Annotated in this window: 113 protein-coding genes and 4 pseudogenes (2 of these 117 cut by a window edge); 65 read left to right on the forward strand and 52 right to left on the reverse strand. The window is 63.9% G+C overall.

All coding sequences use genetic code 11. From position 1 onward, the window contains the following. Positions 1 to 115 carry the final stretch of a CBS domain-containing protein gene (locus ABIG06_RS00995; protein ID WP_124163704.1) on the forward strand. It extends 614 nt beyond the left edge of the window, so the window shows 115 of its 729 coding nt (coding positions 615-729); its start codon lies off the left edge, out of view; the stop codon is at positions 113 to 115. A gap of 40 nt (positions 116 to 155) precedes the next feature. Here ABIG06_RS00995 and ABIG06_RS01000 read toward each other — a convergent pair whose 3' ends face one another. From ABIG06_RS01000 to ABIG06_RS01010, 3 genes are all read right to left on the reverse strand, one after another. Continuing rightward, positions 156 to 620: a RidA family protein gene (locus ABIG06_RS01000; protein WP_370140700.1), complete on the reverse strand. Its 465-nt coding sequence runs from the start codon at positions 618 to 620 to the stop codon at positions 156 to 158. 15 nt (positions 621 to 635) lie between these two features. Continuing rightward, complete coding sequence (locus ABIG06_RS01005) at positions 636 to 2,327, reverse strand: benzoate-CoA ligase family protein (RefSeq protein ID WP_370140701.1); 1,692 nt, start codon at positions 2,325 to 2,327, stop codon at positions 636 to 638. Positions 2,328 to 2,472: 145 nt separating this feature from the next. Further along, positions 2,473 to 2,991 (reverse strand): MarR family winged helix-turn-helix transcriptional regulator, encoded by a 519-nt coding sequence (locus tag ABIG06_RS01010; RefSeq protein ID WP_008568331.1) that lies wholly within the window; start codon positions 2,989 to 2,991, stop codon positions 2,473 to 2,475. Between the two features lie 250 nt (positions 2,992 to 3,241). Here ABIG06_RS01010 and ABIG06_RS01015 point away from each other — a divergent pair, with 250 nt between their 5' ends. Further along, positions 3,242 to 4,417, forward strand: a complete 1,176-nt coding sequence (locus tag ABIG06_RS01015; protein ID WP_370140702.1) for an ABC transporter substrate-binding protein — start codon at positions 3,242 to 3,244, stop codon at positions 4,415 to 4,417. A 30-nt stretch (positions 4,418 to 4,447) separates the two neighbouring features. After that, positions 4,448 to 4,903: a cupin domain-containing protein gene (locus ABIG06_RS01020; RefSeq protein WP_124163707.1), complete on the forward strand. Its 456-nt coding sequence runs from the start codon at positions 4,448 to 4,450 to the stop codon at positions 4,901 to 4,903. 9 nt (positions 4,904 to 4,912) lie between these two features. On the opposite strand, the gene ABIG06_RS01025 is transcribed toward ABIG06_RS01020, so the two are convergent. From ABIG06_RS01025 to ABIG06_RS01040, 4 genes are all read right to left on the reverse strand, one after another. Beyond that, complete coding sequence (locus ABIG06_RS01025; RefSeq protein ID WP_370140703.1) at positions 4,913 to 6,163, reverse strand: flavin-dependent oxidoreductase; 1,251 nt, start codon at positions 6,161 to 6,163, stop codon at positions 4,913 to 4,915. A 51-nt stretch (positions 6,164 to 6,214) separates the two neighbouring features. Beyond that, a complete protein-coding gene (locus ABIG06_RS01030; protein WP_370140704.1) occupies positions 6,215 to 8,566 on the reverse strand; it encodes a bifunctional salicylyl-CoA 5-hydroxylase/oxidoreductase in 2,352 nt (783 codons plus the stop codon). Positions 8,567 to 8,663: 97 nt separating this feature from the next. After that, a complete protein-coding gene (locus ABIG06_RS01035; RefSeq protein ID WP_370140705.1) occupies positions 8,664 to 9,500 on the reverse strand; it encodes an enoyl-CoA hydratase family protein in 837 nt (278 codons plus the stop codon). A gap of 43 nt (positions 9,501 to 9,543) precedes the next feature. After that, positions 9,544 to 10,305, reverse strand: coding sequence for an SDR family NAD(P)-dependent oxidoreductase (locus ABIG06_RS01040; protein WP_424578059.1), 762 nt, complete (start codon positions 10,303 to 10,305; stop codon positions 9,544 to 9,546). A 195-nt stretch (positions 10,306 to 10,500) separates the two neighbouring features. Here ABIG06_RS01040 and ABIG06_RS01045 point away from each other — a divergent pair, with 195 nt between their 5' ends. Genes ABIG06_RS01045 through ABIG06_RS01065 form a run of 5 tightly spaced genes read left to right on the forward strand, consistent with a single transcriptional unit; the run spans position 10,501 to position 16,237 of the window. Continuing rightward, the gene (locus ABIG06_RS01045) at positions 10,501 to 11,316 is read left to right on the forward strand and encodes an alpha/beta fold hydrolase (protein ID WP_370140706.1); all 816 of its coding nucleotides are present in this window, start codon (positions 10,501 to 10,503) and stop codon (positions 11,314 to 11,316) included. Positions 11,317 to 11,328: 12 nt separating this feature from the next. Then, positions 11,329 to 12,618 carry an acyl-CoA dehydrogenase family protein gene (locus ABIG06_RS01050; RefSeq protein WP_124163713.1) on the forward strand — a complete coding sequence of 430 codons (1,290 nt, stop codon included), beginning with the start codon at positions 11,329 to 11,331 and terminating at the stop codon, positions 12,616 to 12,618. Between the two features lie 2 nt (positions 12,619 to 12,620). Further along, entirely contained in the window at positions 12,621 to 14,156 is a 1,536-nt protein-coding gene (locus ABIG06_RS01055; protein WP_370140707.1) for a class I adenylate-forming enzyme family protein, read from the forward strand. Beyond that, positions 14,153 to 15,241, forward strand: a complete 1,089-nt coding sequence (locus ABIG06_RS01060; protein ID WP_370140708.1) for an NAD/NADP-dependent octopine/nopaline dehydrogenase family protein — start codon at positions 14,153 to 14,155, stop codon at positions 15,239 to 15,241. The genes ABIG06_RS01055 and ABIG06_RS01060 overlap by 4 nt, the downstream gene beginning before the upstream one ends. Before the next feature lie 3 nt (positions 15,242 to 15,244). Beyond that, positions 15,245 to 16,237: a 3-hydroxybutyryl-CoA dehydrogenase gene (locus ABIG06_RS01065; RefSeq protein WP_370140709.1), complete on the forward strand. Its 993-nt coding sequence runs from the start codon at positions 15,245 to 15,247 to the stop codon at positions 16,235 to 16,237. Here the strand turns inward: ABIG06_RS01065 and ABIG06_RS01070 are convergent. The 6 genes from ABIG06_RS01070 to ABIG06_RS01095 all read right to left on the reverse strand — a co-directional run bounded on the left by ABIG06_RS01070 (position 16,234) and on the right by ABIG06_RS01095 (position 22,552). Beyond that, a complete protein-coding gene (locus ABIG06_RS01070) occupies positions 16,234 to 17,280 on the reverse strand; it encodes a peptidase M29 (protein WP_370140710.1) in 1,047 nt (348 codons plus the stop codon). The genes ABIG06_RS01065 and ABIG06_RS01070 overlap by 4 nt on opposite strands. A 33-nt stretch (positions 17,281 to 17,313) precedes the next feature. After that, positions 17,314 to 18,081: an ABC transporter permease gene (locus ABIG06_RS01075; RefSeq protein ID WP_370140711.1), complete on the reverse strand. Its 768-nt coding sequence runs from the start codon at positions 18,079 to 18,081 to the stop codon at positions 17,314 to 17,316. After that, on the reverse strand, positions 18,078 to 18,863 hold the full coding sequence (locus ABIG06_RS01080) for an ABC transporter permease (RefSeq protein ID WP_370140712.1): 786 nt from the start codon (positions 18,861 to 18,863) through the stop codon (positions 18,078 to 18,080). The genes ABIG06_RS01075 and ABIG06_RS01080 overlap by 4 nt, the downstream gene beginning before the upstream one ends. Further along, positions 18,860 to 19,705, reverse strand: coding sequence for an ABC transporter ATP-binding protein (locus ABIG06_RS01085; protein WP_424578060.1), 846 nt, complete (start codon positions 19,703 to 19,705; stop codon positions 18,860 to 18,862). The genes ABIG06_RS01080 and ABIG06_RS01085 overlap by 4 nt, the downstream gene beginning before the upstream one ends. A 94-nt stretch (positions 19,706 to 19,799) precedes the next feature. Next, the gene (ilvD, locus tag ABIG06_RS01090) at positions 19,800 to 21,494 is read right to left on the reverse strand and encodes a dihydroxy-acid dehydratase (protein WP_370140714.1); all 1,695 of its coding nucleotides are present in this window, start codon (positions 21,492 to 21,494) and stop codon (positions 19,800 to 19,802) included. 74 nt (positions 21,495 to 21,568) lie between these two features. After that, the gene (locus tag ABIG06_RS01095) at positions 21,569 to 22,552 is read right to left on the reverse strand and encodes an ABC transporter substrate-binding protein (RefSeq protein WP_370140715.1); all 984 of its coding nucleotides are present in this window, start codon (positions 22,550 to 22,552) and stop codon (positions 21,569 to 21,571) included. 165 nt (positions 22,553 to 22,717) lie between these two features. Here ABIG06_RS01095 and ABIG06_RS01100 point away from each other — a divergent pair, with 165 nt between their 5' ends. After that, entirely contained in the window at positions 22,718 to 23,635 is a 918-nt protein-coding gene (locus tag ABIG06_RS01100; protein WP_370140716.1) for an NAD(P)-dependent oxidoreductase, read from the forward strand. 16 nt (positions 23,636 to 23,651) lie between these two features. Here ABIG06_RS01100 and ABIG06_RS01105 read toward each other — a convergent pair whose 3' ends face one another. From ABIG06_RS01105 to ABIG06_RS01120, 4 genes are all read right to left on the reverse strand, one after another. Continuing rightward, on the reverse strand, positions 23,652 to 24,215 hold the full coding sequence (locus ABIG06_RS01105) for a flavin reductase family protein (RefSeq protein WP_370140717.1): 564 nt from the start codon (positions 24,213 to 24,215) through the stop codon (positions 23,652 to 23,654). A 9-nt stretch (positions 24,216 to 24,224) separates the two neighbouring features. Then, the gene (locus ABIG06_RS01110) at positions 24,225 to 25,454 is read right to left on the reverse strand and encodes an acyl-CoA dehydrogenase family protein (RefSeq protein ID WP_370140718.1); all 1,230 of its coding nucleotides are present in this window, start codon (positions 25,452 to 25,454) and stop codon (positions 24,225 to 24,227) included. 66 nt (positions 25,455 to 25,520) lie between these two features. Continuing rightward, a complete protein-coding gene (locus ABIG06_RS01115) occupies positions 25,521 to 26,789 on the reverse strand; it encodes a CaiB/BaiF CoA transferase family protein (protein WP_370140719.1) in 1,269 nt (422 codons plus the stop codon). A gap of 731 nt (positions 26,790 to 27,520) precedes the next feature. Next, positions 27,521 to 27,688, reverse strand: coding sequence for a hypothetical protein (locus ABIG06_RS01120; protein WP_158626759.1), 168 nt, complete (start codon positions 27,686 to 27,688; stop codon positions 27,521 to 27,523). A gap of 334 nt (positions 27,689 to 28,022) precedes the next feature. Here ABIG06_RS01120 and ABIG06_RS01125 point away from each other — a divergent pair, with 334 nt between their 5' ends. Both ABIG06_RS01125 and ABIG06_RS01130 read left to right on the forward strand, forming a co-directional pair. Then, positions 28,023 to 28,223 carry a hypothetical protein gene (locus ABIG06_RS01125; RefSeq protein ID WP_124161752.1) on the forward strand — a complete coding sequence of 67 codons (201 nt, stop codon included), beginning with the start codon at positions 28,023 to 28,025 and terminating at the stop codon, positions 28,221 to 28,223. Continuing rightward, entirely contained in the window at positions 28,220 to 28,447 is a 228-nt protein-coding gene (locus ABIG06_RS01130; protein WP_124161753.1) for a hypothetical protein, read from the forward strand. Before ABIG06_RS01125 ends, ABIG06_RS01130 begins: the two co-directional genes overlap by 4 nt. Here the strand turns inward: ABIG06_RS01130 and ABIG06_RS01135 are convergent. From ABIG06_RS01135 to ABIG06_RS01145, 3 genes are all read right to left on the reverse strand, one after another. Then, the gene (locus ABIG06_RS01135; protein ID WP_424578061.1) at positions 28,441 to 28,785 is read right to left on the reverse strand and encodes a DUF6894 family protein; all 345 of its coding nucleotides are present in this window, start codon (positions 28,783 to 28,785) and stop codon (positions 28,441 to 28,443) included. The genes ABIG06_RS01130 and ABIG06_RS01135 overlap by 7 nt on opposite strands. 50 nt (positions 28,786 to 28,835) lie before the next feature. Continuing rightward, positions 28,836 to 29,084 (reverse strand): hypothetical protein, encoded by a 249-nt coding sequence (locus tag ABIG06_RS01140; RefSeq protein ID WP_370140731.1) that lies wholly within the window; start codon positions 29,082 to 29,084, stop codon positions 28,836 to 28,838. 455 nt (positions 29,085 to 29,539) lie between these two features. Next, positions 29,540 to 29,767 (reverse strand): hypothetical protein, encoded by a 228-nt coding sequence (locus ABIG06_RS01145; RefSeq protein ID WP_199751815.1) that lies wholly within the window; start codon positions 29,765 to 29,767, stop codon positions 29,540 to 29,542. A 135-nt stretch (positions 29,768 to 29,902) separates the two neighbouring features. On the opposite strand from ABIG06_RS01145, the gene ABIG06_RS01150 reads away from it, so the two are divergent. The 6 genes from ABIG06_RS01150 to ABIG06_RS01175 all read left to right on the forward strand — a co-directional run bounded on the left by ABIG06_RS01150 (position 29,903) and on the right by ABIG06_RS01175 (position 34,593). Then, entirely contained in the window at positions 29,903 to 30,100 is a 198-nt protein-coding gene (locus tag ABIG06_RS01150; protein WP_124161756.1) for a hypothetical protein, read from the forward strand. A 160-nt stretch (positions 30,101 to 30,260) separates the two neighbouring features. Continuing rightward, entirely contained in the window at positions 30,261 to 30,581 is a 321-nt protein-coding gene (locus tag ABIG06_RS01155) for a hypothetical protein (protein ID WP_370140732.1), read from the forward strand. 12 nt (positions 30,582 to 30,593) lie between these two features. Beyond that, complete coding sequence (locus ABIG06_RS01160; protein WP_370140733.1) at positions 30,594 to 31,232, forward strand: general stress protein; 639 nt, start codon at positions 30,594 to 30,596, stop codon at positions 31,230 to 31,232. Positions 31,233 to 31,529: 297 nt separating this feature from the next. Beyond that, the gene (locus tag ABIG06_RS01165) at positions 31,530 to 31,715 is read left to right on the forward strand and encodes a hypothetical protein (RefSeq protein ID WP_124161759.1); all 186 of its coding nucleotides are present in this window, start codon (positions 31,530 to 31,532) and stop codon (positions 31,713 to 31,715) included. A 233-nt stretch (positions 31,716 to 31,948) separates the two neighbouring features. After that, positions 31,949 to 33,232 (forward strand): NRAMP family divalent metal transporter, encoded by a 1,284-nt coding sequence (locus ABIG06_RS01170; RefSeq protein ID WP_370140734.1) that lies wholly within the window; start codon positions 31,949 to 31,951, stop codon positions 33,230 to 33,232. Between the two features lie 146 nt (positions 33,233 to 33,378). Next, positions 33,379 to 34,593 carry a mandelate racemase/muconate lactonizing enzyme family protein gene (locus tag ABIG06_RS01175; RefSeq protein WP_370140735.1) on the forward strand — a complete coding sequence of 405 codons (1,215 nt, stop codon included), beginning with the start codon at positions 33,379 to 33,381 and terminating at the stop codon, positions 34,591 to 34,593. A gap of 2 nt (positions 34,594 to 34,595) precedes the next feature. Here the strand turns inward: ABIG06_RS01175 and ABIG06_RS01180 are convergent, their stop codons facing one another. Together ABIG06_RS01180 and rocF are read right to left on the reverse strand one after the other, a co-directional pair. After that, a complete protein-coding gene (locus ABIG06_RS01180) occupies positions 34,596 to 34,880 on the reverse strand; it encodes a hypothetical protein (protein ID WP_124161762.1) in 285 nt (94 codons plus the stop codon). A 154-nt stretch (positions 34,881 to 35,034) separates the two neighbouring features. Continuing rightward, positions 35,035 to 36,012 carry an arginase gene (gene rocF / locus ABIG06_RS01185; RefSeq protein WP_124161763.1) on the reverse strand — a complete coding sequence of 326 codons (978 nt, stop codon included), beginning with the start codon at positions 36,010 to 36,012 and terminating at the stop codon, positions 35,035 to 35,037. 259 nt (positions 36,013 to 36,271) lie between these two features. Here rocF and ABIG06_RS01190 point away from each other — a divergent pair, with 259 nt between their 5' ends. Next, entirely contained in the window at positions 36,272 to 36,532 is a 261-nt protein-coding gene (locus ABIG06_RS01190; RefSeq protein WP_199751818.1) for a hypothetical protein, read from the forward strand. A 17-nt stretch (positions 36,533 to 36,549) separates the two neighbouring features. On the opposite strand, the gene ABIG06_RS01195 is transcribed toward ABIG06_RS01190, so the two are convergent. Next, positions 36,550 to 39,291 carry an EAL domain-containing protein gene (locus ABIG06_RS01195; RefSeq protein WP_370140736.1) on the reverse strand — a complete coding sequence of 914 codons (2,742 nt, stop codon included), beginning with the start codon at positions 39,289 to 39,291 and terminating at the stop codon, positions 36,550 to 36,552. A 59-nt stretch (positions 39,292 to 39,350) separates the two neighbouring features. Continuing rightward, the gene (locus ABIG06_RS01200; RefSeq protein ID WP_370140737.1) at positions 39,351 to 40,601 is read right to left on the reverse strand and encodes a FecR domain-containing protein; all 1,251 of its coding nucleotides are present in this window, start codon (positions 40,599 to 40,601) and stop codon (positions 39,351 to 39,353) included. A gap of 131 nt (positions 40,602 to 40,732) precedes the next feature. Between ABIG06_RS01200 and ABIG06_RS01205 the strand changes: the two genes are divergently transcribed. From ABIG06_RS01205 to ABIG06_RS01220, 4 genes are all read left to right on the forward strand, one after another. After that, a complete protein-coding gene (locus ABIG06_RS01205) occupies positions 40,733 to 42,529 on the forward strand; it encodes a ShlB/FhaC/HecB family hemolysin secretion/activation protein (protein WP_370140739.1) in 1,797 nt (598 codons plus the stop codon). A 153-nt stretch (positions 42,530 to 42,682) separates the two neighbouring features. Further along, positions 42,683 to 43,513: an alpha/beta fold hydrolase gene (locus tag ABIG06_RS01210; RefSeq protein ID WP_370140740.1), complete on the forward strand. Its 831-nt coding sequence runs from the start codon at positions 42,683 to 42,685 to the stop codon at positions 43,511 to 43,513. Positions 43,514 to 43,589: 76 nt separating this feature from the next. After that, entirely contained in the window at positions 43,590 to 43,766 is a 177-nt protein-coding gene (locus ABIG06_RS01215) for a hypothetical protein (protein ID WP_370140741.1), read from the forward strand. Between the two features lie 37 nt (positions 43,767 to 43,803). After that, positions 43,804 to 44,121 (forward strand): c-type cytochrome, encoded by a 318-nt coding sequence (locus ABIG06_RS01220; RefSeq protein ID WP_370140990.1) that lies wholly within the window; start codon positions 43,804 to 43,806, stop codon positions 44,119 to 44,121. Between the two features lie 190 nt (positions 44,122 to 44,311). On the opposite strand, the gene ABIG06_RS01225 is transcribed toward ABIG06_RS01220, so the two are convergent. Both ABIG06_RS01225 and ABIG06_RS01230 read right to left on the reverse strand, forming a co-directional pair. After that, entirely contained in the window at positions 44,312 to 44,653 is a 342-nt protein-coding gene (locus ABIG06_RS01225) for a phasin (RefSeq protein WP_124161769.1), read from the reverse strand. 143 nt (positions 44,654 to 44,796) lie between these two features. After that, positions 44,797 to 44,982: a hypothetical protein gene (locus ABIG06_RS01230; protein WP_370140991.1), complete on the reverse strand. Its 186-nt coding sequence runs from the start codon at positions 44,980 to 44,982 to the stop codon at positions 44,797 to 44,799. A 619-nt stretch (positions 44,983 to 45,601) separates the two neighbouring features. Between ABIG06_RS01230 and ABIG06_RS01235 the strand changes: the two genes are divergently transcribed. Beyond that, positions 45,602 to 45,958 (forward strand): hypothetical protein, encoded by a 357-nt coding sequence (locus ABIG06_RS01235; RefSeq protein ID WP_370140742.1) that lies wholly within the window; start codon positions 45,602 to 45,604, stop codon positions 45,956 to 45,958. A 43-nt stretch (positions 45,959 to 46,001) separates the two neighbouring features. Here the strand turns inward: ABIG06_RS01235 and ABIG06_RS01240 are convergent, their stop codons facing one another. Together ABIG06_RS01240 and ABIG06_RS01245 are read right to left on the reverse strand one after the other, a co-directional pair. Next, positions 46,002 to 46,571 (reverse strand): hypothetical protein, encoded by a 570-nt coding sequence (locus ABIG06_RS01240; RefSeq protein ID WP_370140743.1) that lies wholly within the window; start codon positions 46,569 to 46,571, stop codon positions 46,002 to 46,004. 46 nt (positions 46,572 to 46,617) lie between these two features. Next, entirely contained in the window at positions 46,618 to 47,151 is a 534-nt protein-coding gene (locus ABIG06_RS01245) for a GcrA family cell cycle regulator (RefSeq protein WP_124161772.1), read from the reverse strand. A gap of 165 nt (positions 47,152 to 47,316) precedes the next feature. Between ABIG06_RS01245 and ABIG06_RS01250 the strand changes: the two are divergent. Continuing rightward, positions 47,317 to 47,926 (forward strand): annotated as a pseudogene (locus ABIG06_RS01250) (S24 family peptidase). A gap of 114 nt (positions 47,927 to 48,040) precedes the next feature. Beyond that, positions 48,041 to 48,316 (forward strand): hypothetical protein, encoded by a 276-nt coding sequence (locus tag ABIG06_RS01255; protein WP_124161773.1) that lies wholly within the window; start codon positions 48,041 to 48,043, stop codon positions 48,314 to 48,316. A gap of 40 nt (positions 48,317 to 48,356) precedes the next feature. On the opposite strand, the gene ABIG06_RS01260 is transcribed toward ABIG06_RS01255, so the two are convergent. After that, entirely contained in the window at positions 48,357 to 49,331 is a 975-nt protein-coding gene (locus tag ABIG06_RS01260) for a quinone oxidoreductase family protein (protein ID WP_370140744.1), read from the reverse strand. Positions 49,332 to 49,556: 225 nt separating this feature from the next. Here ABIG06_RS01260 and ABIG06_RS01265 point away from each other — a divergent pair, with 225 nt between their 5' ends. From ABIG06_RS01265 to ABIG06_RS01275, 3 genes are all read left to right on the forward strand, one after another. Beyond that, positions 49,557 to 49,757 (forward strand): hypothetical protein, encoded by a 201-nt coding sequence (locus ABIG06_RS01265; protein ID WP_027545881.1) that lies wholly within the window; start codon positions 49,557 to 49,559, stop codon positions 49,755 to 49,757. Between the two features lie 147 nt (positions 49,758 to 49,904). Then, complete coding sequence (locus tag ABIG06_RS01270; protein ID WP_199751827.1) at positions 49,905 to 50,852, forward strand: AAA family ATPase; 948 nt, start codon at positions 49,905 to 49,907, stop codon at positions 50,850 to 50,852. Positions 50,853 to 50,857: 5 nt separating this feature from the next. Then, positions 50,858 to 52,234, forward strand: coding sequence for a vWA domain-containing protein (locus ABIG06_RS01275; protein WP_370140745.1), 1,377 nt, complete (start codon positions 50,858 to 50,860; stop codon positions 52,232 to 52,234). 19 nt (positions 52,235 to 52,253) lie between these two features. On the opposite strand, the gene ABIG06_RS01280 is transcribed toward ABIG06_RS01275, so the two are convergent. Next, positions 52,254 to 52,436: a hypothetical protein gene (locus tag ABIG06_RS01280; protein ID WP_124161777.1), complete on the reverse strand. Its 183-nt coding sequence runs from the start codon at positions 52,434 to 52,436 to the stop codon at positions 52,254 to 52,256. 351 nt (positions 52,437 to 52,787) lie between these two features. On the opposite strand from ABIG06_RS01280, the gene ABIG06_RS01285 reads away from it, so the two are divergent. Beyond that, positions 52,788 to 53,006, forward strand: coding sequence for a hypothetical protein (locus tag ABIG06_RS01285; RefSeq protein WP_370140746.1), 219 nt, complete (start codon positions 52,788 to 52,790; stop codon positions 53,004 to 53,006). Between the two features lie 8 nt (positions 53,007 to 53,014). Here ABIG06_RS01285 and ABIG06_RS01290 read toward each other — a convergent pair whose 3' ends face one another. The 3 genes from ABIG06_RS01290 to ABIG06_RS01300 form a co-directional block, all read right to left on the reverse strand. Next, the gene (locus tag ABIG06_RS01290) at positions 53,015 to 54,403 is read right to left on the reverse strand and encodes a hypothetical protein (protein ID WP_370140992.1); all 1,389 of its coding nucleotides are present in this window, start codon (positions 54,401 to 54,403) and stop codon (positions 53,015 to 53,017) included. 97 nt (positions 54,404 to 54,500) lie between these two features. Then, positions 54,501 to 55,775 carry an allantoate amidohydrolase gene (locus ABIG06_RS01295; RefSeq protein ID WP_370140747.1) on the reverse strand — a complete coding sequence of 425 codons (1,275 nt, stop codon included), beginning with the start codon at positions 55,773 to 55,775 and terminating at the stop codon, positions 54,501 to 54,503. Positions 55,776 to 56,116: 341 nt separating this feature from the next. Then, the gene (locus tag ABIG06_RS01300; protein WP_424578593.1) at positions 56,117 to 56,239 is read right to left on the reverse strand and encodes a hypothetical protein; all 123 of its coding nucleotides are present in this window, start codon (positions 56,237 to 56,239) and stop codon (positions 56,117 to 56,119) included. Between ABIG06_RS01300 and ABIG06_RS01305 the strand changes: the two are divergent. The 5 genes and pseudogenes from ABIG06_RS01305 to ABIG06_RS01325 all read left to right on the forward strand — a co-directional run bounded on the left by ABIG06_RS01305 (position 56,204) and on the right by ABIG06_RS01325 (position 61,574). Then, positions 56,204 to 56,651: pseudogene (locus ABIG06_RS01305) on the forward strand (nucleoside deaminase). The gene ABIG06_RS01300 and the pseudogene ABIG06_RS01305 sit on opposite strands and share 36 nt — an antisense overlap. 220 nt (positions 56,652 to 56,871) lie before the next feature. Beyond that, a pseudogene (locus ABIG06_RS01310) lies at positions 56,872 to 58,448 on the forward strand (ABC transporter ATP-binding protein). Beyond that, complete coding sequence (locus ABIG06_RS01315) at positions 58,432 to 59,523, forward strand: ABC transporter permease (RefSeq protein ID WP_370140749.1); 1,092 nt, start codon at positions 58,432 to 58,434, stop codon at positions 59,521 to 59,523. Before ABIG06_RS01310 ends, ABIG06_RS01315 begins: the two are co-directional and overlap by 17 nt. Beyond that, positions 59,510 to 60,427 carry an ABC transporter permease gene (locus ABIG06_RS01320; protein ID WP_370140750.1) on the forward strand — a complete coding sequence of 306 codons (918 nt, stop codon included), beginning with the start codon at positions 59,510 to 59,512 and terminating at the stop codon, positions 60,425 to 60,427. The genes ABIG06_RS01315 and ABIG06_RS01320 overlap by 14 nt, the downstream gene beginning before the upstream one ends. Before the next feature lie 70 nt (positions 60,428 to 60,497). Continuing rightward, the gene (locus tag ABIG06_RS01325) at positions 60,498 to 61,574 is read left to right on the forward strand and encodes a BMP family ABC transporter substrate-binding protein (protein ID WP_370140751.1); all 1,077 of its coding nucleotides are present in this window, start codon (positions 60,498 to 60,500) and stop codon (positions 61,572 to 61,574) included. Between the two features lie 109 nt (positions 61,575 to 61,683). Here ABIG06_RS01325 and ABIG06_RS01330 read toward each other — a convergent pair whose 3' ends face one another. Next, on the reverse strand, positions 61,684 to 63,033 hold the full coding sequence (locus tag ABIG06_RS01330) for an 8-oxoguanine deaminase (RefSeq protein WP_370140752.1): 1,350 nt from the start codon (positions 63,031 to 63,033) through the stop codon (positions 61,684 to 61,686). 146 nt (positions 63,034 to 63,179) lie between these two features. Here ABIG06_RS01330 and ABIG06_RS01335 point away from each other — a divergent pair, with 146 nt between their 5' ends. After that, positions 63,180 to 64,007, forward strand: a complete 828-nt coding sequence (locus ABIG06_RS01335; protein WP_370140753.1) for an FAD binding domain-containing protein — start codon at positions 63,180 to 63,182, stop codon at positions 64,005 to 64,007. Beyond that, a complete protein-coding gene (locus tag ABIG06_RS01340) occupies positions 64,004 to 66,730 on the forward strand; it encodes a molybdopterin-dependent oxidoreductase (protein ID WP_370140754.1) in 2,727 nt (908 codons plus the stop codon). The genes ABIG06_RS01335 and ABIG06_RS01340 overlap by 4 nt, the downstream gene beginning before the upstream one ends. A gap of 1 nt (position 66,731) precedes the next feature. Here the strand turns inward: ABIG06_RS01340 and uraD are convergent, their stop codons facing one another. The 4 genes from uraD to ABIG06_RS01360 form a co-directional block, all read right to left on the reverse strand. Beyond that, positions 66,732 to 67,619 (reverse strand): 2-oxo-4-hydroxy-4-carboxy-5-ureidoimidazoline decarboxylase, encoded by an 888-nt coding sequence (gene uraD, locus ABIG06_RS01345; protein ID WP_370140755.1) that lies wholly within the window; start codon positions 67,617 to 67,619, stop codon positions 66,732 to 66,734. Between the two features lie 7 nt (positions 67,620 to 67,626). Beyond that, positions 67,627 to 68,562 carry an allantoinase PuuE gene (puuE, locus tag ABIG06_RS01350; RefSeq protein ID WP_370140756.1) on the reverse strand — a complete coding sequence of 312 codons (936 nt, stop codon included), beginning with the start codon at positions 68,560 to 68,562 and terminating at the stop codon, positions 67,627 to 67,629. Then, positions 68,563 to 68,976: a DUF3830 family protein gene (locus ABIG06_RS01355; protein WP_131870951.1), complete on the reverse strand. Its 414-nt coding sequence runs from the start codon at positions 68,974 to 68,976 to the stop codon at positions 68,563 to 68,565. Positions 68,977 to 70,176: 1,200 nt separating this feature from the next. Continuing rightward, positions 70,177 to 70,581 (reverse strand): hypothetical protein, encoded by a 405-nt coding sequence (locus tag ABIG06_RS01360; RefSeq protein WP_370133551.1) that lies wholly within the window; start codon positions 70,579 to 70,581, stop codon positions 70,177 to 70,179. A gap of 304 nt (positions 70,582 to 70,885) precedes the next feature. Between ABIG06_RS01360 and ABIG06_RS01365 the strand changes: the two genes are divergently transcribed. Next, positions 70,886 to 71,137, forward strand: coding sequence for a DUF2798 domain-containing protein (locus ABIG06_RS01365; RefSeq protein ID WP_008565736.1), 252 nt, complete (start codon positions 70,886 to 70,888; stop codon positions 71,135 to 71,137). Between the two features lie 7 nt (positions 71,138 to 71,144). Here ABIG06_RS01365 and ABIG06_RS01370 read toward each other — a convergent pair whose 3' ends face one another. Continuing rightward, positions 71,145 to 72,932: a chloride channel protein gene (locus ABIG06_RS01370; protein WP_370133554.1), complete on the reverse strand. Its 1,788-nt coding sequence runs from the start codon at positions 72,930 to 72,932 to the stop codon at positions 71,145 to 71,147. Between the two features lie 13 nt (positions 72,933 to 72,945). Beyond that, entirely contained in the window at positions 72,946 to 73,599 is a 654-nt protein-coding gene (locus tag ABIG06_RS01375) for an L-fuculose-phosphate aldolase (protein ID WP_199751835.1), read from the reverse strand. Positions 73,600 to 73,864: 265 nt separating this feature from the next. Between ABIG06_RS01375 and ABIG06_RS01380 the strand changes: the two are divergent. The 8 genes and pseudogenes from ABIG06_RS01380 to ABIG06_RS01415 all read left to right on the forward strand — a co-directional run. Continuing rightward, positions 73,865 to 74,065: pseudogene (locus ABIG06_RS01380) on the forward strand (DUF3606 domain-containing protein); the annotation flags it as partial. Between the two features lie 6 nt (positions 74,066 to 74,071). Continuing rightward, positions 74,072 to 74,890: a gamma-glutamyl-gamma-aminobutyrate hydrolase family protein gene (locus tag ABIG06_RS01385; RefSeq protein WP_370140757.1), complete on the forward strand. Its 819-nt coding sequence runs from the start codon at positions 74,072 to 74,074 to the stop codon at positions 74,888 to 74,890. 3 nt (positions 74,891 to 74,893) lie between these two features. Continuing rightward, positions 74,894 to 76,081 carry a carboxylate-amine ligase gene (locus tag ABIG06_RS01390; RefSeq protein WP_370133556.1) on the forward strand — a complete coding sequence of 396 codons (1,188 nt, stop codon included), beginning with the start codon at positions 74,894 to 74,896 and terminating at the stop codon, positions 76,079 to 76,081. A gap of 78 nt (positions 76,082 to 76,159) precedes the next feature. Next, positions 76,160 to 76,366: a hypothetical protein gene (locus ABIG06_RS01395; RefSeq protein ID WP_024342523.1), complete on the forward strand. Its 207-nt coding sequence runs from the start codon at positions 76,160 to 76,162 to the stop codon at positions 76,364 to 76,366. Positions 76,367 to 76,478: 112 nt separating this feature from the next. After that, on the forward strand, positions 76,479 to 77,045 hold the full coding sequence (locus ABIG06_RS01400; protein ID WP_124161792.1) for a ferritin-like domain-containing protein: 567 nt from the start codon (positions 76,479 to 76,481) through the stop codon (positions 77,043 to 77,045). 153 nt (positions 77,046 to 77,198) lie between these two features. After that, positions 77,199 to 77,582 (forward strand): Hsp20/alpha crystallin family protein, encoded by a 384-nt coding sequence (locus ABIG06_RS01405; RefSeq protein WP_124161793.1) that lies wholly within the window; start codon positions 77,199 to 77,201, stop codon positions 77,580 to 77,582. A gap of 8 nt (positions 77,583 to 77,590) precedes the next feature. Continuing rightward, entirely contained in the window at positions 77,591 to 79,972 is a 2,382-nt protein-coding gene (lon, locus tag ABIG06_RS01410; protein ID WP_370133559.1) for an endopeptidase La, read from the forward strand. 5 nt (positions 79,973 to 79,977) lie between these two features. After that, a complete protein-coding gene (locus tag ABIG06_RS01415; RefSeq protein WP_199751837.1) occupies positions 79,978 to 80,133 on the forward strand; it encodes a hypothetical protein in 156 nt (51 codons plus the stop codon). 72 nt (positions 80,134 to 80,205) lie between these two features. Here ABIG06_RS01415 and ABIG06_RS01420 read toward each other — a convergent pair whose 3' ends face one another. The 5 genes from ABIG06_RS01420 to ABIG06_RS01440 all read right to left on the reverse strand — a co-directional run bounded on the left by ABIG06_RS01420 (position 80,206) and on the right by ABIG06_RS01440 (position 84,576). Then, positions 80,206 to 80,508: an HU family DNA-binding protein gene (locus ABIG06_RS01420; protein WP_018320691.1), complete on the reverse strand. Its 303-nt coding sequence runs from the start codon at positions 80,506 to 80,508 to the stop codon at positions 80,206 to 80,208. Positions 80,509 to 80,853: 345 nt separating this feature from the next. Continuing rightward, positions 80,854 to 82,086 (reverse strand): acetyl-CoA C-acetyltransferase, encoded by a 1,233-nt coding sequence (locus ABIG06_RS01425; RefSeq protein WP_370133562.1) that lies wholly within the window; start codon positions 82,084 to 82,086, stop codon positions 80,854 to 80,856. Positions 82,087 to 82,326: 240 nt separating this feature from the next. Further along, positions 82,327 to 83,790 carry a GH1 family beta-glucosidase gene (locus ABIG06_RS01430; RefSeq protein ID WP_370133565.1) on the reverse strand — a complete coding sequence of 488 codons (1,464 nt, stop codon included), beginning with the start codon at positions 83,788 to 83,790 and terminating at the stop codon, positions 82,327 to 82,329. A gap of 148 nt (positions 83,791 to 83,938) precedes the next feature. Continuing rightward, a complete protein-coding gene (locus ABIG06_RS01435; RefSeq protein ID WP_370133567.1) occupies positions 83,939 to 84,346 on the reverse strand; it encodes a hypothetical protein in 408 nt (135 codons plus the stop codon). A 62-nt stretch (positions 84,347 to 84,408) separates the two neighbouring features. Continuing rightward, the gene (locus ABIG06_RS01440) at positions 84,409 to 84,576 is read right to left on the reverse strand and encodes a hypothetical protein (protein WP_199751842.1); all 168 of its coding nucleotides are present in this window, start codon (positions 84,574 to 84,576) and stop codon (positions 84,409 to 84,411) included. Between the two features lie 294 nt (positions 84,577 to 84,870). Between ABIG06_RS01440 and ABIG06_RS01445 the strand changes: the two genes are divergently transcribed. The 4 genes from ABIG06_RS01445 to ABIG06_RS01460 all read left to right on the forward strand — a co-directional run bounded on the left by ABIG06_RS01445 (position 84,871) and on the right by ABIG06_RS01460 (position 88,537). Beyond that, the gene (locus tag ABIG06_RS01445) at positions 84,871 to 85,830 is read left to right on the forward strand and encodes a helix-turn-helix transcriptional regulator (protein WP_370133570.1); all 960 of its coding nucleotides are present in this window, start codon (positions 84,871 to 84,873) and stop codon (positions 85,828 to 85,830) included. Between the two features lie 94 nt (positions 85,831 to 85,924). Beyond that, positions 85,925 to 86,197, forward strand: a complete 273-nt coding sequence (locus ABIG06_RS01450; RefSeq protein ID WP_124161798.1) for a hypothetical protein — start codon at positions 85,925 to 85,927, stop codon at positions 86,195 to 86,197. Positions 86,198 to 86,318: 121 nt separating this feature from the next. Continuing rightward, positions 86,319 to 87,524, forward strand: a complete 1,206-nt coding sequence (locus tag ABIG06_RS01455; protein ID WP_370133573.1) for an NAD(P)/FAD-dependent oxidoreductase — start codon at positions 86,319 to 86,321, stop codon at positions 87,522 to 87,524. A gap of 95 nt (positions 87,525 to 87,619) precedes the next feature. Next, complete coding sequence (locus tag ABIG06_RS01460) at positions 87,620 to 88,537, forward strand: MBL fold metallo-hydrolase (RefSeq protein ID WP_124161800.1); 918 nt, start codon at positions 87,620 to 87,622, stop codon at positions 88,535 to 88,537. Between the two features lie 62 nt (positions 88,538 to 88,599). On the opposite strand, the gene ABIG06_RS01465 is transcribed toward ABIG06_RS01460, so the two are convergent. Continuing rightward, the gene (locus tag ABIG06_RS01465; protein WP_370133576.1) at positions 88,600 to 91,047 is read right to left on the reverse strand and encodes a TonB-dependent receptor; all 2,448 of its coding nucleotides are present in this window, start codon (positions 91,045 to 91,047) and stop codon (positions 88,600 to 88,602) included. 355 nt (positions 91,048 to 91,402) lie between these two features. Between ABIG06_RS01465 and ABIG06_RS01470 the strand changes: the two genes are divergently transcribed. Both ABIG06_RS01470 and ABIG06_RS01475 read left to right on the forward strand, forming a co-directional pair. After that, positions 91,403 to 93,562 carry a PQQ-dependent dehydrogenase, methanol/ethanol family gene (locus ABIG06_RS01470; RefSeq protein WP_370133579.1) on the forward strand — a complete coding sequence of 720 codons (2,160 nt, stop codon included), beginning with the start codon at positions 91,403 to 91,405 and terminating at the stop codon, positions 93,560 to 93,562. A gap of 101 nt (positions 93,563 to 93,663) precedes the next feature. Further along, positions 93,664 to 94,302 carry a response regulator transcription factor gene (locus tag ABIG06_RS01475; protein ID WP_370133582.1) on the forward strand — a complete coding sequence of 213 codons (639 nt, stop codon included), beginning with the start codon at positions 93,664 to 93,666 and terminating at the stop codon, positions 94,300 to 94,302. Between the two features lie 16 nt (positions 94,303 to 94,318). Here the strand turns inward: ABIG06_RS01475 and ABIG06_RS01480 are convergent, their stop codons facing one another. Together ABIG06_RS01480 and ABIG06_RS01485 are read right to left on the reverse strand one after the other, a co-directional pair. Continuing rightward, positions 94,319 to 94,717, reverse strand: a complete 399-nt coding sequence (locus ABIG06_RS01480) for a calcium-binding protein (RefSeq protein ID WP_370133585.1) — start codon at positions 94,715 to 94,717, stop codon at positions 94,319 to 94,321. Between the two features lie 38 nt (positions 94,718 to 94,755). Beyond that, positions 94,756 to 96,114 (reverse strand): histidine kinase, encoded by a 1,359-nt coding sequence (locus tag ABIG06_RS01485; protein WP_124161804.1) that lies wholly within the window; start codon positions 96,112 to 96,114, stop codon positions 94,756 to 94,758. Positions 96,115 to 96,320: 206 nt separating this feature from the next. Here ABIG06_RS01485 and ABIG06_RS01490 point away from each other — a divergent pair, with 206 nt between their 5' ends. Further along, entirely contained in the window at positions 96,321 to 96,941 is a 621-nt protein-coding gene (locus ABIG06_RS01490) for a response regulator (RefSeq protein ID WP_124161805.1), read from the forward strand. A gap of 69 nt (positions 96,942 to 97,010) precedes the next feature. Further along, the gene (gene fghA, locus ABIG06_RS01495; protein WP_319335511.1) at positions 97,011 to 97,856 is read left to right on the forward strand and encodes an S-formylglutathione hydrolase; all 846 of its coding nucleotides are present in this window, start codon (positions 97,011 to 97,013) and stop codon (positions 97,854 to 97,856) included. A 199-nt stretch (positions 97,857 to 98,055) separates the two neighbouring features. Here fghA and ABIG06_RS01500 read toward each other — a convergent pair whose 3' ends face one another. Next, complete coding sequence (locus ABIG06_RS01500) at positions 98,056 to 98,628, reverse strand: DUF3280 domain-containing protein (RefSeq protein ID WP_370133588.1); 573 nt, start codon at positions 98,626 to 98,628, stop codon at positions 98,056 to 98,058. A gap of 60 nt (positions 98,629 to 98,688) precedes the next feature. Here ABIG06_RS01500 and ABIG06_RS01505 point away from each other — a divergent pair, with 60 nt between their 5' ends. From ABIG06_RS01505 to ABIG06_RS01530, 6 genes are all read left to right on the forward strand, one after another. Continuing rightward, on the forward strand, positions 98,689 to 99,870 hold the full coding sequence (locus tag ABIG06_RS01505; protein ID WP_370133591.1) for an ABC transporter substrate-binding protein: 1,182 nt from the start codon (positions 98,689 to 98,691) through the stop codon (positions 99,868 to 99,870). Between the two features lie 223 nt (positions 99,871 to 100,093). After that, positions 100,094 to 101,032 (forward strand): YVTN family beta-propeller repeat protein, encoded by a 939-nt coding sequence (locus tag ABIG06_RS01510; RefSeq protein WP_370133593.1) that lies wholly within the window; start codon positions 100,094 to 100,096, stop codon positions 101,030 to 101,032. Continuing rightward, positions 101,029 to 101,838 (forward strand): ABC transporter ATP-binding protein, encoded by an 810-nt coding sequence (locus ABIG06_RS01515; RefSeq protein ID WP_370133595.1) that lies wholly within the window; start codon positions 101,029 to 101,031, stop codon positions 101,836 to 101,838. The genes ABIG06_RS01510 and ABIG06_RS01515 overlap by 4 nt, the downstream gene beginning before the upstream one ends. Beyond that, complete coding sequence (locus tag ABIG06_RS01520) at positions 101,835 to 102,683, forward strand: ABC transporter permease (protein WP_370133598.1); 849 nt, start codon at positions 101,835 to 101,837, stop codon at positions 102,681 to 102,683. Before ABIG06_RS01515 ends, ABIG06_RS01520 begins: the two co-directional genes overlap by 4 nt. After that, a complete protein-coding gene (locus tag ABIG06_RS01525) occupies positions 102,680 to 103,288 on the forward strand; it encodes a hypothetical protein (RefSeq protein WP_370133600.1) in 609 nt (202 codons plus the stop codon). The genes ABIG06_RS01520 and ABIG06_RS01525 overlap by 4 nt, the downstream gene beginning before the upstream one ends. A gap of 126 nt (positions 103,289 to 103,414) precedes the next feature. Beyond that, entirely contained in the window at positions 103,415 to 103,717 is a 303-nt protein-coding gene (locus ABIG06_RS01530; RefSeq protein WP_124161813.1) for a copper-binding protein, read from the forward strand. Positions 103,718 to 103,773: 56 nt separating this feature from the next. Here ABIG06_RS01530 and ABIG06_RS01535 read toward each other — a convergent pair whose 3' ends face one another. Next, positions 103,774 to 104,334 carry a PQQ-dependent catabolism-associated CXXCW motif protein gene (locus tag ABIG06_RS01535; RefSeq protein ID WP_370133602.1) on the reverse strand — a complete coding sequence of 187 codons (561 nt, stop codon included), beginning with the start codon at positions 104,332 to 104,334 and terminating at the stop codon, positions 103,774 to 103,776. Next, entirely contained in the window at positions 104,331 to 105,215 is an 885-nt protein-coding gene (locus ABIG06_RS01540; protein WP_370133605.1) for a substrate-binding domain-containing protein, read from the reverse strand. The genes ABIG06_RS01535 and ABIG06_RS01540 overlap by 4 nt, the downstream gene beginning before the upstream one ends. Positions 105,216 to 105,344: 129 nt before the next feature. On the opposite strand from ABIG06_RS01540, the gene ABIG06_RS01545 reads away from it, so the two are divergent. Both ABIG06_RS01545 and ABIG06_RS01550 read left to right on the forward strand, forming a co-directional pair. Beyond that, positions 105,345 to 106,268 (forward strand): quinoprotein relay system zinc metallohydrolase 2, encoded by a 924-nt coding sequence (locus ABIG06_RS01545; protein ID WP_370133607.1) that lies wholly within the window; start codon positions 105,345 to 105,347, stop codon positions 106,266 to 106,268. A gap of 53 nt (positions 106,269 to 106,321) precedes the next feature. Next, complete coding sequence (locus ABIG06_RS01550) at positions 106,322 to 107,140, forward strand: quinoprotein dehydrogenase-associated SoxYZ-like carrier (RefSeq protein ID WP_199751848.1); 819 nt, start codon at positions 106,322 to 106,324, stop codon at positions 107,138 to 107,140. A 117-nt stretch (positions 107,141 to 107,257) separates the two neighbouring features. Here the strand turns inward: ABIG06_RS01550 and ABIG06_RS01555 are convergent, their stop codons facing one another. Beyond that, on the reverse strand, positions 107,258 to 107,617 hold the full coding sequence (locus ABIG06_RS01555) for a hypothetical protein (RefSeq protein WP_124161818.1): 360 nt from the start codon (positions 107,615 to 107,617) through the stop codon (positions 107,258 to 107,260). Positions 107,618 to 107,704: 87 nt separating this feature from the next. On the opposite strand from ABIG06_RS01555, the gene ABIG06_RS01560 reads away from it, so the two are divergent. The 4 genes in view from ABIG06_RS01560 to ABIG06_RS01575 are tightly spaced (at most 48 nt apart) and all read left to right on the forward strand, a layout consistent with a single transcriptional unit that may run on beyond the window. Then, positions 107,705 to 108,703 carry an ABC transporter substrate-binding protein gene (locus tag ABIG06_RS01560; RefSeq protein WP_424578566.1) on the forward strand — a complete coding sequence of 333 codons (999 nt, stop codon included), beginning with the start codon at positions 107,705 to 107,707 and terminating at the stop codon, positions 108,701 to 108,703. Between the two features lies 1 nt (position 108,704). Continuing rightward, on the forward strand, positions 108,705 to 109,442 hold the full coding sequence (locus ABIG06_RS01565) for an ABC transporter permease (protein ID WP_370133612.1): 738 nt from the start codon (positions 108,705 to 108,707) through the stop codon (positions 109,440 to 109,442). Beyond that, positions 109,432 to 110,172: an ABC transporter ATP-binding protein gene (locus tag ABIG06_RS01570; protein ID WP_370133614.1), complete on the forward strand. Its 741-nt coding sequence runs from the start codon at positions 109,432 to 109,434 to the stop codon at positions 110,170 to 110,172. Before ABIG06_RS01565 ends, ABIG06_RS01570 begins: the two co-directional genes overlap by 11 nt. Positions 110,173 to 110,220: 48 nt before the next feature. Continuing rightward, on the forward strand, positions 110,221 to 110,553 hold the start of the coding sequence (locus tag ABIG06_RS01575) for a pentapeptide repeat-containing protein (protein WP_370133616.1). 462 nt of this gene lie beyond the right edge of the window; the window shows 333 of its 795 coding nt (coding positions 1-333); it begins with the start codon at positions 110,221 to 110,223; the stop codon falls past the right edge of the window.

Genomic DNA, 110,553 nt, shown 5'->3' on the forward strand with positions numbered 1-110,553 from the left:
CGCAGAGAACGTCGAGGGCGTGAAGAAAGTGCACGACCATCTGTGCTGGGTCGACACCATGTCGGGGGTCTATCTGAACTCGCCCGAGGACGACGAGCTCGCCAAGGCGAGTTGACCAAGGCGAGCTGACCGAGGCGAGCCGCTCGCGGCGGAGCTCAGCGAGGAATGACGGCGGTGGCTTCGATCTCGACGCGCGCCGCCTTCTCCACGAGGCGTACCACTTGAACCAGCGCCATCGCAGGATAGTGCGTTCCGAAGACGTCGCGATAGACTCTGCCCAGTTCTTTCAGATTGGCCAGGTACTCGTCCATGTCGACGACGTACCAGGTCAGGCGCACGAGGTGCTCGGGCCGGGCACCGGCCTCGGCCAGGATCGCGGCGATGTTGCTCAAGGTCTGACGCACCTGCGCGACGAAGCCTTCCGCGAGGCGCTCTTCCGCGTCCCAGCCGATCACCCCGCCGGTGACGACGATGCGCCCTTCGGCAGCCATGCCGTTGGCATAGCCTTTCGGCACCGGCCAGCCTGACGGCTGGAGGATCTGCGACTTGGTGGGCGCTCCGTCCTCGGCTGCTGTCGGCAGTACCGCGAGTTGCGGGCCATTCGGCGTCGTCACAGACAATTCTCTATCCTTCTCTCATTCCGCAGCGACGCCTGAGGACGTCGCCGCGGCCTGCGCCAGTTGCCGCAGGGCAAAGCGCTTCAACTTGCCGGTTTCGGTCTTCGGCAATTGCGTCACGAACTCGATGGCGCGCGGATACTTGTAAGGCGCGATCTCGCGTTTGACATGCTCCTGCAGCTCCGCCACGAGCTGAGCATCAGGCGTCACGCCAGGTGCGGCGATGACATAGGCCTTCACGATCATGCCGCGCGCCTCGTCCGGAGCGCCGACCACACCGCACTCGGCGACCGCCGGATGCGTGAGCAGCGCCGCTTCGACATCCGTGCCCGCGATGTTGTAACCGGCAGACACGATCATGTCGTCGGACCGCGACTGGTACCAGAAATAGCCGTCGCTATCCATCAGATAGGTGTCGCCGGTGATGTTCCAGCCGTTCTGGACGTATTTCCGCTGCCGCTCGTCGGCCAGATAGCGGCAACCGGTCGGCCCGCGCACGGCGAGACGGCCCATCGTTCCAGGCGGCACGTCGCGGCCCTCATCGTCGACGATCTTGGCTTCATAGCCCGGCACGGGCTTTCCGGTGGCGCCGGGGCGGATCTCGTCCTCGGTCGCGCTGATGAAGATGTGCAGCATCTCGGTCGAACCGATGCCATCCATCAGCTTGATGCCGGTGGCCTTGAGCCAGGCATCGAATGTCGGCTTGGGCAGTGTCTCGCCCGCGGAGACGCATTTGCGTAGCGAAGAAATGTCCCGGCCCGAAAGCTTACCGATCATGGCACGGTATGCGGTCGGCGCCGTGAAGCAGACTGTGGTCTTGTATTGCTCGATCGCCGACAGCAAATCGTCCGGCGTCGTCTTCTCAAGCACGACGAAGGAGGCGCCGATATGCATCGGAAACAGCACGCCGCCGAAGCCGAAGGTGAAGGCGAGCGGGGCCGAGCCGATGAAACGATCCTTCTGGTCGGCGCGCAAGATGTTGCGCGCATAGCCGTCGCAGACCGCGAGCATGTCGCGGTGGAAATGCATGGTGCCCTTGGGATCGCCTGTTGTGCCCGACGTGAATGCGATCAGGCAGACGTCGTCAGCGGCGGTATCGACGGCCTTGAACTCCGGACTGACGTCGGCGATGAGCGCCTCGAGCGAGTCGGTCGCGCCGTTGCCCCAATACACGACTCGGCCGAGATTGGGTGCCCCAGCTTTCGCCTTTTCCATCTCCTCGGAAAGCTTTCCGTCGCACAGCGCCAGCGTGATCTCCGCCTTCTGAATCGGATAGGATAGCTCCTTCGCGCGCAACAGCGGCATCGTGGCGACGCAAATTCCGCCCGCCTTGATCACGGCCAGATAGGTCGCAACCATCATCGGGTTGTTGGCCGACCGCAACAGCACGCGCCCGCCGGTGACGAGACCCAGCTTGCCGACCAGCACATTGGCGATGCGGTTCACGAGTGCTTGCAGCTCGCGATAAGTGTAGCTGACGGCGGGACTGATGACGCAAGGGGCATCGCCATGGCCCTGCTCCACCCAGCGGTCGAGGAAGTAGCTGACGCAATTCAGTCGCGACGGATAGCGCAACTCCGGCCGCGCGAAAACGAATTCGGGCCAGAGCTCGCGCGGCGGCAGATTCTGCTGCGCGAACGTATCGACATGGGCTGTTGCGGCGTTGCCGTCATGCGAGCCCGTCACTTGAATCTTGGCGGCGTTGGCCATCGCACGCTCCTTTCAGCATGGATTGCACCCGGCAGCACGATCTGGGAATCATTTTATGCTTAAAACAATTCGGCGCAATAGCGGATTTTGGGCATGCCGTGCTTTTTCGTGCGGCAAAGGAGATTGGCGGCCTGTTCAGGCGGCCTTATGGCCGGCGGCGCGCGGCCGATTTCTGCGCCGAGGCCTTGGTCTTGGCCAGCAGCCGCATCAATTCGCGTACATCCTTCGGCGTCAGGTCGGCGAAGAGATCGGCGATCCAGGTTTCATGCTCCGCAGCCATCCTGCGAAACTCGGCACGTCCGAGCTTGGTGAGGCGGATCACCTGGACGCGGCGGTCCGTCTCCGAGGTCCTCCGGTCGAGATGGCCGGATTCCACCAGACGCTCGACCAGGCCGGTCACGTTGCCGTTCGACACCATCATGCGCTTGGAGACATCGGACAGCGTCATGCCGTCCGGGGCCTTGTCGAGCTGAGCCATCAGGTCGAAACGCGGCAAGGTGACGTCGAACCGCTGCCGCAGCCGACCGCGAACCTCGCCCTCGATCAACGTCGTACAGGTCAGGAGACGCAGCCACAGCCGAAGCTCTTCGGCGTGGTCCTCCGGTGTTTCGACGGCCTTGGTCTCGGAATCGAGCATGTTGATGCAGTCACTCACGGCTGGCATAGCCGCCGGCACGGATTCCCAACGTTTTGAGCTTCAAGTAAATCGGAGCCGGCTGCAAGTCCAAAGCTGCAACAATCGACCGCACCACCAATTTCTTTAGGCTTCAAACAATTGGCGCGCCGCTTGCATGCACAGCTGCCCGCAGGATGCGACGCCTCGAGCTCGGCTTGCCGCGGCGGTCATCATCGGCATAAGCTTGGATTGAAGTACGAGGCTTGCAGCGCAAGCCGATCGTTACGAGGGACAGATCATGAAGACGCAAATGAGCTTGGCCGCAGCCGCCGTGCTGCTCGGTACCGTGGCGACCCCTGCCCTCGCCCAGGAAAAAATCAAGCTGGGTGTGATCGTGACCCTGTCGGGACCTGCCGCCGCGCTTGGCCAACAGGTTCGCGACGGTTTCACGCTCGCAGTGAAGGATCTCGGCAACAAGATGGGCGGCCGCGATGTCGATGTCGTCGTCGTCGACGACGAGTTGAAGCCGGATGCAGCCGTGACCAAGGTCAAGGGCCTTCTTGAGCGCGAGAAGGTCGACTTCGTGGTCGGACCGATCTTCTCCAACATCCTCCAGGCGATCCACCGGCCCATCACGGAATCGAAGACCTTCCTGATCAGCCCCAATGCCGGGCCGTCTACCTTTGCCGGCAAGGACTGCAACCCATTCTTCTACGTGACGTCGTATCAGAACGATCAGGTTCACGAGATCCTCGGCAAGGTCGCGCAGGATCGCGGCTACAAGCGCATGTACCTGATGGTCCCGAACTATCAGGCCGGCAAGGATTCGGTGGCGGGCTTCAAGCTCGACTACAAGGGCGAGATCGTCGAGGAATCCTACATGCCGCTGAACACGCTGGACTTCCAGCCGGAGCTGTCCAAGATCTCCTCGCAAAAGCCCGATGCTCTCTTCACGTTCATGCCGGGCGGCCTCGGCGTTAATCTCGTCAAGCAATACCGGCAGGCCGGCCTTGCCGACACCATCCCGGTGCTCTCGGCGTTCACCGTGGATGAATCGACCTTGCCGGCGCAGCAGGACGCCGCGGTCGGCATGTTCGGCGGTGCGAACTGGGCGCCCAATCTCGATAATCCCCAGAACAAGAAGTTCGTGGCTGCCTATGAGGCGGCTTACAACATCGTGCCCGGCACCTATGCCTTCCAGGCCTATGACGCAGCGATGCTGATCGACAGTGCGGTCAAGGCGGTGAAGGGCGATCTGTCGAACAAGGACGCCGTTCGCGCAGCGCTCAAGAAAGCCGACTTCACCTCGCTGCGCGGCGCCTTCAAGTTCAACACCAACGGCTATCCGATCCAAGATTTCTACCTGACCAAGGTCGCCAAGCGTCCGGACGGCAAGTTCCAGACCGAGATCGTGCAGAAGGTGTTCGAGAATTACGGCGACCGCTATGCCAAGGACTGCAAGGCGGCGAACTGAGGCCGTGTATTGCGTTACGGGAGGACTGCAATGAAGAGCGAAATCACCGGCATCACCCGGGCCAATGAGGGCATCCAGGGCATTTCCTGGAACATACTCGGCCAGACCTATGTGCCGAAGAGCTACGCCGAGCACAGCTTCTCCTGGCACGCGACATTGCCGCCGGGCACGTTCGTGCCGCCGCATATTCACCCCGACCAGGATGAGTATCTCTACATGCTGGAGGGCAAGCTCGATTTCATGCTCGGCAATTCGGAAGCGCAGGCAACCGCCGGCGACCTAATCCGCCTCGGCATGGGCGTGCCGCACGGCATCTTCAACAAGTCGGAGCAGACCGCAAAAGTGCTGTTCTGGGTCTCGCCAAGCCGCAAGCTGTTCGATCTGTTCTGGGGCCTTCACAACATGAAGGAGCAGAAGCCGGAGGACGTGGTGGCGATGGCCGCGGAGTTCAACATCCACTTCCTGCCGCCGCCGCCCGGCGGCTAGCGCCCAGCTTCAGGCGCGCACCGCCGCAAGACCCGGCACCGCGGCGAAGCCTGCCTTGCTGGCATAGCCGCGCACGATGGCTTCGCGCTGGGAATAGCTCAGCACGTTGTCGACATTGTCGAAACCATCGGGCGCAAGCTGCTCGACGGCGTCGATGACGCCTTCGGGGCCGCCGCGCCGGTTGGAGCGGACGATCTCGGCCGTCATCGGCAGGCGCTTCTTCTCGTATTCGAGCAGCGCCTGGCGCGGATGCTCGGCACGCACCAATGCATCGGCGAGGCAGCGCGCATCGAGAATCGCCTGCGAGGCGCCGTTGGAGCCGACGGGATACATGGGGTGCGCGGCGTCGCCAAGCAATGTCACGCGCCCCGACGACCAATAGGGCAAGGGATCGCGGTCGCAGGTCGGATATTCGTAGAACTCCGGCGTCGCCGAGATCAGGCTCTTCACGTCGATATAGGGGACCGAGAAGCGCGCGACATGCGGCATCAGCTCCTCGCGGCGGCCCGGGCGCGACCAGTCTTCTTTCCGCGGCGGCGGCGCATTGCCTTCGCCCACCTTCACCAGCACCGCCCAATTGGTTAGACGGCTCGCAGGGCTCGATCCTTCCGCGATCGGATAGATCACGACCTTGGCATTGAGACCGCCGGCCACGATCATGGATTTGCCGGTGAGGAACAGCGGCCAGTCGCGGGCGCCGCGCCACAGCATCAGGCCGTTCCAGCACGGCGGCCCCTCGCTCGGGAACAACGTCTCGCGGACGCGCGAATGGATGCCGTCGGCGCCGATGAGGATATCGCCGCGCGCGGTGTGGACGTGCGCGCCGGCGCGATCGAAGAAATAAGCGGACACGCCGCCCTCGTCCTGTGTGAAAGCACCGAGCCGGCAGCCGGTGTGAATTGCGTCCGGCCCGAGCCGTTCCTCGACCGCACGATGAATGACGCCCTGAAGGCGGCCACGGTGGATCGAGAATTGCGGCACGTCGTGGCCGGCGTCGATGCCGCGGGCTTCGCGCCAGACCTCCTGGCCGTGGCGGTTGAGATAATAGAGCTGGTCGGTGCGAACAGCGATGTCGTCGAGCCTCTGAAGCAGGCCGAGGCCGGCCAGCTCGCGCATCGCATGCGGCAGCGTGTTGATGCCGACGCCGAGCTCGCGAATGGTGTCGGCCTGCTCGAAGATCTCACAATCCAGGCCGCGCGAGCGCAGCATCAATGCCGTGGTGAGACCACCAATACCGCCACCGACGATAATCGCCTTCATCGCCCTAACTCCACTCGAAACACAGGCAATGGGTCAACGTTGCACGGGCTGTCACTCCGCCGCAAGCGGCTTTGTCGCCTCCGCCTTGAGCTCGGCCCGGGTCTTGGGCTTAGCCTTAATTCTCAGCTCCTCGAGATCCTGCCGGTCGCGCACGCTATTGCGGAAAATCTGCTCTTTTCCGGGCAGATATTGCGGCGGACAGAAGGCGTCGTTCGCCCCGTACCAGGCCGCCGCCTTCATGGTGAAGAAGGGGTCGACGAGATGCGGACGTCCCAGTGCGACGAGATCCGCCCGGCCGGCCGCCAGAATGGTGTTGGCCTGGTCCGCCGTCGTGATGTTGCCGACGCACATGGTGGCGACGCGCGCCTCGTTGCGAACCTGGTCCGAGAAGGGCGTCTGGAACATGCGCCCGTAGACCGGCTGCGCGTCGCGCACGGTCTGGCCGGTCGAGACGTCGACGAGATCGACACCCGCCTCGGCAAAGGCCCGCGCGATGGCGACCGCATCATCGCCGGTGATGCCGCCATCCGCCCAGTCGGTGGCGGAGATGCGCACCGACATCGGCTTGTGCGACGGCCACACCGCGCGCAGCGCCTCGAAGATCTCGAGCGGGAACCGCAGACGGTTTTTGAGCGAACCGCCATACTCGTCGGTCCGAGTATTGGTCAGCGGCGAGATGAAGCTCGCGAGCAGATAGCCGTGGGCGCAGTGCAATTCGAGCATGTCGAAGCCGCAGCGCTCGCCGCGCTCGGCCGCGGCGACGAAAGCGTCTCTCACCGCATTCATGCCGGCGCGATCGAGCTCGCGCGGCACCTGGCTGTCGGGGAAATAGGGTAGCGGCGATGCCGAAAAGATATCCCAGCCGCCCTGCTCCAAGGGACGGTCCATGCCGTCCCACATCAACTTGGTTGCGCCCTTGCGACCGGCGTGGCCCAGTTGGAGGCAGATCTTCGCGGCCGAATTGCCGTGGACGAAATCCACGATGCGCCGCCATACGGCCTCCTGCTCGTCGTTCCAAAGGCCGGTGCAGCCGGGCGTGATCCGGGCGTCCCGGCTGACACAGGTCATCTCGGTGAAGATCAGCCCGGCGCCGCCGATCGCGCGCGAGCCGTAATGCACGAGGTGGAAGTCCGTCGGCACGCCTTCCTTGGCCGAATACATGCACATCGGCGACATCACCGCGCGATTGGCGAGCTCCATCTCTCGCAAGCGGAACGGCTGGAACAGCGGCACCATCGGCCGGTCGGTATCGACATCGAACCCACTGTTGCGCACCTGCCGCGCGAACGTCTTCTCGACCTCGGCCACGAAATCCGGCGCACGAAGCTTCAGATTGTCATAGGTGATCGCCTTCGAGCGTGTCATGACGCCGAAGGCGAACTGCACCGGGTCAAAATCCCAGAAGCGGTCGACGTGCTCAAACCAGACCAGCGAGACGTCGGCGGCATGCTGCGTCTTCTCAACCTCCTCACGGCGGCCGTGCTCATAAACCTCGAGCGCCGCCTTGATGCTGGGCGTCTTCTCCATTGCCTCGGCCAGCGCGATCGCATCCTCCATCGCGAGCTTGGTGCCCGAGCCGATCGAGAAATGCGCGCTCGCCTTGGCGTCGCCGAGCAGGACCATGTTGTCCTTGACCCAGCGCTTGCTGCGGATCATGGGGAAATTGCGCCACATCGAGCGGTTGGTCAGCAGCCGATGCTCACCGAGGAACCAGCCGAAGATGTCTGCCATCCGCGCGGCGGACTGAACCTCGTCCAGCCCCGTCAACCCCGCTCGCTCGAACGTCTCTGGATCGGTCTCGAATATCCAGGTCGAATGCCCGGCCTCGTATTGATAGGCATGGGCGATGAACGGGCCCCACTCGGTTTCCTGGAAGATGAAGGTGAAAGCATCGAGCGGCTTGGTCGACCCCATCCAGGCGAACTTGTTCGAGCGGACGTCGACCTCGGGCTGGAAATGATCGACATACTTCTCGCGGAAGCGGCTGTTGATGCCGTCCGCCAGCAGAATGAGGTCAGCATCAGAGATGCGGGATTCGTCGTCGATATCCACTTCGAAATGCAGGGTAACGCCCAGCTCGCGAGCGCGCTCCTGAAGGATCAGCAGCAGCTTTTGCCGTGAGCAGCCGCAGAAGCCGTTGCCGCCCACCCGGTGCACCGTGCCGCGGAAATGCACTGCGATGTCATCCCAGTAGGCGAACTCCTGGGTGATGCGGCGATAACTCGGAAGATCGTGCTTCTCGAAATTATCGAGCGTCGCATCCGAGAACACCACGCCGAAGCCGAACGTGTCGTCGGCCCGATTACGCTCATACACAGTGATGTCGGCAGCCGGGCGCTGCTTCTTGAGCAGGATCGCAGCATAGAGACCCGCAGGTCCGCCACCGATGATCGCGACTTTCATGGGAGCCTCGCCAATTCACCCGGCCATGGAAACTATTTTAAGCCTAAAATAATTTGGCGCAAGTCCTCGTTGCCGGCCTGGCGTCAAGGCGATCAGCCTAGTCGCCCCGGAAGACCGGCTTGACCTTGTTGGCGAAAGCCTCGAAGGCGCGCTCGAAGTCCGCCGTGGTCATGCACAACGCTTGGGCAACAGCCTCTGCCTCGATCGCCTCCTCCACCGACATGGCCCATTCCATGGCCAGCATCCGCTTGGTCATGGTATTGGCGAAGGTCGGTCCTTCCGCAACCTGCTTCGCCAGAATTTGCGCCTGGGTCAGCACCTGCTCCGGCGTGACGATGCGGCTGAAGAAGCCCCAGCGCTCGCCCTCTTCCGCGGTCATGAACCGGCCGGTGTAGAGCAACTCCGAGGCGCGCGACTGCCCGATGATCCGCGGCAGGATCGCGCAGGCGCCCATGTCGCAGCCGGCCAGCCCCACCTTGTTGAACAGGAACGCCACCTTGGCCCCGCTCGCCGCAAGGCGCATGTCAGATGCCATGGCGACGATCGCCCCGGCCCCGGCACAAATACCCTCGACAGCGGCCACGATCGGCTGCGGGCAGGCCCGCATGGCCTTGACGAGATCGCCGGTCATCCGCGTGAAGGCAATCAACCCCTTGGTATCCATCTTCACGAGCGGACCGATGATCTCGAACACGTCGCCGCCCGACGAGAAATTGCCGCCGGCACCAGTAACGACGATGGATTTGACGGCGTCGTCAAAGGCACAGGCACGGAAGAAATCGGTCAGCTCCCGGTAGCTTTCAAACGTCAGCGGATTCTTTCGTTCGGGGCGGTTGAGCGTGACCGTCGCAACGCCGTCGACCACAGCCAGCAGGAAGTGCTGCGGCGAGTAATCTGCAAGCGGCACGGTGACGGGATTGGCTGGTCTGCTCATGCGATCTCCTTGGCTTCTTATTTCCGCGACTGCACCAGGTACGCTAGACCTCGCCTCCAGCCACGGCAATCGCCTGCCCAGTGATTGCGCTCGCGCCGTCACCGCACAGCCAAAGAACCGCGTCTGCTACCTCCTGGGGCGTGATCAAGCGTCCTTGCGGATTGTGCTTCGCGAGCTCTGCGACCGCCTGCTCCCGGGTCCGGCCTGTTTTCTTGATGATGTTCTCGATGCTTCCGGCAACGAGATCCGTGTCGGTGAAGCCGGGACACACCGCATTCACGGTCACATTGCTTCCAGCCATCTCGAGGGCAAGCGAACGCACGAGACCGACTACGGCGTGCTTTGCAGCGGCGTACGCACTGACATAGGCATAACCCTTGAGCCCGGCCGTCGACGCGACCGCGACGATACGGCCATAGGGGCGATCCTTCATGCCCGGCAGCACAGCCTGGACGGCATGCACGACGCCCATGAAATTGACATCCATCATGCGCGCAAAAAGGGCGGCGTCCGATCTGGCAAACGGCGCCGATTCGGCGCTGCCCGCGTTGGCAATCAGGATGTCGATCGGCTTGCGCGCACTCGCTCCGGCAATGGCGGCTTTCAGCGACGCTTCGTTCGAGACATCAGCGACAGCCGCAAAGTGCGCGGAACCTGCATTGACCGCCTCTTCGAGAACCGCCGGATTCCGGCCAAGCACGGTTACCGTCGCACCAGCGCCGACGAGAGAAGCAGCTATCGCACGGCCGATGCCGCGGCCGCCGCCGGTCACCAGCGCGTGCGGCGAGTGCGTCAATCCGGACATGCGCTAACTCCCTCGGATCTTGTGATCGTCCATCCGATATATTTTAACCTTCAAATTTTTGCAACGAAAGCGGCGCTTGCCCGCGCGAACGACGCCGTACGAGAGGCGGCCCGAAAATTGCTTTAAGTATAAAATTATCGCTTCCCATCCCCCACGGGCCTGTTAGCATCGAAGGGCCTAGCAAAAGGATGTCACGTGTCGCAGCCTGCGCCGATGATAACAAAGGACGGTCGCTTCGCCTATGAAGCCGCGGGCGATCCGGGCGCGATACCCCTGATTTTCCTGCATGGCATTGGCGGCGCGGCGCGAAGCTGGAGGCGGCAGCTTGCCGCATTCGGCGACCGCTTCCGCGCAATCGCATGGGACATGCCGGGCTATGGCGGATCGGCGCCACTCGCCAGCGTCAGCATCGCTGCCCTGGCCGATGCGCTTCAGCGATTCATCGAGCAGCTTGGTGCGGCTAAGCCTATTCTGGTCGGCCATTCCATCGGCGGCATGATCGTCCAGAAGTGGCTGGTGCAGTCCCCCAAACTGGCACGTGCGGTCGTGCTGGCGCAGACCAGCCCTGCCTTCGGCAAGACCGATGGCGACTGGCAAAAAGCATTCATCGCGGCGCGGCTCGGGCCGCTCGATCGCGGGGAGACGATGAAGTCGCTGGCCCCTTCCCTGGTGAAGGAGCTCGTCGGCGACGATCCCGATCCGGACGGGATGGAGCTTGCCCGCGAATGCATGGGAAGCGTGCCTGAGGCAAGCTATCGCGCCATGATGCTGGCCCTCATCGGCTTCGATCAGCGCAGCACACTCGCGGATATTTCCGTCCCGACGCTGCTGCTATCCGGCTCCAAGGACAACAACGCGCCTGCGCCGATGATAGCAAAGACGGCGACCTATATCCCTGGGGCTGAATATGTCGAACTCGCCGGCGTCGGCCATCTCGCCAACCTGGAACGTCCTGATGCCTTCGACGATGCTCTCGGCCGTTTCCTGAACTCCGTTACGACCAAAGCGTAAGGTGATTGCGCAATGACCATGCAAGTGAGTAAGACTATCAGCGCAACCGACAAGGTCGCGCTGGATGCACCGATCTTCGATCCCATCGCGTTCCGCTTGAGCGACGAACAGGCCGGCATCATCGCCCGCGCAAGAGAGATCGGCCAGACCGTGTTTGCCGGTCGCGCCGCTACCTACGATCGCGAGGCGATCTTCCCGACCGAAAACTATCGCGACCTCCATCGCGTCGGGCTGCTCGGCATCGCCGTTCCCAAGAAGCACGGCGGACTCGGCGCGAACTACCAGACCTATGCCTTGGCGGCCGCCGAGATCGGCCGCTATTGCGGCGCGACCGCGCTGACCTGGAACATGCATGTCTGCTCGACCCTGTGGTCGGGTCCCCTCGCCGACGATCTCGACATGGACGCAGACACCCGTGCCGAGCACGAGCGGCGGCGCGCGGTCCACTACACGCGCATCGTCGAGGAGGGCGCGATCTATTCGCAACCCTTCTCCGAAGGCGGAGCTGCCGCTGCGGGTGGTGTTGCGTTCGGTACAGAAGCGCGGCCGGTCGCGGGCGGCTGGATCGTCAACGGCAAGAAAATCTTTGCCTCGCTCTCCGGCCACGCCGACTATTACGGCGTGCTTTGCACCGAGATCGAGGAAGGCGAGAAGGCATCGCGCCGAAACACCCTTTACCTTGCGATCTCCGCCAAATCGGAAGGCGTCTCGGTCGTCGGCGACTGGGATCCGCTGGGCATGCGCGGCACGGTCTCGCGGACGCTGCTGTTCAAGGACGTGTTCGTGCCAGAGGATTCCGCGCTGATGCCGCGTGGCGTCTATTTCCAGGCCGCGATGCGCTGGCCGCACATGTTCCTGACGCTGTCGCCGACCTATATGGGCCTGGCGCAAGCTGCCTATGATTTCACCGTACGGTACCTCCGTGGCGAGGTACCGGGCATGCCGCCGGTCAAGCGCCGCATGTACCCGACCAAGCAGATCGCGGTGGCGCAGATGCAGATCAAGCTGGAGCAGATCAAGGGGATCTGGTTCCAGGCGGTGACCGAGGCCCGCGCCAATCCGAGCAAGGAGCAGGTGCTGCGCGCCTACGCAGCGCAATATTCGGTGATGGAAGGCGCCAATGAGCTCGCCGCGCTCGCGATCCGCACCTGCGGCGGTCAGGCCATGCTGAGGTCGCTGCCGCTGGAGCGGATCTATCGCGACAGCCGTTGCGGCTCGCTGATGCTGCCCTGGACCGCCGAGCTCTGCCTCGACCGGATCGGGCGCGAAGCGCTGTATGAGGCCGGCGAAACGGACGACTGACCGTGGACCTCTGTAGCCTGATCGACCGTAACGCGGCGTTCGCGCCAGACAAGACGGCTATTTCCTTCGAAGGAAAGCGGCTGAGCTATGCGGCGTTCGCCGCACGCATCGAACGGACCGCAACTGCCTTGAAGCAGGAGCTTGGCGTCGGCCGTGGCGACCGTGTCGCGATCCTGAGCCTGAACCGGCCCGATTATCTGGTTCTGCTCTACGCGTGCGCGCGGCTCGGGGCTATCCTGGTGCCGCTGAACTGGCGGCTGGCTGTCGCCGAGCAGCTGTTCATTCTCAGCGATGCCGGCGCCAAGGTCCTGGTGCTGGAGCAGACTTTTGGGGGAGTTCTTCCAGAACTGGCGCAGACCGCGCCGGGAACATCTGTCGTTGGCCTTGATTTCGAGCCGCCCCGCGGGGTGACATTCGAACGGCTGCTGTACCGCAGCCAGGGGAGCGAGCGCAACCCGCATACCGACCTCTCCTGCCCGCTCCTGATCGTCTACACGTCAGGAACGACTGGACGACCAAAAGGCGCAGTGCTGCGTCAGGAGGCATTGTTCTGGAACGGCGTCATGAGCCAGCACATGCACAACATGACATCCGACGACCACGTTCTGACTGTGCTGCCATTCTTCCACGTCGGCGGCCTCAACATCCAGACCACGCCTGCGCTCCAGCTCGGCGCAACCGTCACGATCCACGCCCGCTTCGCGCCGGATACCGCGCTTGCCGCTATCGAACGGGAGCGGCCGACGCTGACCGTGATGGTGCCGGCGATCATTCAGGCCGTGAGCGAGCATCCCGCCTGGGCGACGACCGATCTCTCCTCGCTGAAAGCGATCGCCACCGGCTCGACGATCGTGCCACCGCACCTGATTGAGCATTTCGTTGCCCGGGATGTCCCGGTGCTTCAGGTCTACGGCTCGACCGAGACCTGTCCCATCGCCGTCTACACGCGGCTTGGTGGCGACCTTTCGCGCGCGGGATCGACCGGCCTTGCCGGCTTGTGCTGTGAGGCACAGGTGATCGATCAGGCCGGCAACGAACTGCCCGTGGGCACACCGGGGGAGATCGCGGTGCGCGGGCCCAACGTGTTCTTCGAATATTGGGGCAACGAGGCCGCAACGCGCGATGCGTTGCACGACGGCTGGTATCGCACCGGTGATATCGGCCTGTGCGATGCAGACGGCTATTTCTGGGTCCGCGACCGCAAGAAGAACATGATCATATCCGGCGGGGAAAACGTCTACCCGGCCGAGGTTGAGCGCGTCCTGCTCGAACATCCTGATGTCAGCGAATGCGCGGTGATCGGCCGGCCGGACCCGCGCTGGGACGAGGTGCCGATTGCCTATGTCATTGCGAGATCCGGCTGCCGGCTCGAGGCGGACGAATTGAGGACGCATCTTCAAGCGCAACTCGCGCGCTACAAGGTTCCGCGCGAGATCGTTTTCGTCACCGATCTGCCGCGGACTGCGCTGGGCAAGGTCCAGCATTTCCTGCTGAAGGAGCTTGATGCGCAGTGCCGCACGGAAGGAGAGGCATCTTGAAGATTGCGGTTCTGGGTGGGGGGAACGGCTCTTTCGCGGCCGCGGGCGATTTTGCGCTGTCGGGGCATGAGGTGCGGCTCTGGCGCCGCGATGCCGATCAGGTCGCGGCGCATCGTGCCGCTGGCTCGCGCATTTTGATCAAGGATCACAACGGCCGCCACAATGTAAAGCTGGCGCTGGTCACGACCGACATGGCGGACGCCGTCGATGGCACGGAGTTGATCCTGTGCCCGGCTCCTGCGTTCGCGCAAGCAGATATCGCCCGCCTGCTCGCCCCGCATCTGCGAGACGGCCAGGTCGTGTTTCTGCCGCCGGCGACGTTCGGCTCGATGGTCTTCGCCCAAGCGGCGCGGGATGCCAGTAACCATGCCAAGGCAAGCTTTGCCGAAACCGGCACGCTGCCCTGGCTCACCCGCAAGCACGGACCGTTCGAAGTCGCGATCACCATCCGCGCCAAGCGACTTCCGGTGGGCGTGTTCCCACTCGACCAAGCACCGCACGCGCTCGAAGTCATTGGGCGCGCTTTCCCGGGCGTGATCGAGCCGTGCGGGGATGCGCTGTCCGGCGCGCTGATGAATGCAGGACCCATTATCCATCCGCCACTGATCGTGATGAACGCAGGGCCGATCGAACATTTCGAGCGCTGGGACATTCACAAGGAAGGCACGCAAGCTGCGATCCGGCGGGTCACCGACGCGCTCGATGCCGAGCGGATCGCGGTGCGCGAGGCACTCGGCTATGATGCACCGCATTTCCCGCTTGCTCACCATTATGCGAAGGAAGGCGAGATCTGGATGTATGGCCGCGGCTCGCACGATCGGCTGACGGATTCCGGCGACTGGCGCGAGCGGATCGTGCTGACAGAGCACCGCTACATGCGCGAGGACCTGCGGCTTGGGCTATCGCTGCTGGTGTCCGTTGCCGGGTTGGCTGGCGTCGCTACGCCGCTGGCCAAAGCCTTCCTGTCGATCGGCGGCGCGATCTGCGGCGAGGATTTTGCGCGAGGCGGCCGAACGCTCGGAACACTCGGACTCGACAACCTCGGCAAGGCCGAATTGCTGACGCTGCTTCGCAATGGATTCTGATTGATGACCCATCGCGTCAATATCGTCTGTCTGGGGGCCGGCCGCATGGGGCGCGGCATCGCCGTCGCGTTCGCCTATGCCGGCCACAGGACCACGATGATCGACGTCAAGGTGCGCTCCGCCAAGGATTTCACCAAGCTGGAGGCGGACGCGCTCGACGAAGTCAGGAAGACCTTTGCCAGCCTGTCGAAGCTTGGGCTACTGAGCGAAGCAGATATCGAGCCGCTCATCGCGCGGGTCTCGGTGGTCTCGGCAGGCGAAAGCGGTCCAGCGCTCTCTGAGGCCGGCATGGTCTTCGAGGGCGTTCCTGAGGTCGTCGAACTCAAGCGGGAGGTGCTGGCGGCCGCCTCAAGTCAAGTCGGCCCGGACACGATCATTGCATCGACGACATCGACCATTCTCGTGGACGATCTCTCGGGCGCAATCGTGAACCCTCATCGCTTTCTCAATGTGCATTGGCTCAATCCGGCCTATCTGATCCCGTTGGTCGAAATTTCCCCGGGCAAGGCGACCGACCCCGCCATCATCGAGGACGTCAAGGCTCTGCTCGAAGGCATCGGCAAGGTGCCCGTGGTCTGCGCGGCCACACCCGGTTTCATCGTCCCGCGCATCCAGGCGCTGGCAATGAACGAAGCCGCTCGTATGGTCGAAGAAGGTGTCGCCAGCGCGGAAGAGATCGACAAGGCAATCCGCTACGGCTTCGGCTTCCGCTACGCCGTGCTCGGGCTGCTCGAATTCATCGATTGGGGCGGAGGCGACATCCTGTACTACGCGAGCAGGTATCTGGAAGGCGCGCTCGGCAGCGAGCGCTACCGGGCGCCGGAGGTCATTTCACGCAACATGAATGAAGGCCGGATCGGCCTGCGCACGGGCGCAGGCTTTCTCGATTATTCCGGGCTGGACGTCGACGCGTATCGCGCCAAGCGGCTTCAGGCCATGGTCGACCTGCTCCGGCACTTCGGACTAGCGCGCCCGCCGGTGCTGGATCGCAACTAGCCGAAGACGTCCTGGAGCACGCCCTCCCGGACCACCGCAACGCCGTCGAGCTCGATGGTCGTTCCCATCATCGGCAGGTCGAAATGTCCTGCCGTGTAGCGCCCTGCGAATTCATTCGCTCCCGTCGAGAACAGGAAATTGCCGGAGACGGCGCGAATTTCCGTGCCATTGGTGTCACGCTGATCGTACATCGAGAGCGCCTCGTAGCGGGCGCCGGGGTTCATGCCGAAGCCGACATGCGAGACCGCGTAGGCCTCGCGGTCGTCCCAGGCCGCGAGATAGGCGCGCATCATCGCGGCATCCATGCCCTCGCCTTCCAGCTCGACGACATAGTCGTCCTTCAACGTCATCTTCACAGGCGACGTCAGATAGCGCTTGAAAGTGAGATTGATGTCGCCGGGCGCCATCACCAGCGTGCCGTTGATGGTGCCGTTCTTGGGGAAACTGACGACAATTCCACCGGGCCAATGCGCCAGCGTGCCGGGTTTGTCGGTCCAGCCCCACACGCCGACCGTGGACGCGCCGACCATGTCGACGTCCAGCGCCGTGCCGGCCTTCGAGGTGACCCGCATCCGCTTGGTCGCGCGCAACATCTTGGCCGCCGCGCGAACGCGCTTCTCGAGCGCGGGATCCGGCACCATGCGCTCGAGCGCTTCGGGATGCTCGTTGGAAATCACCAAAATCCGCGCCCCGGCCTTTAATATCTCGGGCGTCTCAACGGCATGCATCAAGCCCTCGATGGTGCAATCCACCACGAAACCGGCTTGCTGCAGCGCGCTGATCACCGGTCCAAGGCGCTGGATCGCCTCGCTCGCCCCGGTCGAGCGTACCGGGACGATATTGCGGTTACGCGGGGTCGGCATCACCACGTGAAACGGGCGCGCGCCCATCCGCAGCAGGGCCAGCTCCGCAAGATGGACGTTCAGCGCGCGCGACTGGGTTTCCGAGAGGATCGCGGCGGTATCACCAGCCTTGACGGCGCAACGTTCGAAAATCTCGCAAAACGCGTCGATCCATTTTGCTTCGATGCGATCAGCCAGCATGGTCTACTCCCCGGTCTTCTAGGTTCTTGTTTGTTACGCTTCGGGGAAGCCCCGGAGCAGGTAAGAGCGCACCACTCCCAGCAGCCCGTTCAGGATCAATCCCAGCAACGAGATCGTGATCAGCGGCACGAACATGTCTACGGCCTGAAAGGTTCTGGCGGCCGTCACCAGCTCGTGCCCGAGTCCATCCGTCGACGTGATCATTTCGGCGAGAAACACCACGATGCAGGAGATGACAAGGCCGATCCGGCACCCAGTCAGGATCGATGGCATGGCTGCCGGCAGCACCACTTTGAAGAGGATTTCACGGCGCGGCGTTCCCGCCGCCATGGCCGACCAGATCAGCTTCTGCTCGACAGTCGATGCACCGTAATAGGTCGACAGCAGGATGGGGAAAAGAGCATCGGCAGCCACCAGGGTGATCTTCGATCCGTGGCCAAATCCAAGCAGGAGCAGCAATGCCGGATAGAGCGCGACCTTGGGCAAAGGGGCCAAGACCCGCACGATCGGCCGGACAACGGCGTTGATCGCTGGACTGGCGGCAGCGGCGATGCCGACACTGACACCGACCACGACAGCAATCGCGAAACCGGCAAACAGCCTGATCAGGGTTGCCGCGATCTCCTGCTGGAATGTTGAAGTCACAAGCTGCTGGAGCAGCCGGCCGAAGACGAAGGCCGGCGGCGGCAGCAGAACTGCCGGCACGAAGCCGAAAGACACCAAGCCTTGCCACAGCGCGATCACCAGTGCGATCGGGGCGATCCCAAGAGCGACATTTGGGGAGAGAAACCGTGACATCATGAGAAACTCAGCGGCATGTCGAACTGAGGTTCGGACCAGCGCACCAGCCTTGCGCGGACCCGCTCGAAGATCGCATCGAGGCAGATTCCCATCGCTCCCACGATGATGATCATCGCAAAGACCGTGTCGTATTGGCCCATGTCGAGCGCGTTGAACAGGATGTTCCCGGCGCCCGACTGACGGGCAATCATCTCGCTGGTGATCATCGTGATCAGCGCCAGCACCAATCCAGTGCGGCACCCTGTCAGAATCTCCGGCAGCGCGGACGGCAGCACGATGCGCACCAGGCGTTGCAGCGGCGAGAGCCCCATCGCAGCACCCGACCACAGCATCTTCTCCTGGACCGCCTTGGCGCCTTGGAAGCTGTGGTAGATCACGGGCAGGCTGACCCCGAGGAAGATCACGAGTGTCTTCGTGAGATCGCCGACCCCCAGCCACAGCATGATGATCGGCATCAACGCTGCCTTGGGTACCGGGTAGATCACCATCAGGAGCGGATTGAAAAAGGCTGCCACCGCAGCACTACGTCCCATCAACAGCCCAAGTGGGATCGACACGAGCATGGCCGCGCCAAATCCCGTCGCCATGCGCCGGAGCGAAGCAAAAATGTTGATCAGGGATTCCTTGTCGCCGAGGATGCTCGGGACTGCCCTGATCGCTTCGATCGCCGTCGGAAAGCTGTCGTTCTTCAGCACCAGTGACGCGACCTGCCACATCGCCAGCAATCCGATGCAGGCGAACACCGGGGCCGCGCGCTTGGCCATGGCAGCCGACGACATCATAGGGCGGGCCCGGCTTCATCGCTGTCGTCGAACATGCGCTCGATATCGACCACGTACTTCTGATAACGCGGATCGAGCAACAGCTCGTTGCGGCGGCGCGGCCGCGGCATATCGATGTCGATGACCTGCCGGATCCGACCAGGCGATTTCGACATCATCACGACCTTATCGGAGAGGAAGACAGCTTCGTCGACAGAATGGGTGACGAACAGCACTGTCTTGCGGTCGCGCTCCCAGATGTTCAGAAGATCGTTCTGCAGACGAGTCCGGGTATGCGCGTCGAGCGCTCCGAACGGCTCGTCCATCAGCAGCACTTCGGGATGATAAGCAAGCGTCCGCGCCAGCGCCACGCGTTGCTTCATGCCGCCCGACAATTCCTTGGGGTAGAAATTCTCGTACCCCTTGAGGCCGACCATCTCAATCAAGGCCCGGCTCCGCGCTTCGGCCTCGGCGGCGCGCACACCTTGCTGGCGTGGCCCATACATCACATTTCCCAGCACGGTCTTCCAGGGAAACAAGGCGAACTCCTGGAACACCGGTCCGCGATCCGGACCGGGCTCGGTGATCGCATGTCCCTTGATCTTCGCCATGCCGCTGGTCGGGCTGACAAAGCCGCCGACGATATAGAGCAGTGTCGACTTGCCGCAGCCGGACGGACCGAGAATTGAGACGAAGGCGCCCTCCTCGATCGTCAGCGAGATGTCCGACAGCGCCAAATGATCATTGCGCGCCGAGGTCTGAAAGACCTGCGAGACGCGATCGATCTCGATGATTGCGGAAGCCGGCTCTTGTGATGTCGCCGGTCTCATCCATTCGCTCGATCTCGCAGCCACTACCGTCATCCCGTATCTCGTCTCACTCGCGCGAACATTCAGCAGTACGAGCTTAGCAAGAAACCTGCCAGACAGGCCGTCGCCTTCGCACACGTGCGGCGCGTCATTCGAACCACGGCCATTCTGCCGGGCCTTCATGCGTAACGGCTCCGCCCGGCGCTTGACCGACCAGCCGCGCATATTTTGCGAGCGCACCTGCACGGTGACGCGGCGGGCGTTGCTTCCAATCGCGCCGCCGTGCAGTGAACTCCTGCTCGTCGAGCAGCACGTCCATCCGCCGGTTCGCCGCATCGATCCTGATCCTGTCACCGTCGCGAACAAGCGCCAGCGGACCGCCGACAAAAGCCTCGGGAGACACGTAGCCGATGCACATGCCGCGGGTTGCGCCGGAGAACCGGCCATCGGTGATCAGCGCCACTTTCTCGCCCATGCCCTGTCCGTAGATCAGCGCCGTGACGCCGAGCATCTCACGCATGCCGGGGCCGCCGACCGGCCCTTCGTTGCGGATCACGAGAACCTCGCCCGCCTTGTAGCTGCGGTCACGAACCGCGATGACGCAGGCTTCTTCATCCTCGAAAACACGCGCGACGCCCTCGAAGAACTGGCTCTTCAAACCGGCAACCTTGATCACCGCACCGTCCGGACAGAGGTTGCCCTTCAGAACTGCAACGCCCCCATCTGGCATGATAGGCGCACGAGACGCGTAAACGACCTCGCCATCGGGAGCATTGGCCGCACCATATTCTTCGGCAAGCGTTCGGCCCGTGATGGTGATGCAGCTGCCATCGATATGCCCGCTCTGGATGAGCTCGCGGATCAGCACCGCCGCTCCGCCGATGTCGTAGACATCTTTCGCAGTGTATTTGCCCCCAGGCCGTAGATTTCCGATCAGCGGCGTCCTGGCAAATACCTCGCCCACATCGTCGATCGTGAATGCAATGCCGGCCTCGTTCGCGATGGCAGGAAGGTGCAGCGCGGCGTTTGTCGAGCCGCCCGTCGCGGCCACGATCGCCGCGCCGTTTTCAAGGGATTTGCGCGTCACGATGTCGCGCGGCAGCGGTCCACCACGCTCCAGCATCTCCATGATCAGCCGTCCGGCGCGACGCGATATCTGCGAACGCTCGGCGTAGACACCGGGCACCATCGAGACGTTGGGAATGGTCAGCCCCATCGCCTCCGATACCATGCCCATGGTATTCGCGGTGAACTGGCCGGCGCACGCACCGATCGTCGGCAAGCAGGCGCGCTCGATCCGCTCGAGCGTGGCGCCGTCGATCTCGCCTGTCATGAAGCTGCCGACAGCCTCGTAGGAGTCGAGCACCGTGAGCGTCCGCCCATCGACGCGGCCCGGCAGCGAGCTGCCGCCATAGATGAAGATGGACGGCACGTTGCAGCGAACCATGCCCATCATCACGCCGGGAAGCGTCTTGTCGCATCCGCCGTATCCGATCAACGCATCATAGGCCAGGCCATGAACGACGGCCTCGATCGAGTCGGCGATCAGCTCCCGCGAGAACAGCGAGAACTTCATCCCCTCATGATTCATGCTGATGCCATCGGACACCGAGACGGTCGAGAACTCACGCGGTGTGCCGCCGGCCTCCTCGATCCCGGTCTTGGCTGCAGCCACCTGGAAGTCATGGGTCATGTTGCAGGGCGTCTGCTCGCCCTTCATGCTGACGATGCCCACCATCGGCTTGGCAATCGCAGCGTCGTCGAGCCCCATGGCGCGCATGAATGCACGATGCGGAGCTCGGTCGAGTCCGTCCGTGGTGACGCGTGATCGCAACTTCTTCATATGTGCATCTTCTTCATGCAGCGTTCCGGACGGTCCGGAACGCTACGATCTTACGCTCGATAGTTCGCCCGCTTCTATTGCAGCGGAGCGACGATCGTCTGATGCTTGAACTGCGCGACATCCAACTTAGGCAGCATTCCTGTCTCTGCATAGATATCCAGCATCTTCTGGATCGCGGGGAAGTTTGGAGCTGCGCCTGGATCGCGACCGAAATCATTGTCCTTGAGTAGATAGGTCTCGAGCACCGGAACAGGCGCCTTGAGCACCTCTGATACGACCTTCAAAGTCTCTTCGCGGTTCGCCAGCGCCTTCTTCATGCCTGACGTGATGTCGCGGACATAGGCTTTCACCAGCTCCGGGTTCTTGTCGACGAAATCGGCACGGCAGGCTTCCAGGATGTGCACGATGTTCGGCATGGCCTGGGACAGCGAGAACAGCTTCCTTGTGCCGCCCTTGGCCTCGGCGCGTGCGGCAAACGGCTGGTTCATGTTGACCGCATCGACGCGGCCTTGGCGCAGCGCGTCCTCGGAGACGGCAAAGCCGACCTCGACCAGCTTGATGTCCTTGGCCGGATCGACGCCATTCTGCTTCAGGAGCAGGTTGAATGGCCCTTGCGTGCCGCCGCCGATCACGGAAATGCCGACCGTTTTGCCCTTGAGATCGGCGATTGTCTTGATGGGCGAGTCATCCTTGACCGCCCAATAGACCGAGAAACCGCCGGGCTTCTCGAAGACGTGTTGCGCGACGATATAGGCCTTGAGATTGCCGCCGACCACTCCATTGGAGAGCGACAGCGGCGCCTGCGTTGCGCAGTCCAGCGCGCCGGCCGCCAATGCTTGCGTCATCGGAGCGGTGCCCTGGAATTGGGTCCATTCGATGTTGTAGGTCTTGCCGATACTCGGAAATTCGGCTGGCCTGCGCATCATCCAGTACTTGGATTCCTCGGCCGGGATCGTCCAGCCGACCCGGATCGTCTGCTGTCCCCATGACGGGCTCGCCGCCCCGCTCACGGCTGCTGCCGCCCCCAACGCCAGGATCCATTTCGAAACGGTTCGCATCGTGCCCACTCCGCTGCTCCGGCGCCGACCGGCGCCCCCAACCCGACCGCCTCAAATGTTTCATGGTTCAAACAATCAGGCAAGCCATGCAAGCCGGGCGGTTTTGCCGTCAGATGCGCAATGTATGGTAAAGCGGCGCCACAATGCGACCGAAGGAGGCAACCTATGGCTGACGAGAGCAAGGCAAACCCGCAAGGCACCGAAAGGCTCGGTTATCTCGGCCTTGGACTCATGGGTACGCCGATGACCCTACGCCTGCTCAAGGCCGGCTATCAGGTCGCTGTCTGGAACCGCTCGGAGACCAAGGTGGCGCCGCTCGCCGAGGCCGGCGCCAAGCGCGCGGTCACGCCTCGTGATCTCCTGGTGAACTCGGATATCGTCTTCATGTGCGTGACCGATGCGGCGGCGGTCGAGGAAGTGATCTTCGGTCCCGAAGGTCTGGCAGCGGCGCCCGGCGCAGGCAAGCTTGTCGTCGACTTCTCGTCGATACATCCCGACGCGGCGCGCGATCTCGCAACGCGACTGAAAGACGCGAACGGTGCAGGCTGGATCGATGCGCCGGTGTCTGGCGGCACGAAGGGCGCCGAGGAAGGCACGCTCGCCATCATGGCGGGCGGAGAAGCTGGCGACATCGAGAGGGTGCGGCCCTATGTGCTGGCCATGGCGCGCAGGTTCACGCATATGGGCCCGGTCGGCGCCGGCCAGACCACAAAGCTGTGTAACCAGGTGATCGTCGGATGCGCGATGGCCGTCCTCGCGGAAGCAACGCGCCTTGCCGTGAACGCCGGAATTGACGCCAACCGGTTGCCCGAAGCGCTCGCCGGCGGCTTTGCGGATTCCATTCCGCTTCAGCTGTTCGTGCCGCGGATGGTCCAGGGCATTCACAGCCCGCCGCTCGGTCACATCGCCACGATGCTCAAGGACCTCGATACGGTCGCCGATGTGGCGCAGGCGACGTCGACGCCGGTGCCAATGGCCTCGCTTGCCGGACAACTTTTCAGGCTGGCGAAGGCCGCGCGAGGTGCGGAAGCGGACGCGCTGGAGATCTACAAGCTTTCAGCTCCAGAGCGCCAGACCGTCTAGGGCGACCTGACGCGCGCTACGGCGTCTTCTTGCGTCCATCGTCGGTCATGAAGCGGCCGAACGCCCCCCGCGCGAAGAGCAGCGGCTCCTTCGCATTGTAGGTGTAGGCCTCGACCGCACCGAGAAAGATCACGTGGTCGCCGCCATAGTAGCGATTGACGGAGCGGCACTGAAAGTTGGCGACGCTCTCGGCGAGCACCGGCGCATTGCCGAGGCCGGGGGTCCAGTCCACGCCCGCGAACTTGTCGTCCGACGATTTTGCGAATTTGTTCGCAAGCGCCTGCTGCGAAGCGCCAAGGACGTTGACGGTGAAATGGCTGGCGTTCTGAAAGATGGTCAGACTCGAGGAATAGACGACCAGGCTCCATAGAACCAGCGGTGGATTCAGCGAGACCGACGCAAACGAATTGCATGTCAGTCCGTAGGGCTTGCCGTCAGGCGCTGCCGCCGTGATGATCGTCACGCCCGTAGCATAGGTACCGAGCGCGTTGCGAAAGTCGCGAGGATCGATCTGCGAGTTGTCGCTCGCGAACTCGTTGGCGGGATCGGGAGCGCGGGGCTGCTTCGGCAGATCATTCATCGGCCGACCTCACAGCGTGAGATTCTCGGACGGCAGGCCGAGCGCCACCCGTCCATAGTTGGTCCCGGCTGCATCGAAGTTGAACGCGAGATGCGAGTTGATCGCGTGCGCATCGCGGAACTGCCGCTGCAACACGCCGCTCGTGAACAGACCGCGCGCACCGCTTGCGGCAAACAGCATCGAGACCGCGTCCGTGCACAAGTTTACTGAAAAAGATCCGTCGCGCCGATATCTGGTCTTGGTCGCCATGTCAGGAACCCGGCCGCACCGTGCGTCCTCCATGGCATCGAGGCAGGCCGAACGCATGATCAGGCGGGCGGCGTCGATCTTCGCCGAGGCCTCCGCAATCTTGATCTGAGTGCTTTGAAAATCGCTCAGCTTGGCGCGGTTGTAGGTTGAAATACGATGACGCGCGACCTCTGTGTAATCATCGAGGCACGCTTGCGCATTCCCCAGCGCGACACCGGAGAGGACGTAAGGGAACAGCGAGAACACGGGGAGCGCATACAACGGATTCGGATTGACCTCGCTTCCGGGTGTCGGGCCACCAGCAAGCTCACCGACGGCGACCGTCATATGGTCAGCCACGAAGGCGTCCCTGACTTCCACGTCGCACGAGCCGGTCCCGCGCAATCCTGCGACATTCCAGGTGTCCAGCACCTTGTAGTCGCCTTTCGGCAGCAAAAAGATTCGATACTCGATGCCGTCCGCCTCGTCGTCGGAGTAGACCACGCTTGCAAGCATATTCCATTCGCAGGAAGCAACGCCCGAGGAGAATGGCCAGCTGCCGTGCAGCCGGTATCCGCCCTCGACCCGCGTGGCGCGTCCGGCGGGAAAAATGAACGAGGATGCGATCAGCGCGTCCGGATCATGGCCCCAGACCAGATCCTGTGCCCTTTGCTCGAACATGCCGAGCATCCAGTGATGGCTCGCCAGATTGGCAAGATTCCAGGCTACCGACGCATCCGCCTGCCCGAGCAGCTCGGCGCAATCGACCAGGGCGACATAGTCGAGCTCAGCGCCGCCGATCCGGGCGGGTTGGAGCATCCGGAACAGGCCGGCGTCATGGAGATCCTTTTCGGTCTCCGGCGGAAGACGCCGCAGTTCCTCCGTCCGCGCGGCGCGCTCGCGTAGTCGCGGCAGGAGCGTCCGAGCCTTCGCAATCATGGCCGCATAGACCTCTCCGCCGTCTTGCTGTCCGGCGGACTGAGTCATGCGCGGCTCCTGACCGAACGCCATTCGTGTCCCTCGCTTTCACGCATTTATGCGGCGAGACCTTCGCTAAATCAAGCCAAGGCAATGTCCTCAAGCCGGTGTCGGAGGCTTGGCCGAGCCAAAGGCACCCTTCTCGGCAAATTGGGTGATGCGACGTTCGTCGTAACCGAGCGTATCACGCAGGACTTGCTTCGTATGCTGGCCCAATAGAGGCGCCGCAACGGGATCGATCGCGCCGGTCAGGCTCATGGTAATCGGTGGCTCGATGTTGGGCACCCATTCCGCCGTCGGATGCGGAATCCGGTTCAAGCGACGGCGCTCGCGAGCCTCGGGGGCATTGAACCCCTCCTCGACCGTGCGGAGATAGCCGACGGGTATATTGGCCAGCTTCATCTTCGCCATCCAGTTCTCGAGAGTATCGCTGGCAAAGACCTCTGCAATCGCTGCCCGCAACAGCTCCTTGTTCTCCGAACGGGCTTTGCGCGTGGCAAACTGCGGATCGGTGATGAGATCGGGCCGATTCAGCACCTCGACCACGAGCCGGCGGTAGAGCCGGTCGTTGGCGCAGGCCATGTAGAGCGGTCCGTCAGAGGCCTCATAGACCCCGACCGTGGGTGACCCGCTGGGCGAATTGCCGAACCGGCCGGGGTTTTCGCCGTTGATAAGATAGGCCATGCCGTAGAAACCGGTCATCCCCATCGCAATGTCGAACAGGGCGACTTCGACATGTTGCCCGCGGCCGAGCCGGTCGCGCGCCAGCAGCGCCAGCAGGATGGCATTGCAGGCGGACATCCCCGTCGCCATGTCCACGATGGGCGGGCCGGTACGGACCGCCGGGCCGTCGGCAAATCCGTTGAGCGACATGAAACCGCTTTCCGCCTGCGTGATGGGGTCGAAGCCGGGACGCGAGGCAAACGGTCCGCTGCGTCCGTAAGCGGAGATCGAGCAATAGACCAGCCGCGGATTGAGCGGCGCGACCGACTCATAGTCGAGCCGGAACTTCTTCATCACCCCGCTCGAAAAATTCTCCACGACCACATCCGCCTTGCGGATCAGATCCAGCGCGATCTCTCGAGCCTCCGGCACGGTAAGGTCGAGCGCAATGCCGCGCTTGTTGCGGTTCAGGCTGAGATAGGCGGCGCTTTCGCCGCCAATCTCGGCATGCTCATAGGCCCGCGTATCGTCGCCGCCGTCGGGATTCTCGATCTTGATGACGTGCGCTCCATAATCGGCGAGCGTCTGGGTGCAGGCCGGGCCGGCGACCACGCGCGTGAAATCGACGACCAGCAGACCATCGAGCGCAGCCGGCCCTCTCGTCCCTCGCGACGAACGCACCGGCAATTGAGGCTTGGTGGGCATCGATAGCGCTCCCCTTACATCGGCTTATGGCCGCCGAATTTCCAGCAAGAGCAAACTTAAAGCCCGGCGCCGCCGACTTCGCAAGTGCCTCACCCGCATTGCCTGAATACGCAAAAGGGCCCGGCAGCCATCAGGCTGTCGGGCCCTTCGACATTCCAGGCATTGGGCTGCGCGAGGTCTCGCGCCGCTTGTTCGACGCTGCCATGTTCCGCATCACGGGAAACCCCGTTCCATTTTCTCAGCGGAGCCACTTTCGCCAGTAAAGCGTATGCGACCAAGCCCAGGGCAATTCGGGTTCATAGAGCCGATAGCCCGCCTGGATGAAATTATTGGCAGATATCGGATTGTCCGTCGTATCGGAAACGATGCTCTGCCAGTGCGCCAACACCTTCGGCGCGAGGCCAGCAGCAGCACGACGCAGACGCCGAGTAGCACGATGTCCTTGAACAGAAACTCGCCGGTAGATTCCAAGCCGTCGGGTCGGTCGAGAGGCTCCATGTCACCACGCCGGGGCGCGTGACTCATCGACTGCCCCGCAGAAAATTCCAGGACGAGACCGATGCTTCAGTACTTTGCCCACAGGTCAAACCAAAAGCTACTTAGAGCAAACAGAACATTATCAATCGACGTCCTGCGCTCGCGTCGAGCGAGCGCAGGAGGGATCTCGGTGTCAGGTCAATGCGGGAAGCCGAGGCGAGTGGCCGGACGGCGCAGACATTACACAGCACTCTTCACCCGCGATCGCCATCCGTCTCCTCCTTCCGCGGCACCTCCTGCGTCTTGCGCCCAAGAAACGTATCGGGTGGTGGTTGCTTCAACAACTCGCGGCATTCGCGCACGATCCGCAGCATGTGTTCAGCCTGCTCGTGCTCGGCAGGCAACGGCCGATAGACCCGCATCTCGGGCTCCCTTCGCTTTGGCAGGCGGGAGCGCGATCGGTCTCTCAGCCACCGACGCCCACGGACGAAAGCCTTGGCCGGTGATGCAACGCCAACGACCTGAGGTCGCTTTGGTTCAACAATGAACCTGGATATCGCGACGCACGCAAAATGAGTAAGTGGCTCAAACGGCTGAACTTGCACCCGAAAATTTAATCTGCGGGACATACCAAATGATACAGACTCTCCGCCGCAAGCAGCGTAGGGTCGATCCATCACCGCAAGGTACTTGGCATTCATCGGTGATGAGAACGCCAGTTGCGCTCCCGCCCAACTCGAACGAGGGAGTAGCGCCATGCTGAAGCGGCGTCGTTTCAAACAGACCACGACCCTGAACGAAAGACTAGCGGACGAAGCCGCCCGCTGCCGCGCGGAAGCGCGCAGGCTGGCGCCGGGGCATCGCCGCGAGATGCTGCTGCGCCAGGCGCGGCAGGACGAGACCGCCATGCAGATCGAGGCCTGGCTGCGCTCGCCAGGCCTGAGGGCGCCGACATGATGCAGCAATATCGCGCTTATCTCGTCGGCGAGAACGGCGTCTTCCGCTCCGCCGAGGCGTTCGAAGCCCCGTCCGATTCCTCCGCCCTGGTGTTTGCGAAGCAGTTCACCCGGCTCGGCAAGGTCGAGGTCTGGCAGCTCGGCCGAAAGGTCGCCGTGCTGGAGTCCGAGCAGTCCCGGCCGCCGCTGGCCGAGCCGTCCCGCCCCATGCTGACGCGTCAATGATCGTGTGAGTGGGATCGCGACGTGAAGCTCTCGATCTCGAAGCAGAAGGTCACCTGCATGACGGGACCGCCGGCGTCGCGAACGTCGATCGCCATCTCCTGCCGGCCGCCGGTGAGCGGCGCGGCGAGCACCGCATCGCGCGCCATGTCGGCAACCGACTTGGCCGCCTCGGCCTGAACCGCGCGCGGGCCGGACAATTCCAGCCCCTCCTCGTCCAGCGCAACTCCCGTGTCGTCTCGAAGGTCGAAGTAGTATCGGGCATGTCCGCATCCTTTGCCGTAATAGGTCGAGGCGCGAGCAAAGGTTTCAAACGGACGAACAAATTCCCTCGGGATCAAGGGGGGGGTGGGGAACGCACGCGCTCTGACTGCGCCTGGCCGCTCACCCCTTACTCCTCCGCGAGCTTGCGCTCGATATAGGCGTCCACCGTCTCGGCGAACGAGCGCTGCACGCCCACCGCGGCATCGTGCTGGTGGAGGGCGTCGCGCTGGAGCACGCGCAGGCCGCGCCCGCGGGCGCTTGCCGGCGCCGTATTCAGGAACTCATCGATGGCGCCCTTGGCCAGCGGAATGGCCTTGGGATCGCCCCTGGCGATCAGGAGCCGCAACAGGCTCCGGCATTCGGCCAGGCCGGGCATGGTTCTCTCACCTTTGCTGCGATTTCGGCTTCGGCCGCTTGACCGGCTGGGTATGGGTGCCGAACAGCGCCAGCAGGAACGCAACTTCTTCCTTCGAACCGATCTGGATCATGATTGTCTCTCCTGTTCGCTCAATTGGTCGGAGCCCGGAGCCGAGCAGTTCAGGACAATCGGGTTTCCGGAATGTTTCAGGGTTTCAGGCGTGTTTCGTGAGGTCATCCGCACGGCCCCGCCTGCTTCCATCGCGGCCTTGCGTGGCTGTCCGGTCGCAGCCCGAGAATACAGCGGTTTGCGCCCTCGGAATGAAAGCCCGCGACGGATTGCTCCGCGCGGGCTTTCATCGATCGATTGCCTGAACCGGGCCCGTGCCGGAAGGCGCCGGAGCCCGCGGCGCTCCACAGCGCCTTCCTGCCTCAGCCGGAACGGCCCGAGGCAAAAGAACAGGTCTCGTTCTCTTAGTGCGTGGTGCAGACCTTGACGGTCTTCATTCCAGCCTCGGCTTCCGCCCTGGTCTTGTAGACGGTATCACCACTCACCACCGTCGTTTCCGTGGTCGTCGGCTTCGACTCCGTGATGGTGCACTTCTTGGTCTTGACGTCCTGCACCACGTAGAACGATTGCGCGAACGCCGGAGCCGCAACCGACGTCAGCACGGCAGCGGCAACAATTGCTTTGATGTTCATCGTGTCCTCCTCCAGCGGCCGGGTTATCCAGGCCTGTCTTCTACAAACATCACAAATTACCACTTGTTCCCGGTCATGCATCCGAACCAACTCCCACGGGCTGCGTTGGTGGGCAACGCAAAACAGGAGGCTTCGATGCTGGACGTGCGGCTTGCGACGACTTCTCTGGCGATGCTGGTTGCACTGGTGGCCGTTGCACAGGCCGAGCCGGTCAGGGATCAAGCTGCGCCCGCCGTTCAGAGCTCCGCCGAAGCTCGCCCCATTCGCGTGGTCCTTCCAGCGCCCTGGGAGCCCGCCAACGGTCAACGCGAAGCTGTGCAGCCTTCGAAGTAGCAGGCGTCGGAACGAATGCCCCTGCGGCCGACGAGCGACCTGCGCAGCTCGCCCAACGCTGCCGCGACAAAAGAGCCGCAGCAAACTCGTTCACAACGAAAGCAACCAATTCGAATCTGACTTGTTGTCGCCGGCACATTCACTTGCTGGAGGACAAAGCATGTCACGTCTAACTCTGCTGGCCGCAACCTTGTTGCTGCTGGGCTCGGCGCCTGCAGGCGCCCAATCGCAGCCGGCGCAAAGCGGGCCGGGAAACAGCGCCGTCAACAGCTCCGACCAAAACAACTCCAACGCACCGGTCGCCGGCCGCAACAGCTTCACCGAGGGCCAGGCGAAATCGCGGATCGAGGACGCGGGCTATTCCAACGTCTCCGGCCTGCAGAAGGACAACGAGGGCGTCTGGCGCGGCAAGGCCGACAAGGCCGGCAGCAAGACCGACGTCAGCGTCGACTTCCAGGGCAACGTCAACCCCGCCAAGTAAGGAGATCCAGACATGACGACCACCATTTCTCGCCTGTACGACAACTATGCCGACGCCGAGCGGGCCGTGACGCGGCTGGAGAGCGCCGGCGTGCCGCACTCCGACATCAGCATCGTCGCCAACAATTCGGACAATTGGTACGGCACCTCGCGCGGCAAGGCCGGCGGCAAGGTCGACCGTGACCGCGACGGCGTCGACGACCGCGCCGAAGGCGCCGGAACGGGCGCCGGCATCGGCGCCGGGCTTGGCGGCGCGGCAGGCCTGCTCGCCGGCCTCGGCCTGCTGGCCATCCCCGGCCTCGGCCCGGTGGTCGCGGCAGGATGGCTCGCCTCGACCGCGGTCGGCGCCGCAGCCGGCGCCGCCACCGGCGGCATCGTCGGCGCCCTGACCGAGGCAGGCGTCTCCAAGGAGGATGCATCGCGCTATGCGGAGGGCGTCCGCCGCGGCGGCACGCTGGTGTCCGCGAGGGTGCCCGACCAGGACCGCGCACGCCTCGATGCGCTTCTGCACGAGAACTCCGTTAACCTTGGGGAGCGCAGCGCCGCCTGGCAGAAATCCGGCTGGAGCGACTTCGACGCCGCAAGCCCGCCGCTGTCTCCGGAGGATATCGGCCGCGAGCGCGAGCTCTACGGCGTCGGCACGCGGCGATAGGCCGCCAGGCGCCGCGCCGACAAGGCCACGAGCCAAAGCCCCGACACGACAAAGGCCCCGCGATGCGGGGCCTTTTTTGATATCGAACCTTGATGTCGAACGTTGATGTCGGACGTTGATGTCGGACGCCGGTCATCATCGCGACGCCGGCGCCCGCTGATGGTGTCATCTTGCCGGTGTTTTGCCCGACACGTCAAACTTTATCTTAAATGCAGCAAAGCGGATTGGGCGAAGTGAAATCTCTTCGCGTCATGCTGGGACATGTCGCCTGGACGGGGCAAGCCGGGAGATTCGTCGATGTACTACGTCGCTGCTGCGTTGATGGGACTGTCGGGACTGTTCTATTCGGCGAGCCGTCATGAGCTCGGCCAGTTCGGAGCGGACGTGTGCAGGTATGGTGGCACGTTCTGCGACAATCCGGTGGTCCTCTTCACCGGCGCCGCGCTGGCCGCCGCCTGGGGCATGTTCGTCAGCGTGAAGTAGGTCGCGGGCGCAACACCTTCATCCCGGCATCCACGGCCCGCCAGCGTCCGCGAAGCGTCGCGGACGGCGCCGAGGTCGGGACTTGCGGGATGATGCCAATCTACTCCTGTTTTGCCCGACGGATCAAGCGGGCTTAGCATTATCAGAAACGAATTGCCGCCCTGTCGACGGGAACTTATGTTTGCCCATTCGTATTGCCAAGAAGACGCCTGCACCCGTTCGAGGTCCCCTTCATGCGCGACAGCGCCAGCCCGCCGAAATCCGCGCCGACGCTGCTGCAAAGACTGGGGCCGGGCCTCGTCACCGGAGCTGCCGACGACGATCCGTCGGGCATCGCCACCTATTCGCAGGCCGGCGCGCAATTCGGCTACGGTCTGCTGTGGACCGTATTCCTGACCACGCCGTTCATGATCGCGATCCAGCTCGTCAGCGCGCAGATCGGCCGCGTCACCGGCAAGGGGCTCGCTGCCAACGTCACGCAGATCGCGCCGCGCTGGGCGGTGCTGGGCCTCGTCGGCATGCTGGTGGCCGCAAACACGTTCAACATCGCCGCCGACATCGCCGCGATGGCCGAGGCGCTTTCGCTCGTCATCGGCGGCCTCAACCACGAGCATGCGCTGATCTTCGCGGCGGGCTCGACCCTGCTCCAGGTGTTCCTGCCCTACCGCCGCTATTCGCCCGTCCTGAAATTCCTCACGCTGGCGCTGTTCGCCTATGTCGCGACCGCCTTCACCGTCGAGATTCCCTGGAGCACGGCGCTGCTCGCGGCGGTGTGGCCGAAGGCGAATGTCAGCGGGGATTATTTCATGATGGTGGTCGCCGTGCTCGGCACCACCATCAGCCCTTATCTGTTCTTCTGGCAGGCCTCGCAGGAGGTGGAGGAGATGAACCAGGGCAAGCGCGACAAGCCGCTTCGCGAGCTCAAGAGCGGCGGCAGTCCGGAGCTCGCGCGCATCAGGGCCGACACCATCTCCGGCATGCTGCTGTCCAACGCCATCGCCTTCTTCATCATCCTCACGACGGCGTCGGTCCTGCATGCCAACGGCATCACCAACATCAATTCGGCCACCGAAGCGGCCGAAGCGCTGCGGCCGCTCGCCGGGGATTTCACCTTCGCCCTGTTTGCGATCGGCATCATCGGCACGGGCCTGCTCGCCATCCCGGTGCTGGCGGGCTCGGCCGCTTATGGCGTTGCGGAGATCTTCGGCTGGCGTGCCACGCTGGAGGCCAAGCCGGACGAAGCGGTCGGCTTCTACACCATCATCGCGGCGGCGACCCTGATCGGCTTCGGCCTCGGCTTCACCGGCATCGACTCGATCCACATGCTGGTGTGGAGTGCGGTGCTTAACGGCATCGTCGCCGTCCCCATCATGGCGATGATGATGCTGATCGTCTCGAGCAGCACCATCATGGGCCGCTTCAGGGCGCGCTCCTGGTTGATCGCGCTGGGCTGGCTCGGCACCGCGCTGATGGCGCTGGCCGTGCTCGCCCTGCTCGTCTCTTCGGTGATCGGCTGACGGGACCGCCGAAAGCGTCGCCGGGACGCGCTCCCGGCCGCATCGCTGCGCCCTTCACGCCGAGCCGCGCTTGGCCTAACAATGCGGTCAGGGCCCGGCCTGAGATCGGGTCACAAAAGAACACCGGCCGGGCGACAGGGAGCGACATGACCAGATCATCAAGAACAACAAGCATCGAGATTCTTGCCTGCGACGCCGGCTGGAGAAACTATCATTTCGTCAAGCTGACGACCGAAGACGGCATCGTCGGCTGGAGCGAATTCGACGAGGGTTTTGGCTCGCCCGGCGTCGGCGCTGCCATCCAGCGCCTGTCGGCCCGTGTCATCGGGCAGAACGTCTTCCAGCACGAGCGCATCTTTGCCGAGCTGTTCGCGGCAACGCGCCCCGCGGCCGGCGGCGTGGTGGCGCAGGCCCTCGGTGCGATCGAGAATGCGCTGCTCGATGCCAAGGCGAAGTCTCTCGGCGTCCCCTGCTACGAGCTGCTCGGCGGCAAGATCCGCGACCGTATCAGGGTCTACTGGTCGCATTGCGCCACTTGGCGCATCATTCACCCATCCTGGTACAAGCCGCCGATCGAAAGCCTCGACGGCGTCAAGGCCATGGGGCGCGAGGTGCGCGAGAGGAAGTTCACCGCGCTCAAGACCAACATCTTTTCCTATGACGACGGCAAGCCGACCGGCTGGCGCCCCGGCTTCGGCTCGCCTTTCGCGCCCGAGATCAACGTCGATCGCAAGATCCTGCGCGACCTGCATATGCATCTGGAAGCGATCCGCGACGGGGCAGGCCCCGACGTCGACATCCTGCTCGATTGCAATTTCAACGCCAAGACCGAAGGCTATCTGAAGATCCTGCGCACCATTGCCGACATCGACATGTTCTGGGTCGAAATCGACAGCTTCAATCCGCAGGCACTCGGCTATATCCGCAGGCAGAGTCCGCATCCGATCTCATCCTGCGAGACACTGCTCTCCTTGCGCGAATTCCTGCCCTATTTCCACGCACAGGCCATGGACGTCGCGATCATCGACACGCCCTGGAACGGCGTCTGGCAATCGATGAAGATCGCGAGCGCTGCGGAAGCTTTCGAGGTCAACGTCGCCCCGCACAATTTCTACGGCCATCTCTGCTCGATGATGAACGCGCATTTCTGCGCCGCGGTGCCGAACCTGCGCATCATGGAGATCGACATCGATCGTCTGTCCTGGGACCGCGAGCTGTTCACGCATGAGCCGGAGCTTCGCGACGGCCATCTGATCGTTCCGGACCGGCCCGGCTGGGGCACCGAGCCGAATGAGGAAGCCTTGCGCGCGCATCCGCCGAAGACGAGCGGCGGGCTCCTCAATTACGGCCGAAGGGGCTGAGGCTATGGCGTCACGGGATTGACGGTCGGGGATGTCTTGGGCCCCGGCCGCGCCGGCTCGATCGGCGACTTCGGTTTGGTCGGGAGCACCACGGCGCCAGCAGCCCGTGCCGCCTCTCCCGTCGTCGCATACATCGCAAGATGGGCCGGCTGGGTCTTGGCGCGGCTCCAGGGTCCGTGGTCGACGATCAGCATAGCCGCAATCGTCACCCCCGCGACGATCAGCGCGATCACGCCGGGATGGCGCAGTGCGGTGGAGATGGACTTTGCGAAACGACCACTTGTCATCGATGGATCCGCTCTTTTCCCTGTCACAGGTTAACTCAATCGCGCCCCACCCGGTTCCCCGCCCCCATCAAGCAAGTTCCAGGCCAACGATGGTCCACTCTGCTGGTGTAGCCGAATCCCAACTGCCTTCGGCGCACGAACGTCGTTTGCCGCTTCACTCACCCGGAGCGATCGCGTTGCTCGGCGTCGGCCGATCGGCGATCTGCTGGCCGAACAGGCTGCCGATCAGCTCGACTGCAGCACGCGCCGTCCGACCACGTTCATCCAGGAAGGGATTGAGCTCAACGATATCGACCGATCCTACCATGCCGGAATCGTGCAACAGCTCCATGATCAGGTGCGCCTCGCGATAGGTGGCACCACCCGGCACGGTGGTACCGACGCCCGGCGCCACGCAGGGATCGAGGAAATCGACATCGAAGCTGACATGCAGCACGCCATTGCTCGCCTTGACCCGCTCGATGACGCGCCGGATCATGACCGCGACGCCGAACTCGTCGATCTGGCGCATGTCGACGATCCTGATCCGACGCAAGCGCATCAACTCCTTTTCGAGCTTGTCGATCGAACGCGCGCCGAACAGGTCCAGCCTGTCCGGGTCGATCGAAGCGCGCGGATCGTCGCCAAGCAGGCCGTCGAGGCCGGGCTCGCCGCACAAGAAGGCGGCTGACATGCCGTGCATGTTCGCGGTGATCGTCGTCTCCGGCGTGTTGTAATCGGCATGGGCATCGAGCCAGAGCACGAAGAGTTCGCGTCCACATTCCTGCCAATGACGCGCCATCGCATTGACCGACCCCATCGACAGCGTGTGATCGCCGCCGAGGAAGATCGGCAGCGCGCCAGTTGTCGCGATCTCATAGCCTCTGCGGCTCAGGACGCGCGTCCAGCGCTGGATCTCGCGGTAGTGATTGGCATTTTCGGGCGGCCTGTCGGTGAGGTCTCGAACTTCGGCTACGGAAAGATCGCCATAGTCGACCACCTCGAAATCCAAGCTTTCGAGTAATGTCGCAAGGCCGGCAGTGCGCAGTGCCGCAGGGCCCATCAAGGTGCCGCGCTGCGAAGCCCCCATGTCGATGGGAGCACCGAGCAAAGCGATGCGCCGGGCTCGATCCGTCATGGTCCGATCGGTCACGGCCGTCTCCTGACTTCAGCAAGGCCACCCCAGCCTAACAGAGATTCGCACCCGTCGTTTCCCGGGGAGCTCACAGCGACCGACATATCGTCCGGAACAGAATTCCGCGCGCTGAATTGCCCCATCCAAGGCCGGCACCCGCCGTCACTCACGGCGCCTGTCGCGGATAGCCAAAGGTCGCTAGACCCGCTGTTCAAAACGAGCGCTCGCGCGGATAGCCAAAGGTGTCGGCCTCCATGTCAGGCCGGAGGTCACGTCCTTGAGCACGGAGATACCGCAATCCACTTCCCAACCCGGTGTGGCCGAGCGTGCCATCGATACGGCGGCGGACGTCTCCCGCACGATCGGTGAAGTTGCCGGAGGACTGCATGCAGCTGTCGACCGCCTGACCTCAACAATCGAGGAATCGCGAAAGCCTGGCGGAGCTCTCGCGACAGTCGCGGCGATCACACGCGAAGCACCGCTTGCGAGCCTGTTCGTGGCTTTTCTCTTTGGCGTGGCGGTCGCGCGCCGGCGGTAGAAGCGAAGCCGCCCTGTTCAGGCAGCGCTGACAGCGTCGAGCTCAGCCGCCAGGAACTGCTTTTCGAATGCTTCGGCAGGCATTGGACGGCCGAAGAAATATCCCTGCCCTTCCTCGCATCCCATGCTGACCAGGAAGTCGGCAGTTGCGCGGTTCTCGATGCCTTCAGCCACGACCGTGAGACCGAGCTGCTTGCTGAGTCCGATGGTCGAGCCGACGATTGCAGCGTCATCGGAATTCGTGAGGAGACCGAATACGAATGACCGGTCGATCTTGAGCCCGTCGAGCGGAAACTTCTTGAGATAGCTCAGGCTCGCATAGCCGGTGCCGAAATCATCGAACAGGACACGAACGCCGAGCTCCTGAATTCGCTTGAAGATGGCGAGCACGCGGCGTTCATCCTGAAGCAGGATGTCTTCGGTGACTTCCATTTCGAGAAGCGATGGCGTCAGGCCCGTCGCTTCGAGCAGTGCTGCAACGGAATGCGCGAGGTCGCCGGATTGAAGCTGCGAGGGCGAGAGGTTGATCGCGACGCGCACGTTGTTACCGGACAATTCCCAGGCTCGCGCCTGGCGGCAGGCGGTCTCCATCACCCAGTTCGCGATCCGCTCGGACAGGGCCGAAGTATTGACCACCGGCATGAACTCTCCGGGCGAGACGTAGCCGCGCACCGAATGTCGCCAGCGGATGAGCGCTTCCGCCCCGACCAGACTGCCGTCGATCAGACGAACCTGCGGCTGGTAGAATAGTTCGAACTCGCCGCGGTCCGCGGCAAGCGCCAGCTCGCTCTCCAGCGTCAGCCGGTTCTCGAGCTCCTGCCTGATCGCACTTTCGAAGATCACATGGCTGCCGCGCCGCGTCGCCTTCGCGCGGCTCAGCGCCAGATGGCCGTTGCTCAGGAGATCGTCAGCCTCTTGCCCGCCTTCCGGAAAGACGGCAACGCCGACGCTGATCCCGACTCGGTGCTGGCGCGTGCCCGTTGCGAGCGGCGTTTCAAACGCATGCGCGATCCGCTCGGCAAACGCTGCGATCGGCTCGCCGGCTTCCGCGCAATCGATCGCGATGGCGAATTCGTCGCCGCTGAGCCGTGCGACGATCGCCTGACCATCGATTTCGCGCAGGAGACGCTCGGCGACCGCGCGCAGCACGAGGTCGCCGGCGGAATGTCCAAGCATGTCGTTGACCTCTTGGAATCCGTCGAGCCCGAGCACGAGCAGCGCGACGCCGGAAGACCGCCGCTCCGCCGCACCGATCAGCTCGGTGAGGCCCACATGCAGCATGTTCCGGTTGGCAAGTCCCGTCAGCGCGTCGTGTTCTGCCAGGTAGCGAATACGTTCAGCTTCACGTTTGCGGACCGAAATATCGCGCAGGATCGCTCCGTATTGAAAGCCGTCCGTTCCCTGCCAGCCCGAGAAGCTCGCCTCGACCGGGAAGGTTTCCCCGTTCTTGTGCCGGCCCTCGAACTCGACGACGACCGCCCCGCCGGGGACCAAAAGCGCCTGGCGCGCGGCGTCGTGCATGGACGGCCTTGCACCGCCGTCCACCGGCAAAGCGCACAGCGTTTCGAACGGGCGACCGATGATCTCGGCCGGCACGTAGCCGAAGATCGCGCTCGCGCCGGGATTCCAAACCGTGATCCGGTGATCCTCGTCGGTGCAGACGAGCCCGTCGCCGAGCGACATCGCGATGCGATGAAAGCGGCTCTCGGCGATGCGCCCGAGCAGACCACGGAAATCGATTTCGTCCAGCGCAATTGCGGTCAGATAAGCGACGATCGCGATGTGGAACAGCGATGTGTCGATAATGAGGGGCCATCTCGCCTGCACGAGGGCCGCGACCAGTTCGGCAGCCGCACCGGCCGCGATCAGGATTGCGACGCGAATTTCCGGCGCGAAGCGGCGCCACGAATACATCATCAGCAGGCAGATTGCACCCAGGCCCAGGATCATGCCGATATCGGACGTCCAGCGCAGCATCCGGTTCTGCAGGATCGATTCAGCGGCCAGCGCTTGGAGGATCGGCCCTGAGATGATCTTGCCGTTTGGAACGCTGAACCGGTCACCGAGCTCGAGCGCCGTAGCACCGACGACGATCTTCTTGTCCTTGAGCTTGCCGAGAGCGGCGGTATCGCCGCGCAGCACGTCAATATAGGAGAGAGCAGGAATGGAGGCCGCCCGAATACCGAAATCTATCAGGAAGGGGGGCCGCCGATTGGCGTCCTGTCCCGCCAACACAACCGCCATCGAAGGCATCAAGGCGTCGCCAAGCTTCTCGCTGACCGGATAGCGACGTACGAGTCCGTCGGGTTCGACGGCGACATTGACCACGGCAGGCCATGAGTGGTTGCTGAACGGCTTCAGGGGCCGATTGATGTGGCCCGCGCCACCATTCGGCGTCGGCTGCTTGAAGGAAGGCAGGATGGTCGAACCGCCGACGTCGCGAAGTGCCTTGAGGAAAGCCTCGTCCGAAACCGGATCCGAGGGCGTGCTGAAATCGACATCCATCGCGATGTCTCCCGCGCCCGCCGCCTCGAGCTTGCGCAACAGCTCCGCGTGCAACTGGCGCGGCCAGGGCCACACTCCGATCTGCGCGATCGATAAGGCGTCAATCGCCACCACGAGAACATTGCCGCTGGCTTCACGCGATTGCCATTTGAACCGCAGATCGGTGAGCGCGTTGCGAAGCGCCCCGTGCCATCCCGTGGACAGCACGACCGCAAGCGCGATCACGACGAGAATATGCGGCCGATAAGCTTTCACTCCACCCTCCTGCACACCCGCGTCGGCAGGTGCGCCCCGTCATCCCCTGGCAAATCGTCTCAGCGTCTGTTGTGGCCGTAGGCATTGCCATGGCCGCTGCTGCCGCTACCGCCGCCATTCCCATTGCCGTTGTTGCCCATGCCATTGCCGGCGGCGGCGCTGTTGTCGTTGCCGTAACCGTTGTTACCACTGTTACCGCCATTACCGTTGTTGCCGCTGCCATTGCCGGAATTGCCGTTGCCACCGAGGTTTCCGTTGTTGGCGCGCGAGCTATCGCTGGATGCACCGGCTGTCATTGCGGCGATCGCCGCGTTTGCGCTGGAGGCGCCATTGGCGGCAGCTGCGGCACCGCTGGTTACCGCGCTGTTGGATGCTGCCGAGTTGGTCTTTCCATCGTTCCAGACCGTCTGGCTGCCGGTGCTGGCATTCGCGTTGCGCACCTGTCCTGCCGCAGCGCCGCCGTGGGCGAGGCCGCGCGTGACCTTATGGACGTTCAGCTTGACTTCGCCGAGCGAGTTCGAAATGCGCACGATGCCGGCCTTGGAGGCATGCGCTCCAGCCGCCTGATGCGATGGCTTCGGTTCGCCGGCCGTCTTGGCCCCCTTGTCGATAGGGCCGAGCGCATGGATTGCTTGGCCATTCGCCACGTTGCGCGGCGCCGACAGGCCCGATTTCGGCACGGGAACACGCTCAATCGTCGGGGCGCGAGGCTTGCCGTGCTCGATCGGACTGAACGTCCCGGCACCGCTGAGGCTGAGACCGGGCTTGCCGTGGTCAAAGACCGTGGCCGCTTGCCCCGGCATGAGCTGGGCAATCTGGCCCGTCTTGAAATCGGAGACTTCGACCTGGCCGCGGAGCACGCCGACCTTGGTGCTGCCCGCACCCACCGTAACGCTGAACTGCGTTCCCTTGACCACGGCGGCGAGATACGGCGTCTCGACCTCGAAATGCTTGACGTTACGCTTCTCGACCTCGAGCAGGATCGAACCCGCCTGCTGGATGATAGTGGTCGCGAGCCCTTCCTTCTTCTCGGCCGGCAAGCCCACCACAGAATTGGGAGAGATCAGAATCGTTTCCTCGCCGCGGACAAGCAGGACACGTCCGTTGCGCCCGGTGCGAACGATATCGCCTGGCTTCAGCATCCCTTCCCGGCTCAGCGACACCGGCTGCGCACCGCTCGTTGCAAGCCAGACCTCGCCAGAGGACTTGCTGACGGACCAGACGTCGTCATCCGCGGCGAATGCACCGGGAGCCTGGGCCAGGGCCAGCGCCACCACGAAGGCGCACCGCATTCCAACTTTGCCAAACATGACGATCCTCAGTCCGCGTTACAGCCGGAGCTTGAGGCGTATCCGAAATCACTCAAGAGAGGATTAGCAGGAAGAGGCCAGTGGTGCGGCCTCATTAACCAATCATTGACCATAAAAACCTAAGAAAAATCATGCGCCTAACGAAGCCTTACCGCCACATGGCAATCCCTCCGTCAGACTACGGAGACGGGTTTGCTGCGCGTAGCGGGAAGCGGCATCTCCTTACCACGTTGGCGTTGTTGGCATCTATTTTTACGGGAGTTCCGCAGGCACTCGCTCAGCAGGCGAACCAGCCGGGCTTCGATCCCCGTCAGCCCGAGAAATACTTTGAAAACCAAACCGAACGGGAATCGCAGAGCCGGCCTCCGATCAAGCTGCCCACAGTCGACCGGCCAAGCACCGGTGGTGATGCCAAGCTGCAGTTCGTGCTGCGCGGGATCAGCGTCATCGGCGCTCACGCTGTCTCCCGCGAGCGCATCGCCGCGGTCTATCAGCCCTATCTCGCCAAGAAGGTCTCGCAGGCGGATCTCGCCGCGATCTCCGGCGCGATCAGCGACCTCTACCGCGAAGCTGGGTTCCACTTAAGCCGCGCCATCGTGCCGCCGCAGGATATTGTCGACGGCCGGGTCCGCATCCAGGTTATCGAAGGCGCCATCGTGCAGGCCGAGCTGAAAGGCGATGGCGTCGAGCAGTTCGGCGTAAGGCCGATGCTCGGGCCGGTTCTGGCCGAACAACCGTCGCGGCTGGCAACGCTCGAACGCCAGCTCTTCCTGATCAACGGCAGGCCGGGCGTCCGGATCACCGACACTGCGCTGGAGGAGATCGGCGGCACGACCGGCGGCTTCCGCCTGATCGTCTATTTGAAGACCTGGCACATCTTCTCCTCATTCGCTCTCGATAATCTCGGATCGTCGTCGGTCGGCCCCTGGCAAACCTACACGACCGGCGCATTCAACTCCTACCTCGCGCCCGGCGACTCGCTAGCTGTCAACCTGTCGACCATTGCGAACGACCCCCGCGAACTCGGGTTCGCACGCCTGTCCTATGACGCGCCCGTCGGCGTCGACGGTGTGCGCCTCGGCGCTTCCGTCCTGTACAGCGCAGTCCGGCCCGGCGACGCACGCCGTCTCGACAGCGACATTACCACGACCGAAGCTTTCGAGGTGCGGGCAAGCACCGTGCCCTTCCTGTCGCAATCCTCGGGGCTGACGCTCACCGTGGCTGGAAGCTTCAGCAACGTGTCCGAGCACGACATTTACGGCCCCTGGTACAACGACCACATCAGAACCGCGAGCCTGACCGCCGACTACCGGCTCCAAGATCGCTTCGGCGGCACCAATCTTGCGACGCTGAACTACCGCCAAGGCCTCGACGTCTTTGGCGCATCGCATTTCGGCGACGATCTGATATCGCGCAATGGCGCCTCATCGAATTTCTCGGTGCTGAACCTCTGGTTCACGCGCTACCAGACACTCAACAGCACCTGGTCGCTCAAGCTCTCAGCTGCGAGCCAGACGGCATCACGGCCATTGTTCACCTCGCAGCAGTTTTATCTTGGCGGCGCGGCCTTCGGCCGGGGCTATGGCGCCGCCGAGATCAGCGGCGATAACGCCCTTGCCGGCTCGCTCGAACTGCGCTTCGATCAGAAGCTCAACTTCCGCTATTGGACCGGCTATCAGCTCTACGTCTTCGGCGACGCCGGCGCAGTCTGGAACGACGGTTATCGTCTGAGCGACGGCCTGTCGCTGACATCGACCGGGGCCGGTGTGCGGTTCTTCTTGCCGTACGATCTCCAGGCGGATCTCGGCGTGGCTGTCCCCTTGAGCTACAGGGCGCCGGACAACGAGCGCCGCAGCCCACGCTTCCTCTTCACACTGTCGAGCGCGTTCCGGGTCTGCCCCGAGCGCGGCAGGGCCCGCTGTCTCTAGCGGCGCCCTCCTTCGGTCGATCGACCCGGCGTGCGGCGGTTTTGCGGCCTCGCTCACAAACTTGCCTAAATTTAACCCGGTAACCTGCTCACGATCACTCGACCGGGAGTTCCCGATCACCATGTTCAGTCAAAGGTGATTTGAGACAGAACCATGAGGAAGGTGTTTGCAATTCTGGGTTTGCTTTGTGTCCTTGGTGTCGGGCAGTATTTCGTCGTCAGCCAGTTCGCAATCCGCCATGAGACCTTGTCCCTATTCGACGCCTCGCGCCAGCGGCCGATCTCGGTCGAGCTTGCCGTGCGGCGCGACTACGAGAACAAGGCCAATCTCGGCCTATGGAAGCTCCCGCTCGCCATCATCAGTAACGGCAATACCGTCAAGGCCACCGAATATTCCTTCCTTGCCAACGTCCTCGCCGCGCGAGGCTATCTGGTCGCCAGCATCCAACAGGACTTGCCGAGCGATCCGCCGCTGATGACCCATGTCGGCCAGCCATATGTCGGCCGGCGTGACGTCTACATCCGCTGCGAAGCCAACATTCTCTTCGTGCTGGGCGAATTGAAGAGGCGGCAGGAGAACGTCGAATACGACCATATCACCCTCGTCGGCCACTCCAACGGCGGCGATGTCTCCATGTATGTCGCCCATCAGCACCCGGAGCTCGTGTCGAAGGTGATCACGCTCGACAATCTAAGAGTGCCTTTCGTACTCAGCGACCGCATGAAGATCCTGTCGTTCCGCTCGAAGGACCCGCATTTCGTGACAGATCCCGGCGTGCTGCCGACGCCGGAAGAGGCCAAGGCGCGCGGCATCGATATCATCAACACCGGCGCGCAGCACACGGAGATGAGCGATCGCGGTCCGAGCTCGGTCAAGGAGAGGATCCAGGAGACACTCGACCGCTTCCTGCTTGACAGCGCCAGCAGCGCGCTTGCGCCGGCAGATACGAAGAGCCCAATGATCATGAACCCAGGCGACTACTAACCAGGAACGCTTTGCGGCAGATCAAGGCGGCTCCAGAGCGGCACGATAGAAGAGCGATATGGCCTCGGAGAGACACGTGTCGCACTATACCGGAAGTCTTGATACCAAAAGCCTTGATACGAAAAGCCTTGGCCTGCCCGCGGCAAGAATGCCGGCATTCATACGGCGTTTCTATCGTTCGGCCCGCAAGCTGCTGCGGTCGATCATCGCCCGCATTGACCTCTCGCAATTTCCAGGATCATGCTGCGGATGAGCGCAGCGGCCGCGTGCGAACGCAGAAAGATTACCCTATGCCCCGGCATGTGAGACGGATTTGCCTGCTGCTTGGCGTAATCTCTGGCGTTGGCACGTCGCCTGCCCTCGCCGCTGACGCCGATCATGGTGCCGATCTTGCCAAGCGCTGGTGCGCGAGCTGCCATGTTGTGGCGAACGGGCAGACCCAGGCGAGCGCCGACGTCCCTTCCTTTGCATCCGTTGCGCGCAGGCCGGACTTCAGTCCAGAAAGGCTCGTCTTCTTCCTGCTCGATCCGCACCCGAAGATGCCGAATTTTCCCTTGAGCCGGAGCGAAGCCGGCGATATTGCGGCCTATATCTCGTCGCTGCGTTAGCAGTCGCCGGACGATCACGACCTGCCGCAAACGCAAATCCCTGCCGGAGGCCGGCAGGGATCAGCAGAAAAGATGACGGACGGCGAATGAGCTCATTCGGTGGCCCATCATGGACCTGCGCCGTTATCGAAGCGCGGATGTCCACGCCACACAAGATCAATTTATGGGCACCCTGTACACACGCCGAGAATCAGGACTTGTCCTTGCCTTGTTGCATGAAACTGCCGGTCATCTGACGCATGTGATCCCCGGCGCTGGTGAACTGACTGCGCAGGAAATCCGACTGGATTCGCATCGCTTCCTGGATGTCGGTAGCATGCACCAGCTTGCGGGCATGCTCGAACGCCGACTTCATGTTCTGCTCAGTGAAAGCCAGCGCCTGCTTCGACACCTCCGTCCCCGCGCCCGGAACGGACGACATCGATTTGGTAGCGGCGTCAAAAAACATGCCGAATGCCTTTTCCGCCTGATCAATCGTCTTCTCCGCCAGGTCGCGCAGTTCGGCGGGAACTTCGAGTTTCGGTTCAATCATGGTCGCACTCCTCCCTTTTTCTCAACTGGATACCACACTTACCGGACCGCCTTCCAGCGGCCAGCCTTGGTGGAACGACGCCGGCGGGCCGGGCTCTGGCAGAAAAAGGAACGAGACGGCATAGGCCGGCGCGTGGCCGGACCTTAGGACAAGGGGTGATCGGGAAGAGCTTCTTCGGCGGCGAGATCTTCGACCAGCTTGATCACTTCGAAACGCTGTCGAGGCGCGAGCTTCAGGAATGCGCGGAGCAGGCGCAGACTTTCGACGGTGCTGCTTGCAGGCACACCGAGCTTGAGATGAAGCTCAGCCGCGAAATCGAAGTTTTTCATCTCGCACCTATGACACGCACCGGCCTTCAGGATCTGCTCAAGAACCGAACGCCGCAACAGAATCTATCGCGACGAACCTCGGCCGGGGCCGCCGGGTTCACACACTGAACTGCATCCGAACAACAGTCTCAACCGTTTGGTGCAACCATGCCAAAGAACAACCCATCCGGCAAGCCCAGCCGGCGGCGAAGCGACGCTTTGTCTGCATCGCACCACGGCGATTCCGGATAACAGGAATATCGACCGCCGTCACCCACCTGCGTCAAGAAGTTGCATCAATCACGCATACAGCCGTGATCGTTGTCAATCCGCGCAACCGTTTCGCCTTGTTTCCGGCGTGAATGCACATCGCGCGCGGGTTGGCGATGCTTCAGCATGCACACGTAATTGTTGAGCCCGACTTCGGTGGTTGTATCGCCAGGTGAAAGGTCGATCTTGCAGCCGGTCCTGATCTTCGCGCGGGTGTTCGCACCCGGAACCATCCGTCCGGATATGACTCCGCCGTGAACCGCTGTCCGCGAGCGAGCGACCAAGCCGTTGCGGCACGGCCACGCAGATACGGGCGCCATGGCTGCTAACTCTTCGATCTAGGCGCGCGTCAGGACCAAAGGATAACGGCATGCTTTCTCGCTGCGATCTCATCAAAGGCGCCGCGATCGCGCTTCTCACCCTCTCGATACAAGGCGCATGGGCGCAGGAGACCAGGATGAACCTGTTCAAGATCGTCACCATCAAGGACGAAATCGTCGTCGGATTGTCTGCGGAGGAGCTTCAGGCGCTCGGCGGCAATGATGCGAGCGCCGTTGCACACGCGCTGGCACAGAAGGGCGACCTCACTGTCTGGCAATACAACGTGCATCGTGGCCCGAACGGCGAATTGCAGCAGGCGCCGACCGCCAAGATCGGGCTTTTGGCCAACGCCTCGCTCCGCGTCGAGCCCTACACGACGCCTTATCGAATTGTACCTCATCCGTAGCGGCAGCCGGCACGCCTGGGGCCGGTGCCGCAGGCGTGCGCAGTCATCTGCGCCGGTACGCACACTCGGCCTCGGTCGCAAACCCGTAGACCAGCGCCAGCCGATCCAGGCATTCGCGAAAGCGCCGCCCGAAATAATCGTTCCAGCGCTGCGTACGGACAGCCCGACGCTGCCCGATCTGATCCATCGTAAGACCCAGCACCAGCACGTCGTGCACCAGGGCGGCGCCGTCGGTGCCGAGCTCGCGCTCGACCCGGTTCAGGCGCAGCACCGCCTGTCGCTGGCTCTCCGTGACCGGCTCGCGTGTGCCGGTACCATCGACATATTCGCGTGTTGTATCGACCGCCTGGGGCCCCCGCTCCGCCTGCTCCCAATCGTGCTGGAAGGCGCGCCCGCCGCGATATTGCGCCTCGTCGATCTGGTGGTGTGCGTGCAACCGGCCGAGCGGATCGTTTCGGATTGAGCGGATGGCCAGGATCTTCTCGCCTGAATCGAGCGCGAGCGGATTGTCGACCTCCACCTCCGCCACCTCGGCATTGAACGGCACCTCCCGCGACCGCCGGTCGTAGATCTGCGCCAATTTGTAGGCCTTGTTACGTCGGGCACGAGCCACTCGGATACTCCTTGCAAGACTGACGATTGAACGGACGGCTGTCGCTTTAAGCGACCGAGACCAGCCTCAGCATGACGGGGCCTGCGGCACGGGCGGACGCCGCCTCGGGGCGGCGCGTCAGCCGGGCATGTGGCGCGCAATAGCTGGAGCCCGGCTGGCAGGGGTGGCCGCAGAAGGTGATTTCCTCCCCGTCCTTGTCGCCACCATAGGGATAGCGGCAGTCGGCCGGCTCGAGTTCGACCAGTTGGATTAGGCGCGGCTGGACGCCGACGCAGCGCAACTTGACCCGCGCCGCAGGCTTCATTGCCGACTTCGGCGGCAGGCTCAGGTTCGGCAACGCCGACCGGCGCGGTGAAATGAGACAGGCCTCGCCTGGCAAAGATGGCGCGATCGACGGGCTCGTCATCCATTCCGGCACGACGAGCCCGAGCCGCCTGGCGCGGCCGACAATCGCGCTGCGCGTGTAAGCCGTTCCAAACCTTGCGTTAATCTGTCTTCCGATCTCCGCATAAGACATGCCCTTGAGAAAATAGTCGCGAAGCGCGTCGGAGTGCTCCGACGGCCAATGGCCCGGTTCCATGATGCTGTCCTGTGATGCGCCCCTCCGATCACGCGACCGGCAGGCGGAACGTACATTCCGTTATTCCGAAGCGAGTGTCAAGCGATAATTCTGATATTCATAATTGCATCAATTCCGAATTTCGGATTACAAGAGGCGAGACGGTGCACAATCGAGGGAATCACCATGCTGGACGTTGCAATGATCGAACGGGGCCTGGAGAAGACGGGCAAGAGCAAGGGCGGCCTGGCGGCAGCCATGGGCGTGCGCCCCGGCGCGGTCTCTGAGATCCTCGGCGGCGAGCGTCTGGTAAAGGCATCGGAAATCATTCCGATCATGGAATATCTCGAGCTCAATCTCGCGCCGATCATGGGGCGCGTCGGAGCCGGCGCGGTGATCGAGCCGGACTACGAACAGGTTCCCCCGGAAGGTCTCGGCGACATCACGTTGCCCTTCCCGATCATGGGAAGAGACGGTTGCATTCGAGATCGTGGGCGATTCGATGCTGCCCAAATACGAGAGCGGCGACGTGATCGTGGTCTACAAGGACCAGCGCCATCCGCTGTCGAGCTTCTACGGTGAGGAGGCGGTGGTCCGCCTCAAGACTGGTGAGCGCTACCTGAAGACCATCGAGCGGGGAAAATCCCCCTCCGTCGTCAATCTCACGAGTTTCAATGCCAAGCCGATCGTCGGCGTCAAGCTCGACTGGGTGGGAGAGATCTGTCTGTCCATGCCGAAGGGGCAACTGGAGCGGCTGCGTGCGAAATCGGCGCGGCCTCGCAAGAAAGGCAAATAAGAGACCGCACAGCCAGCAGCTTCTTATTTTCAGAAATTGCGGTTGACAAAATTTTGTTTTTCGGAAATACTCTGCCGCGTTCGCGACCACAGGGGGCGCGGCAGGATCGTTTTCATGCAATACTTCGTCGTGATGATCGATTATGGGCGGCGGGGCCGTGAGGCGGTCGTCGACCCCGAAATCACGAGGCGCGAGGTCATCTCCCGCATCGCCTCGGGCGAATACCGGAACATCTCGTTCATACACGAGATCGCCGAGAATATGGTCGAGGACGTGACCGAGGCCATCCTGACCGAGGCCGCCCTGCCCCAGATTCCACCCGAGGATATCGACCTCCAAGCAATCCGCGTTGATCACACCCGCGATCTGCGCAAGCACGAGCGGACGTGACGCCGAGTAGCTTGCGTCACGGTCCGTCCGAGCATTGGAGCTAGACCAGAAGAACGGTCGATCCAGTGGTCTTGCGCGCAGCAAGATCGGTATGCGCCCTGGCGGCGTCCTTCAGCGGATAGGTCTGGTGCACCTCGATCTTGACCGCGCCGGACTTGACGACGTCGAACAGTTCGCTCGCCATCGCGACCAGATTTTCGCGCTTGGCGGCGTAGGTGAACAGCGTCGGACGCGTGACGTAGAGTGACCCCTTCTGGGCCAGCAGGCCGAGATTGAGCGGCTCAACAGCACCCGAAGACTGGCCGAACAAAGCCGCGACACCGAGCGGGGCGAGGCAATCTAGCGATTTGAGGAACGTGTCCTTGCCGACGGAGTCGTAAACCACCGGCACCTTCTTGCCGCCGGTGATTTCGTCAACCCGCTTCACGAAATCTTCCCGTGTATAGATGATCACATGGTCGCAGCCATGCGCCTTGGCAAGCTTCGCCTTCTCATCGTTGCTGACCGTGCCGATCACGGTCGCGCCGAGATGCTTGGCCCACTGGCTCAAGATCAGGCCGACGCCGCCGGCCGCAGCGTGAAGCAGGATTGTATCGCCGGCCTTCACCCGATAGGTCTGCCTGATCAGATATTGTGTGGTGAGCCCTTTGAGCATCATCGCCGCCGCGGTCTTGTCGTCGACGCCGTTGGGCAATTTCAACAGCCGGTCGGCGGGGATCAGCCGCGCCTCCGAATAGGCCCCGAGCGGCGAGGCGCCATAGGCGACGCGATCGCCCGGCTTCAGATCGGTGACACCGGGCCCGACCTCCTCGACGACACCGGCCGCCTCGCTGCCAAGCCCGCTCGGCAATTGCGCCGGATAGAGACCCGAACGGTTGTAGATGTCGACGAAATTAAGCCCGACAGCTGTGTGGCGGATGCGCGCTTCGCCCGGTCCAGGCTCGCCGACACTGACCTCCTCCCAGACCAGGACTTCCGGACCGCCGGTCTTGTGAAAGCGAATGGCATGCGTCATCGGCGTTGCTCCCTTATCGTTGCAGTGAAATCCAGTGAACCCAACCGGCCTACGAAATAGGCATCTGGTCCGCCCGCTACAGTACATATCCGTAACAGGAATGTCACAGCGAACCACAAACGCGCACCGTTCCGCCTCTGTTCGAAAGAGTTGATGAGGGCTCGGGGGTAACCGGCAGTTAGCTTCCGCGCGGGGGTTGGTGGTCGCCTGCGAAGGAGAGCCGCGATGCCAGCTTACGTTCAGCATCATCAGGACGTCGAGATCGCGCCTGTGAATTGCCCCACCTGCATGGGGTTCTTGCCGATGTATGTGCGCGAGGTCGAGCCGCATTGGAGCCTTGCCAAAATCGACTTCGTCTATGAATGCGCCGATTGCGGCGCCGAGGTCAGACAGACGATCCGCAAGCCGGAGCTGCTGCGGCACTGATCGCGCGAACGGCGAACCGCTTAACTATTTGCGCTAAGCGGAAAAAACGCCCTTCACGCGGGTCTGATGTCTCCCAAACGAGGCTTGTTCTTTGCCGGGAACGCAGGCAGAACAAGCCTCGACCAAGACCTTTGGGAGCGCCCATTCGTGGCTGATCAGAAGGCTTCGACATTGATCGAGGCAGTGGAGAGCGGCCTCGCCGCGCAAGGTTATATCGCGAGCCGGCAGATCGCGACCGCCGTCTATTTGTCGCAGCAGATCGAGAAGCCGATCCTGGTCGAGGGCCCCGCGGGCGTCGGCAAGACCGAACTCGCCAAAGCGATCGCGGCTTGGCGCGGCATGAAGATGATCCGCCTGCAATGCTACGAGGGCCTCGACGAGGCCAAGGCGCTTTACGAGTGGAAATACGCCAAGCAGCTTCTCTACACGCAGATCCTCAAGGACAAGCTCGGCGAGGTTCTCGGGGGCGCGCAGACGCTGCACGCCGCGCTCGACCAGCTCCATGATTTCGGCGACGTGTTCTTCTCCAAGGAGTTCGTCGAGCCGCGTCCCCTGCTCCAGGCGCTGGAGCAGCCTGGCGGCTGCGTGCTCTTGATCGACGAGATCGACAAGTCGGATGCGGAATTCGAATCGCTGCTGCTGGAGATTCTGTCCGATTTCCAGGTCACGATCCCCGAGCTCGGAACTGTCTCGGCCATCACCCCGCCGACCGTGATCCTCACCTCCAACAGCGAACGCGATCTCGGCGACGCCCTGAAACGGCGCTGCTTGCATCTGCATATCGGCTTCCCCGAGCAGCGACTCGAGGAACGCATCGTCGAAAGCCGCGTGCCCGGCATTTCCCAGACGCTGCGCCGGCAGATGGTCGGCTTCATCCACGAGATCCGCTCGCTGGATCTGAAGAAGCTTCCGTCGGTCAGCGAAACCATCGACTGGGCGCGCGTGCTGGTGCTGCTCCAGGCTTCCGAGCTCGACACCGATATCGTCAAGGACACGCTCAACGTGCTCCTGAAATACGAGGCCGACATCGAGGCAGCAGCGCCGCAAGTGACGACCTTCATTGCCAAGGCGGCACGGTCCAACGTCTTCGGTTGAGGCCGATGCGCGAGAACCTCCATCGTTTCTTTCGAGCGGCGCGGGGCGCCGGCGTTCACGTCTCGCCCGCCGAAAGCATCGATGCGATGCGGGCGGTGGCGCAGGTCGGCATGTCCGACCGTGCCGTCCTGCGCGACGCGCTGCTTCTGACGCTCGCCAAGTCGCAGGACGAGAAGCTCGCGCTCGGCGACTGCTTTGATCTCTTCTTCAGTCAGCCGGAGCCGCGGCAGGACCAGCCCGAGGCCGACAACAACGACGCGCCGCAGGACGCAGATCAGCCGCCCTTCTCCGGCGCTCCCGGCGATGCCGGCAAAGGCCGGCCTCCCGAAGGTTTAGGCCCGCTCGCACAGATGCTGCTGTCGCAGGATCGCAACGCGATCGCTGCCGCGATTGCCGGTGCCTCCGGCGCGGCCTCCCTGTCCGACATCCGCTACTCCACCCAGCGCGGCATATTCTCCAGCCGCATCCTCGAGGCCATGGGCCTCCAGCGCCTTCGCGACGATCTCGACGGGCTGACCGCAACCAACCCTGCACTGGCCGAGCGCCTACGTGCCGCGCTCGACGCCTTGCGCGAGACCGTGCGCGATACGGTCTCTCAGGGGCTTGCACTCTATGCCCGCGAGGAGGCCGAAAATCTCCGCAACGAAATCCTGCGCAACGCGCCGTTGGCCCGCATCGAGCGACGCCATATCGCCGAGACGCGCGCCCTCATCCGCCAGATCGCGCGCCGGCTGCGCGAGCGTTACTCGAAGCCGCGTAAGCGCCAGCGCCGGGGCCATCTCGACGTGCGTCGCACGCTCCGTCGCAATGCGGCCTGGGGCGGCGTGCCCTTCCTCACGGCATGGAAGCGCAAGCATCGCGACCGGCCGAAGATCGTAGCGCTGTGCGACGTCTCGGGCTCCGTTGCGCAAGTTTCGGACTTCTTCCTGCTGCTGATCCACTCGCTGCACGAGGTGGTCGACGATGTCCGGTCCTTCGCTTTCTCCTCGCATCTGATCGAGGTCAGCGACATCCTGGAATCCAAGTCGCCGGAGGAGGCGATGTCCGAGATCATGTCCAAGGTCGGCTTCGGCTCGTCGGACTACGGCTCCTCGCTGGTCGATTTCGAGAAGGAGTTCATGAGCACGCTGACCCCGCAGACCACGGTGATCGTGCTCGGCGATGCCCGCAGCAACAATCTCGACCCGCGCGCCGACATCTTGCGCCGGATCTCCGACCGCTCGAAGCGGCTGGTCTGGCTCAATCCCGAGGGGCGGCTCGCCTGGGGCTTTGGCGACTCCGAGATGCCGCGCTACGCGATCTTTTGCAGCGTCGTGCGCCAATGCGCCACCGCGCAACAGCTCGAGCGCGCCGTGTCCGACATCGTGGCCACTTATCAATAAGCAATATTAGCCGCCGGCGTCAGGCGGCGTTCCGCTCGGCCTGCGCGGGATTGCACTCCCGAAAGTAATACGCGATTTCGTCGAGCGCGCGCTGCTCCCATTCCTCGGCCTGCGCGAGCCAGAATACCCGGCGTTCCGAATCGAACGTCGCACGTTCGCGGCATAGAAATTCCTGATTGCGAATTTCAACCAGCCTCTTCATGCACTCACACTCCTGTCGTGTGAAGCCATTCCCCGCTAATTAGCTTAGCAGAGCCCGGAGCAACTCGTCTCATCATTTCTTGCGCATATCGCGACGCAGAATGGGACAGCAACGCTTTCCGTGCACTGCGGTAATTCGCATTGCAACATCAAGTGCAGATCATCAATTAGTGATCGAAGATCGAGACGATATTTTTGCGCAAACGACCTTAACGCCTGTCGCGCAACGAAGTGCGAAAATTTGTGAAGAGACGTTCTAAACATCTCACCGAATTCCGGACTCATTGTCGTCGCATGGTCTTCATGGAGCGCCGATAACACGGCGCGTGAACGTTACGATTGCCGAGGCAACATGAACGACGATTTCGAGTTGGATCTTTCGCCGGATCAATGGGCAGCTCTGCGCTCACTTCGCAATCCGCTGTCGAACGGCCGTCTCAAGGCCGATCTCCTCGAAAGCCTCGTCGCACTCGGCCTCGTCGTCATCAATGACGGCGTGCCTACCATGACGCAGACCGGACGCAAGGTGCTGGTGCGGGGATCGTGCCGGCTGCTGGATCTCGTAGCGTGAGCGATACGTCACCGACTGGATTCTTCGTCAATCCACCGGAGGAGTGGCCTTCCATACGCCCTCCTCCAGACGGACAGGAAGCGCGGAAACCAGGAATGGGCCACGGCGCCCTTGTACGCCCAGGTACGATACTTCAGCCCCTGTTCTGAGATCAGCTCCTGATAGCCACCGTGAATCTCGGTCGCCGTCCGAATGTCCTTCAATATTCGTTGGGACCAGGCCCGATAGGTATCGCCGCCAACGAATTCATCATAGTCCAGCATGCGATCCGCGAACTCGACGTTGAAGGTCGGCCAGCAGGAACGCCCCTGATAGGCAGGTGCCGCGATCTTGTGGATCATCTTGTTCCTGGGATTCTCGGCTGAGACCAGGAAATGAAACGTGCCGGGAATGCGAAACCGCGGCTCCGCAATAATCAGATCGGTCGTGGCCGCGAACAGCGCCCGCTCGCTCGCATCGCTCATGTCCCAGAATCCACGATGCACGCTGACGAAATCCAGCGCGACCGATGAGGCAGGCGAGCTCGCCGGGCCTTCCAGGGAATGCCTGATATAGCCGTCCTTGCCGAACAGGCGGAGCAGGTCCGTCTTGTACTGCGCAAGATCACGCCCGAGCAGCCGCTTCAGCTCGTTCTCGGCGACGATCCCGAGCTGCATGCCCCACACAAACGTCGTGTAGACGCAGGCATTGGTGACAAAACGCCGGCGCTCGGCGCGGGTATCCGTCGCCGCGGAGCGTGGACCGCTGGCGTCGCAGAGCAAATATCTGGTGCCGTCAGCGTCAAACGACTCGAGCTCGCTCGCGAGCTGGAGGATCGCCCGCTTCAGGTCACCGCCATACTCGGCCAGCAACAGGCGGCCTGCATGTACGCATTGTGACATCGCCAGATGCGAGGCGGCCCTGTCTTCGGCAGAGATCATCTGCTGGAGACCGGCGAGAATGCCCAGCAGCGTGTCCGACGGGCGCGAGAAATAGTTCACGCCGAGATACCGACCGCGTCCGGCCGGGACAATGGTCGTCGTGACCACGCGGGCCCGAACCGCCTCCAGCAACAAACGGACGCTCCTTTCGAGCAACCGAACCCGCCGCACCGCATCCTGCGCATCCATGATGGTTTCAGGGTCGAGAACGTCGGGATAGAACCACGCGAAGTCTCGGGGATAATAAGCGGAGGCGTGCGGGGCGCCCGTGACGAGGAAGGCCTCGGTCACCGAGAACGCGCTGTCCATCGAATGCCGATAGAGGTCCTCGATAGCCGACAACGAATGATGCGACTTTCTCAGGAACCGATCACCGAGAAAATTGACCGCTTGAAGAGCGTTGGCGACAACCGTCGCAACCCCGCCCTGGTAAAACCGGTTTCCGCGATGTGACTGCAGGGGAATGTCGCTCTTCATGTGCACCTGATGTCTCGCGATCACGGCGATAGCCGGTCACCATTTCAATGGTGACTGATTCGTATCTCGCCACGATGACGAGCGGTCGGCCGGCTGTTCAGCTCGCCGCGGCGCGGCTCTCCCGCGTCTGAAAATTCTCGATCACCCGCAGCAGCACCCGCGCGCCGGCATCGGCATCGACGAGCTCGACATGCTCATCCGGGTGATGGCTAATTCCGCCGCGGCATCGAACGAAGATCATGCCCACGTCGGCAATATCGATCATCGCCATGCCGTCGTGTCCTGCCCCGCTCGGCAGCTCGAACACGGAGAAGCCTTCGGCTTCGATCGCCTGCGCGATCTGCTCTTTGAGCCACGGCGCGCAAGGTGCGGTGCGGTTCTCGTGGGTGACGTCAAGCTGAAGAGCCAGCTGCCGGCGCCTGGCGATCTCCTCGATACGGCGGACGATATCGGCCACCGCACGCTTGCGGTGCATATCGGTGGGCGCGCGCATGTCGATGGTGAAGGATACTTCGCCCGGAATGACGTTGGTCGCGCCGGGCCTCGCTTGGATGTAACCGACGGTGCCGACCAGGCCGCCCTCGTCGGTCCGGCAGAATTGCTCGATCGCACCGATGCATTCGGCTGCCCCGGCGAGCGCGTCGCGCCGAAGCTCCATCGGTACGGTGCCGGCGTGACCGGCCATGCCCGTCAGCCGTGCGGCGAGGCGCGTGGCGCCGGCAATTGCGGTGACGACTCCCACGGGCAGGTTCTGCGCTTCCAGCACGGGCCCCTGCTCGATGTGCAGTTCGAGGTAGGCGAGCAGCTCACGCCGCGTTCGAGCGGCCGCGCCGATATGGTCGGGGTCGAGCCCGCACCGCACGAGCGCATCGCGCATCGATACGCCATCGCGGTCGCGCGTGTTCAGCACATCCTCGTCAAAGGTGCCGGCCACGGCACGGCTGCCGAGCAAGGTCGAAGCGAAACGCACCCCTTCCTCATCGGCAAAACCGACCACTTCGATCGCAAAGGGCAGGCGCTTGTCGCGGCGGTTGAGATCGGCGACGCAAGAGATCGCCGTGATCACACCCAGCGGTCCATCCCATTTGCCGGCATCGCGCACGGTATCGTAATGCGAGCCGAGCATCAGGCAGGGAGCACCCGGCCGGTCGCCTTCGTAGCGGCCGCAGACGTTGCCGATCGCATCGAGGCGCGCGCTCATGCCCGCTTCGCGCATCCAGCCCAGGATGAGGTCCGCCGCCTCGCGCAACTCCTTGGTGAGATAGATGCGGGTGAGGTTGTCACCCTCTTCCGAGATCGCGGCGAGATCGTTGATCCGACGCACAATCACTTCGCCGAGCGATTCATTTTGAACGGCGTTAACGGACCCCATCTCGACAAACTTCCTCTTCTCTGGACCGCGGCGACGGCCGTCCTGGCGATCGGTACGAGTTCGGTGCCAGCAAAAGTCACTTACCGGCGCCTCCCCCAACAAACGCGTGATTAGCATGAATGCGAGTACGCGCCACGCTGCCTCGCGCCGGTCATGCACGCGGGAGCCCCAACGCCTGCAATTGCGTCTGGCATTTCTTCCCAATCAGGGATCGAACGGGCCACATTATTGATATTTTTCAATCGATTATCCGGAAAATGCCGTTGTCACCAACCGTCCGGCCGGCTGGGTGATGTTCCACGGCAAATTGTGTATGAAGCACGGACCAGCGAAGCCGACCTTCACCTTCGTCGGCCCGGCGCATGGCGGGCATTGACCGCGGAGTAGCGATGGACGCCGCGTCCGAACGTGACGAACACTTTCTGCGCCTGTCGTTCGCGGTCGCCCGCCGCTCGCTTGGCCATGGCAATCACCCCCTTCGGATGCATCGTTGTCGCGGCCGACGGCAAGGTCCTCATCGAGAGAGAGAACGGTTACATGCCGGATCATGACGGCACCGCGCATGCCGAACGTCTCGCGGCCACCCTGGCCTGCCGCACACTCGGGCGCGAAGTACTGGCGAGAGCCACGCTCTATTCGTCAGCCGAGCCCTGCGCGATGTGTGCCGGCGCGATCTACTGGGCCGGCATCGGCCGCGTTGTCTTTGGCCTCAGCGAGCGTCGCCTGCGCGGCCTCACCGGCAACCATCCGGAGAACCCGACCCTCGACCTGCCGTGCCGCGAGGTCTTTGCCAGCGGCCAGCGCCCGACGGAGGTCATCGGACCGCTGCTCGAAAAGGAGGCTGAAGCGCTGCACGACGGCGCTTGGACGAAGTAGCAGCATATCCAAAGGGAGATGACGCCGTTTTTCTGATCGCGCCGATGTGATGTCCGAGTTGGAGCAGCTGCCGCGACCTGGTCGCTCAGCACGGTAGACGACCCGCTGGGCCGATCGCCCGCCGAAACGTTGAGCAGGGGATGATGCTTTTTCACATCTTACAGCGCGGTTCAAATTGGCCCACTATCGAAACACGTCACGCATGCAAGCGCATCAGCGAATGTTAGATCCGACGCCCAACGGCCAGCATTCCGGTGATTTCCCGCTCCTGAGGACGAGCGGCCTCACCAAGCGTTATGGCGACTTCCTCGCCAACGACTCCATCGACATCGACATCTGGCCGAGTGAAATTCACGCCCTGCTCGGCGAGAACGGCGCCGGCAAGTCGACGCTGGTCAAGGCCATCTACGGTCTGATCCAGCCCAGCGCCGGCGAGATTCGCTGGCAGGGGCAACGAATCGTGCTGTCCGGTCCGTCGGAAGCACGCAGCCGCGGCATCGGTATGGTGTTCCAGCATTTCTCGCTGTTCGACAATCTTACCGTCGCCGAGAATGTCGCGCTCGGCCTCGACGGCGAAGAGTCCTTCAAGGACATGTCGGCGCGGCTGGAGCAGATGTCGAAGACCTATGGAATGCCGCTCGATCCCAAGCGCGAAGTCTGGCAATTGTCGGTCGGCGAGCGCCAGCGCATCGAGATCGTCCGCGCCCTGATGCAGGATCCGAAATTCCTGATCCTGGACGAGCCCACGGCGGTGCTGACCCCGCAGGAGGCAGACCAGCTTTTCGTTGTGCTGGAGCGGCTCAAGGCCGAAGGCCGCGCCATCCTCTATATCAGCCACAAGCTGGAGGAGGTGAAGCGCCTCTGTGACACCGCGACGATCCTGCGCGGCGGCAGGAAGGTCGAGACCTGCAATCCCCGGCGCGAGACCGCGGCCTCGCTCGCGCGGGGGGGATGATGGTCGGCGGAGAGATCCAGGAAGTGAAGGCCGCAGGCGGCCGCAAGACCACAGTGCCGCGGCTCGTCATTAACGATCTCTCACTGCCCCCCGCCGAGGCGCGTGGCATGCGGCTCGAGCACATCTCTTTCGAGCTGAGGGGCGGCGAGATATTCGGCATCGCCGGCGTCGCCGGCAACGGCCAGGACGAACTGTTCGCCGCGCTCTCCGGCGAGCGCCTCTCGAAGGACCCTGGAACGGTGGTGATCGAAGGCATCGCCGCCGGCCGTCTCTCGATCACCCAGCGGCGCAGGCTGGGCGCCGCTTTCGTACCCGAGGAGCGGCTCGGCCACGGCACCGCGCCACGCATGAAGCTGTCGGAGAACGCGCTGCTCACCGGGCACGCCGCCAGTGGCATGGTCCGTCGCGGCTTCATCGACACCGCAGCCACGCTGAAAGCGGTCGACCGTGCGACCGAGACGTTCGACGTCCGCAAGGCCAAACGCGATCCGGAAGCCGCGAGCCTGTCCGGTGGCAATCTGCAGCAGTTCATCGTGGGACGCGAGATCCTGCGCGCCCCCGCGGTGCTGGTGGTGAGCCAGCCGACCTGGGGCGTCGACGCCGGCGCCGCCGCTGTCATCCGACAGGCGCTGCTTGATCTCGCAACCGCAGGCGCCGCGGTCCTCGTGACCAGCCAGGATCTCGACGAGCTCGCGGAGATCGCCGACCGCATCGCCGTAATGTTCCACGGCAGGCTTTCGGCTCCGCTCGCAGCAAGCGAAGCGAGCCGCGAAAAGCTCGGCCTCCTGATGGGCGGCAGCAGCCTGGAGCCGGAGGAGGTCGTGCATGCAGCTGGTGCTTGAGAGGCGCGCCGAGCGCTCCGGCACGATCGCGCTGGTATCCCCACTGATCGCGATCGGCCTCACGATCCTGACCATGGTCATCCTGTTCGCGATGTTAGGCAAGAATCCGCTGCTCGCCCTGCATGCCTATTTCATCATGCCTTTGACCGACGGCTATTCGCTTCAGGAAATCGCGGTGAAGGCAACGCCGCTGGTGATGATCGCGATCGGGCTATCGCTCTGCTATCTCGCCAATGCCTGGAACATCGGCGCCGAAGGGCAATTCGTGATCGGCGCAGTCGCCGGAAGCTGGATCGCGGTAAAGACGCAAGGCACCGACGCCGGCGCCTGGGTGCTGCCGGCCATGCTCATCCTCGCCGCCGCAGCGGGCGCGCTCTATGCGCTGATCCCGGCGATCTGCAAGCTCAAGTTCGGCGCCAGCGAGATCCTGACCAGCCTGATGCTGGTCTATGTCGCCGATCTCTTCCTCGACTATCTCGTGCGTGGGCCATGGCGCGACCCGCAGGGATTCAATTTCCCGACCACGGCCGAGTTCGATCCGGTGGCGACAGTCCCCCTGCTGATTGAAGGTGGCCGGCTGCATTTCGGTTCGGTCATCGCGCTGCTCGTCGTCGTGGCGGCTGCCATCCTGCTCCGGCACACCATCAAGGGCTTTGAGATCCGCGTGGTTGGAGCTGCGCCCCGTGCGGCGAGCTTCGGCGGCTTCAACGCCAATCAGCTGATCATCCTGACCTTCGCGGTCTCAGGCGCGCTGGCGGGCCTTGCCGGAATCATCGAGGTTGCAGGTCCAGTCGGGCATCTCCAGCCCGGCATCTCGCCCGGTTACGGTTTTACCGCCATCATCGTGGCCTTCCTCGGCCGCCTGAATCCGCTTGGAATACTCGTTGCAGGCCTTTTCCTGGCGTTGACCTTTATCGGCGGCGAGCAGGCGCAGATCGCGATGAAGATCCCGTTGGACGTCACCAAGGTCTTTCAGGGCATTCTGCTGTTCTACGTGCTCGCCTGCGATTCCCTCATCCTCTACCGCTTCAAGCTGGTCTTCCCGAACCGACAGGTGTCTCGTGGAGCTGGTTGAGGCTATCATCCTCGCGGTGCTCGCCGCGTCGACGCCACTGCTGATCGCGGCGACCGGCGAGCTCGTGACCGAGCGCTCGGGCGTGCTCAATCTTGGCGTCGAGGGCATGATGATCGTCGGCGCGGCCTGCGGCTTTGCCGGCGCCTGGCTGACCGGATCGATCTTCATCGGCGCGCTGTTCGGCGTCGTCGCGGGCACGCTGATGTCGCTCATCTTCGCGCTGATGGCGCTCGGGCTTGCTGTCAACCAGGTCGCGACCGGTCTCGCGCTGACCATCCTCGGCGTCGGGATCTCCGGCCTGATCGGCGCCGGCTTCGTCGGCGAGCGCATCACGCCAGCCGTGCACCTCTATATTCCCGTCCTGACGGACATTCCGCTGATCGGCCGCGTACTGTTCGGCGAGGACGGCTTCGTCTATTTCTCGGTCGCGCTGATCGTCGGCGTCTGGTGGTTCCTGTACCGCACGCGGGCGGGACTGGTCCTGCGCGCCTGCGGCGACAATCATGTCTCCGCGCATGGGCTTGGCTATCCCGTCCTGCGCATCCGCACCTTCGCCGTGATGTTCGGCGGTGCCTGCGCAGGGCTTGCCGGCGCTTATTTGCCGCTCGCCTATACGCCGTTCTTCATCCCAGGCATGACCGCCGGCCGCGGCTGGATCGCACTGGCGCTGGTGGTATTCTCGTCCTGGCGGCCAGGGCGGCTCGTGGTCGGCGCCTATCTGTTTGGCGCGGTGACGATCCTGCAACTGCACGCGCAAGGCTGGGGCGTCGGCATTCCGTCGCAACTCATGTCGGCACTGCCTTATCTGGCGACCGTCGTCGTCCTGGTCCTGCTCTCCCGCGCACGCAGCGGCGGCTCGACCGCGCCGGCCGCACTCGGCACGGTGTTCGTGCCTGATCGTTGAATTATTCTCCGCGGCGTGCGCGGGGCGCGTGTTGCGGATCGTGACTTGCCCCTGATGTTGGAGATTGATGATGCGGAAATCACTTCTTGCCCTGACTGCGGGGCTCTTGCTTGCCGGCAGCCTCGGTGCAGCCTCCGCCGCCGACAAGCTGAAGGTCGGCTTCGTCTATGTGGGTCCGATCGGAGACCTCGGCTGGACCTATCAGCACGACCTCGGTCGTCAGGCGCTGGTGAAGGAACTGGGCGACAAGATCGAGACCACCTACCTCGAGAACGTGCCCGAAGGCCCCGACGCCGAGCGCTCGATCGAGCAGCTGGTCCGCGCCGGCAACAAGCTGATCTTCACGACGTCCTTCGGCTACATGGACTCGACGCTGAAGGTCGCCAAAAAATACCCGAACGTGCATTTCGAGCACGCCACCGGTTACAAGCGCAACCCGAACATGTCGACCTATTCGGCGAAATGGTATCAGGGGCGCTACATTCAAGGTCTGATCGCAGCCAAGATGTCGAAGTCGGGCGTGCTCGGCTACATCGGCTCGTTCCCGATTCCAGAGGTCGTCTCCGGCATCAACGCGACGATGCTGGCGGCGCAGACCATCAACCCCAGCATCAAGGTCAAGATCATCTGGGCCAACACCTGGTTCGACCCCGGCAAGGAAGCCGACGCCGCCAAGGCGCTGATCGACCAGGGCGCCGACGTCATCATGCAGCACACGGATTCGCCCGCCGCCATGCAGATCGCCGGCGAACGCGGCAAGGTCGCCTTCGGTCAGGATTCCGAGATGATCAAGTTCGGTCCCAAGACCCAGCTCACCTCAATCCTGGATACCTGGGGCCCCTACTACATCGAGCGCGTCAAGGCCGAGCTCGCCGGAACCTGGAAGTCCGAAAACACCTGGGGCGGCCTCGACAGCCACATGTTCGCGATGGCGCCCTACACCAACATGCCTGACGATGTGAAAAAGATGGCCGAGGATGCCCAGGCCGCAATCACTGCGGGCAAGCTGCATCCGTTCAAATGCCCGATCGTTGGGCAGGACGGCAAGCCGGTCGAGTGCAAGGGCGGCGATCACCTCGACGACGGGCAGATCCTTGGCATGAATTTCTACGTGAAGGGCATCGACGACAAGCTGCCGGGCAAGTAGCACGCTTCTTGCATTCCCCAATTCACCTGCTCCTCCCGGAGGAGGTTCGGAGGGGGTGGCCAGAAGCACCCGGCACTTGTGGCTGCCCCCTCTTTCCATTTCGCCCGACTTATCCCGCCCGCATGGCCCGCGCCGCGGAACCGTGGCGGCGGATGAGGTCTGCCACGTCGAGGCCTGGAATCGCGCCGTCGATCACCGTCCATTTTCCGGCCACCATCACCCGGTCTGCCCGATGAGCCCCGCACAGCACCAGGGCAGCCAGCGGATCGCCGTGGCCGGAAAAGCGCAGCTCGTCGAGCCTGAACAGAGCGAGATCGGCAGCCCTACCGACGGCGATCTCACCGAGTTCAGGCCGCCCGACACAGGCCGCCGAGCCCTTGGTCGCCCAGCGCAGCGCATCCTTGTGGCTGACTTTCGCTACCCCGTAGCGCGCCCGTTGCAGCAGGAAGGCGGCGCGAACCTCCTGCATCAGGTTTGAGCCATCGTTCGACGCCGAGCCGTCGACGCCGATCCCGATCCCGACGCCGGCCTCCTCCATCTCGCAGACGGGACAGCAGCCGGACGCCAGCAGCTGGTTGCTGCACGCGCAATGGCTGATGGTCGTCTTCGCCTTGCAGAGCCGCTTGATCTCGTCTTCGTTGAAAAAGATTCCATGGGCGAGCCAGGTTCGCGCATTGAGCCAGCCGCATTGCTCGAGATAGTCGAGCGGACGGCAGCCATACATCTGCTGGCAGAATTTGTTCTCGTCCTCGGTCTCGGCCAGATGGGTGTGCAGGCGCAGGTCGAGCTTGCCGGCGAGATCGGCCGTCGCGCGCATCAGCGACGTCGTCACCGAGAACGGCGAACAGGGAGCAAGCGCGATCTGCACCATCGCATCCGCGCCGCGCTGGTGATGTTTTGCGACCACGCGCGCGCTGTCAGCGAGAATGGTGTCCTCGTCCTGCACGACGCTATCGGGTGGCAGGCCGCCGTCGCGCTGCGACAGGTTCATCGAGCCGCGCGTGAGCAACACCCGCACACCGAGACGCTTCGCCACCGCCACCTCGATATCGACGGCGTCTTCGAGCCCGGCCGGGAACACATAATGGTGATCGGTCGTGGTGGTGCAGCCGGAGAGCAGCAGCTCGGACATCGCCACGGTGACGCCGAGTTCGAGCGCCTCGGGCGTCAGCCTCGCCCACACCGGATAGAGCGCCTGAAGCCAGGGGAACAGTTCGCGGTCCATCGCGGCCGGCAGCGCCCGCGTCAGCGTCTGGTAGAAATGATGATGAGTATTGATCAGGCCCGGCAACACGACGTGTTCGCCCGCATCGAACGCTGCGACATCCGCGGTCGCGGGCACACCACCGGCCGGCACGAGCTCGACGATCCGACCGTCCTTCACCACGATTCCGCGCTCGGCACCGTCGGCGAGGACGGCCAGGGGATCCCTGATCCAGATCGGACTTGCGTCACTCATGATCCTGCTTCTCCTCACATTCGCCGGCGGCAGGCCTGCAGGGCGGAGGCCGACTACGTCCTTGCTCCGACTTGTTGTTGCCACTTGGCTCCTGTCTTGCAACACTTTCGCCTGGACGATTCACCCGCGGAAGCGTTGGCGCGGCCATGGACTTGAATACCATCACAGCGGTTGCACATCCGCAAACGCGCGCGCAGCTACCCGTTTGGACGGCAGGTGATGCTTGGCTTGCGGGCGGCACCTGGCTGTTCTCGGAGCCGCAAACGCATCTGACACGACTGATCGATCTCACCGGTCTGAAATGGCCGGCGCTGACACTTACCGACGGCCACCTCAGCATCGCCGCCACCTGCACAATCGCAGAGCTCGATGGACTAGTCTGCCCATCCGATTGGCTCGCAGCGCCGCTGATCAACCAGTGCTGCCGCGCCTTCCTTGCTTCGTTCAAGGTCTGGAAGACCGCGACCGTCGGCGGCAACCTCTGTATGTCGCTGCCGGCGGGACCGATGATCTCGCTCACCGCCGCGCTCGACGGCATCTGCACAATCTGGAAGGCTAGCGGCGGTGAACAGAAGCTTTCCGTCGCCGAATTCGTCACCGGCAACCAGCGCAATCGCCTGACCCCAGGCGACCTTCTCCGGCAGATCGATATCCCGACCGCCGCACTGAAGCGCCGCACGGCATTCCGCCAGATCTCGCTGGCGCCGGTCGGCCGCTCGGCGGCGCTGCTGATCGGCAGTCTCGAAGCCGATGATGCGCTGACACTCACAGTCACCGCGTCGACGGTGCGGCCGGTCCAGCTACGCCTTCGCAAAGCCCCGGACGCGAGCACACTCCGCACCGCGCTCATGCAGCAGATCACCGACGATCTGTACCACGCCGACATCCATGGCGCGCCACTCTGGCGCAAGCACATGACGCTGCGGCTCGCCGAGGAAATTCGCCGCGAACTCCTGGGAGCGATGTGGCCATGAGCTTCGAGGTCAACGGCAAGGCATTTTCTCAGGGGCCACGCGCCGGGCAATGCCTGCGCACGTTCCTGCGCGAGCTCGGCCATTTCGGGGTCAAAAAGGGCTGCGACGCCGGCGATTGCGGCGCCTGCACCGTGCTGCTCGACGGGGAGCCGGTGCACAGCTGCCTGATCCCGGCGTTCCGTGCCGAGGGACACGCCGTCACCACCATTGAAGGTCTTGGCAGAGATCATGGCAGGCATCCGATGCAGCAGGCTTTCCTCGATGCGCAGGGCTTCCAATGCGGCTTCTGCACCGCCGGCATGATCCTGACCTGCGCCGCGCTGAATCAGGCCCAGCGGACCGATCTCGGCGCAGCGCTGAAGGGCAATATCTGCCGCTGCACCGGTTATCGTTCGATCGAGGATGCGATCCTCGGCACGACCAATGTCGAGGCGAGCGTCGCGGCCGGCGCCGCGTTCGGCCGCAGCCTGCCGGCGCCGGCGGGTCCCGATATCGTGCGCGGCAAGGCACGCTACACTTTCGACACCGGAATCGACGGACTGCTGCACGTCAAGCTGCTGCGTTCGCCGCATGCTCACGCCAGGATCGTCGCGATCGACCGGTCGGAAGCCCTTCGCGTTCCCGGTGTGCATGCCGTGCTGACGCATGAGGATGCGCCGTCCGTCCTGATCTCGACCGCGCGGCACGAGATGGACTGGATGGACCCCGAGGACACCCGCGTTCTCGACGAGGTCGTGCGCTTCATCGGCCAAAAGGTCGCCGCCGTCGTCGCCGAGACCGAAGGCGCTGCCGAGGAGGCATGCCGCAGGCTGAAAGTCAGTTACGAGATTCTGCCGGCGTTGATCGATCCGGAGCTGGCGATGGCGCCGGGTGCGCCGATCATTCATCCCGAGCGCACCAGGGCGAACCGTGTGGCCGACGCTCAGCGCAACCTGGTGGCGGAAACGCATGGCGAGTTCGGCGATGTCGCGGCCGCGCTCGCCACGTCCGCTGTGACCTACGAGGCTACTTTCCACAGTCACCGTGTACAGCATGCGGCACTGGAGACGCATGGCGGCCTCGCCTGGCTCGATGACGCAGGCGTGCTCAATGTCCGCACTTCGACGCAGGTCCCATTCCTGACCCGGCGCGCGCTGTCGGACATCTTTGGGCTTCCCATGGACAAGGTCCGCGTGTTCTGCGAGCGCGTCGGCGGCGGCTTCGGCGGCAAGCAGGAGATGTTCGTCGAGGACATTCTGGCGCTTGCTGCGCTCAAGACCGGGCGGCCTGTGAAGCTGGAGCTCACCCGCGAGGAGCAGTTCATCGCGACCTCGACGCGGCATCCGATGCGGGTCCACATCAAAGCCGGCGCCGATGCCGACGGCAAGCTCACCGCGCTCCAGCTCGACGTGCTCTCCAACACCGGGGCCTACGGCAATCATGCCGGCCCTGTGATGTTCCACGCACTGGCCGAATCCATCGCCGTCTACAACTGCCCGAACAAGCGTGTGGACGGCGTCGCCGTCTACACCAACACGGTGCCGGCGGGCGCGTTTCGCGGCTATGGCCTGCCGCAGACACTGATCGCGGTGGAGGCCGCGATCGACGAGCTGGCCAGGCAACTCGGCATCAATCCCTACGACATGCGCCGACGTAATATCGTGAGGCCCGGCGATCCCATGCTGTCGCCGCCGCCGTCCGAATATCACGACGTGCTCTACGGCTCCTATGGGCTCGACCAGTGCCTCGATCTGGTCGAGCGCGCGATGCAGGCCGATGGCCCGCAGCGAGAGCTGTCGCCGGATTGGCTGATCGGCGACGGCATCGCGCTGACCATGATCGACACCGTGCCGCCGGCCGGCCACTTCGCGGATGCAACGATCGCGCTCAACGACGACGGCGGCTTCGACCTCACCGTCGGCACGGCCGAGTTCGGCAACGGCACCAGCACCGTGCATCGCCAGATCGCGGCGACCACGCTGGCGACGACCGTCGAGAGAATCCATCTGCGCCAGTCCGACACCGCTCATGGCGGCCACGACACCGGCGCCTATGGCAGCGCCGGCACCTTCGTCGCGGGCAAGGCGACGTATGCGGCAGCCATGCAGCTTGCGACCAAGCTGAGGGCAGCCGCCGCCAGCGCCTGGCTGTGCGATGTGGACACCTGCGTGCTCGATGGGGACACCGTCGTCAGCGGCGTCCGCCGCATGCCTTTTACGGAGCTGGCGAAGCTCGCACGCGAGCGCGGACAGCCGTTCGCGGGCACCGGCACTTCCGGCGGCACCCCGCGATCGGTCGGGTTCAACGTGCAGGGCTTTCGCGTCGCGGTGAACAAGGGCACCGGCGAGCTCAGGATACTCAGGAGCGTGCACGCCGCGGACGCGGGCGTCGTCGCCAATCCCATGCAGTGCCGCGGTCAGGTTGAAGGCGGCGTGGCGCAGGCGCTCGGCGCCGCGCTCTACGAGGAGATGGTGATCGATGCGAACGGCCGCGTCGTCAACCCGAAATTCCGCGACTACCACCTGCCCTCCTTCGCCGATGTTCCGCGCACGGAGGTGTTCTTCGCCGAGACGTCCGACACGATCGGACCGCTGGGCGCCAAGTCGATGAGCGAGAGCCCGTACAATCCGGTCGCTGCCGCACTCGGCAACGCGATCGCGGATGCTACTGGCATCCGGTTCACCGCACCGCCGTTCAAGCCCGACCGGCTGTTTCCGGCGCTGCACGAGAAGTTCGGCAGCTAGACTAGCTGCCGCGATAGGTCGAATAGCTCCAGGGCGTGACCAGCAGCGGCACGTGATAGTGGCTTTCCGGCTCGCTGATCGCGAAACGCAACGGGATCTCGTCGAGGAATGGCGGGTCCGACAGCGGCACGTTGCGCTCGGCGTAATATTTGGCGACGCCGAATCTGAGCTCGTAGCGGCCGATCGGCAGCGGGCGACCGCCGATCAGCGGCTGGTCGGTGCGGCCGTCCGCATTGGTCACCGCGCGAGCGATGACGCGGCTCTCGCCAAGGCTCGCGAGCTCGACGAGCTCGATCGGAACGCCCGGCGCGGGTTTGCCAATGTGATTGTCCAGCACATGGGTCGAGAGCCGGCCGTGTACCTTCAGCCTGTCGTCGGCAATGACGAGCTGATCCAGCCGCAGCGCGGAGATGCGGCCAATTTCCGCGATCGCACGTCGCGTCTCGGTCTTGGCGATATTGAGCAGTCTCGTCTCGAAGTCGCGCAGCACGGAATCCCTGGTGTGACGACGCACGCAGACGATATAGGGGAAACCGAACTTGTGGCGATAGGCGTTGTTGGCACGCTCGAACGCCGCATATTCGGCCTCCGACAACCGGTCGAGGCCGGCGCTGTTCTGCTCGTCGGTCGATTCCGCGGTGAGGCCGGCGGCGCGCTGCGTCTTGTTGGCGAGATCGGGATGGGCCCGGATCAGCGCCAACTGAACATCGGGCTCGGCGCTCTGGATCGCCGCCATCAGGGCGGCGTGCAGCTGATTGATGCCGGCAAACGGCCGCTTTGCCGCGAGCTGCTCGGCGATCCATGGCGAATATTCGACGACATTGGCGAGCGCCGCGACGAAATCGGCCTTGCTTGCGGCGTTGAGATCGGCGAGTGAGATCTGCGACATCGTCCTCTCACCCGATCTCGAATGCGTCGGTGGCGAGATGGGCGTGCTTGTCGTGCCAGTGTTGCGCGATCTGCAACCGCGTCGGCACCCAGACGCGCTCATGCTTGCTGATATGGTCGAGGAAGCGCATCAGCCCCGCCGCGCGGCCGGGCCGGCCGGCAAGGCGGCAGTGCAGGCCGACTGACATCATCTTCGGCGCGGTCTCGCCTTCGGCGTAGAGCACGTCGAAAGCGTCTTTCAGATAGGTGAAGAACTGCTCGCCTTCCGCGAACCCTTGCGGGTTGATGAAGCGCATGTCGTTGGCGTCCAGCGTATAGGGAATGATGAGCTGCTTGCCGCCGGGACCCTTCACCCAATAGGGCAGATCGTCGGCATAGGAGTCGCAGAGATAGAGGAAGCCGCCTTCCTCCATCAGCAGCCGATTGGTGTTGATCGAGGAGCGCCCGGTGTACCAGCCGAGCGGCCGCGAGCCGGTCGCCTGGAGGTGGACGCGGATCGCTTCCGCGATCTCGGCGCGCTCCTGCGCCTCCGTCATGTCCTTGTGCTCGATCCACTTCAGACTGTGGCTGGCGATGTCCCAGCCCGCTTCCTTCATCGCCGCGACGATCTCGGGGTTGCGCTTCAGCGCGGTGGCGACGCCGAACACGGTGGTCGGCCAGTTGCGCGCGGTGAACATCCGCCACAGCCGCCAGAAGCCGGCGCGCGAGCCATATTCGAACATCGATTCGATGTTGGCGTGGCGCTGGCCCGGCCAGGGCTGCGCACCGAGCACGTCGGACAGAAATGCTTCCGAGGCGCGGTCGCCGTGCAGGATGTTGTTCTCGCCGCCTTCCTCGAAGTTGACGACGAACTGCACCACAATCCGCGCGTTGCCGGGCCATTGCGGATGGGGCGGGTTGCGGCCGTAACCGCGGAGATCGCGCGGGTAGCGAGGCTCAGTCACTCAGACTTCCTCGAAGCGGATCGGCAGCGCGCCCTTCCACAGCACGCTCTTGCCCAGCGTCGCCAAATTCTCTAGCCCCGACGTCAGCGTGATGAAATGGTTGCCTGCGAGCTGGCCCATCTTGCTCGCGAAATGCACGCCGCCATACGCCAGCAGGATCTCGGTCTCGCTGATGCCGCCCGGGTAAAGGATGATCTGGCCGGGCGCGGGATAGGAGGTGTGGTTCTCGTAACCGACGCCGAAATCGAGGTCGCCGAGCGGCATCCAGACGCCCTCACCGCTCCAGCGCACATGGATGATGTGGCTTTCGAACGGCAGTGCCTTGCGGAACGCGGCGACGGTCTTGGGCGCCAATTGCTCTTCGAAGCGGGCATCGAAGGTGAAATCGCCGGCGCTGATAACGAGTTTGCTCATCTCATCTCTCTGGATCGGGGCCGGTGGCCCCACGGATAACTTTCAAGCAAAGAGCATTCCCGACCGTTTCACGCAAGTGGTGGGGTGAAGCCGGGCAGCGCCGGGACCAGAAGATGTTTCGACACCCTTGTCGCCTGAAAACTCAACCGGTTCATTGAAGCGGATTGTGGCGGGCAAGTCCACCGGCGCCCCCGGCGGAATTGCCGAATAATTGACCGCGCCCGAGGGGCCACGCGGCACGATGCCGTAATATGGGGTCCGGCTCTGCAGCGCACCGTCGAAGGGACGCTGCGCTGCGTCCGGGGCACGAGAGTGGAGTTTGGCGCACGCTCTCTCCTCTTCGTCATTGCGAGCGACGCGAAGCAATCCAGAGTCTTTCCGCGGAGGGATTCTGGATTGCTTCGTCGCTACGCTCCTCGCAATGACGGTGGATGTGGCTGCGGACATGCACTCGCGGTCTCGCTGCGCAATTCGCCCGAGTTTTGCTTCGTCGCTCACCCTCTTGAGCCAAGAGGGCACAGGGAAGGCCGGGTGCTGACAACGCACCCGCGGTCCGCTGCGCGAAAATGTAGCGCAAAGAGACCGCACAGCAGCATACAGGTGGTGCCGATCACTCGGCCTTCCCTGCGCGATGGTCGGACGGCTTATGCCGCGCTCTCCCGGGAGCCGAGTTCGTTCTGGCCTCCCTCGCTCTCGCGAAATTCACCGGCCTGCGCGCCGGTTGACGCGACTGCCGCCTCCGCAAGAGCTTGACCGTAGCAACGACGGCCAGGACCACACGGTTTTGCCGTACGCGCGGCCCGCCATTTCGCCGCAGTTTTCCCAGCCCTGTCGACGGGGCTGGAAACTTACAGGCGAGACGAACCTGACAGCGCCGCTCGTCCGCACGCGGTTCGGGCTCACGGAGAGCAATCCGCCCCGCCCTTCACCTCTCGTGCACGACGCTGCCGCGTCCACCGCAAGCCCGGCTCGCGAACATGACGACCACACGATCGCCCCTCAAGAAATGAGCCGGGATGGGCGACACATACGACAAATCCGAATTTCGGTAAAGTGGAATATTTTCGAGGCAGGCGATTGACAAGCCAGCGAAACAGCGCGGACGACGGCTGCCGGCGAGCAACGAAGAGGGGCGGTGCAAGGCACCGCCCCTCGCGAATCCGGAAAACGCCTTCCGCGGATCAGGGCGAAAACGCCCGCCTAATAAGGCTGGTAATAGTGCGGCGCGCCATAATAAGGACCGCCGCCGTAGTAGCCGGGGCCGCCGTAATAGGGACCTGGCCCATAATAATAGCGGTTCTCGTAGTAGTCGCGACGTCGCTGCTCGGCGATCACCCCTCCGATGATGCCCGCCGCCGCGCCCATGAAGGCGAGGCCTGCTGCACTCGGTCCGCGTCGATGGTAGTGACGACGACGGGCTGCGCTGAAATCGGTGACGTCGGCGGAGGCCTGACCTGCCGCGGCAGCCTTTGGGGACACCGCCTGGGCCGGACCGGAGGATGCCGCAGCCGAGGGCGACACCGAGGTAGCGAGCAATGCCATGCCTGCAAACGCAGCCAGGACCGCGTTGCGGCCTGCTGCGGAAATCATCGGTCCATCACTCATCTTGATCTTCCTCTGCATCTTCCTCTGTTTTCGCCCAAAACGGACGCAAGCAAACAGTCCATAACACGCAAACCATTGAAATCGTTTCATGATCGCGGCGATCTGCCACGCTTCGAACAATTGTAAACCGAACGATCAGGTCCAGCTTGAACCATCCAACCTGAGCGGTTAATGAACAGCCGCGCCGTTTATCGGTCGCCGTAAGCGTTTCACGTGAACCAACGCATCAACCGACGTCGTCGGGATTGATGCCATTTCCAGGGTTCAACGTGATCGACGCGTCCTTTTCCTCGAAAGAAGTCAGATGATTGCGGTTCGCAAACTGCCGGCGCGCTATGCGCCGATCGTCATGCCGTTCGTGCTGTCCATTCTCATGACGGCGGTGGTCTCGGTCATATCGACGCTGCGAAGCCTCGGCGCAACGCCGGCGTTCCTGGCGACCTGGCCAGGCGCCTGGGCGCTGTCCTGGCTCGTCGCGTTTCCGACGCTGCTCATGGTCCTGCCACTCGTCCGCCGGATCGTGGCCTGCCTCGTCGCGGCGCCGCCCGGCCGATAGCCGATCCTTACGAGAGCGCCCCAAGCACGCCCCTCGTCGCCTTGTCGATCTCCTCGACGTAGCGGCGGCGGGCGAAGCTCTCGGTGAGGAAGCCGACGACCTTGCGGCTGTCGGTGGAATCGACCACGGCCAGCATCTCGGCCTCGGCCTCGTCGAACACCGCCATCGCCGATTTCACGTTCATTTCCGGGATCAGCACGATGTCGATCAGGCGGGCAAGCTCGATCACCTGGATGTCGTCGGCGATGCTGTCGAGATCGTTGGAGAACAGGTCAGGCAGCATGACCAGCCCGACATATTCGTCCGCATTGTTGACGATCACGATTCCGGGCCGCGAGCCCAGCGCGAACTCGCGGCGGACCGCAGCGATCGTCGTGGTCGAGGGCACCTTACCGACGTCGGAGCGCATCAGCCGCTCGACCGTGAGATTGCGCAGCCAGCCGACGTCGTTGGCGCTGCGGATGGTCTCGCCGCGCAGATGCAGCCGCCAGGTCGAGAAGGAGTGGCCGAACATGAAGCGGACGCAGATCGAGGTGACGATGCAGCCGGCGAGCACCACGGCGGTGACGTCGACATTGCGGGTCATCTCGAGCACGAGGAACGACATCGTCAGGGGGCCGCCGACGATGGCGACACCGAGCGTCGCCATGCCCGTCAGCATCGCGACCAGCGGATCGATCGCGAAGTTCGGGCTGATGAGCAGCAGCACCGCGGCAAAGAACTTTCCGATCAGGCTGCCGACGAACAGCGAGGCGAAGAACAGGCCGCCGCGGAAGCCCGAGGCGAGCGAGATCAGGCAGGCCGTCACCTTCAAGGCGATGACCAGCGCGATCAGGCCGATCGTCATCTCGTGAAAGAGATCGAGCACCATGGCGCCGTGGCCGGCTGCCAGCACTTGCGGCGTGATGATCGCGAAGCCGCCGACGATGAGGCCGCCGATCACCGGACGCAGCCAGACCGGCATCCAGGCGAACAGGCGCTCGAACATCGGCGAGGAGCGCATCACGGCGATGCCGACGCCGCTGGTGACGAGGGCGAGCCCGATCAGTGCCAGATACTGCTCGACGCCGACGGCGCTGACCTTCGGGATCTCCAGCGAATAGGGTGCACCGCCCAGCCATTGCGCGGTCAGGGCGCCCGCGAGCGAGGCCGCCAGGATCGGGGCGGCGCTGCCGACCGAATAGACACCGACGATCAGCTCGCAGGCGTAGAAGGCGCCGGTGATCGGCGCGCCGAACGCCGCCGCGATCGCGGCCGCCGCGCCGCAACCGACCATCAGACGCAGATCGTTGCGGCGAAGATTGAAGAACTTGCCGAGCAGCGAAGCGATCCCCGAGCCGATCTGGGTATAGCCGGCCTCGAGGCCGACCGAGGCGCCGCAGCCGTTGGAGATCAGCGTCTGGCTCGACACCACCACGCTGTCGCGCATCGACAGATTGCCGCCGCGTAGCGCATTCGCCTCGATCGGATCCACCGCGTTCGAAATCTTCATGCGCCGCCGCGACCATTCCATGATGCCGAGCGAGAGCCCTCCGAGCGCAGGTGCGATCAGCGCCGCCAACGGGCTGACGCTCTCGTGAGCCGACAGGTGAACATCAATGGGAATGCCGTAGATTACCACATGCGCGAGCTGGGCAATCTGGGCCATCAACGTCACGACCGAGCCCGCGAGCGTACCGATCACGAGCGCAAACGGGATCAGGTAGAACTCGTTGCTGCGTAGCAGGGCGCGCAGCCGAACCATGGTACGGTTCGTCCCCTTGCGATCGACTAGATGCCTGATCCGCACGAACACCCTCTGCCCGCCCCTACCGTTCCGCCAGTCCGTAGCCGGCCATGCGCTGGCGGACCCGCTCGATCTCGTCGCTGGAGAGCAGCGGCGGCCGTCCGATCTGGAGGCAGCCGTGATATTGCCGCGCCAGCGTCTCGACCTCGACGGCGAGCCACATCGCCTTGTCGAGCGTCTTGCCGATCGCGATCATGCCGTGGTGGTCGAGCAGGCAGGCAAGCCGGCCTTCCAGCGCCCGCACCGCATGTTCGGAGAGCTCCGCCGTTCCGAACGTCGCATAGGGCGCGCAGCGGATGCTGTCGCCGCCGGCCGCCGCGATCATGTAGTGCACCGGCGGAATCTCCATGCCCATGATCGCCAGGATGGTGCAATAGGTCGGATGGGCGTGCACGACGGCATTGACGTCGGGCCGCGACTTCAGGATGTCGCGATGGAAGCGCCACTCGCTCGAGGGCTTCTGGTCGGGCGCGTGGGCGCCGTCCATGGTCATGAAGACGATCTGGTCCGGACGCATGGCCTCATAGGGCACGCTGGTCGGCGTGACCAGGAGCCCGTCCACATGCCGGACGCTGATATTGCCCGAGGTGCCCTGGTTGATGCCGAGCGCGTTCATGCGCCGGCAGGCGTCGATAATGGCTTGTCTCTTGGCGAGCTCGTCCGCTGTCATCGACATGTCGCTTTCCTGTCGAGGGCTTGTTGGATCGAGTTACGTCAAAGCCACATGACAGTGCAAGCGAAAGCGTCCCGAATCCCGTGACACTCCGGCCGAACGCGATAGCAACAGGTTAACAGATTGTCGCAGCTCTAGCAGGCCGGTCCGGACCGCCGCGACCCCGTTGATGAGTGAACTGCACGGAATAGGCGGCGAGCAGCATGCAGAGCACGCGCGAGAGCCATAACAAAAGTTAAGTCCGGTGCGGAGGCAATGAGATCGAACGGTGCAATCGCAAAGCAACCATTCCCCACGATTGCCGTTTCACTGTGCATCGATACACGAACAGAAGCAGCCGAATCAATTGCACGAGCCCCGTTCCAGAATTGATCCGCACGATCCCGTTGCCTGCAGCCGTTGGGCGCTTCGATTAGGGACAAACGTCAGAGAGCTCAAGGCGGCGATTCATCAATTCGGCAGAGCAGCGGATGCCGTGGCGTACGGCCTTCAGCAATGGCGGCGTAGCGCCTCGCGTTGGCAGTGGCAGGGGCGCAGCCGCGCGCCGCAGGTCGGCATTCTCTCCGATTCCATGATCGCGCGCGGTGAGCAGCTCGCCTCGGTTGCACTGATCTGCGTCAATGCCGTCGCTCTCGTCGCCGGGGCCGTGCCACGCATCCTGCCCGTCGCGCCGGCATCTGATGTCGATGCATATCTCGATGGTCTCGACGGTGTTTTCGTCGGCGGCGGGCAGACCAATGTTCATCCGTCGCGTTATGGGCGAATGGCCGATGAGACGCGCGACGGTCCGTTGGATGAATTCCGCGACGAGGTCGCGCTGCGCCTGATCCCGCAGGCGCTGGCGCGGGGCATCCCCACTCTGTTCGTCTGCCGTGGCCTCCAGGAGCTGAACGTCGCCTTTGGCGGCACGCTTGCGAAGGAGCCGGACGATTTGCCCGAGGACCAACGCCATGGCACGCCCGAGGCGGACAACGAGGACGCCCGCTACCGGTTGCGGCAGAAGGTGACTCTGCGCAAGGGCGGCGTCCTGCAACAGATCTGCGGCGCGGATTCTATCACCGTGAATTCGCTGCACAGCTTCCTGATCGCCGATCTGGCTCCGGGGCTCGTCGCCGAGGCTGTCGCTGAAGACGGCTCGATCGAGGCCGTCAGCGTCGAGGGCGCGAGCGATTTTGCCCTCGGCACCCTCTTTCATCCGGACTATTGGGCGAGCTCCGACCACGCCTCGGCGCGCGTTCTGTCAGCCTTCGGGGACGCGGTTCGCCGGCACGCGAAGGCGCAGGGGGCAGCGTAGACCATGCACCGCTACCGCTTCGGCATCGAGGAAGAGTATTTCCTGGTCAACCGCCAGTCCGCGGCGCCGCGATCCGAGCTGCCCAAGCCCTACATGGCGGCGGCCCAGAAGCGACTCGGCGAACGGCTGACCACCGAAATCCTGCAATCGCAGATCGAGGTGGCGACCCCGCCGCTGACGTCTTCGGCCGATGCGCTGGCCGAGCTCGCGCATTATCGCTCAGTTCTGACCGAGGTCGGCAAGGACCACGGAGTCGGAATCGTCGCGGCCGGCACGCACCCGCTGGCTCAACCGCAGCAGCAGCGCATGACGCGCAAGCGCCGCTACAGCAAGGTCATCAGCGACCTCGGAATGGTCGGCCTCGGCAACCCGATCAGCGGGCTGCACGTCCACGTCGAGGTGCCCGAGCCTGACCTGCGCGTCGAGATCATGCACCGTCTGGTGCCGTTCCTGCCGCTGCTGCTGGCGCTCTCGACCTCGTCCCCGTTCTGGTGCGGCTACCCCACGGGATTGCTGGGCTATCGCAATGCCGCCAATGACGCCCTGCCCCGGACCGGGTTTCCCGAGATGTTTCGGAACCTGGCCGAATACGAGACCTATGTGAAGGCATTGGTCGATGCGGGCATCGTCCCCAACGCCACCTATGTGTGGTGGGCGCTGCGGCCCTCGCTCCAGCATCCGACCCTGGAGCTGCGCATCACCGACTGCTGCACGGCCATTGCGGACTCCGTGGCGATCGCGGCCCTGTTTCGTGCGCTGGTCCGGCACGCGGTGCACCATCCCGATCTGAACGCCACCTATTCGGCCGTGCACCGCGCACTGGTCGAGGAGAACCGCTGGCGGGCCCAGCGCTACGGAACCGACGGCACCTATATCGATCTGGTGTCGTTCGAGCCGATTTCATTTCGAAGCTGGCTCGAGGCGGTGATCGCCATGCTGGCGCCCAACATCGCGCATCTGGGCATCGAACACGATATCCAGCATCTCAAGACGATCCCCAAGCGCGGCACTTCGGCACATCTTCAGCTCGAATATTTCCGTAGCTTGAGGAAATTCGGCCGGTCGCCGCGGGAAGCGATCGGCGATGTGACGAAATGGCTGCGGACCTCGACCGAAGCCGGTGACTTCACCGCCCCGGGCGGCGAGCCGAAGGCGCCTCCGGCGCGGCAACCGCTGGCGGATCCGGTCTGACGCTGCAGGCGCATGGAACGACGTTTCGGCCGCCGACTTAGCTCAGCATGACCGCAATGGACATCGGTGGAGACTATCATGAGCGACAGCGGAGTTAGCATGCTGCTGGGCCATGCGTCGGCCCAGATGCTTTGGCTCTGGTTCATCGGCGCGTTCGTGCTCGGCGGAGTCCTCGTCTACGGGGTGATGAAGGCCGGCCACCTGCGCCGCAGCGAGCGGGCACGCCTCGATCGCGCGACGGAAGAGCGGCAGCGCCAGGAAGACCCCTACAAGCGCCCGACCTGAACAATCGCCGCGAACGCCGGTTGCAGTTTGGAACTTTCGTTCTCCGCAGGTCTTGATCGCCCGAGGATTGAGGAAGGCGACGCCTTCCTGTGGCACCTCATGAGGAGGACGTATGGCTAAACGAACGAAGAAGCGCACGACCAGGAAAACCGCGGCGCGCCGACCGCGACAGGCGCCGAAGATGCTCAGCGACCTGTTTCTGGCGACGCTGAAGGACATCTATTTCGCCGAGAACAAGATCATCAAGACCCTGCCCAAGATGGCGAAGGCGGCGCACTCGAAAGAGCTCTCGGCCGCCTTCAACAAGCACCTGCGTGAGACCCAGGGCCAGGTCAAGCGGCTGGATCAGGTCTTCAAGATGCTGGGCAAGCCTGCACGCGGCAAGCCCTGCGAGGCCATCAACGGTATCGCCGACGAGGGCGCCGAGATCATGAAGGAGTTCAAGGGAGCGCCGGCGCTCGATGCGGGACTGCTCGCGGCCGCCCAGGCGGTCGAGCATTACGAGATCTCCCGCTACGGCACGCTCCGCACCTGGGCCGAGGAGCTCGGCATGCAGGACGCGGCAAGGCTGCTCCAGGAGACGCTGGACGAGGAAGAGGCGACCGATCACGCCCTGACCGAACTCGCCACCTCCGTGATCAACCTGGAAGCGGAAGAAGAGTACCGGGCTGCGGCCTGACCCGCATCCCCTGCCAATGACGGAACGTCGCGGTCCATGCCGCGGCGTTCGTTTGCCTGGACGCACGACGGCGCATATGGCCCATCGGCGCCACGCTCTGGATTTCCCCGGAACCAGCCCCATATGCAGGCTTTCCCACCCTGAGCCCGCATCATGCAACCCAAAAATCCCTTCAACTGGATGCTCTCCGAAGCCCTGGACTCGCTGACCCGCGCCGATCGGCTGCGCCAGCAGTTCGGTCGCCAGGAAGCCTGCTGGGAGCCGCCGATCGACGTGCTCGAAACCGAGCGTGAGCTCCTGATCCTGGTGGCGCTTCCCGGCGTCAATCCGGACAATGTCGAGACCGTCATCCATGACGGCGTTCTCGTCATCTCCGGTCAGCGCACCCTCCCGCCGGAGCTTCGCAAGGCCCGCATCCATCGGCTCGAGCTGCCGCAGGGGCGTTTTGAGCGCCGCATTGCATTGCCCCTCGGCCGGTACGCGATCAGCCGCTTCGTGATGGACGGCTGCGTCGCACTGCGCCTCGCCAAATCCTGAGGTCGATCATGGCCAACGAACAGATGAACAACGAACAGACCAATAACGACGTGAAAATCCCCGAGGACGCGCTGATCATCATCCCCGTGCGCGAGATGGTGCTGTTTCCCGGCGCCATCGCGCCGATCACGATCGGCCGGGCGAAGTCCATCGCCGCCGCGCAGCAGGCGCTGCGCGAGCAGCGGCCGATCGGCATCGTCCTGCAACGCAGCCCTGAGACCGAGGAGCCCGGGCCGGACGACCTCTACAGGGTCGCCACCATCGCCAACATCGTGCGCTACATCACCGCGCCCGACGGCACCAACCACATCGTCTGCCAGGGCGTGCAGCGCGCGCGCCTCCTCGACTTCCTGCCGGGGACGCCGTTCCCGGCCGCCCGCTTCCAGCAGATCCCCGAGCCGACCACGACCTCACCCGAGATCGAGGCGCGCGCGCTGAACCTGCAGCGTCAGGCGATCGAGGCGATCGAGCTGCTGCCGCAGGCGCCGCCCGAGCTGGCCGCGGTCTTCCAGGGCACCAGCGCGCCCGGCGCGCTGGCGGATCTGGCGACCTCCTTCATGGACATCAAGCCGCAGGACAAGCAGGAGGTGCTGGAGACCATCGACCTCGCCCTGCGCGTGGAGAAGGTGTCGAAGCACCTGGCCGAGCGGCTGGAGGTGCTGCGCATCAGCAAGGAGATCGGCCAGCAGACCAAGGCCTCCTTCGACGAGCGGCAACGCGAGGCAATCCTGCGCGAGCAGATGGCGACCATCCAGCGCCAGCTCGGCGAAGGCGACGGCAAAGCGGCCGAGGTCACCGAGCTGACGGCGGCGATCGCCAAGGCCAACATGCCCCCGGAGGCGGAGGCGCACGCCAAGAAAGAGCTGCGCCGCTACGAGCGCATGCCGGAAGCCGCCGGCGAAGCCGGCATGGTCCGCACCTATCTCGACTGGCTGATCGAGCTGCCCTGGGCGTTGCCTGCGGAGAAGCCGATCGACATCAAGGAGGCGCGCCGCATCCTGGATGCGGATCATTTCGGCCTGGAGAAGATCAAGAGCCGGATCATCGAATATCTGGCGGTGCGCAAGCTCGCCCCGCAGGGCAAGGCGCCGATCCTGTGCTTCGTCGGCCCGCCCGGCGTCGGCAAGACTTCGCTCGGCCAGTCCATCGCACGCGCGATGGATCGCCCCTTCGTGCGCGTCAGCCTGGGCGGGGTGCATGACGAGGCGGAGATCCGCGGCCACCGGCGCACCTATATCGGCGCGCTGCCCGGCAACATCATCCAGGGCATCAAGAAGGCAGGCAGCCGCAACTGCGTCATGATGCTGGACGAGATCGACAAGATGGGCCGCGGCGTGCAGGGCGACCCTTCCGCCGCGATGCTGGAAGTGCTCGACCCCGAGCAGAACGGGACGTTCCGGGACAATTACCTGGGCGTGCCCTTCGACCTGTCGCGCGTGGTGTTCATCGCGACCGCCAACATGCTGGACCAGATCCCGGGTCCGCTGCTGGACCGCATGGAGCTGATCAGCCTCGCCGGCTACACCGAGGACGAGAAGCTGGAGATCGCGCAGCGCTATCTGGTGCGGCGGCAGCTCGAGGCCAATGGCCTTTCGGCCGATCAGGCTGAGATCGAGCCGGAGGCGCTGAAGCTGGTGGTCAAGGGCTATACCCGGGAGGCCGGCGTGCGCAATCTCGAGCGCGAGATCGGCAAGCTGTTCCGCCATGCCGCGGTGCAGGTCGCCGAAGGCACCGCCACCAAGGTCGTGATCGCGCCGAAGGACATCGCCACAGTGCTCGGCCAGCCGCGCTTCGAAGGCGAGATCGCACTGCGCACCAGCGTTCCCGGCGTGGCCACCGGCCTTGCCTGGACGCCGGTCGGCGGCGACATCCTGTTCATCGAGGCGACGCGTGTGCCCGGCAAGGGCGCTCTGATCCTGACCGGCCAGCTCGGCGACGTCATGCGCGAGAGCGTGCAGGCTGCGATGACTCTTGTGAAGAGCCGAGCTCCACAGCTCGGCATCGATCCGCAAGTGTTCGAGAAGAGCGACATCCACGTTCACGTCCCCGCGGGCGCAACCCCGAAGGACGGGCCGAGCGCCGGCGTCGCGATGTTCACGGCGCTGACGTCCCTGCTCACCAATCGCACCGTGCGCAGCGACACCGCGATGACCGGCGAGATCTCGCTGCGCGGCCTGGTGCTGCCGGTCGGCGGCATCAAGGAAAAGGTGGTGGCTGCGGCTGCTGCCGGATTGAAGCGGGTGATGCTGCCGGCGCGCAACAAGCGGGATTATGACGATATCCCGAAGAGCGCGCGGGACGATCTTGAATTCATCTGGCTGGAGCGCGTCGACGAGGCGATCGCCGCGGCGCTCGAGCCGACCGAGTTCAAGGTCGAAGCTGCGGAGTGAATGCGATGAAGAAACTGCTGGAGAAAGCGAAGAGATCGCGGAAGACGCAGCGGCTGCGTCAATTTCTCGATCGCGCGATCGACCGGGTTCGCGATGCGCTTGCGGCACCTGCGCCGCGGCTCCAACCCATTCCGGTCCGGGTGAAGCGCCGCAAGGGTTGAGCCCTCCGTCCCAGGCCCTCGCGGCTGCCCCAAACAAAAAGGCCCCCTCGACCCGAGGGGGCCTTCGCGTCGTTAGCCCACGGCGTCCTTGGCCGCCTTGACCGGACGGGCGCGGACGATCTTGCGGGCCGGCTTGGCCTTGAACATCATCTCTTCACCCGTGAACGGGTTGGTGCCCTTGCGCGCCTTGGTGGCAGGCTTCTTGATGACCACGAACTTGGCGAAGCCCGGCACCAGGAACAGGCCGTTCTTCTTGAGCTCCTTGTGGCCGACGTCGGTCAGCGTCTCCATGACGTTCTTGACGTCGCGCTTGGAAAGCTCGGTGGCGGTCGCAATCTTTTCGATCAACTGCGATTTGGACATTTGGGTTGGCATCGTGTCTCCTCTGATTCGTTGCCGGTTGCATATTAGACCAACCGTTGAAGGCCTGTAGCCTTCTGCACAGTTTTGTCGCGAATTTACGGGCTTTTCTGTCCCCCTGTGACAAAAAACCCTGCTTTTTAGCTACTTCCGGAGCGGGAAGAACCTCGGGCAGCGGTTTTTGCCTTGTTTCAAAGGCCCGTACGCCATCCTGCTAAAACTGATTCGCAGCTTTCGACAAGCGACGACCGGCCTCTTTGTGAAAGGCCGGTCGTGTTTCACCCTGAAAAATAAGGGTCGGATCGCAGGTCGCCGGTCTTTCTCCCCATAAATACAGCGAGAAAGTGAGGGGGCAACTGGCTAGACGCGTTCGATGATGATGGCCGGCGCCATGCCGCCGGCGGCGCACATGGTGACGAGCCCACGCTTGAGGTCGCGCCGTTCGAGCTCGTCGAGCACGGTGCCGATCAGGATCGAGCCGGTGGCGCCGATGGGATGGCCGAGGGCGATCGAGCCGCCATTGACGTTGACCTTGGCGCGGTCGAGCTTGAGGTCGCGGATATATTTTTCCGCCACCACCGCGAACGCCTCGTTGATCTCGAACAGGTCGATGTCGTCGATGGTCAGGCCCGCCTTCGCCAGCACTTTGCGGGTCGCCGGCACCGGCGCGTTCAGCATCAGGGTCGGCGAGTCCCCCATGTTCGCCATCGCGACCACGCGGGCGCGCGGCCTCAGGCCGTGTTCCCTGGCGTAAGCCGGCGAAGCCAGAAGGATCGCGGCAGCACCGTCGACGACGCCGGAGGAGTTGCCGGCGTGATGCACGAAGTCGATCTTCAGATCAGGATATTTCTGCAGGATCAGGCTGCGATAGGTCGTGCCCCTGTCGTCGAGCGCGTAGTCGGCGATCGCCGGGAATGCCGGCTTCAGGCTGCTGAGGCCCTCCATCGTGGTCTGCGGCCGCGGATATTCCTCATGGTCGAGCGCGAGGCTGCCGTCCTCGCGGTGGACGGGCACGAGGCTCTTCTTGAAGTGGCCGTTCGCGATCGCATGCGCGGCGCGCTTCTGGCTCTCCAGCCCGAACGCGTCGACATCCCTTCGCGTGATGCCTTCCATGGTCGCGATCGCATCGGCGCAGACGCCCTGATGCGACTGCGGATGCCGCGCGCGCAGGCGCAGATTGCCGCCGTCCATCATCATCGGACCGCCGCCGCGGCGTCCGTCCATCGACATCATCTCGCAGCCGCCGGCGATGACGAGGTCCTCAGTGCCCGCCATGATCGAGCTCGCGGCCATGTTGACGCTGGTGATTCCGCTTCCGCAGAAGCGGTCGAGCGTCACCGCGCTGGCACGCACGTCGTAGCCGGCATCGAGTGCGGACATGCGGCCGAGATCACCGCTTTGCGTTGCGACCTGCGCGCTGCAGCCCCAGACGATGTCGTCGACGTCTGCCGTATTGATGCCGGTGCGATCGGCAAGCGCGCGCAGCACGGTTGCCCCGAGTTGCTGCGGATGAATCCCTGAGAGCGCTCCCTTGCCGGCCTTGCCGATGCCTCGCGGGGTCCGGCAGGCATCGATGATCAGCGCGTCAGCCATTGGCGTTGTCCTCTCGTTTATGGGTGTTGGGACGGTTTTGAATAAGGGGAAGAGTGGAGTCAATGCGCGGCGCTGCACGCCTTCTCCCGCCCTCAACCGGATTTTCCGCTACGCGAAAGCCTCAGCGACGTCAGGGCCGGGCTTGTCTCGGCCATCCACGCTTTACTCGGGGCAGGAACAACGTGGATGCCCGGGACAAGCCCGGGCATGACGATCTCTCAGGTACATGGAAGAAGACCGCTACCCCCCCGCCGCGTTCTTCGCGATCACGTTGCGGTAGAAGCTGGCGCTGAGTTTGGGCGTGCGAACCTGGGTGTCGAAATTGACGTGGTACAGCCCAAAACGCTTGTTGAGGCCATAGACCCACTCGAAATTGTCCATCAGGCTCCAGAGGAAATAGCCGCGCACCGGAACGCCCTCGCTGGTGGCGCGCTCGAGTTGGGCGAGATAGTTGCGCAAATACATGATGCGATCGGTGTCGTAGATCTTGCCGTCCGGCGTCACCGCATCGTCGCCGGATGCCCCGTTCTCGCTGATGTAGATCGCGTCTGTTTTCCATATCTTGGCGGCGAGCTTCGGCACCCAGTAGATCGTCTCGGGCCCGACGCGCAGCCAGTCCGAATTCATGTGCGGAAACGATTTCGGGATCGGCAGCGGCATGAAGCCCGCGCCCTTGTCGGAGGCCACGACGTAATTCTGTGGCGCGTAGATGTTGAGACCGAGGAAGTCGACCGGCGAGGAGATGATCTTGAGCTCCGCATCGGTGAATTTCGGCGCGTTGGGCCCGGCGAATTTCAGAAAGGCGTCGGTATAGCGCCCCGTCATGATGACGTTGAGGTAGCCGGCATTCATCTCGCGCAGCGCGATCTCCGCGGCGCGAACGTTCTCCGGCGTGTCGATCGCGGGCGCGCAGGCATCGACGTTCTCGGCCGGCCCCACACTGGTGCCGCGGCGGCCGTGAGCCCGCACTGCCTGCACCGCGAGCCCGTGCGCCAGCGCGCTGTTGTGCCTGATCTGGTTGACATCGGCTTGCGGCAGCGTCAGGCCCGGCGCGTCGATGCCGATGCCGTAACCGAAATAGACGAAGCGGCCGCTCTCGTTCAGCGTGAACACGTTCCTGACCCGGTCGGTCAGACGCTCGGCGACATAGGCCGCGTAATCGCCAAAGATCTTGCAGGTTTCCGTCGAACGCCAGCCGCCAAACCGGTCCTCGAGCGATTGGGGCAGGTCCCAATGATAGAGCGTCAGCCACGGCTCGATGCCGTTCTTCAGGAGCTCGTCGACGAGACGATTGTAGAAGTCGAGCCCCTTCGGGTTGGGCTTGCCGTCGCCGTCCGGAAACAGCCGCGGCCAGGCCACCGAGAAGCGATAGGCCCTGCAGCCGAGCTCCTTGATGAGGGCGATGTCCTCCTTGTAGCGGTGATAGTGCTCATTGGCGCGGTCGCCCGTGGTGCCGTCCTCGATCTTGCCGGGGATGCGAACGAACTTGTCCCAGATCGAGGGTCCTCGCCCGTCCTCGTCGACCGCGCCTTCCACCTGGTAGGACGAGGTCGCCGTGCCCCAGACGAATCCCGACGGAAAGCTGCTTCCACCGGGCGGCGGCCGAGCCGGCTTGGCTTCGGCTGCGTCGAGCGCGCCAGTCATCCCGGCTGCGGACAGCCCCGCGATCTTCGCAAGCTGGCGACGCGAGACCTTGTCCGTCATGAATGCTTCTCCGCTTCCGGGTTGTTGCGGACGCACAATGGCGAGTCGTGGGCGGTTTGAAAAGCAAGCTTTGGCGAAAGCCGGATACAGATCTGACCGTCTTGGCGCGACATATGGATGCGGGCCGGCCGACGCGCTTGCTTCCCGCTCAGCGCGAGCGCTTCGGCAATTTTCGCAGCTTGTCGGGATTGAACGCCGGCACCTGCTCGGCTCGTTCGCGTGCGGGCGGCTGCTGTTCCGTCAGAATGAGCGTGCCGTGGAGAATCATTCCCGGCACCTGCTGCGCCGTCGCGGTGTAGCTCGCGATCCTGCCGGGGCAATATCCCTCGATGGCCAGCGTGAGCTCATCTTCGATGCCGAAGACCGTCGAGCGCCCATCGGTATGACGCTTCGTCGATACGGTCGCAGTGAAGCGGTCGCCATCGACCGTGCAGGAGCCATGATACGTCATCAGGCTGTCACGGCCCCAAATCTGGCCGTCTGCGACGTGAACGATCCCGGTACCCTGGTCGAGCGGCGTCCTGTACCACGCCGCGTAGGTGCCGTCCTTCAGCATGGGAGCAGTCTCTCCTGATATTCCCACGCGGACCATTGGCATCATTTAACGCCAAGAAACAGTTAATGACCCTGCCCGTGCCAATCCGGTCTTTCCTTGCGCAGCTCGGCCTCGAGCTCCTCGATGATGCTGTGAAGCAGATGCGCGGCAAGCGGGTCGGTCACTTCGCGCTCCAAGTGGCGGTAACGCGCGATCAGGAACTCCTGCTCTTTCAACTGGCGTTCTGTCATCAGATGGGCCCTCCGACAAACCGACGCGGAGAGGACCGAGCAGTTTCATTAAAATTTTCAAACCATTTTCTATGGTTTCTGATGGGTTAAAGGCGCCAGGCTTCGCCGGCGGGGCCGGCGGTAGCGCCGCTCATCGTGCGTTCGCGAAACCGCGCGATCGCCTGGAGCAGGATCGGGCAAAACAGAACCGCTTCAGGCAAGACCCGGAGCCTCTGCACCGCATAGAACCCGCGCCGACCCGTAAAAGCACGGACACCTGATCTGAGGCAGCAAGCGATCAGAAGGAGCCTCGCAATGACCGGGAGCACCGCACCCATGCGCAATCCCTCGTCCAGGGGCCAGCCGCCCCTCCCCGGCGCACAACCCGTCGACATCGCCACGACCGAGCGGCGCGCCGCCGACTTGGAGATGGCGCGGGTGCTCAGGACCGAACCGACCCGCATGGCGCTGGACGCCTCCGGCGCCGGGATCGCGTACTGGAAACACGATCCATTGCATGACGTCGTCGAGCCCATGAGCCACCACGTGATCATGGCCTATAACGGCGTGATGCAGCGCATGGAGCGCCGGTCGGGAAAATCGGTTTCGATCGGCACGTTTCGTCCCGGAGTCGTGATCATCATTCCGGAAGGATCGAGCTCCCGATGGGACATTCCGAAGCCCGTCGATGTCGTTCAACTCTATCTTCCGAATGCGACACTGAAGCGCGTTGCCGGCGAAGCCGGGATCGCAGGAGCGGCCGACCTGCTGGAGCGGACGGCGCACCCCGACCCCATTACATCCCGGCTGCTCTTGAGCGCAGCGGATGCGCTCGACGGCAATGGCGTCCTGGATACGCTGTTCCGGCACCAGGTGACGGATCTTCTTGCCACCCGCGTCCTGGCTGCGCACACGGGCTCGCCGGTCGCGTTCCAACCGACCATGGGCGGGCTGTCGCCGAAGGTCCTGCTCCGCGCGATCGAACGGTTGCGCTCGGACAGTGATGCGGACGTCTCGCTCGATGCGCTGGCGTCCGAGGCCGGCCTCTCGCGCTTTCACTTCTGCCGCGCCTTCAAGGAGAGCACCGGACTCTCGCCGCATGCCTGGCTGCGCCAACACCGGCTCGAGCAGGCCATGAAGATGCTGCGGGAAAGCGACGACCCGGTCGTCTCGATCGCTGTGGCGCTTGGCTATTCCTCGCAGACGGCGTTCGCCGCAGCCTTCAGGAAGCTCACCGGCGAAGCACCGAGCGAATGGCGCAGGCGCATGCGTTAGCAGCAATCGCTCGATGGCGACAGCAATCGCTCTGGGGCAGAGGCACGCCTGATCGGTTAGACCATCACCATGTCCAATCCCACGACGGAGGCAAATGATGATCGGGAAAGGCTTCGTCCACCGGCTGGCAATCACCTCATCACGCAAGGGTCTCGCCACCGCGGTCGTGTACGGACTTACGCTGACTGTTCGCTTCACTTCAGCAACAGGTGACGACATTCCGCCGCAATCGGCACAACGCGCCCACCCGGTGATTTCGGTGATCACCGGGGACAGCTTCCGCCTGCCCTATCAGGACTGGAGCCGCAAGTCCGCGCGGTCGATCGTCTTTCGTCAGGGCTGGCCGCCCGGCTGTCCGCTCCAATAGGCGTCAGCAAGCTCGCTTCAACCATTCGCATCGTCGCTGACCGCAACAGGACTTGCCGCGAACCCGCAGCGGCGGCGGCAACGCGCCTGTGCCCAGGAAGATCAACCAAAGGAGACCGTCAATGCGACTAGTCATCATCGGCGCCGGCTTCGCCGGCATGTATGCCGCCCTTTCCGCTGCCCGCCTTCGCGATAACCAGGGCGTCTCGCCCGACGAACTCGAGATCGCGCTGGTCGCACCCGAGCCGACGCTGGTCGTCCGCCCGCGGCTCTACGAGAAGAATCCGGAGACCTTGACGGCACCGCTCCTCGATGTGCTCGAGGCGATCGACGTCACCTATGTTCAGGGCAGCGTCGAGACGGTCGAAACCCAATCCCGCATGGTGAGGGTCGCCACGGCCAAGGGCTCCAAGGAGACGCTCTCCTACGATCGGCTCGTGGTCGCCACCGGGAGCCGGCTGTTCCGCCCGAAAATCCCGGGTCTTGCCGAGCACGGGTTCAGCGTCGACTCGCTCGACGATGCGATCGCGCTCGACAGGCACCTGCATGGCCTTGCCAAGCGGCCGGCCGCGAACGGGCGCGAGACGGTCGTCGTCGCCGGCGGCGGCTTCACCGGCATCGAGGCGGCCACTGAAATTCCGGCGCGGCTCCGCGCAATCCTGGGGACGAACGCTAAGACTCGCGTCATCATCGTCGAGCGCAACAGCGCGATCGCACTCGACATGGGTGCAGGCCCGCGACCGATCATCGAGAGCGCCCTCCACAAGCTCGGCGTGGAGACCCGCCTCGGTGCCGGCGTCGCCTCGCTCGACGAGTCCGGCGTCACCTTGTCCAGCGGCGAACACATCGAAACCGAAACCGTGATCTGGGCAGCGGGTATTCGTGCGGCCCCTCTGACGGCGCAAATCCCCGCCGAGCGCGACAATTTCGGCCGGCTGCTGGTCGATCGCTGTCTGCGGGTGCCAGGCGTCGAGGGCGTCTTCGCGACCGGCGATGCGGCCCGTGCCGCGTGCGACGACGAGGGCAATTACGCACTGATGTCCTGCCAGCACGCCACGCGCATGGGCGCCTTTGCGGGCAACAATGCCGCAGCCGAGCTGCTCGGCGTTCCGACCAGGCCCTACCACCAGAAGGCCTACGTCACCTGTCTCGATCTCGGCGAAGCCGGCGCACTGTTCACCCGCGGCTGGGATCGCAAGGTCGAGATGGTCGGTGATGTCGCCAAGAAGACGAAGCAGGAGATCAACACGGTCTGGATCTATCCGCCGAAGGCCGAACGCGCCGCTGCACTCGCGTCAGCCGATCCGGAACGCGTGACCAGCCTCTAGCTAGTGCGCGACGCCATGGCAGTCGGCGCTCCCCTGGCGGCGCCGCCTGCTCAAACAAAGACCAGCCAGAACAAGAACCGCAACAGGAGACCAACATGAACCTGCACAACACCTCCTCCCCCGCGACATTGAAGCCCGAAGAGCTTGTCCCGTCGCGCTACGCGCTGAAGGTCGGCGACATCGACGTGCTGGTGGTGAGCGACGGCGTGCTGCCGCTACCCTCCGAGATGTTGGCGCACAATGCCGACCCCGCGGTCCGCGCGGCCTGGCTGGAAGACATGTTCCTGCCGCCGGACGCGTTCGACTGGGCGTTGAACGTGGTCGTGGTGCGTAGCGGAGCGCAGACCATTCTGATCGACGCCGGGCTCGGATTGGACCCGGACCTGCACCTCCCGCGAGCCGGGCAGCTGGTCAAGCGACTGGAGGCCGCCGGCATCGATCTGGCATCCGTGACCGACGTGGTGCTGACCCACATGCACATGGACCATGTCGGCGGGTTGCTCGTCGAAGGCGTGAAAGACCGGCTGCGTCCGGACCTGCGGATCCATGTGGCAGCCGCCGAAGTCACGTTCTGGGAGTCGCCCGATTTCTCCCGCGTCTCCATGCCGCCGGGATTCCCCGACGCGCTTCGACAGACGGCCAAGCGGTTCGCGCACGAATATCACAACCAGCTCCGGACGTTTGAAGCCGAATTCGAGGTCGCGCCGGGGGTGGTGGTCTGCCGCACCGGCGGTCACACCCCCGGGCACAGCGTGGTCCGCCTGACCTCCGGCGGCGAGCGACTGACATTCGCCGGTGACCTCGTGTTCACCGTCGGGTTCGAACACCCAGACTGGCACAACGGCTTCGAACACGATCCCGAGGAAGCCGCCCGCGTCAGAGTGAACCTTTTGCGGGAGCTTGCGGCGAACCGCGAGCTGCTGGTGGCCACGCATATGCCGTTCCCGTCCGTCGGTCATGTCGCTGTCGCCGGCGACGCTTTCCGCTGGGTGCCCGTGTCCTGGGACTATTGAGCCTCGTGCGCCCGTGCTTCCTTCTCCTTTTAGGAGAAGGAAGCATCAGCGCTTGCTGTAACTCAGAACGTCACCCGCATTCCTGCGTAAAATGCCCTTGGCCTCGCCGGGCTCAGCGAGCGCGGGTCGACGAACTCCGCGCCGCCATTGGTGAAGTTGGGCAGGGCCTCGCGGTCGAAGAACTGGCCGTAGGTCGCGTAGCGCTTGTCGAACACGTTGTCGACGCGGCCGTAGAGCTGGATGTTCTTCGTCACCTGGTAGGAGGTGTGGAGATTGAACACCGTATAGGACGGCAGCTTCGCGAACTGGTTCGACTCGTCGCCGACGATGTATTGGCTGGAGACGAACAGGGCGTTGCCGCCGACCTTCCAGACATCGGTCACGGCGTAGTCGACGCCGACCTTGACGCGGTGGCGCGGGATCGCGGGGATCTGGTTGCCGGGTCTGACCTGGATGGTCTCGGTGGCGTCATCGGCGAACGGGCTTTCCGAGCCGAGTTCGAGCGGATCAAGGAAGCGCGCATCGACGAAGGCGTAGCTCGCCTGGAATTGCAGCGTGGGCGACTTGATGTTGACCTCCGCTTCCAGCCCTTGCCGCCGTGTCCGGCCGACATTGGTGAAATAGCCAAAGCCCGTCCGCCCGACGGCGGGCACCGCTACGATGTCGTCATGGTTGGTGGCGCGAAAGCCGCCGATTTTCCATCCCAGCGTGCCGATATTCAGCTCCCTGGTGCCGCGGAAGCCGGCCTCCACCGTTTTGGAGACGACCTGCTTCAACGGCGGATCCGCAACCAGGAAGGCCGCGATGAGACAGGGCCGGGCGGGATCCGCACAGCCGAGCTCGAGCGGTGTCGGCACGCGGTTGGCCTCGGAATAGCCGGCATAGGCGGTCAATCCCGGCGTGATCTTGTAAGTGCCGCCGATCATCGGATTGAAGCGGGTATAGGTGTGATCGCCGTTCAGCGCAGTCCCGAGCTGGTCTTCCAGCGAGATCCGTGCCGCATTGAAGCGGCCGCCGCCGGTGATGGCGAAAGCGTCCGTGACGTTGAACGTGTCCATCGCGTAGAGACCGTTGTATTGATTGACGGTCCGCAACGAGACGGGGCCGGCAACGGGATCTGCCGTGGGAGTCGCCCCCAGGAAAACACCGCTGCCGCTGACGACGTAGTTCTCTCCCATCGATCCGATCTCGGAGCTGGCGTTGTAGCGCGTGGTGCTGGCGTCATAGGTTGCGCCCATCACGAAGCGGTTGTCGTGACCGAACAGTTGATCGGTGTTGGTGGCCTGCCCTGACACGCCGAACGTGGTCGAACGGATCGAGCTCCGGTCGATCGCGCCCAGGATCGTTCCCGGCGCGAAGGGGTTGGCGAGTTGCACGCCGCCCGCGCCGTTGGCGGGTGTGGTGTCGTCGCCGAAGCAGAGCAGCGCCGCATCTGCAGCGCACTCCTCCACGTCGGTTGGATTGCCGTCGACGATGTTCTGCTCGAACCTGCGCACATGGGCGGTGCCTTCGAGCGTCCAGGTCGGCGTCGCGTCGGCCTTTCCGGTCAGGTTGAGATAGCCGACGCGGTTGGCGGTGGTCTGCGGCGTGGTGTAGGTCGCGCCCCAATATTTATCCAGCAACTCGGCCGGGACGGTGGCGCTGGCGCCGAAATTGTTCTTTGCGACACCCATGTTGGCGTGGAATTCGCTGTCGCCCGCCTTGTAGCCGACATCGCCGTAGAAGCGCCGAACGGTCGATTGCGAGAAGTTGCGGAAGCCGTTGTCATGCAAGCCTTCGAGCGCCGCATAGACGGCATAGTTCTTGTCGACCTGCGTGCCCCATTGCGCCGAGCCCTGGATGCGGCCGAACGAGCCACCCATCACGTCGATCTCGGCGCCCTGATAGGTGAAGCCGTCCTTCATTTGCAGGTTGATCGCGCCGCCCAGCGCGTTGAGGCCGAAGGCGGGATTGTTGGTCACCAGCGTCACCGACCTGATCGCGGCGGTGGGAATCAGGTCCCAATTGACGGCGTCCGAGAAGGCTTCGTTGATGCGGACGCCGTTCTGATACACCGCAAGGCCTTGCGGCGTCCCGGTCACGGGCGAGGCGACGAAGCCGCGGAACTCGACATCAGGTGTGAACGGATTGCCGGTGACTTCGCTGATGTTGATGCCGGCGATATTGTCGCGCAGGGCGTCGATGACGTTCAGCGAATTGGTGCGCCTAATCTGGCTGGCATCGACGGCATTGATCGAAGACGGAACCTTGTCGACGTCGAGGCCGCGGCCGGTACCCGGCGCGGTTGGAAAGACGTATAGGCGTGTCCTTGGACTGGCGGAGCCCGGCGCCCCCACGCGTGCGACCGGTCGCGATGGCGCGGCGCGTCTCGCCGCCGCAGGCGGTGGCGCCGCAACCTCGACCGGCGGCAGGTTCTGGATGTTGGTCTCCTCGTCCTGCGCGGCTATCGCGCTGGTCGCAACAACCATTCCCGTGGAAACTGAAATGATGACCAGACCACGAACGCCCATTCTTGCCCGCCTCCACCCGTATCGTCCTGCTCTCTCGTTTCCCCGCCGGTTGGGCGAACGATACAGGCCAACAGCCGAAGAGCACCAGCCGTAAAGTGTCCGCCCGGTCCGGAGCTTAAATTCCCGATAAAATCGGGAATTATTCCCGATCCACCCAGCGGCGTGCGCGCGCCTCATCGGGATCGGCTGGGAACTATTCCCGGCCGCCGCGAGACTTTTTGCCGAACTTCGCGAAAGACCTTCGTGCAATCCTTGGCTCGACATCGCGATCTGATCGCGAGTCATTCATCCGTAGACTCACCCCGCCCTCCTGGGCGGGGTGCCTTTACGGCAAGCAAGAATACAGGAGGACATGATGACGTTGGGGGAACGCTTTTCCGTTCGATATTCATCGGCTCGGCCAGGTAGCCTCGCCTTGGGTCTTCTCGCAGGCTTGGGCCTCGCCGCATTCATCACCGCCGCGCCTGCACAGGATTCGGCAAAGAACCCGACGCCGGAGAGCATCAAGGCGATCACCTCGCAGGTCGACGGCGCCTACATCAAGGCCAACGCCGCGACTTCCAACAACTGGCCGACGATCGGTCTCGACTACGCCGAGACCCGCTTTTCGAAGCTCAATCAGATCACGAGCGCCAACGTCAAAGGCCTCGGCCTAGTCTGGACCTACAATCTCGAATCCTCGCGCGGGGTCGAGGCGACGCCGGTCGTCGTCGACGGCATCATGTACCAGACGGCCTCCTGGAGCGTCGTGCATGCCATCGACGCGCGCACCGGCAAGCGCATCTGGACGTTCGATCCGGAAGTCAATCGCGAGCTCGGTTACAGGGGCTGCTGCGACGTCGTCAACCGCGGAGTCGCACTCTACAAGGGCAAGGTGTTCGTGGCCGCCTATGATGGCCGCCTGATCGCGCTCGACGCGGCAACCGGCAAGAAGGTCTGGGAAAAGGACACGCTGATCGACCACGAGCATTCCTACACGATCACCGGCGCACCGCGCGTCTTCAACGGCAAGGTCGTGATCGGACAAGGCGGCGCCGAATATGGCGCGCGCGGCTACGTCACCGCCTACGATGCCGAAAGCGGAAACCAACTCTGGCGCTGGTTCACCGTCCCCGGCGATCCGTCGAAGCCGTTCGAAGACGAGTCGATGGAGAAGGCGGCCAAGACCTGGGATCCCGCCGGCCAATATTGGCTCAACGGCGGCGGCGGCACGCCATGGGACACCATCACCTTCGACCCCGATCTCAACCTCGTCTACATCGGCACCGGCAACGGCTCGCCCTGGAACCGGAACGTGCGCAGCCCGGCCGGGGGCGACAATCTCTATCTCGCCTCGATCGTGGCGCTGAACGCCGACACCGGCAAATACGCCTGGCACTATCAGGAGACGCCCGGCGACCACTGGGACTACACCTCGACCCAGCCGATGATCCTCGCCGACATCAGCATCGACGGCGCGCCGCGCAAGGTCATCCTGCACGCGCCCAAGAACGGCTTCTTCTTCGTGATCGACCGCACCAACGGTAAATTCATCTCGGCGAAGAATTTCGTCGATGTGAACTGGGCCACCGGCTACGACGCCAACGGCCGCCCGATCGAGGTGCCGGCCGCGCGCGGCGACGCGGCCTACGACTCGATTCCGGGACCCTACGGCGCCCACAACTGGCATCCGATGTCGTTCAACCCGCAGACAGGGCTGGTCTATCTCCCGGCCCAGAACGTGCCGCTGAACCTCATTCCGGAAAAGAAATTCAAGCAGAATGCCGCAACGCCGGGCAAATTCGGCGGCGCCACCGGCTGGAATGTCGGCTTCGTGCTCAATGGAGAGCCGCCCAAGAGTCTTCCGTTCGGACGCCTGATCGCGTGGGACCCGGTCAGGCAGAAGGAAGCCTGGCGGGTCGAATACCCCTCGCCATGGAACGGCGGCACGCTGACCACGGCCGGAAACCTGGTGTTCCAGGGCACGGCGGATGGACGCTTCGTCGCCTATGACGCGATGACCGGCAAGGCGCTGTGGGAAACACCGACCGGCACCGGCGTCGTCGCGGCGGCTTCGACCTACATGCTCGATGGCGCGCAGTATGTCTCGATTGCCGTCGGCTGGGGCGGAGTCTATGGCATGGCACAGCGGGCGATCGAGCGGCAAAGCCCTGGAACGGCCTACACGTTCGCGCTCAACGGCAAGGCACCGCTGCCGGAATTCGTGAAGTACCAGACCGAGGGCCTTCTCCAGGGCGTGAAGTACGATCCGAAGGACGTGCCGGAAGGAACGGCGCTCTACGTCGCCGCCTGCGCCACCTGCCATGGCGTGCCCGGTGTCGACAAGGGCGGTAACGTCCGCAACCTCGGCTACGTGCCGGCGGAGGAGATCGCCAACCTCAAGAACATCGTGTTCAAGGGGCCGTTCCGCGACAAGGGCATGCCGGACTTCACGGGCAGGCTGACCGAAGCCGACGTCGTGAAGATTCAGGCATTCATCCAAGGCACGGCTGACGCAATACGGCCGAAGAAGTGACGCGGCGATACGGCTGCGGCAGGCATTGCCGCAGCCGGGCTCACCCGACGCACGCGGCACGCTTCAATGCTTTGGAACATCATGCCTTTCAGAGAGATCCATTGAGTCCCATACTCGTCGTCGACGACCATCCCATCATCGCCGAGGCCTGTCGCATCATGCTGGGGGACGTCGAGGACGTGGTCGCTGCGCGCGACGTGCCGAGCGGCTATGAAGCATTTCTGGAGCACCGGCCCGGAGTCGTCATCCTCGATTTGACCTTTCCCGGAGAAGCACTAGGCGGTGTCGACTTGCTGCACCGCATCTCCTCGGATGCGCCGCTCGCGCGCATCCTGGTTTTCAGCATGCATGCGGACGCAAATATCGTCGCGTCCGCGATCAAGGCGGGAGCCAGCGGATATTTGTTGAAGGATTCTCCGCCGGACGAACTGCCAAAGGCGGTGCGTCAGGTCCGGCTCGGCCATCGCTATGTCGACGAGCGGATCAATTTGCGCGGCGTGCCCCTGCCCGATCACGTCGATTCCGGCAAGTTCGCCACACTGACACGCAGAGAACGAGAGGCGCTCAGCCTGCTTGGCCAGGGAAGTTCATATTCCGCGATCGCCGAAGAGCTGGCTATCACGATCCGCGCCGTCGCCCGGCTCATCAAGCAGGCGAGGACCAAGCTCGGTATCCGTCGCACGAGCGACCTGCTCCGCCGGGCGCGCGATCTTGCCGGCGGAGAAGACAGCTCGAACTGACGCGCGACCACCTGATCTATTGCAGGAGCTGAAGAAGCGCGCGTCCGGCAGGCGTCTTCAGTTCTTTCCCATCCAGCGTTCCGTCGTGATCCGGACCGGCTGCGTCGAAACGCTGCGAGACGACGGCGAGATATTCATTCACCGAAAGCGTTCCATCGTGGTCGGGATCTGCTGCAGCGATCTCTTTGGCGGATAATCTGCCCCGCAACTCCCGCACGTCCAGCGTGCCGTCGTGATCGGGGTCGAGCCTGGCGAAAAGCGCCGTCGCTGCCCTCCTGACCTCGATGTGGTCCAGCGTCCCGTCGCTGTCGGTATCGAACTTCCTGACGGGATCACCGCGGGAAGCTGCCAGCGCAGATCCCGACACCATCACGACGGCCAGAATCGAGACCATCCATCGGCCAGATTTCGGCATTTCGAGCTCTCCCGGAGGTCGTAGACGTCACATTCAGATCAGGACGAGGCGGTCGGAATCAAGGCCTCCACGGTCAAGCCGGCATCGCCGGAGACGACGTTGAGCGTACCGCCCAGCGCCAGGATCCGCTCACGCATCCCGACGAGGCCGAAGCCGAGCTTCTGGCCCGGCTCCATCCCGCGGCCGTTGTCGCTGACCCGCACCCGGGCGCAGCCGCGGCCGTCGTGAGCCATCTGCTCCACCGGCTCGATGACGACATTGACCGAGGTCGCACCGGCGTGCCGGAACACATTGGTCAGCGCCTCCTGCACGATCCGATAAATGGTGAGATCGGCGGTCTCGCCGGTTGCGCCCAGCGCCGGCGAGATCACGGTCTCGATCGCGACGTCGGGATGCGACTCCCGCCACAGCCGCGACAGGGATTCGAGCGCCTTGCGCAAGCCGAGCTCGGCAAGGCCCACGGGCCGAAGGCGCTCCAGCACGCGGCGGTTGAACTGCTGGAGTGCATTGATCTGCTCCAGCATGGCGCTGCCATGCTTTCGCACGGCATCCGCACTCGGGTCGCGTCCCTCCGCCAGCTTGGCCAGCGCGCTCGCATGCGCGCGCAGCGAGAACAAGTAAGGCCCGAACTCGTCATGGAGCTCGCGCGCAATCTCCTTGCGCTCGACATCCTGCAGCGATACCGCACGCTCGGCAAGACGCCGCTTGTCCTCGACCGCCGCACCAAGCGTTGCGGCAAGGTGGTTGAGCTTGGTGCAGATCGCGGCGAGCTCCGGCGCGCCGCCCGGCGCGACACGGGCGTCGTAATGTCCGCCTTCGAGCTTCCCCATTGCCTCCGCCAGCGACTGGAGCGGCGCCAGCGCCCGGCCGACCACGTTCATCATCAGGAAGAACAGCGCGAGCGCGATCACCGAGCCGACCTCGAGCTGGGTCACGATCCCGTCCCAGATCTCGGCGATCTCGTCGTCGGGATGCGAGGTGATCACGAGTGAGGCGGGCTTGCCATGGATCGAGACCGGCACGCTGACCGCGGTCTGCTCGGGATGAACCAGGGCGACGAACCAGGCCGGCGGCGCGCGCGTGTCGGCGTCGGCGTCAAGCCGGGGGGGCGTCAGCGGCTGGCCGCCGGCGCCCCGGAGCGTAATGCTGACATGGCGCAGACGGCTGAGATCGCGTGCGATCTGGTTGAGCCTGGCATCCGGATCGGGAGCCTCGTTGAGATCCGCCACGATCATCTCGATGAACTCTCGGGCAAGGCGGATCACGCTCTGGTCTTCGGCCTGCACGCGCGGCCCGGCTTCCGCGACCTGCCGGCCGATATTGACGGCGAGCCCCAGCGCCAGCAGCAGCGCCAGCAAGAGGTTGATGCGCCCGCGCAAGGATAAATTCTGCCACATTGGTATCGCCTATGCCTCGCGAAGGATGCCCGCACCTGTCCGATGGCGTTGACAGAGGCGAAGCGCCCGATATCTAATCGGAAGCGTACAGCAATCCCAGCCGGGTTGCATGAGGCCACATGAGGCGCGCAGCTCCTCATGCCGGCAACATGCGGCGCAAGACAGGCAAATTCCAACACGGGAACGCGCTGTCGCGGGGAACGCCTATGCGCATTCTGATCGTCGACGATCATCCCATTGTCGCCTCCGGCTGCCGTGCCGTGCTGGCCGACGAGGGGGAGATCGAGATTTTGGAGGCCGCCGACGCCGAAGACGGCGAGTGCGTCTTCATCGTCGAACGTCCCGACCTCTGCATCATCGACATCAACCTGCCGACCGTCTCAGGCTTCGAGCTCGCGCGCCGCATCCTCGAGCGCACGCCCGAAGCCCGCATCATCATGTTCAGCATGAACGACGATCCTGCTTTCGCCGCGCGGGCGATCGAGTGCGGCGCCAAGGGCTATGTCTCCAAGACCGGCGATCCCGACGATCTCGTCCAGGCGATCCGCGCCGTCGGCGGCGGCGGCACGTACCTTCCGACCGCGATCGCGCGCAGCATCGCCTTTGCTGGGCCGACTCTGGCGCAAAGCCCGCTGTCGAAGCTGAATGCCCGCGAAATGGAGATCCTGCGGTTGCTCAGCGCCGGCAAGAGCCTGTCCGAGATCGCCTGGCTGGTGCAATCGTCCTACAAGACGGTGGCCAATACCTCGTCCATCATGCGCCAGAAGCTCGGGGTGAAAACCTCCGTCGAGCTGGTGCGGCTGGCGATCGACAGCGGCGTCGCCTGACGACGCCGCAAATTTCGGTCACATAAGCGCTGCAATGTTGATGTCGTGAGATGCCACGGAGTTTCAGGCATGACGATCCAGACCGTCTCGACGAATAAATCCTACGGCGGTGTGCAGGGCGTCTATCGCCATGCAAGCCAGGCGACCGGAACCGACATGGTGTTCTCGGTCTACGTTCCGCCGCACGCGGACGACGCCAAGCTGCCCGTGGTCTGGTACCTCTCCGGGCTCACCTGCACGCATGCCAACGTCACGGAGAAGGGCGAATTCCGTAAAGCCTGCGCCGAGCTCGGCCTGATCTTCGTCGCGCCCGATACCTCTCCGCGCGGGCCGGATGTGCCTGGTGATGCCAACAACGCCTATGATTTCGGCCTCGGCGCCGGCTTCTATGTCGATGCGACGCAGGAACCGTTCGCGCGCAATTATCGGATGTGGAGCTATGTCACCGACGAGTTGCCCAAGCTGGTCGCGGAAAACTTTCCGGTCGACGCCAAGCGGCAATCGGTGATGGGACACTCGATGGGCGGCCACGGTGCGCTGACGGTTGCGCTGCGCAACCCGCACCGGTTTCGCGCGGCAAGCGCGTTCGCGCCAATCGTGGCGCCTTCGCAGGTGCCTTGGGGCATCAAGGCCCTGACCGGCTATCTCGGACCGAACAAGGATTCCTGGCGCAACCACGATACGGTGGCGCTGATCGAGGACGGTGCGAAATTCTCGGGCTTCCTGGTCGACTATGGCGATGCCGACAATTTCTTGAAGGAGCAGCTCAAGCCGGAGCTGCTCCAGGAGGCCTGCACCAAGACCAACATCCCGCTGACGCTGCGCCGGCAGGTGGGCTACGACCACAGTTACTATTTCATCTCGACGTTCATGAGCGACCACCTGCACTGGCACGCGGCAAGATTGACGGCGTGATCTCTGCGCGCCATGCCTTCTTCCTTCTCCCCTTGCGGGTGAAGGTGGCGCGAAGCGCCGGATGAGAGGTATCTCTCCGCGTCCCAAGGCGTGAATTGGATTCGCGGAGACATACCCCTCACCCGGCTCGCCGCTTCGCGGCGAGCCGACCTCTCCCGCAAGCACCCCGCAAGCACACCGGCGCTCGCGGAGAGAAGAACTACTCCGGCCTTCCATAATTCGGCGCCAGCAGGCGGTTGCGGATCAGGTAGCTCATCGTGCGCGACCAGGATTCGTCGGTGTTGCCGCGCATGTCGGCGCTGGCGACGGTGATCATGTTGCCGGTCTTCACGTCGCGCAAATAGATGTTGAGATTGATGATCAGGTTCGAGACCTTCTGCACCAGGCCGGTGATCTCCAGGTCGGCGCCGAGCTGGCCGGCGAGCTTGAGATCGCAGCCGCCGCAGGCCTGCAGATTGGCGTGACGGGCGGCATCCCGAACCGGCGCGATATCGAGCACCTGGAACTTGCCTGAATCTGCCAGTTCCTTGCGCAGCTGCTCGCCGATGCGCTCGAGCCGCGCCTGCTCGGGCTTCGAGCCGTAGAATTCGCCGGGCAGGCTGGTGTCGATCAGCTCGAAATCGAACACCGCGAGTTTCGGCGGATCTGCAAGCGCGACCGAGCCCGTCAACAGCAAAGCGGCGAGACATATCAATGCTCGCATGATCGTGAATCCTGGTCTCGCGCGCGCGAGGACGAAATGCGGGGTTGCAAGGCGGGCCAAATCGGTCATGCTCGAAGCAGAAACAATTCTCCACCGGCGGTCAAGCCGGGGAGAATGCCTGGAGGAAACATGATTCGATGGTTGGTCGGCCTGATCGGCTGGAGTCTTGCCGCAACGAGCGCGCTCGCGGCCGACCCCGTCACGATCGGCGTCGGCTATCTCGGCACCGCCGGCACCAGATCGACGCTGTCGCTGGTCGAGCTGCCCGCCGAGAATGACGGCCTCGCCGGCGCCCGCCTTGCCATCGAGGACAACAACACCACCGGGAAATTCCTCAACCAGCGTTTCGCGCTGGAGGAGCGCCGCATCAAGGAAGGCGAGGACGTTGTGCAGGCGGCGACCGCACTCGCCGAGAAGAACGGCTTCATCGTCACCGACCTGCCGGCCGACGCGCTGCTGAAGATCTCGGACGCCTTGCGGGAGCGCGGCACGCTGCTGTTCAACGTCGGCGCTATCGACGAACGGCTGCGCGAGGCCGATTGCCGCGCCAACGTCATCCATACCGCCCCGACCCGTGCCATGCTGGCGGATGCGCTCGGCCAGTATCTCGTTTGGAAAAAGTGGTCGCGCTGGCTGCTCGTGGTCGGCTCGCATGACGAGGACAAACTGTTCGCCGACGCGCTCCGGCGCACCGCCACGCGGTTCGGCGCCAAGATCGTACAGGAGCGCACGTTCGAAGACAAAGGCGGCGCACGCCGTACCGATAGCGGCGTGACGCTGATTCAGCGCCAGATGCCTGTCTTCACCCAGCAGGCGCCGGCCTACGACGTGCTGGTCGCGGCCGACGAGAGCGAGGTGTTCGGCGCGTACCTGCCCTATCGCACCTGGGATCCGCGCCCCGTCGCGGGCTCCGCCGGCCTCGTGCCGCGCAGCTGGGACGCCGCGCAGGACCAGTGGGGCGCGATCCAGATGCAGAACCGCTTCTTCAAGCTTAATTCGCGGCGCATGACCGCGCTCGACATGCAGGCCTGGACCGCGGTGCGCATGATCGGCGAGGCCACGTCGCGCACCAATTCCGGCGACGTCAAGAAGGTGACCGATTTCATCAAGGGCCCGGATTTCTCGGTCGCCGCGTTCAAGGGCACGCGGCTCACCTTACGCGACTGGAACTTGCAGCTGCGCCAGCCGATCCTGCTGGTCGACGGCCGCATGGTGGTGTCGGTGTCGCCGCAGGAAGGTTTCCTGCATCAGGTCTCCGAGCTCGACACGCTCGGTTACGATCGCCCGGAGAGCAAATGCAAGCTGAAATGAGCGATGTGAAATGAGTCCAAGCTGGCACCGTGACGATGCTGCGCCCCCTCCCCCGCTTGCGAGGGAGGGTTGGGGAGAGGGTGTCTCCACAAGCGACGGCCCCCGAGAGGAGAGAGCCCTCTCCCGCATCGCATCTTGCGATGCGATACGACCTCGCCCGCAAGCGGGGGAGGTGAGGACCGCCCGCGGACGGAGATCGCACCTGCTAAGAGCAGCGTTGCTGATGGTTCTGGCGACCGCCGCAGCGCCCGCGTACGCGTTCATCGCCTATGTCTCGAACGAGAAGAGCAATACGGTGTCGGTGATCGACACCGACAGCTGGACCGTGACCAAGACCATCAAGGTCGGCCAACGCCCGCGCGGCATCGATTTCACGCGCGACGGCAAGTTCGTGATGGTCGCGGTCGGCGACGACGACACCATCCAGGTGATCGACGCCAAGACGCAAACCGTGGTGGACAGCTTGCCCTCCGGACCCGATCCCGAGCTGTTCGCCCAGGATGCGGCCGGCAAGATCCTCTATGTCGCCAATGAGAACGACAACACGGTAACCGTGATCGATCTCGAAAAGCGCGCACGCATCGGCGACATCCAGGTCGGCGTCGAGCCCGAGGGCATGACCATCAGTCCCGACGGCAAGACGCTGATCAACACGTCCGAAACCACCAACATGGCGCACTTCATCGACACCGCCTCGCGCCAGATCGTGGCCAACGTGCTGGTCGACGCGCGTCCGCGCTTCGCCGAGTTCAAGCATGACAGTTCGGAAGTGTGGGTGTCCTCGGAGATCGGCGGGACGGTGTCGATCATCGACCCCAAAAAGCACGAGGTGATCGGCAAGGTCACTTTCGAGATCCCGGGGCTGCGGAAAGAGGCGATCCAGCCCGTCGGCATCGGCATGACCAAGGACGACAAGACCGCCTTCATCGCGCTCGGCCCCGCCAATCGCATCGCCGTGGTCGACGTCGCCACGCGCAAGGTGACGAAATACCTGCTGGTCGGGCAGCGAGTCTGGCACGTGGCGTTCACGCCGGACGAGAAGTACCTGCTCACCACCAATGGCGTGTCGAACGACGTCTCGGTCATCGACGTCGCCGCGCAAAAAGTGATCAAGACCATTCAGGTGGGCGAACTGCCCTGGGGCGTCACGATCGCGCCATGACCAGCCCCGCCCCGATCGCCGAACCACACGACGCCGCACCGAGGCCTGATCCCGCCGTCGTACCGGCGCTGGCGATCGAGGGCGTCAGCCACGCCTATGGGCCGCGCCGCGCGCTGACGGACGTCTCCTTCAATGTCCGGCCCGCGAGCTTCACTGCACTGCTTGGGCTGAACGGCGCCGGCAAGAGCACGCTGTTCTCGCTCGTCACACGCCTGTTCGGCATCCAGTCCGGCCGTGTCGCCATCTTCGGCCATGACATCAGCAAGAGCCCCGGCGAGGCGCTGCGGCTGTTGGGGGTCGTGTTCCAGCCGCGTACGCTCGATCTCGATTTGTCGCTGACCCAGAACCTGCTCTATCACGCCGCCCTCCACGGCATCAGCCGCCGCGAGGCCGCCGCGCGCAGCGCCGAGCTGCTCGGCCGCATCGGGCTCGAAGAGCGCGCCGGCAGCAAGGTGCGCGATCTCTCCGGCGGCCAGATGCGGCGGCTGGAAATAGCGCGGGCGTTGCTGCACCGGCCCCGGCTGCTGTTGCTGGACGAGCCGACGGTCGGCCTCGACGTCAAGGCGCGTGCCGACATCATCAGCCATGTCCGCCAGCTCGTGACCGAGCAGGGCATCGGCGTGCTCTGGGCCACGCATCTGTTCGACGAGATCAATCCCGCTGACGATCTCGTGGTGCTGCATCAGGGCAAGGTGCTGGCGAAGGGGCCGATGAACCGCGTCATCGCGGAGGCCGGCGCGCAGGACGTCAACACCGCCTTCATGCGCCTAACCGGCGCGCAAGTGATGCCGGGAGGCGGCGCATGAGCAGCATCACCACGCGTGACGCCCCCCGCGGCTTCTCGGTCCAGGAGTACCTGACCTGCCTCACCGGCATCGTCTGGCGCGAGGGGCTGCGTTTCCTGCATCAGCGCGAACGTTTCGTCTCGGCGCTGGTGCGGCCCTTGGTGTGGCTGTTCATCTTCGCCGCCGGCTTCCGCCAGGTGCTCGGAATCTCCATCATCCCGCCTTACGAGACCTACATCCTCTACGAGGTCTATATCGCGCCTGGGCTGATGGCGATGATCCAGCTCTTCAACGGCATGCAGTCCTCGCTCTCGATGGTCTATGACCGCGAGATGGGCAACATGCGCACGCTCCTGGTGAGCCCGTTGCCGCGCGGGTTCCTGTTGTTCTGCAAGCTGCTTGCGGGCACGGCGGTGTCGCTGCTCCAGGTCTACGCATTTCTGCTGATCGCCTGGCTCTGGGACATCACCCCTCCGGCCCCGGGGTATCTTACCGTGCTGCCGGCACTGATCCTGTCCGGATTGATGCTGGGTTCGCTCGGCATGCTGATCTCCTCGGGCATCAAGCAGCTGGAAAACTTCGCCGGCGTGATGAACTTTGTCATCTTCCCGATGTTCTTCGCCTCCTCCGCCCTCTATCCGCTCTGGCGGGTGCAGGAGGGCAGCCCCTATCTGTACTATCTCTGCGAGGCCAATCCGTTCACCCATGCGGTCGAGCTGATCCGCTTCGCGCTGTATGGGCAGATCAACTGGATCTCGCTGGCGGTGGTGGCAAGCTGCACAATCGTCTTCATGGTCGGAGCGATTTTGGCCTATGATCCCTCGCGCGGGCTGGCGCGACGCGGGCCTGCGGGAGGCGAAGGATGAAGGTCTGGTTCCTGGCTGCCATGGTAATCGCGCTGGCCGGCACGGCCGCGCGCGCGGCCGATCCGCGCTATCCGGACTGGCCCTGCACCCAGGCCAAGGTGCCGGAGATCTCGCTCGCCGCCGTGTGGGCCGGTCCGCCGCTCGGAGATGTCCAGAGCAAATGGAAGGACGACGCCAAGGTCAGCGCGCTGGTCGCAAAGCTGTCGGCGCGCAAGACGCCGCTGGACGAGGCCGAGAAATCGGTCAAGGAGTTTCTCGCCGCGTCTGCGAGCGACAAGACCACGAACGCAAAGCTGCTATTCGCAGGCCTGTTCGACACGCTCAACGCCCAGCGCTCCCAGGTCATGAACGGGCTCGAACGCGTCAGCCGCAAGCAGCGCGAGGCCGCCGACAAGATCCGTGACGAGACACTCCAGCTTCAAGCGCTGCAGGGCGCAACGCCGCGCGACGAGGCCAAGGTCGAGGCATTGAGCAACGAACTGATCTGGAAGACCCGCATCTTCGAGGACCGTCACAAGGTCGTGCGCTTCGTGTGCGAGGTTCCAACCTCGATCGACCAGCGCCTGTTCGCGCTCGGCCGCGTGATCCAGCAGGAAATGGAATAGCGGCGGCCTTGCTGACGGCTTCCGCGAAAGTTCCGGCAATCGTTAACCTTCTCCCGCGCTATCTGCCGGAACCAAATCGATCCAGGATGCCTTGTCGAAGTGAACCCCTTACGTCGGGAGGCCTTGATGGGAACAACAAAATTCATCTTCGCGGGCACCGCGGCCCTTGGCTTGCTCGCATCCAGCGCATTTGCCGAAGACATGACCGGAATGATCAAGCGGATCGACCGTCTCAACGGCACGATCTTGATCGAGCAGGTGCAGAAGGGCACCGTCGGCGCCAGCTCAGGCAGCGCTGGCGCGCTCCAGGAGTACAAGGCCAGGGACGCCGCGATGCTGGATGCTGTTCATGCCGGCGACAGGGTGAGCTATTCTGCGACCGCCACGAATGGCACGGGGACGCTGACGAAGCTGCAGAAGCAGAAGTAATAGCATTGCTTCGACCTCTCTCCGCTTGCGGAGAGAGGTCGCTCATCTTCGCTTGATCACTGTTGCTCGGGCCGCGGCTCCGGCTGCGCCTCATCGGTCGGAAGCTTCGCGCGCTCCCAGCCGTCAGTGCCGTCTGGGTACCAGGCGACGTTGGAATAGCCGTTGGCCAGCGCACGCTTGGCGGCGTTCCAGGACATCCAGCAGTCGGCGAGGCAATAGATCACCAGCAGTGCGGCCTTGTCGCCGCGTGATGCGCGCGCGAGGCCGCGCTGGAGATAATCATCCATGGCCGGCGGCAGCGTGCCGTAGCCGGTGTCGGGCAGCCAGATGCTGCCCGGAATGTTCCGGCGCGGCGCATCGCGCCACACCGTGCCCTCGGGAAGGTTTTTCGGTTTCGGCGGGCGCGGCATCACGTCGACGAACGCGCCGGTGTTTGCGCGCCAGATCGCTTCCGCCTCCTCGGTCGTCAGCACGCGCGCGCCGGCAAGCGTCGCCGGCACCGGCGCGCGATAATTGTCGGTGCGATAGCCTTCGGGCTCGAACGGCTCCTGCTGCTGCGCCAACGCCGGTGCCACGAGCAGAGCAACGGCGATCACAGCGGCAAGCGGCCGTCTCATGGCGTCTTCTTGGCCGCCTCCGCGCCGAGCGGCCGATCGCTGTCGTCCAGCAGCGGTACGCCGAAATCGAGCAGGATCTTGTTGATCTCGCCCTGGCTCTCCTGGATCAGCTTGTTGAGCTGCCGCTTCCAGTTCTGGTCGGCAGGACGCACGCCCATGCCGATGCGATAGACCAGCTTCGGCCCGGTGGTTTCTTTCACCAGCGGCGTGACGTGAAGCGAGGATCCTGCCTTCTTCGCATGGTAACCGGCCATCGGGCCCCACAGCACGCCGGCGTCGATCTTGCCCGCGGCAAGGTCGTCGATCATCGCCTGCGCCGAATTGTCGAAGCGCGTGTCGATCATCAGCGGATAGGGCTTTGCATCACCCATCAGGCCCGCCAACGCCATGTTGGTCGCAGGCGGCGTGCCGGCGACGATACCGATATGCTTGCCTTTCAGACGCGCGTCTTCGAGCGTATCGACATCCTCGAGCCCGCTGCCGGCCTTCGAGACCAGCGCATAGCTCGTGCGGTAATAGGGATTGGTGCCCTGCACGAGGTCGTCACCTTGCGGGAAGCCCATGATGACGTCGCAGCGATGCGCACCAAGGGTCATTCGCACGAAACCGCTGGCCTGCGGAAAGAAGACGTAGTCGAGCTTCTTGTGGAGCTTGTCCGCAAGAAACTCGGCGAGCTTGTTCTCAAACCCCTCGCCCTTCTCGTTGGAGAACGGCAGATTGCGCGGATCGGCACAGACACGCAGCACCTTGGGATCGACCAGCTCGAATGAGAGATCGCCGGTCTCGTTGGTCTGCGCGACGGCAACATCGCCGAACGCACAGGATGCGACCACGACCCATAGTGAAAACAACCAGCGACGATGTCGCCCGACCTCCGTCATCGCGCTTCCTCCTCGTTTTGGTTGGATGTTATCCATGCAACGCATGACGCGCCATGTGGGCCAACTTTGTGCTGGCCTTGCTTTGCTGCAGTGCAACGAGAAGACCCCCTTTTGAACTGAGGCAGAAAAGTGTCTCGCATCGCTCCAATGATCGCAGCCTTGTCCCTGCTCCGGGCAACGCTAGCATGCGCCTGGGCAGCCGAATTGCCTGTGAGCGAAGTCGCACCGGGAATCTTCGTACACTCCGGGACCATCGCCCTGATGACCCGCGAGAACGAAGGTGACATTGCCAATGTCAGCTTCATCGTCGGCGATGAGGCCGTGGCCGTGATCGACACCGGCGGCAGCCTTCGCGAGGGCGAGGCGCTGCTGGCCGCCGTGCGGGCCCGCACGTCCAAGCCGATCCGCTATGTCATCAACACCCACGGCCATCCCGATCATGTCTTCGGCAACGCCGCCTTTGTTGCGGAGGGGGCGAGCTTCGTCGGGCACGGCAAGCTGCCGCAGGCGCTCGCGGCGCGCGGGCCGTTCTATCGCGACAATTTCCGCCGGATCATGGGCAGCGAGCTGATCGATCCCGTCAAGATCATTGCTCCCGCCCTGCTCGTGACCGACACGATGACCCTCGATCTCGGGTCGCGCCGCCTGAGCTTGCGCGCCTGGCCGGCTGGACACAGCGACAACGACTTGATCGTGTACGACGAGACGACCAGGACCCTGTTCGCTGGCGACCTCGTCTTTCTCCGCCACATTCCGGTCATGGACGGCAGCATCCGCGGCTGGCTCGAGACATTGAAGCGGCTTGAGGCCATCCCGGCGCTACGGGTCGTTCCCGGTCACGGCCCCGTGAGCGACTGGCCCGCGGCGCTGATCGATGAACGGCGCTACCTGTCAACGCTGCTGTCCGACGTTCGCACGCTGAACAAGAGCGGCGAGCCGATCCGAACCGCCGCCGACAAGGCGGCCGCGTCGGAACGGCCGCACTGGCAGCTGTTCGACGATTACAATGCCCGCAACGCAACTGCAGCATTCTCTGAAATTGAATGGGAGTAGCGGGCGCGCTAGGCTGTTGCCAGCGACTGTTTCGTCCGAGCGGGATGATGACCATGACGGAATGCACACGCCGCCTGACACTCACCGCCCTCCTGCTCGGCCTCGCTTTCGCGATGCCGGCGCAGGCGGAAGAGGCCTACGATCCCTGGCCCGGCCTGGTGCAGGACATTTTCAAGAGCCGTCCGATGAATGACGGCAGCGCCGTCATCGGCATCGAGATGCCGTATCGCGCCGAGGACGCGGCCATCGTGCCGGTGACCTTGCGCAGCAAGCTGTCGCCCGGCGATGCGCGGCGTATCCGTTCGATCACGCTGGTGATCGACCGCAACCCTGCGCCGATGGCGGCGAAGTTCGAGCTCGGGCCGGACGCCAATGTCACGGAGATCTCGACGCGCGTGCGCGTCAACAACTACACCGATGTCCACGCGGTCGCCGAGCTCAGCGACGGTCAGCTCTATGTCTCCAAGACTTACGTGAAAGCGTCCGGCGGCTGCTCGGCGCCGGCAGGAAAGAATGTCGAGGAGGCCAGGAACCGGCTCGGCCAGATGCGCTACCGGCAATTCGCGCGCGAGGAGGCACCGGCGAGCCGCGTGCGCGAGGCGCAGATCATGATCGGCCATCCCAACAATTCCGGGCTGCAGATGGACCAGGTGACGCAGCTCTATATTCCCGCCTTCTTCATCAACCAGTTGAAGCTGACGCAGGACGACAGCCTGGTGCTGTCGATGGACGGCGGCATCTCGATCTCGGAGGATCCCAATCTGCGCTTCACCTATGTCTCCAACGGGGCCAAGCGTTTCCGCGCCGAGGCGAAAGACACGGACGGGCACGTGTTCCGCAACGAGTGGGATGTGGAGAAGCCGGGGACGTGATAGCGAGCCGTCATTCCGGGGCGGTCCGCAGGACCGAACTCTGGTGTGCAATCGCGCACCTGAGAATCTCGAGATTCCGGGCTCGCGCTTGGCGCGCCCCGGAATGACGGCAGCAAACTAAAAACACCTCACCTCGGCTTCCGCCTGCGCGCGGCGCAGATCGTTCACTGCCGAGTTCGCCTGCTCAGACGTGCGGAACTGGACGCCGAGATTGCCGCGCACTTGCGACATGCTGAGCGCGGTCTCCGCGGTGACATAGCGCTCGTAGGGCATGATCGAAGCCACCACGTCGATCGAGCAGGAACATTGCTCGATCGCAGCCCGCGTCTCGCCGTTGGCCTTCATGCAGCCATAGACGTATTCGGCGCGCGCCGAGGTAGGATAGTCATTGGCCTCCTCGGCCCGTGCCACGCACGTGGTCGCAGCCAGCATCACACATGCGGCGACAATCGGTCGTAGCTGTCCCGCCAGATTCATGCGCATCCTCCCGCTGGTTGCGACCAAGGCTATGCTATGCGTATTGTCCTGAAAAGCACTCTGTCAGAGGAAACGGCTCACAAGGTGATGAGAGCACTTGGTGTGACTAGGGCATTTGGTCGAGCGTTGGCGCTCGCGACGACGCTGGCGCTGACGTTGGCCGCGCCCGGCCGTGCCGCGGATGCGATCCGCCTTGCGGTGCAGAAAACCGGAACATTCTCCTGGGAGCTGGCAGCGATCCGCGCGGGCGGTCTCGACAAGGAGGCCGGCCTGTCGCTGGAGGTCACCGAGCTTGCGAGCACCGAGGCCGGCAAGATCGCGATGCGCGCCGGCAGCGCCGACATCATCCTGTCGGACTGGCTGTGGGTGTCGCGCGAACGCTCGCTCGGCGCCAAGCTCACTTTCTATCCCTACTCCAGCGCGCTCGGCGCGGTGATGGTTCCGGCCTCATCGTCGATCAAGTCGCTCGCCGACCTCAGGGGGCGCAAGCTCGCCGTCGCCGGCGGGCCGATCGACAAGAGCTGGCTGCTGCTCCAGGCGAGGATGAAGCAGGACGGAATCGACCTGAAGTCGGAAGCAACCATCGCCTATGGCGCCCCGCCCCTGATCGCCGCGAAGGCGCTCGACGGCGAGATGGAAGCGAGCCTCAACTTCTGGAATTTCTGCGCCCAGCTCGAAGCCAAGGGTTTTCGCCGCCTCGCCGGCATCGAGGACATCCTGCCGAAGCTCGGCGCCAAGGGTGCTGTCTCCGCCGTCGGCTATGTCTTCGACGAGAGCTGGGCCGCGCGCCATCGCGACGCCGTGGCGCGCTTCATCGCGATGACCCGCAAGGCCAAAGAGCTGCTGGCGACGTCGGACGCGGTCTGGGACAAGGTCGCGCCGCTCACCGGCACCAGCGATCCGGCCGTGCTCAAGACCTACCGCGACCGCTACCGCGACGGCATTCCGCGCCGGAGCATCGACGACGAGGAAAAGGACGCACGCGTGCTCTACCGCGTGCTGGCCGAGATCGGCGGCCGAGATCTCGTCGGCCCTGCGGCCGAGCTCGATCCCGGCACGTTCTATCACGCAGTCCCCGGAGACTGAGGTGCTGCGTCTTCTCTCGTTCGCCCTGTTCCTCGCAACCTGGTGGACCGCCGCGCTGTTCGTCGGTGGTGCGAAGCTGCCCTCACCGCCGGCCGTGCTCCAGGTGATGATCGCGGAAGCCTCGTCCGGCGCGCTGTTCCTGCATCTCGGCGCCACGCTGGCACGCGTCACGCTCGCCTTCGTGTTGGCGATGTCGCTCGGCAGCGCGATCGGCTACCTGATGGGCCGGGTGAGGCTCGCCGACCGGCTCGGCGATCCCTGGCTGATCCTGCTGCTCAATTTGCCGGCCCTGGTCGTGATCGTACTGGCCTATATCTGGGCCGGCCTCACCGAGGCCGCCGCGATCGCGGCGATCGCCATCAACAAGCTGCCGACCGCCATCGTGACCTTGCGCGAGGGCGCCCGCGCGCTCGACCGCTCGCTCGACGAGATGGCGAGCGTGTTCGCGATGCCGCGCTGGCGCGCCTTCCGCCACGTCGTGCTGCCGCAGCTTGCGCCCTATATCGCGGCCTCCGCGCGCTCCGGGCTGTCGCTGGTGTGGAAGATCGTGCTGGTCGCCGAGCTCCTGGGTCGTCCGAACGGCGTCGGCTTCGAGATCGGCGTCGCCTTCCAGCTGTTCGACACGCCGCGGCTGCTGGCCTATTCCCTGACCTTCGCCGCCGTCGTGCTCGTCATCGAAACCTTGCTGGTGCAGCCGCTCGAAGCCCGCGCAAACCGGTGGCGGCCCCGTGCGGCTTGAGGTCGAGATTACAGGCAAGTCCTTCAGGAGTGCCGCGGGCGAAACGCACGAGGTGCTGGCGCCGGTCCAATTCGCGCTTCAATCCGGCGAGGTCGGCGTGCTGATCGGCCCGTCCGGCTGCGGCAAGAGCACGATGCTGCGCATCATCCTCGGCTTGGACCACGACTTTGCAGGCCGCGTCGCGCGACCGCCAGAGGCGCGGATCGGCATGGTGTTCCAGGAGCCGCGCCTGCTGCCATGGCGCTCGGTCGAGCAGAATGTACGGCTTGCGGCACCGGAGGTTTCCGACGCGAAGCTGTCAGAGCTGTTCCGGATCCTGGAGCTGGAAGCGCATCGCGGTCACTTCCCCGGCGAATTGTCGCTCGGCCTTGCCCGCCGCGTCGCACTGGCCCGCGCCTTCGCGGTCGAGCCCGATCTCCTGGTGCTCGACGAGCCCCTCGCCTCGCTCGACGACGCGCTCGCGGGCCGCTTGCGCGACGAGATCGCAACGCTGGTCGCGAGCCGTCCGGTGATGACGCTGCTCGTCACCCACAGTCTCGACGACGCGATCCGGCTTGGCGACCGGCTGTTCTTCCTGTCGCCGCGCCCCGCGCGGATTATGCGGGAGGTGCCGATCGCCATCCCGCGCGCCGCGCGTAGCGAGGCCGAGATAGCGGCGATCCGGAGCGAGCTTGCACGGCGCATCCAGGCGGAACAAGGCAACGTTCACGCCGGGCGGGATGTCTCATAGGCAACCGCGCTAGGCCCGTGCTAAATTGGGTCGCAGCGGAGTCTGCCGATGAAGCAAAGGATCGCCCTGACGGCACTTGGCCTTGCTTTGCTCGCGACAACGATGCGCGCGCAGGACATGATGCGCGATCTCGATCTGACATCACCCGCCATGGTCTCCGCCGAGATGAGCCGGCAGGAGGTCGAGGCCGCGCTGGCCAAAGCGACCCCCGGGGCCCCCGCCGATTTGACCGGCAAGCGGTTATCGGGGCTCGATCTCAGTGGTCTCGACCTGGCCAACGCAATTCTCCGTGCGGCACGGCTCAACAAGACGAAACTCGCCGGTGCACGGCTTGATGGGGCGATCCTCGATCAGGCGTGGCTGCTGGATGCAGATCTCACG

This window comes from Bradyrhizobium sp. USDA 326 (assembly GCF_049739485.1).
GTDB lineage: Bacteria > Pseudomonadota > Alphaproteobacteria > Rhizobiales > Xanthobacteraceae > Bradyrhizobium.

Bases quoted from the DNA above. Each gene is read 5' to 3' on its own strand.
- ABIG06_RS01485 (WP_124161804.1), bottom strand. From the start codon at position 96,114: ATGTGGCAGAATTTATCCTTGCGCGGGCGCATCAACCTCTTGCTGGCG.
- ABIG06_RS01275 (WP_370140745.1), top strand. From the start codon at position 50,858: ATGCGCGAGAACCTCCATCGTTTCTTTCGAGCGGCGCGGGGCGCCGGC.
- ABIG06_RS01440 (WP_199751842.1), bottom strand. From the start codon at position 84,576: ATGACAGAACGCCAGTTGAAAGAGCAGGAGTTCCTGATCGCGCGTTAC.
- ABIG06_RS01265 (WP_027545881.1), top strand. From the start codon at position 49,557: ATGCCAGCTTACGTTCAGCATCATCAGGACGTCGAGATCGCGCCTGTG.
- ABIG06_RS01470 (WP_370133579.1), top strand. From the start codon at position 91,403: ATGACGTTGGGGGAACGCTTTTCCGTTCGATATTCATCGGCTCGGCCA.
- ABIG06_RS01420 (WP_018320691.1), bottom strand. From the start codon at position 80,508: ATGCCAACCCAAATGTCCAAATCGCAGTTGATCGAAAAGATTGCGACC.
- ABIG06_RS01205 (WP_370140739.1), top strand. From the start codon at position 40,733: ATGCGCCTAACGAAGCCTTACCGCCACATGGCAATCCCTCCGTCAGAC.
- ABIG06_RS01120 (WP_158626759.1), bottom strand. From the start codon at position 27,688: ATGCGGGTCTATCGGCCGTTGCCTGCCGAGCACGAGCAGGCTGAACAC.
- ABIG06_RS01220 (WP_370140990.1), top strand. From the start codon at position 43,804: ATGCCCCGGCATGTGAGACGGATTTGCCTGCTGCTTGGCGTAATCTCT.
- ABIG06_RS01080 (WP_370140712.1), bottom strand. From the start codon at position 18,863: ATGATGTCGTCGGCTGCCATGGCCAAGCGCGCGGCCCCGGTGTTCGCC.
- ABIG06_RS01525 (WP_370133600.1), top strand. From the start codon at position 102,680: ATGAAGGTCTGGTTCCTGGCTGCCATGGTAATCGCGCTGGCCGGCACG.
- ABIG06_RS01455 (WP_370133573.1), top strand. From the start codon at position 86,319: ATGCGACTAGTCATCATCGGCGCCGGCTTCGCCGGCATGTATGCCGCC.
- ABIG06_RS01355 (WP_131870951.1), bottom strand. From the start codon at position 68,976: ATGAGCAAACTCGTTATCAGCGCCGGCGATTTCACCTTCGATGCCCGC.
- ABIG06_RS01150 (WP_124161756.1), top strand. From the start codon at position 29,903: ATGCTGGACGTGCGGCTTGCGACGACTTCTCTGGCGATGCTGGTTGCA.
- ABIG06_RS01375 (WP_199751835.1), bottom strand. From the start codon at position 73,599: ATGTCGATGACAGCGGACGAGCTCGCCAAGAGACAAGCCATTATCGAC.
- ABIG06_RS01040 (WP_424578059.1), bottom strand. From the start codon at position 10,305: ATGTCCGGATTGACGCACTCGCCGCACGCGCTGGTGACCGGCGGCGGC.
- ABIG06_RS01125 (WP_124161752.1), top strand. From the start codon at position 28,023: ATGCTGAAGCGGCGTCGTTTCAAACAGACCACGACCCTGAACGAAAGA.
- ABIG06_RS01405 (WP_124161793.1), top strand. From the start codon at position 77,199: ATGCAACCCAAAAATCCCTTCAACTGGATGCTCTCCGAAGCCCTGGAC.
- ABIG06_RS01465 (WP_370133576.1), bottom strand. From the start codon at position 91,047: ATGGGCGTTCGTGGTCTGGTCATCATTTCAGTTTCCACGGGAATGGTT.
- ABIG06_RS01170 (WP_370140734.1), top strand. From the start codon at position 31,949: ATGCGCGACAGCGCCAGCCCGCCGAAATCCGCGCCGACGCTGCTGCAA.
- ABIG06_RS01360 (WP_370133551.1), bottom strand. From the start codon at position 70,581: ATGAGTGATGGACCGATGATTTCCGCAGCAGGCCGCAACGCGGTCCTG.
- ABIG06_RS01030 (WP_370140704.1), bottom strand. From the start codon at position 8,566: ATGAAAGTCGCGATCATCGGTGGCGGACCTGCGGGTCTCTATGCTGCG.
- ABIG06_RS01435 (WP_370133567.1), bottom strand. From the start codon at position 84,346: ATGCTGAAGGACGGCACCTACGCGGCGTGGTACAGGACGCCGCTCGAC.
- ABIG06_RS01390 (WP_370133556.1), top strand. From the start codon at position 74,894: ATGCACCGCTACCGCTTCGGCATCGAGGAAGAGTATTTCCTGGTCAAC.
- ABIG06_RS01130 (WP_124161753.1), top strand. From the start codon at position 28,220: ATGATGCAGCAATATCGCGCTTATCTCGTCGGCGAGAACGGCGTCTTC.
- ABIG06_RS01335 (WP_370140753.1), top strand. From the start codon at position 63,180: ATGGACTTGAATACCATCACAGCGGTTGCACATCCGCAAACGCGCGCG.
- fghA (WP_319335511.1), top strand. From the start codon at position 97,011: ATGACGATCCAGACCGTCTCGACGAATAAATCCTACGGCGGTGTGCAG.
- ABIG06_RS01515 (WP_370133595.1), top strand. From the start codon at position 101,029: ATGACCAGCCCCGCCCCGATCGCCGAACCACACGACGCCGCACCGAGG.
- ABIG06_RS01230 (WP_370140991.1), bottom strand. From the start codon at position 44,982: ATGAAAAACTTCGATTTCGCGGCTGAGCTTCATCTCAAGCTCGGTGTG.
- ilvD (WP_370140714.1), bottom strand. From the start codon at position 21,494: ATGAAGAAGTTGCGATCACGCGTCACCACGGACGGACTCGACCGAGCT.
- ABIG06_RS01025 (WP_370140703.1), bottom strand. From the start codon at position 6,163: ATGAAGGCGATTATCGTCGGTGGCGGTATTGGTGGTCTCACCACGGCA.
- ABIG06_RS01035 (WP_370140705.1), bottom strand. From the start codon at position 9,500: ATGAGCAGACCAGCCAATCCCGTCACCGTGCCGCTTGCAGATTACTCG.
- ABIG06_RS01065 (WP_370140709.1), top strand. From the start codon at position 15,245: ATGACCCATCGCGTCAATATCGTCTGTCTGGGGGCCGGCCGCATGGGG.
- ABIG06_RS01365 (WP_008565736.1), top strand. From the start codon at position 70,886: ATGATTGCGGTTCGCAAACTGCCGGCGCGCTATGCGCCGATCGTCATG.
- ABIG06_RS01340 (WP_370140754.1), top strand. From the start codon at position 64,004: ATGAGCTTCGAGGTCAACGGCAAGGCATTTTCTCAGGGGCCACGCGCC.
- ABIG06_RS01490 (WP_124161805.1), top strand. From the start codon at position 96,321: ATGCGCATTCTGATCGTCGACGATCATCCCATTGTCGCCTCCGGCTGC.
- ABIG06_RS01180 (WP_124161762.1), bottom strand. From the start codon at position 34,880: ATGACAAGTGGTCGTTTCGCAAAGTCCATCTCCACCGCACTGCGCCAT.
- ABIG06_RS01460 (WP_124161800.1), top strand. From the start codon at position 87,620: ATGAACCTGCACAACACCTCCTCCCCCGCGACATTGAAGCCCGAAGAG.
- ABIG06_RS01070 (WP_370140710.1), bottom strand. From the start codon at position 17,280: ATGCTGGCTGATCGCATCGAAGCAAAATGGATCGACGCGTTTTGCGAG.
- ABIG06_RS01540 (WP_370133605.1), bottom strand. From the start codon at position 105,215: ATGACGGAGGTCGGGCGACATCGTCGCTGGTTGTTTTCACTATGGGTC.
- ABIG06_RS01085 (WP_424578060.1), bottom strand. From the start codon at position 19,705: ATGACGGTAGTGGCTGCGAGATCGAGCGAATGGATGAGACCGGCGACA.
- ABIG06_RS01115 (WP_370140719.1), bottom strand. From the start codon at position 26,789: ATGCCCACCAAGCCTCAATTGCCGGTGCGTTCGTCGCGAGGGACGAGA.
- ABIG06_RS01500 (WP_370133588.1), bottom strand. From the start codon at position 98,628: ATGACCGATTTGGCCCGCCTTGCAACCCCGCATTTCGTCCTCGCGCGC.
- ABIG06_RS01445 (WP_370133570.1), top strand. From the start codon at position 84,871: ATGACCGGGAGCACCGCACCCATGCGCAATCCCTCGTCCAGGGGCCAG.
- ABIG06_RS01285 (WP_370140746.1), top strand. From the start codon at position 52,788: ATGAACGACGATTTCGAGTTGGATCTTTCGCCGGATCAATGGGCAGCT.
- ABIG06_RS01145 (WP_199751815.1), bottom strand. From the start codon at position 29,767: ATGAACATCAAAGCAATTGTTGCCGCTGCCGTGCTGACGTCGGTTGCG.
- ABIG06_RS01200 (WP_370140737.1), bottom strand. From the start codon at position 40,601: ATGTTTGGCAAAGTTGGAATGCGGTGCGCCTTCGTGGTGGCGCTGGCC.
- ABIG06_RS01505 (WP_370133591.1), top strand. From the start codon at position 98,689: ATGATTCGATGGTTGGTCGGCCTGATCGGCTGGAGTCTTGCCGCAACG.
- ABIG06_RS01260 (WP_370140744.1), bottom strand. From the start codon at position 49,331: ATGACGCATGCCATTCGCTTTCACAAGACCGGCGGTCCGGAAGTCCTG.
- ABIG06_RS01330 (WP_370140752.1), bottom strand. From the start codon at position 63,033: ATGAGTGACGCAAGTCCGATCTGGATCAGGGATCCCCTGGCCGTCCTC.
- uraD (WP_370140755.1), bottom strand. From the start codon at position 67,619: ATGTCGCAGATCTCACTCGCCGATCTCAACGCCGCAAGCAAGGCCGAT.
- ABIG06_RS01140 (WP_370140731.1), bottom strand. From the start codon at position 29,084: ATGCCCGGCCTGGCCGAATGCCGGAGCCTGTTGCGGCTCCTGATCGCC.
- ABIG06_RS01425 (WP_370133562.1), bottom strand. From the start codon at position 82,086: ATGGCTGACGCGCTGATCATCGATGCCTGCCGGACCCCGCGAGGCATC.
- ABIG06_RS01165 (WP_124161759.1), top strand. From the start codon at position 31,530: ATGTACTACGTCGCTGCTGCGTTGATGGGACTGTCGGGACTGTTCTAT.
- ABIG06_RS01050 (WP_124163713.1), top strand. From the start codon at position 11,329: ATGACCATGCAAGTGAGTAAGACTATCAGCGCAACCGACAAGGTCGCG.
- ABIG06_RS01015 (WP_370140702.1), top strand. From the start codon at position 3,242: ATGAAGACGCAAATGAGCTTGGCCGCAGCCGCCGTGCTGCTCGGTACC.
- ABIG06_RS01225 (WP_124161769.1), bottom strand. From the start codon at position 44,653: ATGATTGAACCGAAACTCGAAGTTCCCGCCGAACTGCGCGACCTGGCG.
- ABIG06_RS01510 (WP_370133593.1), top strand. From the start codon at position 100,094: ATGGTTCTGGCGACCGCCGCAGCGCCCGCGTACGCGTTCATCGCCTAT.
- ABIG06_RS01155 (WP_370140732.1), top strand. From the start codon at position 30,261: ATGTCACGTCTAACTCTGCTGGCCGCAACCTTGTTGCTGCTGGGCTCG.
- ABIG06_RS01245 (WP_124161772.1), bottom strand. From the start codon at position 47,151: ATGGAACCGGGCCATTGGCCGTCGGAGCACTCCGACGCGCTTCGCGAC.
- ABIG06_RS01095 (WP_370140715.1), bottom strand. From the start codon at position 22,552: ATGCGAACCGTTTCGAAATGGATCCTGGCGTTGGGGGCGGCAGCAGCC.
- ABIG06_RS01535 (WP_370133602.1), bottom strand. From the start codon at position 104,334: ATGAGACGGCCGCTTGCCGCTGTGATCGCCGTTGCTCTGCTCGTGGCA.
- ABIG06_RS01415 (WP_199751837.1), top strand. From the start codon at position 79,978: ATGAAGAAACTGCTGGAGAAAGCGAAGAGATCGCGGAAGACGCAGCGG.
- ABIG06_RS01160 (WP_370140733.1), top strand. From the start codon at position 30,594: ATGACGACCACCATTTCTCGCCTGTACGACAACTATGCCGACGCCGAG.
- ABIG06_RS01300 (WP_424578593.1), bottom strand. From the start codon at position 56,239: ATGGCCAAGCGAGCGGCGGGCGACCGCGAACGACAGGCGCAGAAAGTG.
- ABIG06_RS01555 (WP_124161818.1), bottom strand. From the start codon at position 107,617: ATGAATCTGGCGGGACAGCTACGACCGATTGTCGCCGCATGTGTGATG.
- ABIG06_RS01210 (WP_370140740.1), top strand. From the start codon at position 42,683: ATGAGGAAGGTGTTTGCAATTCTGGGTTTGCTTTGTGTCCTTGGTGTC.
- ABIG06_RS01325 (WP_370140751.1), top strand. From the start codon at position 60,498: ATGCGGAAATCACTTCTTGCCCTGACTGCGGGGCTCTTGCTTGCCGGC.
- ABIG06_RS01235 (WP_370140742.1), top strand. From the start codon at position 45,602: ATGCTTTCTCGCTGCGATCTCATCAAAGGCGCCGCGATCGCGCTTCTC.
- ABIG06_RS01110 (WP_370140718.1), bottom strand. From the start codon at position 25,454: ATGGCGTTCGGTCAGGAGCCGCGCATGACTCAGTCCGCCGGACAGCAA.
- ABIG06_RS01105 (WP_370140717.1), bottom strand. From the start codon at position 24,215: ATGAATGATCTGCCGAAGCAGCCCCGCGCTCCCGATCCCGCCAACGAG.
- ABIG06_RS01530 (WP_124161813.1), top strand. From the start codon at position 103,415: ATGGGAACAACAAAATTCATCTTCGCGGGCACCGCGGCCCTTGGCTTG.
- ABIG06_RS01480 (WP_370133585.1), bottom strand. From the start codon at position 94,717: ATGCCGAAATCTGGCCGATGGATGGTCTCGATTCTGGCCGTCGTGATG.
- ABIG06_RS01290 (WP_370140992.1), bottom strand. From the start codon at position 54,403: ATGAAGAGCGACATTCCCCTGCAGTCACATCGCGGAAACCGGTTTTAC.
- ABIG06_RS01075 (WP_370140711.1), bottom strand. From the start codon at position 18,081: ATGATGTCACGGTTTCTCTCCCCAAATGTCGCTCTTGGGATCGCCCCG.
- lon (WP_370133559.1), top strand. From the start codon at position 77,591: ATGGCCAACGAACAGATGAACAACGAACAGACCAATAACGACGTGAAA.
- ABIG06_RS01255 (WP_124161773.1), top strand. From the start codon at position 48,041: ATGCAATACTTCGTCGTGATGATCGATTATGGGCGGCGGGGCCGTGAG.
- ABIG06_RS01005 (WP_370140701.1), bottom strand. From the start codon at position 2,327: ATGGCCAACGCCGCCAAGATTCAAGTGACGGGCTCGCATGACGGCAAC.
- ABIG06_RS01315 (WP_370140749.1), top strand. From the start codon at position 58,432: ATGCAGCTGGTGCTTGAGAGGCGCGCCGAGCGCTCCGGCACGATCGCG.
- ABIG06_RS01010 (WP_008568331.1), bottom strand. From the start codon at position 2,991: ATGCCAGCCGTGAGTGACTGCATCAACATGCTCGATTCCGAGACCAAG.
- ABIG06_RS01550 (WP_199751848.1), top strand. From the start codon at position 106,322: ATGACGGAATGCACACGCCGCCTGACACTCACCGCCCTCCTGCTCGGC.
- ABIG06_RS01100 (WP_370140716.1), top strand. From the start codon at position 22,718: ATGGCTGACGAGAGCAAGGCAAACCCGCAAGGCACCGAAAGGCTCGGT.
- ABIG06_RS01280 (WP_124161777.1), bottom strand. From the start codon at position 52,436: ATGAAGAGGCTGGTTGAAATTCGCAATCAGGAATTTCTATGCCGCGAA.
- ABIG06_RS01020 (WP_124163707.1), top strand. From the start codon at position 4,448: ATGAAGAGCGAAATCACCGGCATCACCCGGGCCAATGAGGGCATCCAG.
- ABIG06_RS01395 (WP_024342523.1), top strand. From the start codon at position 76,160: ATGAGCGACAGCGGAGTTAGCATGCTGCTGGGCCATGCGTCGGCCCAG.
- ABIG06_RS01400 (WP_124161792.1), top strand. From the start codon at position 76,479: ATGGCTAAACGAACGAAGAAGCGCACGACCAGGAAAACCGCGGCGCGC.
- ABIG06_RS01450 (WP_124161798.1), top strand. From the start codon at position 85,925: ATGATGATCGGGAAAGGCTTCGTCCACCGGCTGGCAATCACCTCATCA.
- ABIG06_RS01560 (WP_424578566.1), top strand. From the start codon at position 107,705: ATGAGAGCACTTGGTGTGACTAGGGCATTTGGTCGAGCGTTGGCGCTC.
- ABIG06_RS01430 (WP_370133565.1), bottom strand. From the start codon at position 83,790: ATGACGGACAAGGTCTCGCGTCGCCAGCTTGCGAAGATCGCGGGGCTG.
- ABIG06_RS01520 (WP_370133598.1), top strand. From the start codon at position 101,835: ATGAGCAGCATCACCACGCGTGACGCCCCCCGCGGCTTCTCGGTCCAG.
- ABIG06_RS01295 (WP_370140747.1), bottom strand. From the start codon at position 55,775: ATGGGGTCCGTTAACGCCGTTCAAAATGAATCGCTCGGCGAAGTGATT.
- ABIG06_RS01175 (WP_370140735.1), top strand. From the start codon at position 33,379: ATGACCAGATCATCAAGAACAACAAGCATCGAGATTCTTGCCTGCGAC.